Source organism: Arenicella xantha (assembly GCF_003315245.1).
GTDB classification, from domain to species: domain Bacteria; phylum Pseudomonadota; class Gammaproteobacteria; order Arenicellales; family Arenicellaceae; genus Arenicella; species Arenicella xantha.
In genome coordinates this window covers 115,343-230,685 of sequence record NZ_QNRT01000004.1, presented here as the reverse complement: position 1 = coordinate 230,685, position 115,343 = coordinate 115,343, and the positions used below count along the sequence as shown (strand labels likewise).

103 protein-coding genes and 2 tRNA genes (2 of these 105 running past the window's edge) are annotated in these 115,343 nt (G+C 47.2%); 39 read left to right on the top strand and 66 right to left on the bottom strand.

The genetic code is table 11. The features are described 5' to 3' along the window. The 4 genes in view from rnc to lepA are tightly spaced (at most 45 nt apart) and all read right to left on the bottom strand, a layout consistent with a single transcriptional unit that may run on beyond the window. A protein-coding gene (gene rnc / locus DFR28_RS14695) for a ribonuclease III (RefSeq protein WP_113955134.1) crosses the window boundary here: on the bottom strand, positions 1-510 show its 5' portion. The gene continues 186 nt to the left of window position 1, outside the view; 510 of the gene's 696 nt are visible here — the first part of the coding sequence; it begins with the start codon at positions 508-510; its stop codon lies off the left edge, out of view. 33 nt (positions 511-543) lie between these two features. Beyond that, positions 544-960, bottom strand: coding sequence for a DUF4845 domain-containing protein (locus tag DFR28_RS14690; RefSeq protein ID WP_170132118.1), 417 nt, complete (start codon positions 958-960; stop codon positions 544-546). A 45-nt stretch (positions 961-1,005) separates the two neighbouring features. Beyond that, positions 1,006-1,824 carry a signal peptidase I gene (gene lepB, locus DFR28_RS14685; protein ID WP_113955132.1) on the bottom strand — a complete coding sequence of 273 codons (819 nt, stop codon included), beginning with the start codon at positions 1,822-1,824 and terminating at the stop codon, positions 1,006-1,008. Then, positions 1,824-3,629 (bottom strand): translation elongation factor 4, encoded by a 1,806-nt coding sequence (gene lepA, locus DFR28_RS14680; RefSeq protein ID WP_211317004.1) that lies wholly within the window; start codon positions 3,627-3,629, stop codon positions 1,824-1,826. The genes lepB and lepA overlap by 1 nt, the downstream gene beginning before the upstream one ends. Positions 3,630-3,849: 220 nt before the next feature. Here lepA and nadB point away from each other — a divergent pair, with 220 nt between their 5' ends. Both nadB and DFR28_RS14670 read left to right on the top strand, forming a co-directional pair. After that, positions 3,850-5,502, top strand: coding sequence for an L-aspartate oxidase (gene nadB / locus DFR28_RS14675; RefSeq protein WP_113955131.1), 1,653 nt, complete (start codon positions 3,850-3,852; stop codon positions 5,500-5,502). An 86-nt stretch (positions 5,503-5,588) separates the two neighbouring features. Continuing rightward, positions 5,589-6,512: a LysR family transcriptional regulator gene (locus DFR28_RS14670; protein ID WP_113955130.1), complete on the top strand. Its 924-nt coding sequence runs from the start codon at positions 5,589-5,591 to the stop codon at positions 6,510-6,512. A gap of 84 nt (positions 6,513-6,596) precedes the next feature. Here DFR28_RS14670 and DFR28_RS14665 read toward each other — a convergent pair whose 3' ends face one another. The 6 genes from DFR28_RS14665 to DFR28_RS14640 all read right to left on the bottom strand — a co-directional run bounded on the left by DFR28_RS14665 (position 6,597) and on the right by DFR28_RS14640 (position 10,670). After that, the gene (locus DFR28_RS14665; protein ID WP_113955129.1) at positions 6,597-6,842 is read right to left on the bottom strand and encodes an FAD assembly factor SdhE; all 246 of its coding nucleotides are present in this window, start codon (positions 6,840-6,842) and stop codon (positions 6,597-6,599) included. Positions 6,843-6,851: 9 nt separating this feature from the next. After that, a complete protein-coding gene (locus DFR28_RS14660; protein ID WP_113955128.1) occupies positions 6,852-7,634 on the bottom strand; it encodes a succinate dehydrogenase iron-sulfur subunit in 783 nt (260 codons plus the stop codon). A gap of 21 nt (positions 7,635-7,655) precedes the next feature. Next, positions 7,656-9,443: a succinate dehydrogenase flavoprotein subunit gene (gene sdhA, locus DFR28_RS14655; RefSeq protein WP_113955127.1), complete on the bottom strand. Its 1,788-nt coding sequence runs from the start codon at positions 9,441-9,443 to the stop codon at positions 7,656-7,658. A 3-nt stretch (positions 9,444-9,446) separates the two neighbouring features. Next, positions 9,447-9,827: a succinate dehydrogenase, hydrophobic membrane anchor protein gene (gene sdhD / locus DFR28_RS14650; RefSeq protein ID WP_113955126.1), complete on the bottom strand. Its 381-nt coding sequence runs from the start codon at positions 9,825-9,827 to the stop codon at positions 9,447-9,449. Further along, positions 9,824-10,213 carry a succinate dehydrogenase, cytochrome b556 subunit gene (gene sdhC / locus DFR28_RS14645; protein WP_113955125.1) on the bottom strand — a complete coding sequence of 130 codons (390 nt, stop codon included), beginning with the start codon at positions 10,211-10,213 and terminating at the stop codon, positions 9,824-9,826. The genes sdhD and sdhC overlap by 4 nt, the downstream gene beginning before the upstream one ends. A 211-nt stretch (positions 10,214-10,424) precedes the next feature. Continuing rightward, on the bottom strand, positions 10,425-10,670 hold the full coding sequence (locus DFR28_RS14640; protein WP_113955124.1) for a DUF1674 domain-containing protein: 246 nt from the start codon (positions 10,668-10,670) through the stop codon (positions 10,425-10,427). 287 nt (positions 10,671-10,957) lie between these two features. Here DFR28_RS14640 and ygfZ point away from each other — a divergent pair, with 287 nt between their 5' ends. Next, positions 10,958-11,845 (top strand): CAF17-like 4Fe-4S cluster assembly/insertion protein YgfZ, encoded by an 888-nt coding sequence (ygfZ, locus tag DFR28_RS14635; protein WP_211317003.1) that lies wholly within the window; start codon positions 10,958-10,960, stop codon positions 11,843-11,845. Between the two features lie 217 nt (positions 11,846-12,062). Here ygfZ and ypfJ read toward each other — a convergent pair whose 3' ends face one another. From ypfJ to DFR28_RS14600, 7 genes are all read right to left on the bottom strand, one after another. Beyond that, positions 12,063-12,917, bottom strand: a complete 855-nt coding sequence (gene ypfJ / locus DFR28_RS14630; protein WP_113955122.1) for a KPN_02809 family neutral zinc metallopeptidase — start codon at positions 12,915-12,917, stop codon at positions 12,063-12,065. Between the two features lie 36 nt (positions 12,918-12,953). Further along, entirely contained in the window at positions 12,954-13,262 is a 309-nt protein-coding gene (locus DFR28_RS14625) for an Hpt domain-containing protein (RefSeq protein ID WP_113955121.1), read from the bottom strand. A 54-nt stretch (positions 13,263-13,316) separates the two neighbouring features. Beyond that, positions 13,317-14,882: a hybrid sensor histidine kinase/response regulator gene (locus DFR28_RS14620; protein WP_113955120.1), complete on the bottom strand. Its 1,566-nt coding sequence runs from the start codon at positions 14,880-14,882 to the stop codon at positions 13,317-13,319. A gap of 9 nt (positions 14,883-14,891) precedes the next feature. Then, positions 14,892-15,371 (bottom strand): Rab family GTPase, encoded by a 480-nt coding sequence (locus tag DFR28_RS14615; protein ID WP_113955119.1) that lies wholly within the window; start codon positions 15,369-15,371, stop codon positions 14,892-14,894. Positions 15,372-15,458: 87 nt separating this feature from the next. Next, positions 15,459-16,970, bottom strand: a complete 1,512-nt coding sequence (locus tag DFR28_RS14610) for a hypothetical protein (protein ID WP_113955118.1) — start codon at positions 16,968-16,970, stop codon at positions 15,459-15,461. Positions 16,971-16,995: 25 nt separating this feature from the next. After that, on the bottom strand, positions 16,996-17,535 hold the full coding sequence (locus DFR28_RS14605) for a hypothetical protein (RefSeq protein WP_113955117.1): 540 nt from the start codon (positions 17,533-17,535) through the stop codon (positions 16,996-16,998). A gap of 147 nt (positions 17,536-17,682) precedes the next feature. Then, positions 17,683-18,372, bottom strand: a complete 690-nt coding sequence (locus DFR28_RS14600) for a response regulator transcription factor (protein WP_113955116.1) — start codon at positions 18,370-18,372, stop codon at positions 17,683-17,685. 353 nt (positions 18,373-18,725) lie between these two features. On the opposite strand from DFR28_RS14600, the gene DFR28_RS14595 reads away from it, so the two are divergent. Continuing rightward, a complete protein-coding gene (locus DFR28_RS14595) occupies positions 18,726-20,204 on the top strand; it encodes a helicase HerA-like domain-containing protein (protein WP_113955115.1) in 1,479 nt (492 codons plus the stop codon). A 183-nt stretch (positions 20,205-20,387) separates the two neighbouring features. After that, complete coding sequence (locus tag DFR28_RS14590; protein ID WP_211317002.1) at positions 20,388-20,873, top strand: c-type cytochrome; 486 nt, start codon at positions 20,388-20,390, stop codon at positions 20,871-20,873. A 162-nt stretch (positions 20,874-21,035) separates the two neighbouring features. Here DFR28_RS14590 and gspM read toward each other — a convergent pair whose 3' ends face one another. The 10 genes from gspM to pyk all read right to left on the bottom strand — a co-directional run bounded on the left by gspM (position 21,036) and on the right by pyk (position 32,813). Continuing rightward, positions 21,036-21,536 (bottom strand): type II secretion system protein GspM, encoded by a 501-nt coding sequence (gene gspM, locus DFR28_RS14585; protein ID WP_113955114.1) that lies wholly within the window; start codon positions 21,534-21,536, stop codon positions 21,036-21,038. Positions 21,537-21,542: 6 nt separating this feature from the next. Further along, positions 21,543-22,712 (bottom strand): type II secretion system protein GspL, encoded by a 1,170-nt coding sequence (gspL, locus tag DFR28_RS14580; RefSeq protein ID WP_113955113.1) that lies wholly within the window; start codon positions 22,710-22,712, stop codon positions 21,543-21,545. Further along, the gene (gene gspK / locus DFR28_RS14575) at positions 22,696-23,856 is read right to left on the bottom strand and encodes a type II secretion system minor pseudopilin GspK (RefSeq protein WP_170132117.1); all 1,161 of its coding nucleotides are present in this window, start codon (positions 23,854-23,856) and stop codon (positions 22,696-22,698) included. Before gspK ends, gspL begins: the two co-directional genes overlap by 17 nt. A 4-nt stretch (positions 23,857-23,860) precedes the next feature. Further along, on the bottom strand, positions 23,861-24,541 hold the full coding sequence (locus DFR28_RS14570) for a type II secretion system protein GspJ (protein WP_113955258.1): 681 nt from the start codon (positions 24,539-24,541) through the stop codon (positions 23,861-23,863). Between the two features lies 1 nt (position 24,542). Continuing rightward, positions 24,543-24,932, bottom strand: a complete 390-nt coding sequence (gene gspI / locus DFR28_RS14565; protein WP_113955111.1) for a type II secretion system minor pseudopilin GspI — start codon at positions 24,930-24,932, stop codon at positions 24,543-24,545. After that, positions 24,933-25,436: a prepilin-type N-terminal cleavage/methylation domain-containing protein gene (locus DFR28_RS14560; RefSeq protein WP_170132116.1), complete on the bottom strand. Its 504-nt coding sequence runs from the start codon at positions 25,434-25,436 to the stop codon at positions 24,933-24,935. A gap of 445 nt (positions 25,437-25,881) precedes the next feature. Continuing rightward, on the bottom strand, positions 25,882-27,882 hold the full coding sequence (locus DFR28_RS14555; RefSeq protein WP_113955109.1) for an acyltransferase family protein: 2,001 nt from the start codon (positions 27,880-27,882) through the stop codon (positions 25,882-25,884). 238 nt (positions 27,883-28,120) lie between these two features. Next, the gene (gene guaA, locus DFR28_RS14550) at positions 28,121-29,665 is read right to left on the bottom strand and encodes a glutamine-hydrolyzing GMP synthase (protein WP_113955108.1); all 1,545 of its coding nucleotides are present in this window, start codon (positions 29,663-29,665) and stop codon (positions 28,121-28,123) included. A 17-nt stretch (positions 29,666-29,682) separates the two neighbouring features. Next, a complete protein-coding gene (gene guaB, locus DFR28_RS14545; RefSeq protein WP_113955107.1) occupies positions 29,683-31,140 on the bottom strand; it encodes an IMP dehydrogenase in 1,458 nt (485 codons plus the stop codon). 215 nt (positions 31,141-31,355) lie between these two features. Next, the gene (gene pyk / locus DFR28_RS14540) at positions 31,356-32,813 is read right to left on the bottom strand and encodes a pyruvate kinase (protein ID WP_113955106.1); all 1,458 of its coding nucleotides are present in this window, start codon (positions 32,811-32,813) and stop codon (positions 31,356-31,358) included. Positions 32,814-33,100: 287 nt separating this feature from the next. Here pyk and DFR28_RS14535 point away from each other — a divergent pair, with 287 nt between their 5' ends. Beyond that, the gene (locus tag DFR28_RS14535; protein ID WP_113955105.1) at positions 33,101-33,685 is read left to right on the top strand and encodes a superoxide dismutase; all 585 of its coding nucleotides are present in this window, start codon (positions 33,101-33,103) and stop codon (positions 33,683-33,685) included. An 86-nt stretch (positions 33,686-33,771) separates the two neighbouring features. Here the strand turns inward: DFR28_RS14535 and DFR28_RS14530 are convergent, their stop codons facing one another. Genes DFR28_RS14530 through DFR28_RS14520 form a run of 3 tightly spaced genes read right to left on the bottom strand, consistent with a single transcriptional unit; the run spans position 33,772 to position 37,398 of the window. Next, entirely contained in the window at positions 33,772-35,262 is a 1,491-nt protein-coding gene (locus DFR28_RS14530) for an AAA family ATPase (protein WP_113955104.1), read from the bottom strand. A 1-nt stretch (position 35,263) separates the two neighbouring features. Beyond that, entirely contained in the window at positions 35,264-36,175 is a 912-nt protein-coding gene (locus DFR28_RS14525) for a DUF6384 family protein (RefSeq protein ID WP_113955103.1), read from the bottom strand. Between the two features lie 50 nt (positions 36,176-36,225). Next, positions 36,226-37,398 (bottom strand): cell surface protein, encoded by a 1,173-nt coding sequence (locus tag DFR28_RS14520; protein WP_113955102.1) that lies wholly within the window; start codon positions 37,396-37,398, stop codon positions 36,226-36,228. A gap of 623 nt (positions 37,399-38,021) precedes the next feature. Between DFR28_RS14520 and DFR28_RS14515 the strand changes: the two genes are divergently transcribed. After that, a complete protein-coding gene (locus tag DFR28_RS14515; RefSeq protein ID WP_113955101.1) occupies positions 38,022-38,507 on the top strand; it encodes an RDD family protein in 486 nt (161 codons plus the stop codon). 153 nt (positions 38,508-38,660) lie between these two features. Here the strand turns inward: DFR28_RS14515 and lptG are convergent, their stop codons facing one another. Next, on the bottom strand, positions 38,661-39,731 hold the full coding sequence (gene lptG, locus DFR28_RS14510) for an LPS export ABC transporter permease LptG (RefSeq protein WP_113955100.1): 1,071 nt from the start codon (positions 39,729-39,731) through the stop codon (positions 38,661-38,663). Between the two features lies 1 nt (position 39,732). Continuing rightward, complete coding sequence (gene lptF, locus DFR28_RS14505) at positions 39,733-40,842, bottom strand: LPS export ABC transporter permease LptF (protein ID WP_113955099.1); 1,110 nt, start codon at positions 40,840-40,842, stop codon at positions 39,733-39,735. A 142-nt stretch (positions 40,843-40,984) separates the two neighbouring features. On the opposite strand from lptF, the gene DFR28_RS14500 reads away from it, so the two are divergent. The 7 genes from DFR28_RS14500 (at position 40,985) to DFR28_RS14475 (ending at position 47,881) form a co-directional block, all read left to right on the top strand. Beyond that, positions 40,985-42,472, top strand: a complete 1,488-nt coding sequence (locus DFR28_RS14500; RefSeq protein ID WP_113955098.1) for a leucyl aminopeptidase — start codon at positions 40,985-40,987, stop codon at positions 42,470-42,472. Between the two features lie 16 nt (positions 42,473-42,488). Further along, entirely contained in the window at positions 42,489-42,932 is a 444-nt protein-coding gene (locus DFR28_RS14495) for a DNA polymerase III subunit chi (RefSeq protein ID WP_113955097.1), read from the top strand. 136 nt (positions 42,933-43,068) lie between these two features. Then, a complete protein-coding gene (locus DFR28_RS14490; RefSeq protein ID WP_113955096.1) occupies positions 43,069-45,855 on the top strand; it encodes a valine--tRNA ligase in 2,787 nt (928 codons plus the stop codon). Between the two features lie 71 nt (positions 45,856-45,926). Then, entirely contained in the window at positions 45,927-46,055 is a 129-nt protein-coding gene (locus DFR28_RS20015) for a hypothetical protein (protein WP_281268393.1), read from the top strand. A gap of 97 nt (positions 46,056-46,152) precedes the next feature. Further along, positions 46,153-47,049 carry a DMT family transporter gene (locus DFR28_RS14485; protein ID WP_113955095.1) on the top strand — a complete coding sequence of 299 codons (897 nt, stop codon included), beginning with the start codon at positions 46,153-46,155 and terminating at the stop codon, positions 47,047-47,049. A 3-nt stretch (positions 47,050-47,052) separates the two neighbouring features. Beyond that, positions 47,053-47,529, top strand: coding sequence for a flavodoxin family protein (locus DFR28_RS14480; RefSeq protein WP_113955094.1), 477 nt, complete (start codon positions 47,053-47,055; stop codon positions 47,527-47,529). 40 nt (positions 47,530-47,569) lie between these two features. Then, positions 47,570-47,881: a DUF1244 domain-containing protein gene (locus tag DFR28_RS14475; protein WP_113955093.1), complete on the top strand. Its 312-nt coding sequence runs from the start codon at positions 47,570-47,572 to the stop codon at positions 47,879-47,881. Positions 47,882-48,026: 145 nt separating this feature from the next. Here the strand turns inward: DFR28_RS14475 and DFR28_RS14470 are convergent, their stop codons facing one another. Next, positions 48,027-49,007, bottom strand: a complete 981-nt coding sequence (locus tag DFR28_RS14470; RefSeq protein ID WP_113955092.1) for a malate dehydrogenase — start codon at positions 49,005-49,007, stop codon at positions 48,027-48,029. A 325-nt stretch (positions 49,008-49,332) separates the two neighbouring features. Between DFR28_RS14470 and DFR28_RS14465 the strand changes: the two genes are divergently transcribed. Continuing rightward, the gene (locus tag DFR28_RS14465; protein WP_113955091.1) at positions 49,333-51,000 is read left to right on the top strand and encodes a bifunctional helix-turn-helix transcriptional regulator/alpha/beta hydrolase; all 1,668 of its coding nucleotides are present in this window, start codon (positions 49,333-49,335) and stop codon (positions 50,998-51,000) included. Positions 51,001-51,169: 169 nt separating this feature from the next. On the opposite strand, the gene DFR28_RS14460 is transcribed toward DFR28_RS14465, so the two are convergent. The 4 genes from DFR28_RS14460 to truD all read right to left on the bottom strand — a co-directional run bounded on the left by DFR28_RS14460 (position 51,170) and on the right by truD (position 56,848). Then, on the bottom strand, positions 51,170-51,646 hold the full coding sequence (locus DFR28_RS14460; RefSeq protein ID WP_113955090.1) for a GrpB family protein: 477 nt from the start codon (positions 51,644-51,646) through the stop codon (positions 51,170-51,172). A 320-nt stretch (positions 51,647-51,966) separates the two neighbouring features. Then, entirely contained in the window at positions 51,967-54,168 is a 2,202-nt protein-coding gene (gene relA / locus DFR28_RS14455; protein ID WP_170132115.1) for a GTP diphosphokinase, read from the bottom strand. Positions 54,169-54,324: 156 nt separating this feature from the next. Beyond that, positions 54,325-55,854 (bottom strand): aminodeoxychorismate synthase component I, encoded by a 1,530-nt coding sequence (gene pabB, locus DFR28_RS14450; protein ID WP_113955088.1) that lies wholly within the window; start codon positions 55,852-55,854, stop codon positions 54,325-54,327. Beyond that, complete coding sequence (gene truD, locus DFR28_RS14445) at positions 55,769-56,848, bottom strand: tRNA pseudouridine(13) synthase TruD (protein WP_170132114.1); 1,080 nt, start codon at positions 56,846-56,848, stop codon at positions 55,769-55,771. Before truD ends, pabB begins: the two co-directional genes overlap by 86 nt. A 149-nt stretch (positions 56,849-56,997) precedes the next feature. Here truD and DFR28_RS14440 point away from each other — a divergent pair, with 149 nt between their 5' ends. The 4 genes from DFR28_RS14440 (at position 56,998) to DFR28_RS14425 (ending at position 60,182) form a co-directional block, all read left to right on the top strand. Next, a complete protein-coding gene (locus DFR28_RS14440; RefSeq protein WP_211317014.1) occupies positions 56,998-57,855 on the top strand; it encodes an SPFH domain-containing protein in 858 nt (285 codons plus the stop codon). A 9-nt stretch (positions 57,856-57,864) separates the two neighbouring features. Then, entirely contained in the window at positions 57,865-58,314 is a 450-nt protein-coding gene (locus DFR28_RS14435) for an NfeD family protein (protein ID WP_113955085.1), read from the top strand. 131 nt (positions 58,315-58,445) lie between these two features. Beyond that, complete coding sequence (locus tag DFR28_RS14430; protein WP_113955084.1) at positions 58,446-59,528, top strand: SCO family protein; 1,083 nt, start codon at positions 58,446-58,448, stop codon at positions 59,526-59,528. Between the two features lie 6 nt (positions 59,529-59,534). Then, a complete protein-coding gene (locus DFR28_RS14425) occupies positions 59,535-60,182 on the top strand; it encodes an MBL fold metallo-hydrolase (RefSeq protein WP_113955083.1) in 648 nt (215 codons plus the stop codon). Positions 60,183-60,191: 9 nt separating this feature from the next. On the opposite strand, the gene DFR28_RS14420 is transcribed toward DFR28_RS14425, so the two are convergent. From DFR28_RS14420 to DFR28_RS14410, 3 genes are read right to left on the bottom strand one after another with little or no spacing between them, the layout of a single operon-like run. Beyond that, on the bottom strand, positions 60,192-60,947 hold the full coding sequence (locus DFR28_RS14420) for a DUF3379 family protein (RefSeq protein WP_113955082.1): 756 nt from the start codon (positions 60,945-60,947) through the stop codon (positions 60,192-60,194). 57 nt (positions 60,948-61,004) lie between these two features. After that, positions 61,005-61,571 (bottom strand): sigma-70 family RNA polymerase sigma factor, encoded by a 567-nt coding sequence (locus tag DFR28_RS14415; RefSeq protein WP_113955081.1) that lies wholly within the window; start codon positions 61,569-61,571, stop codon positions 61,005-61,007. Beyond that, positions 61,564-62,373, bottom strand: coding sequence for an alpha/beta fold hydrolase (locus tag DFR28_RS14410; protein WP_113955080.1), 810 nt, complete (start codon positions 62,371-62,373; stop codon positions 61,564-61,566). Before DFR28_RS14410 ends, DFR28_RS14415 begins: the two co-directional genes overlap by 8 nt. Positions 62,374-62,444: 71 nt before the next feature. On the opposite strand from DFR28_RS14410, the gene DFR28_RS14405 reads away from it, so the two are divergent. Beyond that, positions 62,445-63,185, top strand: coding sequence for a sulfite exporter TauE/SafE family protein (locus tag DFR28_RS14405; protein WP_113955079.1), 741 nt, complete (start codon positions 62,445-62,447; stop codon positions 63,183-63,185). Then, positions 63,185-64,465 carry an adenosylmethionine--8-amino-7-oxononanoate transaminase gene (gene bioA / locus DFR28_RS14400; RefSeq protein ID WP_113955078.1) on the top strand — a complete coding sequence of 427 codons (1,281 nt, stop codon included), beginning with the start codon at positions 63,185-63,187 and terminating at the stop codon, positions 64,463-64,465. Before DFR28_RS14405 ends, bioA begins: the two co-directional genes overlap by 1 nt. 34 nt (positions 64,466-64,499) lie before the next feature. Here bioA and DFR28_RS14395 read toward each other — a convergent pair whose 3' ends face one another. Then, complete coding sequence (locus DFR28_RS14395; RefSeq protein ID WP_113955077.1) at positions 64,500-65,777, bottom strand: CinA family nicotinamide mononucleotide deamidase-related protein; 1,278 nt, start codon at positions 65,775-65,777, stop codon at positions 64,500-64,502. A 165-nt stretch (positions 65,778-65,942) separates the two neighbouring features. Between DFR28_RS14395 and DFR28_RS14390 the strand changes: the two genes are divergently transcribed. After that, positions 65,943-67,262 carry an SGNH/GDSL hydrolase family protein gene (locus DFR28_RS14390; protein WP_113955076.1) on the top strand — a complete coding sequence of 440 codons (1,320 nt, stop codon included), beginning with the start codon at positions 65,943-65,945 and terminating at the stop codon, positions 67,260-67,262. Here the strand turns inward: DFR28_RS14390 and DFR28_RS14385 are convergent. Then, positions 67,244-68,914: an acyltransferase family protein gene (locus DFR28_RS14385; protein ID WP_113955075.1), complete on the bottom strand. Its 1,671-nt coding sequence runs from the start codon at positions 68,912-68,914 to the stop codon at positions 67,244-67,246. The genes DFR28_RS14390 and DFR28_RS14385 overlap by 19 nt on opposite strands. A gap of 228 nt (positions 68,915-69,142) precedes the next feature. Between DFR28_RS14385 and DFR28_RS14380 the strand changes: the two genes are divergently transcribed. After that, positions 69,143-69,757 carry a hypothetical protein gene (locus DFR28_RS14380; protein ID WP_113955074.1) on the top strand — a complete coding sequence of 205 codons (615 nt, stop codon included), beginning with the start codon at positions 69,143-69,145 and terminating at the stop codon, positions 69,755-69,757. 93 nt (positions 69,758-69,850) lie between these two features. Here the strand turns inward: DFR28_RS14380 and DFR28_RS14375 are convergent, their stop codons facing one another. From DFR28_RS14375 to DFR28_RS14350, 6 genes are read right to left on the bottom strand one after another with little or no spacing between them, the layout of a single operon-like run. After that, positions 69,851-70,741: an SGNH/GDSL hydrolase family protein gene (locus tag DFR28_RS14375; protein ID WP_113955073.1), complete on the bottom strand. Its 891-nt coding sequence runs from the start codon at positions 70,739-70,741 to the stop codon at positions 69,851-69,853. Positions 70,742-70,770: 29 nt separating this feature from the next. Continuing rightward, positions 70,771-71,583 carry a hypothetical protein gene (locus DFR28_RS14370; protein WP_147251027.1) on the bottom strand — a complete coding sequence of 271 codons (813 nt, stop codon included), beginning with the start codon at positions 71,581-71,583 and terminating at the stop codon, positions 70,771-70,773. Further along, the gene (locus DFR28_RS14365) at positions 71,556-72,167 is read right to left on the bottom strand and encodes a lysogenization protein HflD (RefSeq protein WP_113955071.1); all 612 of its coding nucleotides are present in this window, start codon (positions 72,165-72,167) and stop codon (positions 71,556-71,558) included. Before DFR28_RS14365 ends, DFR28_RS14370 begins: the two co-directional genes overlap by 28 nt. After that, positions 72,164-74,161 carry an alpha/beta hydrolase family protein gene (locus tag DFR28_RS14360; protein ID WP_113955070.1) on the bottom strand — a complete coding sequence of 666 codons (1,998 nt, stop codon included), beginning with the start codon at positions 74,159-74,161 and terminating at the stop codon, positions 72,164-72,166. Before DFR28_RS14360 ends, DFR28_RS14365 begins: the two co-directional genes overlap by 4 nt. Before the next feature lie 5 nt (positions 74,162-74,166). After that, positions 74,167-74,682, bottom strand: a complete 516-nt coding sequence (locus tag DFR28_RS14355) for a DUF192 domain-containing protein (protein WP_113955069.1) — start codon at positions 74,680-74,682, stop codon at positions 74,167-74,169. Continuing rightward, positions 74,675-75,628: a Gfo/Idh/MocA family protein gene (locus DFR28_RS14350; RefSeq protein WP_113955068.1), complete on the bottom strand. Its 954-nt coding sequence runs from the start codon at positions 75,626-75,628 to the stop codon at positions 74,675-74,677. The genes DFR28_RS14355 and DFR28_RS14350 overlap by 8 nt, the downstream gene beginning before the upstream one ends. A gap of 195 nt (positions 75,629-75,823) precedes the next feature. On the opposite strand from DFR28_RS14350, the gene serB reads away from it, so the two are divergent. Further along, positions 75,824-77,047: a phosphoserine phosphatase SerB gene (gene serB / locus DFR28_RS14345; protein ID WP_113955067.1), complete on the top strand. Its 1,224-nt coding sequence runs from the start codon at positions 75,824-75,826 to the stop codon at positions 77,045-77,047. 92 nt (positions 77,048-77,139) lie between these two features. On the opposite strand, the gene panC is transcribed toward serB, so the two are convergent. The 3 genes from panC to DFR28_RS14330 are packed head-to-tail and all read right to left on the bottom strand — an operon-like array spanning position 77,140 to position 79,595. Next, positions 77,140-78,012, bottom strand: a complete 873-nt coding sequence (panC, locus tag DFR28_RS14340) for a pantoate--beta-alanine ligase (RefSeq protein ID WP_113955066.1) — start codon at positions 78,010-78,012, stop codon at positions 77,140-77,142. A gap of 60 nt (positions 78,013-78,072) precedes the next feature. Continuing rightward, positions 78,073-78,864, bottom strand: a complete 792-nt coding sequence (gene panB, locus DFR28_RS14335; RefSeq protein ID WP_113955065.1) for a 3-methyl-2-oxobutanoate hydroxymethyltransferase — start codon at positions 78,862-78,864, stop codon at positions 78,073-78,075. 47 nt (positions 78,865-78,911) lie between these two features. Continuing rightward, entirely contained in the window at positions 78,912-79,595 is a 684-nt protein-coding gene (locus DFR28_RS14330) for a deoxynucleoside kinase (RefSeq protein WP_113955257.1), read from the bottom strand. Between the two features lie 117 nt (positions 79,596-79,712). Between DFR28_RS14330 and DFR28_RS14325 the strand changes: the two genes are divergently transcribed. The 8 genes from DFR28_RS14325 (at position 79,713) to DFR28_RS14290 (ending at position 87,892) form a co-directional block, all read left to right on the top strand. Then, a complete protein-coding gene (locus DFR28_RS14325; protein WP_113955064.1) occupies positions 79,713-80,333 on the top strand; it encodes a hypothetical protein in 621 nt (206 codons plus the stop codon). Between the two features lie 18 nt (positions 80,334-80,351). Beyond that, complete coding sequence (locus tag DFR28_RS14320; protein WP_113955063.1) at positions 80,352-81,089, top strand: VC0807 family protein; 738 nt, start codon at positions 80,352-80,354, stop codon at positions 81,087-81,089. 140 nt (positions 81,090-81,229) lie between these two features. Then, positions 81,230-83,260 (top strand): methionine--tRNA ligase, encoded by a 2,031-nt coding sequence (gene metG / locus DFR28_RS14315; protein WP_113955062.1) that lies wholly within the window; start codon positions 81,230-81,232, stop codon positions 83,258-83,260. A gap of 17 nt (positions 83,261-83,277) precedes the next feature. Beyond that, positions 83,278-83,907, top strand: coding sequence for an RnfABCDGE type electron transport complex subunit B (locus DFR28_RS14310; protein ID WP_113955061.1), 630 nt, complete (start codon positions 83,278-83,280; stop codon positions 83,905-83,907). 10 nt (positions 83,908-83,917) lie between these two features. Then, entirely contained in the window at positions 83,918-84,556 is a 639-nt protein-coding gene (gene nth, locus DFR28_RS14305) for an endonuclease III (RefSeq protein ID WP_113955060.1), read from the top strand. Further along, positions 84,549-85,655 (top strand): FIST N-terminal domain-containing protein, encoded by a 1,107-nt coding sequence (locus DFR28_RS14300; protein WP_113955059.1) that lies wholly within the window; start codon positions 84,549-84,551, stop codon positions 85,653-85,655. The genes nth and DFR28_RS14300 overlap by 8 nt, the downstream gene beginning before the upstream one ends. 113 nt (positions 85,656-85,768) lie before the next feature. Then, positions 85,769-86,821, top strand: coding sequence for an arsenosugar biosynthesis radical SAM (seleno)protein ArsS (arsS, locus tag DFR28_RS14295; protein WP_113955058.1), 1,053 nt, complete (start codon positions 85,769-85,771; stop codon positions 86,819-86,821). A gap of 75 nt (positions 86,822-86,896) precedes the next feature. Further along, positions 86,897-87,892: a glycosyltransferase gene (locus DFR28_RS14290; RefSeq protein WP_113955057.1), complete on the top strand. Its 996-nt coding sequence runs from the start codon at positions 86,897-86,899 to the stop codon at positions 87,890-87,892. Between the two features lie 80 nt (positions 87,893-87,972). Here the strand turns inward: DFR28_RS14290 and DFR28_RS14285 are convergent, their stop codons facing one another. Next, a complete protein-coding gene (locus DFR28_RS14285; protein WP_113955056.1) occupies positions 87,973-88,227 on the bottom strand; it encodes an accessory factor UbiK family protein in 255 nt (84 codons plus the stop codon). A 159-nt stretch (positions 88,228-88,386) separates the two neighbouring features. Here DFR28_RS14285 and DFR28_RS14280 point away from each other — a divergent pair, with 159 nt between their 5' ends. After that, positions 88,387-90,015: a peptidoglycan DD-metalloendopeptidase family protein gene (locus DFR28_RS14280; RefSeq protein ID WP_113955055.1), complete on the top strand. Its 1,629-nt coding sequence runs from the start codon at positions 88,387-88,389 to the stop codon at positions 90,013-90,015. A gap of 149 nt (positions 90,016-90,164) precedes the next feature. On the opposite strand, the gene pnp is transcribed toward DFR28_RS14280, so the two are convergent. The 14 genes from pnp to DFR28_RS14210 form a co-directional block, all read right to left on the bottom strand. Continuing rightward, on the bottom strand, positions 90,165-92,249 hold the full coding sequence (pnp, locus tag DFR28_RS14275; RefSeq protein ID WP_113955054.1) for a polyribonucleotide nucleotidyltransferase: 2,085 nt from the start codon (positions 92,247-92,249) through the stop codon (positions 90,165-90,167). 167 nt (positions 92,250-92,416) lie between these two features. Next, the gene (gene rpsO / locus DFR28_RS14270) at positions 92,417-92,686 is read right to left on the bottom strand and encodes a 30S ribosomal protein S15 (RefSeq protein WP_113955053.1); all 270 of its coding nucleotides are present in this window, start codon (positions 92,684-92,686) and stop codon (positions 92,417-92,419) included. A gap of 213 nt (positions 92,687-92,899) precedes the next feature. Beyond that, positions 92,900-93,802, bottom strand: coding sequence for a tRNA pseudouridine(55) synthase TruB (truB, locus tag DFR28_RS14265; RefSeq protein ID WP_113955052.1), 903 nt, complete (start codon positions 93,800-93,802; stop codon positions 92,900-92,902). A 15-nt stretch (positions 93,803-93,817) separates the two neighbouring features. Further along, entirely contained in the window at positions 93,818-96,946 is a 3,129-nt protein-coding gene (locus DFR28_RS14260; RefSeq protein ID WP_113955051.1) for a hypothetical protein, read from the bottom strand. A 145-nt stretch (positions 96,947-97,091) separates the two neighbouring features. Further along, positions 97,092-97,451 (bottom strand): 30S ribosome-binding factor RbfA, encoded by a 360-nt coding sequence (rbfA, locus tag DFR28_RS14255; RefSeq protein ID WP_113955050.1) that lies wholly within the window; start codon positions 97,449-97,451, stop codon positions 97,092-97,094. Between the two features lie 42 nt (positions 97,452-97,493). Then, positions 97,494-100,289 (bottom strand): translation initiation factor IF-2, encoded by a 2,796-nt coding sequence (gene infB, locus DFR28_RS14250; protein WP_113955049.1) that lies wholly within the window; start codon positions 100,287-100,289, stop codon positions 97,494-97,496. 57 nt (positions 100,290-100,346) lie between these two features. Beyond that, positions 100,347-101,882 (bottom strand): transcription termination factor NusA, encoded by a 1,536-nt coding sequence (nusA, locus tag DFR28_RS14245; protein WP_113955048.1) that lies wholly within the window; start codon positions 101,880-101,882, stop codon positions 100,347-100,349. A 35-nt stretch (positions 101,883-101,917) separates the two neighbouring features. Next, positions 101,918-102,388 (bottom strand): ribosome maturation factor RimP, encoded by a 471-nt coding sequence (rimP, locus tag DFR28_RS14240; RefSeq protein ID WP_113955047.1) that lies wholly within the window; start codon positions 102,386-102,388, stop codon positions 101,918-101,920. Positions 102,389-102,834: 446 nt separating this feature from the next. Beyond that, positions 102,835-102,911: transfer RNA gene (locus tag DFR28_RS14235), tRNA-Met, on the bottom strand. A 159-nt stretch (positions 102,912-103,070) separates the two neighbouring features. Continuing rightward, a tRNA-Ser gene (locus DFR28_RS14230) sits at positions 103,071-103,161 on the bottom strand. Positions 103,162-103,278: 117 nt separating this feature from the next. Beyond that, positions 103,279-104,280, bottom strand: coding sequence for a hypothetical protein (locus DFR28_RS14225; RefSeq protein ID WP_113955046.1), 1,002 nt, complete (start codon positions 104,278-104,280; stop codon positions 103,279-103,281). A gap of 9 nt (positions 104,281-104,289) precedes the next feature. Then, positions 104,290-106,041 (bottom strand): carbamoyltransferase family protein, encoded by a 1,752-nt coding sequence (locus tag DFR28_RS14220; RefSeq protein ID WP_113955256.1) that lies wholly within the window; start codon positions 106,039-106,041, stop codon positions 104,290-104,292. Between the two features lie 11 nt (positions 106,042-106,052). Further along, complete coding sequence (locus tag DFR28_RS14215) at positions 106,053-107,486, bottom strand: hypothetical protein (protein ID WP_147251026.1); 1,434 nt, start codon at positions 107,484-107,486, stop codon at positions 106,053-106,055. 116 nt (positions 107,487-107,602) lie between these two features. Continuing rightward, positions 107,603-108,571, bottom strand: coding sequence for a sulfotransferase family protein (locus DFR28_RS14210; RefSeq protein WP_113955044.1), 969 nt, complete (start codon positions 108,569-108,571; stop codon positions 107,603-107,605). Positions 108,572-108,873: 302 nt separating this feature from the next. On the opposite strand from DFR28_RS14210, the gene DFR28_RS14205 reads away from it, so the two are divergent. The 6 genes from DFR28_RS14205 to DFR28_RS14180 form a co-directional block, all read left to right on the top strand. After that, positions 108,874-109,716 carry an ABC transporter permease gene (locus DFR28_RS14205; RefSeq protein ID WP_425455481.1) on the top strand — a complete coding sequence of 281 codons (843 nt, stop codon included), beginning with the start codon at positions 108,874-108,876 and terminating at the stop codon, positions 109,714-109,716. Further along, the gene (locus DFR28_RS14200; RefSeq protein ID WP_113955042.1) at positions 109,713-110,945 is read left to right on the top strand and encodes an ABC transporter ATP-binding protein; all 1,233 of its coding nucleotides are present in this window, start codon (positions 109,713-109,715) and stop codon (positions 110,943-110,945) included. Before DFR28_RS14205 ends, DFR28_RS14200 begins: the two co-directional genes overlap by 4 nt. 142 nt (positions 110,946-111,087) lie before the next feature. Then, the gene (locus DFR28_RS14195) at positions 111,088-112,422 is read left to right on the top strand and encodes a glycosyltransferase family 4 protein (RefSeq protein ID WP_113955041.1); all 1,335 of its coding nucleotides are present in this window, start codon (positions 111,088-111,090) and stop codon (positions 112,420-112,422) included. A gap of 1 nt (position 112,423) precedes the next feature. Beyond that, positions 112,424-113,464, top strand: coding sequence for a glycosyltransferase family 2 protein (locus tag DFR28_RS14190; protein ID WP_113955040.1), 1,041 nt, complete (start codon positions 112,424-112,426; stop codon positions 113,462-113,464). Then, positions 113,451-114,428, top strand: coding sequence for a glycosyltransferase family 2 protein (locus DFR28_RS14185; RefSeq protein ID WP_113955039.1), 978 nt, complete (start codon positions 113,451-113,453; stop codon positions 114,426-114,428). Before DFR28_RS14190 ends, DFR28_RS14185 begins: the two co-directional genes overlap by 14 nt. Beyond that, on the top strand, positions 114,425-115,343 hold the 5' portion of the coding sequence (locus DFR28_RS14180) for a glycosyltransferase family 2 protein (protein WP_113955038.1). 32 nt of this gene lie beyond the right edge of the window; the window shows 919 of its 951 coding nt (coding positions 1-919); it begins with the start codon at positions 114,425-114,427; the stop codon falls past the right edge of the window. The genes DFR28_RS14185 and DFR28_RS14180 overlap by 4 nt, the downstream gene beginning before the upstream one ends.

The following is a 115,343-nucleotide window of genomic DNA, read 5'->3' as shown; positions in this document are numbered from 1 at the left end:
TGGCAGCCCTTGTTTTTGCATGGCTTCTTGTAGGCGACTTTTGGCATCTTTAAACGTGGATTCTTCAGAAACAGCATCCAAATAGGTCCGGAAGCGTGTATAGATAAATCGACTTGCCGCGTCAAAATTGGAGTCGAGATAGATCGCGCCGATAAGACTTTCAACTGTATCGGCAAGAATCGAATCTCGATTAAAACCGCCACTTTTAAGTTCGCCTTCGCCCAGAATCAGAAATGACGACAGGTCCAGTTCGCGCGCCACTAGGGCCAAGGTTTCTTTTCTAACTAAACTGGAGCGCATCCGACTCAGTTTCCCTTCCGCCAGTTTGGGGAACTTTTTAAAAAGAAATTCAGCGACTACAAAACCTAAAATACTGTCACCTAAAAATTCAAGACGCTCGTAGTTATTAGACCCCTTACTTCGGTGAGTTAATGCCAGTATCAAAAGTTTAGTATCATTAAACTCATAGTCGAGCTTCCGCATTAACGCAGAAAGTTGATTTTGCTTCATGAGTGCTGCTGGAAAAATTGAATTCCAAATAATTTATGAAGTACAACGTCCATTTAGATCACATTGCGCTTTAGGACTAAAATCAACAGCAACACTAATATTGAAAAATAGTGGAACCTTACGCTCATACTTGGCTTGCACAAGAAAACTGTTTCGGCTTCGAGTTATTTTTAAATCATTCTTGTAATCAAGAATTTTGTGAGATCCATCAAGGTATAGCTGCTGATTGATACGCTTAATAACTTCAGCCCTGGAGACCTTTCTGAGGTCTGAACCTTCGACACTGCGAAAAATTGCATTTTGTATGTTTTGATTAGCCGAATAAACTGGCACCAGCTGCATTCCAACATAAGCAAAGAACATCAACACACTCAAAGTGAACGCCATACTCCAAAACGTCCAACCACCTTGATGTTTGATAGATTTAAATTGAGTTTTACTATTCGTCATTTTCATTTCCTCATAGACTTTGCAGTACTAGGTTAGCGTAATCAGCTAATTTGCACCAGTGTTGACAATTTCAGCTTGAACGCGGGTTCCTATACGGTCGAAGTCAAGTCCGCCGCCTTCTTCATTATCCTCATCGCCCCAGCTCATCCACACAAAAAACGCCTTCCCAACGATATTTTCTTCGGGTAGAAAGCCCCAAACTCGACTATCCGCACTGTTTCCGCGGTTGTCGCCCATCATAAAGTATTGGCCTTCTGGAACTTTCCATGCACCTTTACTGCGACGATTATCTTGCAAGATGCCATATTTTACGGCTACACCATCGGCGTCTGTTGAGGTTGGAATTACCTGCTCCCACTCAATTGATGTGTGCCATTGATCCGCTTGGTCGCGATACTTAAATTCGCCAAGAACTTGTTGGTCTAACTTTTCGCCATTGATGTAAAGCGTCGAATCTCGATACTGAATAATATCACCGGGCAAACCAATTAAGCGCTTAATGTAACTCTGCTTGGGATCACGTGGATATTTGAACACCACAATATCTCCACGTTGCGGATCACCGATTTCAAACACTTTGGTACGTACGATCGGCAATCGCAAGCCATACGAGAACTTGTTGACCAAAATAAAATCGCCGACTTCCAGCGTTGGATACATTGATCCAGACGGAATTCTAAATGGCTCTGCAACAAATCCGCGTAACAAAAACACCAATAGCAGAACCGGGAAAAATGATCTCGCGTAATCCAAGTACCATGGCTCGGGCTGCTTCTTTGCCAGACTCGGCACCACAAAGCGGCAAAACAGAATCACCACACCCGATAATACGACCAATCCAAATAATACTATTTCAAACACCATCAATCTCCTGAGGTCTTAAGAACTGCTAAAAAGGCTTCTTGTGGAATTTCCACAGAACCAATTTGCTTCATGCGCTTTTTGCCTTCTTTTTGTTTTTCCAACAGCTTACGTTTGCGTGATAGATCGCCACCATAGCATTTTGCCGTGACATTTTTACGCAAAGCCTTAACCGTTTCACGCGCAATCACCTTAGCGCCAATCGCCGCTTGAATAGCCACATCAAACATTTGCCGAGGAATCAATTCGCGCATTCGCTTAACAAGTTCTCTACCGCGATAAATTGATTGATCGCGGTGAACCAGAATAGCTAACGGGTCGACCGGCTCGCCATTGATCAATACGTCGACCTTAACCATATCGGTAGGCCGGTATTCTTTGATCTGATAGTCGAGTGATGCGTAACCGCGGCTAACTGACTTTAAACGGTCAAAAAAGTCCATCACTACCTCATTCAACGGCAGCTCAAAATGCAACATAACCTGGCGACCGAGATACTGAATATTCTTCTGAATACCTCTTTTTTCCATACACAAGGTCATAACCGCGCCGATATACTCTTCTGGCATTAGCATATTAGCGTCGATAATTGGTTCTTGAATTTCTTCGATTTTAGATAAGTCAGGCAGCGCCGAAGGGTTATCAACTTCGATCAGCTCGCCATTTTTTAGTAACACTCGATAAACCACTGTCGGTGCAGTGGTAATAAGATCCATATCGTATTCGCGTTCTAGGCGCTCTTGGATAATTTCCATGTGCAGCATGCCTAAAAAGCCACAGCGAAATCCCAACCCTAACGCATCTGAAACCTCTGGATCATAAACCAAGGAGGCATCATTCAGCCGTAGCTTTCCGAGCGCGTCACGAAACGAGTCGTAGTCAGCCGAATTGATTGGGTACAAGCCAGCAAACACGCGCGGCTGAACCTCTTTAAACCCAGGCAATGCGGTATCGACACCGTGCTTTGCCAACGTAACCGTGTCACCAACTTTAGCGGCGGTAATTTCTTTTGCGCCGGAGATAAGGTAACCCACCTCACCGATCAATAGTTCGTTCTTGGGTACCCGCTTAGGAGTAAATACACCGAGATCTTCAACACCGTATTCGACGCCAGTCGACATCATCTTAATACGATCACGTTTTTTTATTGATCCTTGAACCACACGGATCAATGACACCACACCAAGATAATTATCGAACCATGAATCCATAATCAACGCCTGCAATGGCGCATCCGGATCACCAGTCGGGTGTGGCAACACCGTCACTATTTGTTCCAACAATGCTTCAACACCAAGACCGCTTTTGGCACTCACATGCAACGCGCCGGAACAATCAATGCCGACTACGTCTTCGATCTCCTCGCTGACTCGGTCCACATCAGCGGCCGGCAAATCGATTTTATTCAATACCGGCAATACTTCTAAACCAAGGTCGACCGCGGTGTAACAATTCGCCACCGTTTGAGCCTCAACACCCTGGGAAGCATCCACAACCAATAGGGCACCTTCGCAAGCCGTCAACGAGCGTGAAACTTCATACGAAAAATCCACGTGACCAGGCGTATCAATCATATTCAAATGATAGATATTCCCGTCTTTGCTGAGAAACTTCAGAGCAACACTCTGAGCCTTAATAGTGATTCCGCGCTCTCGCTCAATATCCATGGAATCGAGCACTTGCTCAGCCATTTCTCGCTGAGTCAAACCACCACACACACTAATGAATCGGTCCGCCAAGGTGGACTTACCGTGATCAATGTGAGCAATGATCGAAAAATTGCGAATTTTGGTTATATCGTGCGACATTTTTCTCTGTTGGAGCACAAAAACGCGCTCTAAATGGCTATTAGGGTGTCGAAATCCGGTTAACAATGAAAAAACGAGCGGAAAACGCTCGCGACGCGCTATTTTAGCAAACACCCAGTAAGATTAGTAAGCAATCTTTCACTCATTTCAGCGATTCGGCGAAAGGCTGCGCTATACTGGCTAAACCTTTATATATTCAGGCAAATTTGGCAATATTCATATGACGACCCATTTCTCAGATGTGCTTATAGTCGGCGGCGGCGCAGCTGGTCTTAGCTTAGCCTTGCGACTCGCCGAAGACGATGTATCTATCACCATCTTATCAAAGGGAAAGCTCACCGAAGGTTCTAGCTTATATGCTCAAGGTGGCATCGCAGCGGTGCTAGATGACGACGATAACTTTCAATCGCATATTGACGATACGCACACCGCTGGCGCAGGGCTTTGTCGCGAGTCAGCGGTTAGAAAAATTGTTGAAGGCGCGCCGCCAGCCATTAATTGGCTGATCGAAAAAGGCGTCAAGTTCACCTTAGTTGACGGCGCAGAGTATGACGGTGTTGACAGCCAATATCACTTAACACGCGAAGGCGGACATTCGCATCGGCGAGTTATTCACGCCAAAGACGCCACCGGACGAGAAGTAGAAACCACACTCGAACAACATGTGCGCGCACAATCGAATGTCACCATTCTTGAAAACCACATCGCAATTGACTTAATAACGTCCGAAAAATTGGGCCGGCCGAGCGCCCGCTGTTATGGTGCTTACGCTTTAGACATCGACAACAACAAGGTTAAAACCTTTGGTGCTAGATCCGTTGTGCTATCAACCGGAGGGGCGTCAAAAGCTTATCTTTATACCACCAACCCCGACACCTCAACTGGCGATGGCATTGCAATGGCCTGGCGCGCAGGTTGCCGAATTGCCAATATGGAGTTCGTACAATTCCATCCGACTTGCCTGTATCACCCTTATGCTAAAGGATCATTGATTTCTGAAGCTGTGCGTGGCGAAGGCGGATTACTTCGACTCCCCAACGGCGAACGCTTTATGGACAAGCACCATGAGCAGGCTGAATTAGCTCCGCGCGACATTGTGGCTCGAGCTATCGACTATGAAATGAAGAAAGGTGGATTTGACTCCGTGTTCCTTGATATTAGCCATAAAGGCGCTGACTTTATCTTGGACCATTTCCCCAACATAGCCGAAAGTTGTAAAGAATACGGCTATGACATGACCAGTCAGCCAATCCCAGTGGTGCCCGCCGCACACTACTCCTGTGGCGGCATTCTCACCGATCTACGGGGGCGAACCGATATGAAGCGCCTCTATGCGGTCGGCGAAAGCAGCTGCACAGGATTGCACGGCGCCAATCGCCTCGCAAGCAACTCACTATTAGAATGCCTCGTAATTGCCGAGTCGGCGGCTCAAGATATCCGAACACGCTTAAAGAAAGAAGAAGCCAAACCTTCACCAGAACTACCCGCATGGGATGAAAGCCAAGTATCAGACCCCGACGAACGCATAGTGGTATCGCATAACTGGGATGAAATGCGTCGCTTCATGTGGGACTACGTCGGCATTGTCAGAACCAATAAACGCCTCGAGCGGGCCAAAAATCGGATTGAAATGCTGCAAGAGGAAATCGTTGAATATTATGGCAATTTCCGCGTTAGCAATGATTTGATCGAGTTACGCAATCTGGCGACTATTGCCGAACTTACGATTGAGTGCGCACTAACCCGCAAAGAGAGCCGAGGGCTACACTACACCTTGGATTACCCAGAGATGAACTCATTTGCCAGCGATACAATTCTTACACCAAACAACTTTGTTAGTCATGCGCCAATCCAAGAATGGGCAATCACATAATACCAACAGTATTTATTTGATAAACTCCATTACATATAAGCAAAGACTGACCGCACAGCGAAAACCAATAACCATCGGGTACCAACATGCAAGACCCCCTCTCTCGAATTGACCTCAACCTACTTGTCTCGTTCCAAGTTTTAATACAAGAAAAGAACGTTACTCGAGCCGCTGAGCGCTTGTTCGTGACCCAACCCGCTATGAGCAAAACCCTCAATCGCTTGCGTAACCTGCTAGAAGACGAGCTATTTGTACGCTCCTCACACGGCCTAACACCAACCCCAAAAACCCTTGAGCTGGAACGCCCTGTCAACGATATATTGAGCCAGCTCACTGAGCTAATGGTGAGCAACCAAGAGTTTGATCCAGCCAACACCGCTGCGACAATATCATTGGCTACATTAGGGACATCGGCCAGCGTTGGCATGCCTGCGTTTATTAACAAGCTACGGCAACATGCACCGAAGGTTATGTTACTCAGTCAAAACATTGACGCGAAATGGGAAGACCGACTTCGCTCTGGCAGCCTTGATTTTGCCATCGTTGCTAAGAAGCGATTTAGTGACGATTTTGTGACGCATAAATTAATGAACATTAAACCAGTTCTGTACATGCGTAACGATCACCCGTTAGCCAATGTTAATCAAATCACGCTCGAACAGCGCCGTGAGTATCAGCACATGGCGGTGTACTTCCCTAATTTTGAAACAACGCGCGACGACATGAAGAAGCTGTTCGCATCCTTCGGAATTCTGTCTAACGTACCTTTTCTGACAACCAATTTAATGGTCTGCCTAGAAACATTACGTGAAACAGATATGCTGATGATTGCATCAGACCGACTGATGGAATCAAGCCTGATCAGCGAGAACTTCGTCAGCAAACCCCTCGACGACCTTATTAACCTGAAAATCGATGCCCTTTCTCTAGTTCAGCATGTGCGTACTAAGAACTCACCGTTGCACCAATACCTAACTCGGTTGATTGTCGAGAGCTTCAAAGAAACCTAAGCACAGTACTGTCCAAGTAGAAAAGCATTAGAAATCTAACAAAAACTGAGGTTGCCGCAACAATGGAGATGCGGTGCTTGCTGATTATGTACGCCGCAAGGTGACGGATTTCAACGTCTCGATAATTCCCTTTAATTCCGCATCAGGCTCTACTCGATCAAACAGCCAATCCATGATTGTTGGATCCTGCACATCGAGCAGCTGCTGAAAAGACAGCTGCTCCGCCTCACTGATGCCATCGTAGTGCTTTGCCACGAACTCGGTGAATAACACATCGAGTTCACGGACCCCACGACGGCATCGCCAGACTAATTGCCGCTCATTAAGCACAGCGTTGAACTACAGTGCGCGCTCAGCGATTAGTTTTTTAATTTCACCAATAGCCTTGCCAGGATTCAAACCTTTAGGACAAGTATTGGTGCAATTCATAATCGTGTGGCAACGATACAATTTAAACGGATCTTCAAGTGCATCCAATCGCTCACCGGTCGCCTCATCGCGGCTATCCGCCAACCAACGATAACTCTGCAATAAAATCGCAGGGCCTAAATATTTATCGCTATTCCACCAATAACTTGGACATGACGTAGAGCAACACGCGCAGAGAATACACTCATACAGGCCATCTAGCTTTTCCCGATCCTCTTTTGACTGCAGGCGCTCAGCCGACAATGACACCGGCGTTTTGGTCTTAAGCCATGGCTCGACCGAGGCGTACTGTGCGTAGAAATGAGTCATGTCAGGCACCAAGTCTTTTACCACCGACATATGCGGCAAAGGATAGACCTTAACGTCGCTCTTGCACTCATCTACCCCTTTAGTGCAAGCCAATGTGTTAGTGCCATCAATATTCATTGCGCACGAACCACAAATGCCTTCACGACATGAACGCCGAAACGTCAACGTTGGGTCGATTTCGTTCTTGATTTTGATCAAGGCATCCAAAACCATCGGACCACAGGTATCCATGTCCACATCGTAAGTGTCGATGTGTGGATTTTGCTCATCATCAGGAGACCAACGATAAATCTGAAAGCTACGTACATTCTTAGCACCGTCTGGCGCTGGAAAATGCTTGCCTTGCTTAACTTTGGAATTCTTCGGTAAACTAAATTCTGCCATTTTCGATTCTCTCTCTAAACCTTAGTAAACACGTGGTTTTGGCTTAATGTATTCAATATCGTCAGTCATTGTATAAGAATGCACTGGACGATAATCGATGGTGGTTTTATTTTGCTCATCACACCAAGCGAGTGTGTGCTTCATCCAATTTTCATCATCTCGATCCGGCAAGTCATCACGCGCGTGCGCGCCACGACTTTCGTCGCGATTGGCCGCTGAGTTAATAGTCACTGTCGCTTGGCTCAACAAGTTTTCAAGCTCAAGCGTCTCGATTAAATCAGTATTCCAAATCAAGCCTCGATCAGTGGTTTTCACATCCGCAAACGAGGCAGCTGTCGCAGCCATCTTACTCACACCTTCAGCCATAACATCGCCGGTTCGGAATACCGCGCAATGCGCCTGCATGGTGCGTTGCATTTCCAAACGAATCTCAGCTGTAGAACGCGAACCATCGGCGTAACGTAAACGATCAAGCCGCTCCAATGTCGCTTGTCCAGCATTCTCAGAGATGCTCGGGATGGGCTCATCCGGATTAATCGTTTCTTTAGCACGCAATGCTGCTGCGCGCCCAAACACAATCAAATCCAATAATGAGTTTGAACCCAATCTATTGGCTCCGTGCACTGATACACAACCCGCTTCGCCGATTGCCATCAAGCCAGGCACTACGCTATCTGGATTACCGTCTTTCAGGGTAACAACTTCACCGTGGAAGTTAGTTGGAATGCCGCCCATATTATAATGAACAGTCGGCAGAACCGGTATCGGCTCTTTAGTTACATCCACACCAGCAAAAATCTTAGCTGATTCAGAAATACCAGGAAGACGTTCTTCTAACAAATCAGCACCAAGATGCTCAAGATGCAAATAAATGTGGTCAGCATCAGGGCCCACACCGCGCCCTTCGTTGATCTCAATTGTCATTGAGCGGCTCACAACATCGCGTGACGCTAAGTCTTTCGCGTTTGGTGCGTAGCGCTCCATAAAGCGCTCGCCTTCGGAATTGGTTAAATAACCACCTTCACCTCGAGCACCTTCAGTAATCAAGCAACCTGCACCATAGATGCCAGTTGGATGGAATTGTACAAATTCCATATCTTGTAGCGGAAGACCCGCTCTCAATACCATTGCGTTACCGTCTCCGGTACACGTATGTGCCGACGTGCATGAGAAGTAAGCTCGACCATAACCACCGGTTGCTAACACAACCTGCTTGGCGCGATAACGGTGAATTTCGCCACTGGCCATATCGATCGCGATAACGCCGCGGCATTCACCGTCTTCCATAATCAAGTCGAGCGCAAAAAACTCAACGAAAAACTGTGCGTCGTGTTTTAAAGCTTGCTGATACAAGGTATGCAAAATAGCATGGCCGGTTCGATCCGCCGCCGCGCATGTCCGCAAGGCCTGACCCTCACCGTAGTGCGTGGTCATGCCGCCGAACGCACGCTGATAGATCTTACCTTCCTCTGTACGAGAAAATGGCACACCATAATGCTCTAGTTCGTAAACCGCCGCTGGGGCGTTACGGCACATATACTCGATAGAGTCTTGGTCACCTAACCAATCAGAACCCTTGACGGTATCGTACATGTGGAAGCGCCAATCATCCTCTCCCATATTGCCCAATGCAGCACTCATGCCACCTTGAGCAGCCACCGTGTGACTTCGAGTAGGAAATACTTTGGTGATACATGCCGTAGACAATCCCGCCGCCGCCATACCAAATGTGGCACGCAAACCCGCACCACCCGCTCCGACCACAACAACATCGTAAGCGTGATCAATAATCTTATAGTCGCCCTTCACTGGTTAGCCTCCTAACGCAATTTTTAAAACAGAGATAACGGTTAGTACAGCCATTACCACCGCGGCAAATTTAATCAACAACAAGAGAGCTAAGTTAACCCACTTGGTGTGAACATAATCTTCGATAACCACCTGTAAACCAGTCTGCCCGTGATACAGCGCAGTTAGGACAAATAGCAACATAAGCGTGGCACTTACTGGCGAAGAAAGCCAAATCACTGCGTCCTGATAGCCGCCGCTAGACAAACACACCAATGAATAGACAAACCACACTGTTAATGGAATGAGTGCAATTGCAGTGACTCGTTGCCACCACCAATGCGAAAACCCATGCTTAGCAGACCCGAGGCCTAACGCTTTTGAAAGTGGGCTTCTTAAGCTCATGCAGCACCTCCAACAAGTGCAAAATAACAAGTCACGGCCGTTAATAGTGCCGCGCTAAACAGCACGAGCCAGCCGGATTTATGTAAAGTATCCATTTCGAACCCGCGACCGACATCCCAAAATAAATGGCGAATGCCGTTACACAAGTGATAGAACAAAGCAAAGGTCCAGCCGACTAATGCGAGCTTAACTAGCATGTGAGATAAGCACGGCTCTAGCTTAGCGTAAGCCTCAGGGCCCGCTGCCAGCACCATCAGCCAATAAACCAGAAAAGGTATTCCCAGCGTTAACACTACGCCTGTGCCTCGATGCAATATCGATAGCATTGACGTAAGCTGAGGTTTGTACACTTGCAAGTGCGGTGATAATGGTCTCTCTTTTTGCATAATCGAGTTACTCAGTATTTTTCGATAATAAGATCAGGACGCCTCTTACTTGGCAGAGCGCATTCTACCTCAAAGTATAGGCTCGTGGGGAGTAAGGCAGTGCGAATCTTGGTTATTTATTAAATTCAGTCAATGAATGTCAGCACAATACGCTAGCAAATAAAGCGAACAGACTGCCTACTAACGCACTCAAAAACGATGTGTGAAGCTATCAAAAATCATAGCATCGCCCTTTGGATTCCCAGTCACCGTAACGAGTTGGTTCCAAACCGCGCGGGCCATTAATCTCTTTCGCCAGCTGCGCACTTGAGTTAGACAAGTCGCTCTCACTATCCGCCTTTAACTTAGTCGGTACAGTAGCTTGCTCTGGCTGAAGCTCAGACACATCGACATTTTGCACCGCAGGGGTTTCGGAGACTTGGATCTTAGGGGTTTTAGTTGGTATCTTTGTAGACATATAACGCGCAGCCAAGTTGAATAATGGTGGTTTAGTTATGGCGCAGATAATATCATGCAACGTCAACCTAGGGTTCACACTTGTCACTGCACTTTAACATCACAACTATTGCCAGAAGCCGACAATTTAGACAGACAAAAGCACAATATACTAACCTCAGGTTAGTAGCCTAATAGTGAAACTGTTTCCACGTGCGATTCAATGAATCACCGCTAAGCTACAATACCAAGCAATAACCTTACCTCACCGACAAACTCTTAAGCGCCCAAGCTAATACAATGAAAGATATGAAACACCAATTGATTCTGCCGCACCTAAACCTGGTGAGAGTTAGCGGCACTGATGCAGCCACTTTTTTACAAGGCCAGCTGACCAACGACGTACAAAAGCTTGACACGAACTGGCAATGGTCCGGTTATTGCAACCCCAAAGGCCGGCTGTTAGCCAATATGATAATGTGGCGCAGTGACGACAGCTTTTACATGCTGTTAGAGAAGAGCTTAGCCGAGCCCACGGTTAAGCGGCTGCAAATGTATGTGATGCGTAGCAAAGTAACCATCGAGCTAATCAACACTGCCACATGCATCGGCGACCTCAAACCAAGCCAACCGCACAAACCTTATCAGTCACTAGAATGCCAAAATTCAGACAACCACACAGTTTGGTTTGATCAGCGCTGCATCCATATACAGCAGAGCGCGGTGGATGACGCTGAGCTTGACACAACAATAGCGTTATCCGCTTGGCTGTTACGAGATATCGAAAGCGGCTTACCATGGGTCAACAGCGACACCGTGGAACAATTCATTCCGCAAATGATCAACTACGACGCGATAGATGGCATCAGTTTCAAGAAAGGCTGCTATACCGGGCAAGAGATCGTGGCAAGGATGCACTATTTGGGCAAACTAAAGCAGCGCATGTTTCTGTGCGATTTAAGCACATCATTGGAGTCCATCAAACCTGGCGACAAAATCGTGAGTAATACGGATGGTCGTGTGGTTGGCACCTTGGTGAATGTGCTTACCGATCAAACCCCGTGCTTAGCGGTACTGCGCCTTGATGTTGTCGACGAAATCAGTTTTAAGGTCGTCGCTGAGACCGAGCCGACAAACGCGTCAATCGAGATACGCGCCAAACAACCCTATGCGTTCCCTGAGCCGAAGAAGACATAGCAAACAATCGCGCATAAGCACGCTTAAGTCATCACACCGTGGTTTCGTCCAAGGGCTATCTACCAGAAACTAGCCGCCAGAAGCTATGCGCGGCAAGAGCTATGCACCATACCGAGAGAGCACAGCTACAATTACGCGCTTGCTTAAGTACTGCAAGTTAGTTTCACGCGACGACCATTCAATCATCGCTCAGATATAAATGAAAACTCGTTCAGCGTTATTGCCCAAAGGTTTGGCACGCTTGAATATCACCAGACTGCATTCCACGCTGAAACCACTGCATGCGCTCCTCGGAGCTACCATGCGTGAAATTTTCTCGACGCGGCGCCATGCCGGCTTGCTGCATTATACGATCATCACCAACTGCGGCAGCGGCGGCTAAGCCTTCTTGAATATCTCCAGCCTCAAGGATGGCATTACGCTTTTCGGTTCGATTGATCCAAATGCCAGCATAGCAATCTGCCTGCAACTCCATGCGAACAGACAATGCATTAGCCTGCGCTTTGCTCGCTTTGGCCTGCATTTTCCGGACCTGATCAGCGGTTCCGCTTAGGTTTTGGATATGGTGGCCAACCTCATGCGCGATCACATAAGCAAACGCAAAATCACCGGGCGCTCCCATCCGACGTAACTCACTCAAAAAACTCAGATCGATATAGATTTGATAATCACCAGGGCAATAGAACGGCCCTGAAGCCGCCGACCCTAAACCGCAAGCCGACTGCACTTGATCTTGATACAAAACCAGCTTTGGCGGCTGGTATTGTTGCCCAACACTGGCAAAAATAGCACTCCACGTATCTTCCGTTTCAGCCAACACAACGGAGACAAATTGTTTGGCCTCGTCATTTGCTTGCGAACTATCTGGCCGAGCGCTACGTTGCGTGGTGGCTTGATTACCAGTATTACCAACGAATAGTGATAGAATTTTTTGCACATCTTCGCCAAAAAATAAGCCGGCCAATACGAGCAATATCATCGCTCCACCGCCAACGCCCTTTTTACTGCGAACAAAGCTCTGTCCGCGACGATCCTCAACATTTCGACTCTGCCTTCTTCCGCGCCAACGCATAAGCTATTCCTACTTGATCAGTGTGTGATTAATGAGTTAACCCTGAGCATATTGCTCGAGCATCTCGCGTAGCCGCTGCAATTCAGCCGCTAAATTATTTAGATCTTCTTGCTGGATAAATTTGATGCCTGACTGACATAACGCCGACAAATCATCATAACCATACATGCCGGTCGAACCTGCGAGACGATGCAAGAAGCCATGCAGTTCTTGCAAGCTCTCCCGACCATTACCTCCTTCGGCATTCAAGGCAGCAATATGGAGCACCAATTCTTCGATCTTCTCCGGCAAACTTGCTTTATAACGCTGTTTTAAAGCAACGATAGTCGGCGACTCTACAGACATAATAACCCCAATTTTGGACTAATTTTTGAGCAAGTGAGAATACGCATAATTCGATTAGCTCTCAGCCGAGTGATCAGGTGCTGCTAAAACTTGGTCCACCACTAGCGCAATATCATTGATATCCACTGGCTTCAATAAATATGCGGCACAACCAAGCGTCTCAGCCGTGGATCTATCGGCATCAATATTTGATGCACTCATTACCACTATCGGCGTGTTGTAGCCTAACTTGTTTAGTTGTTCTATCGCTTGGTACCCAGTCATTATCGGCATTTGGATATCCATTAAAATCAAATCAAAAGTGCCTCGCATAGCGGCCGAAACAGCCAGCTCACCATTACCAACATGCGCTACTTGTGCACCTTTCTCTTCTAACAAGTAGCATAAAAGTAGCGCGATATCGGGATCGTCCTCCGCCAACAATAGACGCAAACCGTCTAGACCTCTGTTCTCTTGCTGCTGCTGTTTGGCAAGGCTTGGCGCTTGCGGCGCGGGCAATGCAAAGCTCACAGTAGTCCCCAACTCTAGCGTCGAATCAATCGTTAACTCACCGCCCATCAACTCCAACAAACGAGACGTAATGGTTAAACCAAGCCCAGTGCCCGCTTTGGCACTATCCCCGCCCTGCCAAAATGGTAGTAGTACTTTTTCTAGGTGCTCTTTGGCTATTCCAGGCCCAGTATCGCGAACCGTAACCGACAGCCAATCGTGTTTCCAGCTAACCTGCACGTCTACTTTACCTTGATCAGTAAATTTAACGGCATTACCAACGATATTAATTAGACACTGCCGAAGACGGCTATCGTCCACAACCACAGATAATGTCTGAAGATCGTTTAGCTGAGAAATTGCGAGCTCAATGCCTTTGGCATCGGCCAACGGCATCAACATAAACCGCAGATCATCGAACACTTCGGTCAAAAGCGTCGGCTTAGGCCGAATCACTAACTCTTCCGCATCCAATTTCCCATGATCTAATAAATTTTCCACCAATGACAATAAATGCCGACTGGAGCGCTGCACAGCAACCACATAATTGTCAGCATCAACGTCGTTGTGTTTATGCGCATTATTTTGCAATAGGTCGGTGTAACCGATAATCGACGTTAACGGCGTGCGAAATTCATGTGACACACCTGAAATAAAGCTTGTTTGCAGTCTGGAAGCTTCCTTCAATTGGCTATTTTTTTGTTTAAGCTCGGCCTGCGCCTGCTCCAACTGAGCCATTAGTTTATTCTGTTGATACACCAATAGTTCATTGTCATTAGCCTGCTGTTGCAGCTGTTGACGGTCAGCCGCAACTCGGCTTGCATCAGAAACCAACACCAGCATCTTTGATTCGTCGGGTATTAGACAAACCGTAACAGGCATTCCGGAAGGACTGGCAATCAATGGCAATTCCAACTCGCTTTGCAAATCCAAACCAACCATAAAGTCGATTGAATCTTCAACTTGATCACCAACCTTGGTAGTGGCAAACCCATAGTCGATTAAGTTTGCTGACATCGCTTGAACCACGCCCTGATGACTCACACAGAAATACGCCAAACCTTGACGATCAAGCACAAATTTGCTGATCGTTGGTAACAAGGTGGAATCTATATGGTCACTACTGTGCATAAATTTTGCTTAGTTCTGGATCTCATCCACCAAGGTTTGAAATAATTCCGCCACATTGGCGCCGTCTTTTGCGCTGGTGTTAAATACTTGCCAGCCATTATTAACTAATGTATCGGTTAGCTCATCATCAACCTGCCACTCATCAAGATCCGCCTTATTTAGCGCTACTACCACTGGCACGTCACCGATTCTGCGGGTCACTGTCTGCCAAATCTCAAATAGGTCTTCAATCGTGTGTGGCCGAGTACCATCTCCCACCAACACCACTCCAGAAGCACCGACGAGATAACTAGAGTTTATTGGTGAAAGCGAATCTCTGCCGGCCACATCCCATACTATAAGTTTGGTATCTCCGACCGAAGCAGTGTCAATCTTAACGCCAATGGTGGTTAGATACTTTTCCGAAAACACATTGTTTACAAATTTTTGCGTCAAGCTGGTTTTTCCGACTGAAAAGTCACCAACCATGCATATTTTTAGTTTCGACATAGGTCTACTATCGGTAAGAAAAAGAAATTAAATATCAGATCATTGATCGCATCGAGCATAAAACATCAAGCCACACCAACCATCTAATCAAAGAGATGGCTGCGCGACATTAACAGTAACCCAAGGGCTGCCAGCGAAGAGAGACTGGACCAAGGCTAAGCCGTTAGTATCAAGCCTGGTGCTAACGTGAACAACATTTTGCCCTGCTTCGACAGCTTTACTTAACTCAATTTGGGCAAACTGATCAGCGCTAAGCTGTCGTTCTAGAGTAGCGTCAACCGAATCAAGTGAGGCACTAAGCCCTGCAGTGGACAAGCGCCGATCTGCAACTAACTGCTGGAGTCGTACACTATGCTGATTTAACCATTCGATCGGCGCCTCACCAGACAGCGTTATCTGGCCTTGCGCAACATCAAACTGCACGTTTACCGGCAGATTAAAATGCTCACGAAACCGCTGTAGCTCCATGTCGGTTTCAAGCGATCGAAACGGAATCATTTGCATTTTTATTTGGTCGCGCGAAATATCATACGCATCCAATGTGCTAAACGGAATCGAAGCATCTGGGTCACGTAGGCCTTCCACCACAATCTGATCATCATGCCAATAGCTATCTGTAACGACCACACCGGGAGTTTGCTTCAAGTAGTAATTTACCGTCGATAGCTTAGATTGGTCTACGAACCACATCCAAATCAAATAGCCCAGCGCTAGCAATGCAAGAACACCAATAAATAACGTCGCACTGTTGCCTTTGCTAGACACGGATTCACCGGACTTCAATTGCAATTGAAGCAGCGGCATCAATCGATCTTCAACTCCGACAAAAGCACTATTATCACCGGTAAAATCTTCGATAGCAGTGGCATAATCACTGCGGATACCGTCCAACGTGTCGTACAACTCAGATTTCAAACTTTCCGGCGCACTACCTAAAATCACACAGGCCAACATCACTCTAGGGCCATGCGCTACCCAAACATTATGTTCACCAACTTTCAGATCGGTCAGACGTGCCGACTCGTCACCGGCAAACGAATCCTGCACGAAGCTTTGAATCGCCGAAAACATCGCACTAACTGCATCACTGTCCAAGCTTTGCGCATCATGCGAGGCCACTTCATCGATCAACATTCCTGAATCACGATCAATCAAGTAAACATGCTCAACTCGGTACAGCAATGAATGCCGCAAAGCCAATTCGGCATATGGCACACCGGTACGCACCGACTCCATCCGCATGCGAACTCCGCGCACGGTCGTAGCCGACTCGATGGTCCGATTAATGGTGACCATCATCGACGATATGGCCTGCGCGATAGCCCGTCGGATTGACGGCGCCATAACCGGATACAAAATTTCAGCGTAAGCTTTGGGTTCGGTTCGAATAGCCTGTTTCAGACCTAATGACACGGGTCGCTGCAATGAGCGTACCAAATTTTGACCGTTGTTCGCTAACTCCGCGTCAATCGCTGGCGCCAGCACTTCAGCCACATCTTTGGTGCGCCTATCCAGATCATCGAGTCGTTGATTCAGCTGATCGATTTGCTCGGCACTATCGCCGACGATAATCTGTCGCAGTTCGTCTAATTGGCTCATGCTGAAGGACTTTTCAAGTTAAGTGCTAACTGCCGCGCAACTTAACGGCGACCTCATCAAGCATAAGCGCCAGCGCTTGACGTCCTACCTTGTCGGTCTGCAACTCTTCTTTCTGCTTTTCCAAGCTCGATACCAACTGAGCTTGCACTAGAGACGTCTGATCCAATAGCTCTTGATGACTCTCTTCTAAGGAAGCACGAACTGCCGCAAGATCGTGATTAGCTTGATCTTCCATCATACCAATCGATTGCTTAAGCGCCGCTTCAGCGTCATTTAACATAGATTGCAACGCTTTTAATTCGCTATCTCGACTAGATTGCTCGCTCTGAATCTGTTTATCTAGTTTGGCTAACGATTCATTAACAGCGCTATCCATTTTGGAGATCTTAGCGGTAAGCCGTTGCTTCATCTCATCGACATCGGCTTCCATACGCGCTTCTAAATCAGCAAAGCGCTGCTCAAAGCTATTCACATACTTACCAAACAGTATGTCTCTGACTTTTTCAATATCGCCCAAACCAGGACTAATAATCTCGGCGCTTACTTGTTTTTTTTTCTCTGACATCACTACCTCGTGCCGTTGCTGGCAAAACCTTACCTATTTACCTGACTCGCATTATTGCAATCGATTGCAAATGCGTGTTTATGTTGATTCTATCAAATATTGAATCACAAGTGGCTTAACTCAAAGTGTAGCGCAAGCTATATCGTGCTACTGAGTATTTTCTAAGCGATACCCATGTCGATAAACAGAGGTCAACTGCCATGTTGGCTCGGCATCCAAATCGAGCTTACTGCGCAACCGACTTACATGCGTATCTACGGTGCGCGTATTCAGCTTGGAACTAGTACCCCATACCAACTCGAGCAGGTGTCCACGGGAGATTACGCGCCCCAAATTCTTAAATAAGAACAGCGTCAGCTCGTATTCCTTTTGCGTCAACTCGATCGGTTCAGCATTCTTACTCACCTGCCGTAACCGAGTATCAATTTTATAAGGCGGAAAATCATAGTCGTCAGAAGTATTAGCATCACCAAAGCCCATACGGCGAGCAATGGCATTAACTCGCGCCAAGGTCTCATTGTGCCTGACCGGCTTACTCATAAAGTCATCGGCGCCCGCTTCGAGGGCTTCAACGATATCCTCCTCGGCGTTGCGCTGCGTAATAAACACCACGGGCACAACAGGATCTAATTGGCTGCGTAAATGCTGTAGCACCTCGATGCCAGATAAACTAGGCACCATCCAGTCTAACAAAACCAAGTCATAACTTTCTTTTGAGTACGCCCGGATAAACGCATTGCCATCGTTAAAGACATCACATAGATGCCCCGCTTCTTGCAACCATGCAACCAGCAAATCGGCTTGATCACGGTCATCTTCTAGAATAACTATACGCATATTCTCTCCTTTGTAAGTTTCATCATCAGTTTACGCCTCCCCAAAACATGCGCACTCTCCAGCACGAATCTTACAGCTCAAACCTCTGTTATTGAAGCTTATAGTCAAATTTTTGAAACAATGTATGTGCTTGAATGTGAAATTGCAATTGATAAACCGTTAGAGTACCGCTTTCAGTTGTGCTAAGTTGTTATTCCGTTCTTCAAACCGTTACCGTAGGCGGCCCCAGCTTAGTTGAAGTGGTAACTTTGTCTAGCATTTATTGCCATTGGCTCAGCCGCTGGCATTGTTAGTTACTTCACTTAGATTAGCGCCCCTCAAGCATCACTCTATTTAGTGTCAATATAATAACTATGTCAGACAACAATCAGCTGCTTATTGGCGGCAATGGGTCACAGACCGTTTTCATGGATGCCAGTATGGCAAATCGCCACGGCATGGTAGCTGGCGCGACCGGAACCGGTAAAACAGTGACATTACAGATTCTAGCCGAGAGCTTTTCACGTATCGGAGTGCCGGTATTTCTAGCGGATGTCAAAGGCGACGTATCCGGCATTGGAAAGCCCGCTAAACCACACCCGAAAATTGACGAACGCATCTCAGTAATCGGCATCGAAGACTACCAAATGCAGCCGAGCCCAGTAGTATTCTGGGACCTATTTGGAGAGCGCGGACACCCGATTCGCACCACGGTGAGCGAACTCGGCCCCCTTCTGCTGGCTAACCTGCTCGATCTAAATGATACACAAACCGGCATTCTATATTCCTGCTTCAAAATAGCCGACGATGAAGGAATGCTGATACTTGACCTAAAAGACCTGCGCGCAATGTTAGTGTGGATGGGCGATAACCGAGCAGATCTAAAATCAGAATATGGCAATATTTCAACCGCCAGTATTGGCGCAATCCAACGCGGGCTATTAGTACTCGAAGAACAAGGTGCTGAGTACTTGCTCGGCGAGCCCGCGATTGCACTAAACGATTTAATGAGCCACGACTTCTCTGGACGCGGCGTCATCAATATTCTCCATGCCAGCACCTTGCTGCAAAAATCACCGAAACTGTATGCCACCTTTTTACTTTGGCTGCTATCTGAATTATACGAGACGCTGCCCGAAGTCGGTGATGCCGACAAACCTAAATTCGTGATGTTCTTTGACGAAGCGCACCTACTGTTTGACGATGCGCCTAAAGTGCTGGTTGACAAAATTGAACAAGTTGTTCGCCTGATTCGATCCAAAGGTGTCGGTATCTATTTTATTTCACAGAGCCCACTCGATATTCCAGAAGAAATTCTCGGCCAGCTTGGCTTAAAGATCCAACATGCACTAAGAGCCTTTACACCAAAAGACCAAAAGGCGGTACGTACCGTTGCCGACACTTTCCGCGCTAACCCAGCCCTCGACACCGGCTCGATTATTACTGAACTAGGTGTCGGAGAGGCACTGGTAAGCACCTTAGACGCCGACGGCATACCGACACAAGTCGAGAGAATTCTAATTCGGCCACCGGAGTCACGCATCGGCCCGATGAACAACATTGAGCGCAAAGAACAAATTTCGAGATCACCGTTCAAAGGACGATACGACCAAGCAGTTGATCGTGAGTCCGCCTATGAATTACTGGCACAACGAGCGCAACAACGACTCGAACAAGAGCAAATAGATGCCGCCCAAGAACCCGCATCACGCAGTCGCTCGACAAAGCGTCGATCGTCTACCCGCCAAACTCCCACTGAGGCTTTTGTCAGCAGTGCCGCACGAGCGATCGGATCGCGACTCGGACAAAGATTGGTTCGCGGGGTATTGGGATCGCTATTTAAAGGCAGATGAATTACAAAGCACGTCTAAAACCAATGCAAAACGGTTTTTCCTCCAACATAGATAGGCTATAATCGCCACCGATTTTATGTAGCGGCAACTAGGTGATGTGCTGTTTTTAATAGCTAGAATTTGATATAAGAGCTGATTAAATCAACACATCCTTCACATTAGTAAAGCAATTTAGGAAGTCCAATGAGCGAAACACAAATGAACGACTCGACGTTCTCACGTTTATTTATCATCATGATCCTCGCGATGACAATTTTAACCATTACCATAATGGTATTAGCTTCACTTGCGTCTAGCGGTGTAAACGCTAAATTGGACGAGCGTTATGAACAAGAAAGTACTCAATCGATCGCACAACGAATTGCGCCAGTAGGTACATTCTCAGCCGAGACAGTAGCGGCACCGGTTGCGGTTGCAGCGGTTCCACTTACCGGCGAAGAAGTTTATGTTAGCTGCGGCGCTTGTCATGATAGCGGCACGCTTGGAGCTCCTATTGTGAGCGCTGCAGGTGCAGCTGACTGGAACACCAGATTAGCTCAAGGCCTCGATACTCTTTACAATCACGCGATCAATGGCATCAACAATATGCCAGCGAAAGGCGGCAATGCCAGCTTATCAGATGATGAGATCAAAGCCGCTGTTGACTACATGTTAGAGCGTGCTAAATAAGTCTGAGCGTTTTTTCATTTGAAAAAAAGCCCGCTACATTGAGCGGGCTTTTTTATTGTTTTGTCGATATGTGTGATTGTGCTTCAAGAGACATGGCGGCTAACCTTCGATTACAAAGCCACGAGCACCAAGCGATCGACCGGCGCCCACGTCCAACATCAATCAACGTACGAATGTAACGCGAACTTCAGCAACATTGGGCACGTCCTCATCACGCTCGGCAGTCACCTGCTTAATATCCACACCGTACTGCTTATATAAATGATCGATCCAGGTGACCCACACGTTGAAATCCACGCCATCCAACACCACTCGCACCTCAGAACCGTCCTTACTTGGCACTAATTGCTGAATTGACTTGGTGAGCTTCGATCTATTGGCGGTTTTCTCAACCACCGACAACAACGATTGATCCGCACCACTAAATTTGGAGCCAGATTGCCCGGAGCCGCCGATAGCGGCCCAATTATCTGATTGCTGACGCATCCAAATTAAATTCGAGCGCAAAGCCTGCACAGATACATTCATCGTATCTATAGCAACATGCCACGGACGCCACACGGACATATAAAACAAAATGATGAGTACGACGATACCACCAACCGAAAGCGTCAACCGCTCTCTATCTTCTAAGCCCGACCAATATTTTTTAAATGTATTCATAGTAGTTTATTTTTGGCGGATACTGTAGCTAGCGATCACTTCGCCATCTTCTGATGCCGAGGACTGAAGTGAGGCCGAAATTGACGGGCGCGAATTGAATTGCCGAGTCAGATTATCGACTTGAGAGAAGCTATTAAGCAGACAAGTGATAATCAATTCGTCGTTGCGATACACGATATTATTTAAAGTGACGCCACTACGCGCGGTTACATTCGCAACCTCGGCCAGCGCCGAATGCAAACCCTTGCTCTGGGTTTCACCTCCAAAGCGTGCGATCGCGCGCTCCATAACTTGTCGCTCAGTACCCAGCGGCACCGGCCCGACTTCAGGAAACGTGCTAGCTAATAGCGCTTGTGATTCACTTTGGATTGCGCGAATTTCACTGTGGAGACCAATATAGCGAAAGGTGTCATAACCCATTTTAGCGACAATACCAATTATCAATAAAGCAACCGGCAGAATAAACGCACGCTTTCCTCGGACTGTCACCTTCGGACGATAGCTCTCGCCCCATAAATCCATATTTACAGTCACGGGATATTCCAGCCAATGCGCCATCTTGTAGCCAAAAGGCCAGTGTCGAAAATCTCGATCAGGATGTTCGCTAATTAATTTGGCGGTTAACGCCTCATCGTTTATCGCCACGGTTGACGTCACCGGAATATCCATCAGCCACACATCCAACAGTTCAGGATCAACACTGACTCCGTAGCCGTCCTTGTGGTGACTCACGATCTGCTCGCCAACTACGGCGAGCGAGCAATCTGCCGCGTCATGGAATGGCAATAAGGCATGCTCAGGAATAAGTTGCTTGATCGGCAAACGGTTGCTCGTCGCTAGTTCTGACCACTCGACCATTTTGTACTTTGCAACGGTGTACACATTGCAGGTTTCACCAGCCTTCCAGATAGGGTAAACAAAATGAACGTTTTCGACATCTTCGGAGATAGACTCCTCCAAGGCATAAGGCAACGCGGTAACGAACTGTTTTTTGGTCTTGGCCGGCAATGAGACCCTATGCATCGTGACCCATTCACTCGCAATCACGCCGACAATATCATCGTCATCAGTAATTGGGTAATCGGCTAAGCTAGGAACCTCACCAAAGGCGTCGACTTGTGAGCCAGACATACGCACCCATTCAAAGGGGGCTTCGAGTTTAAGATAGATCTTCATCGCTCTCGTCGTTAGTTGGGCTTTGTTCTTCGCAAAGCGTATTATGTTGGCGACTTAGCACCGAAACTTTAGGCGTTTTACTGGATTCTTCAGTGGCATTTTCACGCAACACAACAGACTGCATGCAATAGACGGAATCGCCTAGCGTTACCTTGGCATTAATCTGAAAAAATTGGCTATTAACCTTTAGTAGATTAATATCCACCGACGGTGCGCGCATCACAGAGGCTCCAATAATAGCATTTTGTGCGAGCTGAATATCAGCCGGACTAAAGCCTTGAAAACCTGGTTGCTCGCGCATAGCGAGAAAGCCCGTAACCTCACCTAAATCGGTAACGACGCCACTGCTTAAACTAGCAAGCACCTCAGGCGACGTAGTGTTGATATTAATACCAACATTAGCAGCTGGCAACACACTCACATAGGGACTTAACTGTTTAATAATATCCTCAGTAAAACCGTCGACAAATCGTAATTCACCAAGCGAAGTCAGCTTCTGGTCCGCTGCGTAGTAAGGCGTGTTCTGACTGGCATAATGCCCACTTTCAACACCATTCGGCGAAATCGCATCATTCTCATCCATCCAGTCGATTAATGCACCAGCGAGTCGTTCACGCTCATCGAATTCACCAACCTCAAGTATTTCGAGCAAGTTAATAAAGACGCGCTTTTGTTGGGTTACTTGTGCTTTATCCTCAACACCAAGATTATTCAGATTATACCGCGCTTGAAGGTCATCGATACTGTATTCCAAGCCATCAATACCAAAGTCAATTGTGACCTTTTTCTCTTCTTTCTCTTCACGACTCGACCGCGTATCTAATGAAAACGCTTCGCTTTCTCCTTCAACCAGTTCGGGCTCGGGGCGACCAAACTTAGCCCATTGTTCACCGAGGTGATCAATTGTGCGATTCTGATCGTCTTGCAGTACGCGCTCGGCCCATGCAGTCAATCCCTCAGTGTACTGATACCCCTGCTCAGCGACTTTCTGATTGCCGAGACGGCGCATTAGAATGTGTTGATCTTCAATCATTAACGCCAGTAACGTGAGCATCAGCACCACCGCCGCGACCACTATCACTAACACAACACCAGATTGCGAGTTGATCGAAGCCGGGTAACGCTTTACCAACGAGCTACCCACTAGTCTATTTGCCCTCATCAGCATCCTGGCGCGCTTGTTCCGTACTATTGGCTGCGGCGGCTGTGGCAGCTAATTTGTCACCGCCTAACATAGTGAACAAGCGTTCGTATTCGAGCTTATTCTCCAACGTAATGGTGACTCGAATCATATCTGGCAATCGTGATTTTTCGTCCCAGCGCTTACTACTACTGCTCCTTCCATCTTCCACCTTACTCAGCTCAATCTCAACTTTACGCACGTTCTCTAAAAGCTTCTGCTTAAACACACGCGTATCTCCATCGGGATCCATTACCGGAGACTGCAACCTCAGCAACGTTTTATCGTCCAAAACCCAACGAACTCGGCGCGGCACATTTTGACCTCCCAGATTCAAATCGGGATACATCGCGGTTAAATCGATCAAACTGTCATCGTCTACCACCATCGTGGCATCAGCCGTATCACCGTATTCATCTTTACCCAGTCGATTCGATGCAAAGCGTAAATCTTGAGCTAAGAACAGAAAAGTCTTCTGCAGACTTTCCACTTGATGATGTTTTGCCATCACTCGATCACGGACGTCAATAAACTGAATCATGGCCGGAAACACAATGGCTCCGATCACCGCAAATATACCAACCGCGACCATGACTTCGATCAGCGTAAAGCCACCACCTACCGCGCCCTTGTTGGTAATTATCCGCATATCATGACCGGTCAGTCACAGCCGTGGTACTGGTCGCATAGAGCCCACGCTCGACGTCATTGTCATCACGCACCTCAACCACTAATAAAAATACTCGCTCCACATCCGTTTTCTCAATCTTAGCCTTGGTCCGCCAACGCATTCCACCTTGCTTGACACGGTCTGTATCGCTGCCAATTTTTAGCTTTTCCGTTTTTGCATCATGCCGTATTTCAGCGACTTTATTGCTTGCAACCCAACCCGCGATGACTCTTTTTTCGAGCTCACTCAAATTCTTAACGTGTTGAGTGGTCACTTCGATCACGGTGACAATTCCAAATGCGACGAACACCAACGCGATTAATACTTCGAGTAAGGTGAAGCCAGCCTGCTGTCGATTTCGATTTATCATTTAATAACCCACTGTTGCCTTTTCTTCCACTTTCAACATACCCTCATCATCGATCTGAACCACATAATCGTGATTGTCACCGCGGATTCGGAGCTCAAACGGCGTGATTTCGCCCAAGGATGAAACATACACTTTCGGTGCCAGCTCTGGCTCGTCTGCCAACGACTCTAGAACATCCCACTCTAGCTTGACGTCATCACGCATAGTTCTGAGTTTAAACAGGCTGTCGGCTACCGAGCCTTGGTTAGCTCCACGGAGTGATTCAAATGAATACGTCTTGGCTTTGGCATCCACTAAAAGTGCGTAATTATCTCCTGAAATAACCGCTTCATCACGCACTTCATTGACCACCGCCATGAAACGATTTGCCTCTAAGCGTGCACCACGATCATTATTGCCACCGATTCTGCCAACGACAGCAACAGAGATAACCGCAATCACAATCACCACCACCATGATTTCAATCAAGGTGAAGCCCTGTTGGCGCTGTTTTGAGTTTGGCAACTGGAGACTCATGCTATGTAAGACGAACACCGAATAGATAATTAAATAATCAAGCGAGGAATCTTAGCACCGTGATGGCTTAGCAAACACAGTTTTAACCCTTGTTAATTAAAGTATTCGCTTTTACACAAAAAAACACTCTATTGACACGCACTTAGCTCAACAACAACGGCACAACCCAAGTGGCTACGAGAGCGGAGCTCTTCTGGAACTCGAGGTTCGAATATCAATTCGCACTTCCGTCGATTACTTGGCGTCAGGAAATTAGCAGCCTCAGATTTAAAATCTATTCGGCTCTGTCTGGGGCTGGCGCGCTCTAGAAGCTTATTATTTATCACAAGTGCTTAGTACCAAAATGCACAGATAAGCGACACAACATAAAGATAAAACTTACCTTAACATCAGTAAATAGACATCCACCCTATCTAATGGTGTCACGCTGTTGTTATTTATCTTGAACCTTAAGCATTAAATCCTTGAATCCAAGATCATACAACCTGAGCCCGAAGAACTTCGCACCTTCCAACGTATAGTGTCCATAGTCGTAAAGCGTTTTATAGCCATCGCTGGTAAAAGCATGACAAACTTCATCTTCCATATCACAGACTATCGGCAGCTTATCGTAATAAATGACACCCTCTTGTTTAGCAAGAGCTGCCACTTTACTATTGATGTCCGCCTTTATTTTCAAATTGTCATACATCAGCTTATTGGCGCCAGGCAATACTTCGTCAAAAAAAGCTTTGGCGCCTGAGTCCAGATTGTCTTTGTGCTGAGAGTAAACATAGTCAGCAACGATCATCTTTTCGAGTGGTTTAAACTCAGCACTAGTTCCCATCACAATAAATGATTTGCCATCCTTTATTCCTTGTCGAACTAGGTATTCCAGCCCAAGCAAATCGCTAGTCTTCGGCTCGATTTTGCTGTTCCGGTCACACCGGTTAGCAAGCATATATCTAGTACTAATGATTATTAAAGTCGATTCAGCATACCAGTTTGAACCATAGATTACGTCTCGCGTCCTCTTTGAGTGCTCTATGGTTTCATTGAAACAGACCAATTCAGCTATTGGGGCACCAATAAAATCAAAATCATCGTAATGTTCAATGTTTTGATAGAGTGCATTAAATAGATCCTTTGCATGGGAATTTCCAATAATTAAAACCTTGTGTTTAGCTGGTTCAAAATATCTTTTTTCGCGCCGCCTCCTTTGCCATACTGACCATGCCTGCTCTTTTAACTTCACATTATCAATTTGATAATTTTTAAAACCACCTTCAATGAGAATCCGCTTCTCTAAGCCGCTAGAAAGTATTACCAATGCGCTAAACCCAATTAAACCGATAACTACTCCAGAAACCACCCAGACGAACTGTTTAGTGGGAACTGAGCGCTTACTTCGAAAGGGAGTTTCAATCCAACGGTAGGTAAAAACCGACAAAACAAAGGATGCCGCAATCGCGGCATATATCGATGCTTGGGACTCGCCAGCTGTTCCAATCCGAGTAAAAGCAAAGATCGGAAAATGCCATAAATACACTGAATAGCTTATAAGCCCAACCGAAACAAAGGGCTTACAGCCTAAAATTTTTCCCACTAGGTCCTTGGTTGACGAATACTCAATAATCAAGGCCACGCCAAGCACAGGAACTATGGTATGAAAGCTAGGATGAGGTGTCTCACCGTCGAAAAATAACACCGAATAAGCGATCAACCAAAGCCCCATAACTGGAGCCGTTCGACTAACAAACTCATTTCGCTCATCAGAGTAAAAGAGCTGCTTCAATGCAATGATTGAACCAACAGCCAATTCCCAAAACCTACTAAACGGTAGATAAAAATTTAATTCTGCATCACGAACTTCCATTGACTCGGAAAATTGCAAGCTCAAGAGCAACAAAGCAAACAAGATTGGCAGAAAATAAGCTTTGCAAAACCTATGACACAGAATAGCAATGATAGGAAAAACAATATAAAACTGCTCTTCGACCGACAAGCTCCATGTATGTAAAAACGGCTTTAGCAACGAGCTTTCCGCCCCATACTCTGTTGTTGCTGACCAAAAATAGAAATTCGAAAAAAAAGCCAACGAAGACAGTATACTTTCGGAAAACTCCACAAACGCCGAAGGCAAAAGATATACCCAACCAAACGGCAAACTAACCACCATAACGACTAACAGTATTGGCAGTATTCTCCGCGCTCTTCTTTCATAAAAATTCAAAAAGCTGAATGAACCTTGCCGCTCAAGCTCAGAAAGGATGATTCGAGTAATCAAATAACCGCTGATCACGAAAAAGATATCAACACCAACAAACCCGCCTTCGAACCAGTCTTTGCCGAAAAGCACCAATTCAGCATGGTAGAGAATTACGCAAACAACAGCGATCGCCCTCAATCCGTCAATTTCCGGACGATATGAGAGATTAGAAGGGTTTTGGTTCATTTTAAAAGCCAGATATCTATGTTAGTCAAAGTACTTAGGGATCTAAAGAGCAGCCATTTAATAAATTTTCTCGGCCGTGTATTCTTCCTGGGGTAGTAAGATGTGACTGAGTCGATCGTGCAACAATCAATAGCGCGCACTTAGAGAGCCCCTTTTAGCCCCCTTAACATACTTTTATTGGTAGGCCCAGCCATCTAAAATGCATCAAACACTTCAAACAACCAGCAACATTAAGCGCCTATTCCCACTCAATTGTCGCTGGTGGTTTTCCTGAAATATCGTAAGTTACTCGGCTAATTCCGCGCACTTCATTAATTATTCGATTCGAAATTCGCGCCAGAATATCGTATGGAATATGCGCCCAAGTTGCGGTCATAAAATCGATCGTTTCAACCGCTCGCAGAGCAACAACGTAATCGTAAGAGCGGTTATCACCAACTACACCAACCGACTTCACCGGCAAGAACACGGCGAAAGCTTGGCTAGTTTTCTCATACCAACCACTGGCATAGAGCTCATCCATAAAAATAGCATCGGCTTCTCGCAGTACATCCGCGTACTGTTTTTTAACTTCACCTAGAATACGGACACCTAAACCCGGCCCCGGAAACGGATGACGATGAATCATCTTAGCTGGCAAACCCAACTCCAATCCAATACGGCGAACTTCGTCTTTAAATAGTTCACGCAACGGCTCAAGCAACTTTAGCTCCATACCTTCAGGCAAGCCGCCAACATTGTGATGCGACTTGATAACCTGAGCTTTACCGGTTTTAGAAGCGGCCGACTCAATGACGTCAGGATAAATGGTTCCCTGTGCCAACCATTTTGCATCATCGATCTTCTTCGACTCTTCTTCAAATATCTCGACAAATACCCGGCCGATGATTTTCCGCTTTGCTTCAGGATCGCTTTCACCAGCCAATTCATCAAGGAATCGCTGCTCGGCATCCACACGAATGACTTTAACACCCATGTTTTCAGCGAAGGTTTCCATCACCTGATCGCCTTCGTTTTTACGCAGCAAACCATTGTCGACAAAAATACAGGTTAGCTGTTCACCAATCGCTTCATGCAACAGCGCCGCAACAACCGATGAGTCGACACCACCTGACAAGCCGAGAATAACGTGATCCGTGCCCACTTGTGCTCGAGCGGACTCGATACAATCTTGAATAATATTGCTCGCCGACCAATTCTTGCCACAACCACAAATTTTATGCGCAAAACGACTTAATATTTGCTCGCCAAACTCACTATGCGTAACCTCAGGGTGAAATTGAACACCATAGAAATTACGACTTTCATCAGCAATCGCGCACAACGGAGCATTAGCGGACTCAGCAATAACCGCAAAACCTGGTGGCAACGCAGTAACTTTATCACCATGACTCATCCACACATTCTGACTGGTTTCAACAATCAATGGGTTGCTGCCACAGACATTAACCTCGGCATGCCCGTATTCACGCTTATCGGATGACGAAACGTCACCACCAAGCATTGCAGCAATACACTGCAAGCCGTAGCAAATGCCTAGAATCGGAATACCCATGTCAAATATTTCGGCCGCAGGTCGAGGCGTGTGCTGCTCAGTTACCGTCGACGGACCACCGGACAATATAATGCCTTTAGGCTTGAACGAGCGAATCGTTTCAATGTCATTATCGTAAGCCCAGATCTCACAATAGACGCCAAGTTCTCGAACTCGGCGGCCGATCAACTGAGTGTACTGCGACCCAAAATCTAGGATCAGAATTTTATCACTGTGAATATCGGTCATAGCTCAGTAGCAGCAAGTTAGCTGCGATAGTTAGGTGCTTCTTTAGTAATGGTGACATCGTGCACATGCGACTCAGCAACGCCGGCGTTGGTGATTTGCATAAATTGACAGTTGGTTCGCATCTCCGCCAATGTGCTATTGCCGGTGTAGCCCATACTCGAACGTAAGCCACCCATTAATTGATGAATGATGTGTGTTGCTGGCCCTTTATAAGGAACTCGTCCTTCGATGCCTTCGGGAACCAGTTTTTGCACCTCAGACTCGTCGGCTTGAAAATAACGGTCCTTGGAACCTTGCTCCATGGCGCCTAAAGACCCCATGCCGCGATAAGATTTATACGAACGCCCTTGAAATAACTCAATTTCGCCTGGCGCTTCATCCGTTCCGGCCAACAGTCCACCGACCATCACACAGCTTGCGCCAGCCGCTATGGCTTTAGCGATATCGCCCGAGAATCGTAATCCGCCATCAGCAATCAACGGTACACCGCTACCCTTAAGCGCTTGCGCAACGTCATACACCGCGGTAATTTGCGGCACACCGACTCCGGCAACCATACGTGTGGTACAAATTGAGCCAGGACCAATACCAACCTTTACCGCATCAGCACCGGCTGCAACCAAATCTAGAGCAGCTTGACCAGTGGCAATATTGCCGCCAACAACCTGAATCTCAGGGTAGGCTTGCTTGATGCGTCGCACGGTTTCCAGCACACCTTGTGAATGGCCGTGCGCGGTATCAACCACTATCACGTCTACCCCGGCAGCTGCCAACAATTCAACGCGCGTGTCTGTGTCAGCACCGGTTCCCACCGCTGCGCCGACGCGCAAATTACCATTTTTATCTTTCGAAGCATTCGGGTGATCGGTCGATTTCTGAATATCTTTAACAGTAACCAAACCCTTTAAGTGAAAGCCTTCGTCGACGACTAACACTTTTTCAATGCGGTGCAGATGCAATAACCCTTGAATTTCAGACTTACTCGCGCCCTCTCTTACGGTAACCAACTTATCTCGCGGGGTCATCGCTGATGACACTGGCTCATCAAAGCGCGTCTCAAAACGAAGATCGCGACTGGTCACAATACCCACAAGATTGTCACCATCGACCACGGGCACACCGGAAATTCGATGCTTACGCGTCAACGCGAGCACGTCGCCAATGCTGGTGCTAGGTGAAACTTTAATGGGGTCATTAATGACGCCGCTTTCGAACTTCTTGACCTTGGCGACGTTGCGAGCCTGCAGCTCTGGAGTCATGTTTTTGTGCACGATACTCAGCCCGCCCTCTTGAGCGAGACAAATAGCCATGCGCGCTTCGGTCACTGTATCCATGGCCGCAGACAGCAGCGGAATACCGAGGCGAATTTGTTTGGTAAGTTGTGTTGAGAGATCGACGTCACGGGGCAAAACGTTAGATTTTGCGGGCGTTAATAGGACGTCATCAAAGGTGAGTGCTTGTTTGATATTTTCCATCGCGGGATTATACGCAACTCCAATATTTATTCAATATCGCGAACGCGAGGAAGCACTAATTTTTTTAATTCTAATGAAGTTTAGTGACTAGACCTCGACTAGTGCCCAGCAAATAGGATTGAAGCGGCAAGCTTTGCGCTCCACACTTCAATCCTAAAGCGGTTAATTCTAAGCAGATGAGCCAGCGTTTAGCCGAGCCAACCCAATCACTCAAATTACGTTACTTGCAACAATTTTAGCGTGTTTGTATGACCATCGACCCCGACCACATCACCATAGGTGATCGCTACATAATCGCCTTTTTCAAGATCTACAGCCTTGCGCACGTACTGAATAACGTCTTCCAGTCGCGTGTTGCTTTCTGACTCTCGCGGTAAATGCGCAGGACGCACGCCTTTATACAAAGCCACACGATTCAAAGTGTCTTGTCGCGGCGACATGGCCACCAACGGCAAATGCGTTTTAATTCGAGACATCCACAACGCAGTACTACCCGACTCAGTCAAACATACAATCGCCTTAACTGCCTTAAAGTGATTGGCTAGATACATAGAAGCCATAGCGATCGACTCATCAACATACTGGAATTCTATTTCTACACGATGCTTCGAGACTTGAGTCAACGTGTGCTTTTCCGTAGCAGTAATAACGTCATACATGGTTTTAATGACTTCAATCGGATAATCACCGACAGCGGTCTCAGCCGACAGCATCACCGCGTCCGCATAATCAAACACCGCATTCGCCACATCCGATACTTCTGCCCGAGTTGGCACTGGGCTGTCGATCATACTTTCCATCATCTGCGTCGCAACAATCACCGGCTTATTCAGCGTACGAGAGCGTGCAATAATCTGTTTTTGATACGAGGTTACCGCCTCAAAACCGACTTCAACGGCCAAGTCACCACGGGCAACCATCACACCATCACAGCTGTTGATCATGTCATCAATAATGGCTTCAGACGCAACCACCTCAGCGCGCTCTAGCTTCGCAATAAGTTTAGATGGACAATCTAGTTCGTCTAACTTAGTCCGAGCATCCAACATATCCTGCGCACTGGCCGGAAATGAAACACAGATGTACTCTAAATTCTGCTTGGCAGCGAATGCCATGTCACGCATATCTTTCGGTGTTAGAGCATCTTCGGCGAGCCCCCCTCCTTTCAAATTCAATCCCTTACGCGACGACAACTTAGTGCCAGCAATAACCTTAGTATGTATCGCCTGCCCCGCTACTGACTGCACTTCGAGCTGCACACGACCGTCATCGAGCATTAACACGCGACCGGGCCCACAACTCTCAGCGAGGGTCGCACATACATAGCTCACACCGTCGGGGCTTCCCGCCTCATCATCTATGCTTGAATCAAGCAATAGCTCTTGACCTTGAGTTAGCTTAAATGAGCCTCCTTGAATCGCACCAATACGGATCTTCGGACCTTGTAGGTCGCCTAAAATCGCTACATTCTGGTTCAGTTTTTCCGCTACTTTGCGAATATTTGCGATCGACTCGCCATGCGATTCGTGTGAACCGTGTGAAAAGTTAATACGAAACACGCTACAGCCATTCTTAATCAGCTCCTCAAGAACATCAGCACTACTTGATGATGGACCAATGGTGGCGATGATTTTAGTTCGATTAAGATTTTTTATTTTGTAATTTTCTTTCATTTATTAATGGGCAATCAGCCAGTAAATCCTAGTTAGTGGGCGCATCATGCGCCTATAAGGTCAATATTAACGCATCCGGCACAATAAGTATTGTAACAAGTTTACACAAATTGATTTCAAAACCATGACAAGCCGCTATTTATTGACAACTTTAGCTCAACTGGCATTCAATTTGCGACCTTGACCTCTTTCTGATTTCGGTGTGTTAGAATCGCGCCGAAACGTTAATATATTGTAGATTAACAACATCAACCAACACCTTTAGACATCTGTTTCAGGAGTAATTAATGTCATTTGAATTACCTGCCCTTCCTTACGACCGTGATGCTCTTGCACCACGCATTTCAGCCGAGACAATCGACTATCATTACGGCAAACACCACCAAGCCTATGTCAACAACTTGAACGGCATGATCGAAGGTACCGACCATGCGGGCAAGTCACTAGAAGACATCATCCGAAGCAGTGATGGCGGCTTGTTTAATAACGCGGCCCAAGTATGGAACCATACTTTTTATTGGCACAGCCTAAGCCCAAATGGCGGCGGTGAACCGAGTGGTGATCTGGCGGCTGCCATTACCTCTACCTTTGGCTCATTCGCTGAGTTCAAAGACAAATTCACAGCTAGCGCTGGCGGCAACTTCGGTTCAGGCTGGACTTGGTTAGTAAAAAATGCGTCTGGTGAGCTTGAGATTGTTAACACCAGCAATGCCGACACACCAATCACCGACCCGAGCGTGACCCCGCTATTAACGGTTGATGTTTGGGAGCACGCTTACTATGTGGACTACCGCAATGCACGACCAGAATACTTGAAAAACTTCTGGGAACTAGCAAACTGGGAGTTTGCAGCGCAAAATTACGCAGCATAGTCTCTAATAAGCTATTCAGTAAAAAAGCCGACGTCATGTCGGCTTTTTTTTAAAATAATTTGCACATTACTGCCTGCATATCGAAACTAAAAGCCACCACCGGTGGTAAACCCACCGTCACCGCTACCACCGCTACTAGGAAATTTAAACCCACCACCACCACGGCGCGGGGAAGGTAAATGCCAAGTCGACCCACGACGACGACCGCGCGACCCAGCTTGACGCAAAATCTCGTCGGCTAACATATCGCCGATCTGCCCAAAGCCACCACTACCAAAATCTGGGCTCGATGCGACGTCCCGATAACGCTGATGGCGTTTAATAACACGCCAAACATCAGCCCCAGAGACCAAACCATCAATAAATTGCCGCAATGCAGTGGTCACCAACTTCTCATTGCCGAAACCTGATCGAACATCGTCAAATCGGGAACTTTTAAAGTCGCGTCGTACTTTTTCAAGCTCACCTAGCTTACTTAGCTTTCGATCATGTAGCAGCCTCGCGTCCGCGAGGTCACCACTCATATCACTCAAACTGCGATCCACACGCTTGATTTCATCCAACAGTTTATCATCAGCCGATGAGACTGTTTCACGCACATAGCGATTGATCAACAATAAGTCCTCATGCGCTAGCGCCTGTCCGAGGCGAGTCAAACATTGCTGACTGTATTGATCTTGACCTACATCAAAACTCGTCCGCAGCTGCAACAACTCATTGAGCGCGCGTTCGAGCGATTCTATTTTATCGTCATGCGCATCCATAGCTTCTCGCGCCTGCAACAGATCCGCTTCAATTTGCGGCGCATTAGCCGCTGACAACGCAGCGACTTCCAGCTCCTGCAACGCGTCGTATTCACTCTGCGCGGCTGCGCGCACCAAATCTGCGTGTTGACCTAACCGCTTGGGAATTTCAGTTAAGTTCCAATAATCGATACGTGCGGGCTCATAAGAAATAACTCGCGCTACCCAAGCATCCATAAATCGAGCCAGTAGCCCAGCTGAATACTCTGTCGTACCAAAACTTCGCTGCCACAGATACATAAATAGCGGATCAGCTTGATAAGGCTTGGCTTTCTCGGCCATATCCGCTTTCGCCTGCGTCACCTTTTGCTCAGCTTCATGCGCAACTGAATCAGCGTGCTGAGCCCGCTTGAGCTGGTCTTGATACTCCTCACTCTTATTCAATGCAGCTTGCACCTGGGCTTCAACATCGACTAAGGATTGCGATATCCGGTTAACCTCATCCAACTGCACGCCACGCGCAAGCTCGGCTTGTTCAATCTGTTGATTAGTCAGATCAATAGAACGATTCAATTCTTCAAGCGCCACTTCACGGGCTCGCATAATCTCTTTTGCTTGTTGATCTGCGGCGGTCAAATTATGCTGCAGCTCGCCCTGCTCTAGGGCAACGAGTCGAATCGCGGCAATGTCACCAAGCAACTGTGCTCGACGACGCTGCTGAGAGGCCTGCCGATTAGTCAATTGTTGTAATTCGCTGTCCAGCCTAACCACATCGTTACGTATGGTTTGCAAGCTTTGGTCAATAGTACTGAGTGCCGATGGTCCGCTCAACATGTTACCACTCCGTTATGGTTGCGCCACTAGTCGCAACCACGTACTCCATCTGCAAGACACCTACCGGCTTGTGCCCAACAATATTGTTTTGAATGATGCCATCATCTTTCTTGTCCGCCGCGACTCGATTAAAGGTTTTCTCGTCAACCCTTAGTCCCCAACTAGTCACTTTGGTTGCCTTATTGTTCTCTTCATTCATGATGGCAAGCTCGACCGGTTGATTTTTCGCATCAACAGCTTCAACAATTAGGTAGTAATTTCGACCGTTGGGATTACCTGGCGGGCGCCGCCAGACACCGGACTGTTTATTGGGCCGCGCCACTATCCGTACCGTGAAGCTCTGGTTTAGCTGTCGATTTAGAGCGGTTAGGTTACCAAGCACTGATTCGGCCACCTCAAGATTACCAGCCGCCAAAGCAGCCTGCGCATTTGCTGCGATACGCTCTGCTTCAACCACAATTTCGGGCTTTTTAGCGACCGCTTTAATCTGTGATAGCGAGGTCCGCACTTGCGTCGGCAGACTGCTCAGCAATTGTCTTTGCGGCAAAACATCCACAGTAAAATAAACCGCATACAACGCACTTGCTAACACACTAAGAAAACCCACTGGTTTTGCCCAACGCGCTCGACTTACCCAAATCTTAGCGATTCGAGTACGCCAACTCGAGGCGACAGCTTTATATTGAAAGCGCTCTTCCTCAAGTGCCGCAATACCTTGCTCCAAAACATGATCGGGCACTTCGATACCCTGCGCTGCATACATATTGCGGAGCCGAGTTAACAAGCGCTCCCGACGACCTTCGCCGTCTAACTCACGGGCGACCAGCTTTTCTTGGTGACGCAGTGTATCCACCACATCCATGGCAACCATGATGTCTTCAAGCGCAGCGGATTGTGGAGCAGATTCTGGCATAAAACTAGCTTATGAAATGTCGGTTTCTAACGAACTTAGTCGTGCTAGGACTAAAACTTATTCGATAAGGGCAACGAGCCACCACGCTGAATAATTCGCGCCATACGCTGCTTTCCATCTTCGACTGAGTCTCTGATTTCCGCCGCATTTTTGGTAGATAAAACACGCATTTCATCAATAATTTCACGTGACCGCTCTTGGAAACTCACCACTGAATCGACCAACTTCTTAACTGCATCAGCTCTAATGGTTGGGCCATATCCGGCCCGTACAGCCGCTTCTTGCACTTTGCCGCCAATATCAGCGAGGTCTTCAAGACTCTTCGACACGCCCTCTTTCATCGCTTCTAGCGTTTGAGTACTTTCGTGCAAACCAAACATCCCAGTAAACGACGCCGTTAACGCGGTAAGCACTGATTCGTTGGTGCCAAAGAACGTAATCGCTTGCTTATACACACGCTCCTTGGCACTATTGGTTTGCATTAATCGTGCCATGATAACTTCTGAGGTGTTATAGCTAACCGTGAGGTTATCCGAAATGTCTTTAGCAACTTGGTAACGGTCTTCGGTAAATTGGAAATCTCGCATGCGCTCATCGCGCGCTAACTCGAGCTTGGCACGCTCGGTCATATCCTCACCAGCATAGTTTTCCACCGTACTATTGGCTTGCTCTAATGCACCTTTGGCTGAGTTCCAAAGGGCTTCGGCCTGCTTAAGCACATCCAGTGCATAAATCTCAGACTGCTTGATCGCTCCGCGGAAATCTTGATACGCCTCAAGAATCACACGCTCTCGCTCAATTTGATCACGCGAGTCCTCGGCCACTTCTAAATAAACCTCTTTTATCTCATCGAACCGTGATGCGATATCACCACGACTGACCTTCATCCATACGTTATTGATGCGCTCAAAGGTGTCAACCTTGCCATCTTCCAACTGGTCCACCATGCGCTTTGCATCGCTGCGAATCGAATTAAACGATTCGGTAATTTGCTCATATCGCTCGCCCACTCGCATTTCGGAAACCTGTTCACGAACAATGTCATTGAACACTGAGGCCTGGGTTAAGGTGCGTGCGATAGCGACTACTTTACTCTCGTCAATATCGGTGAGTTTTTGGAGCAGTGATACAACTGGCGCCTCATCAACCTTTTCCGGCATTAACCCGAGGTCTCTGACTTGAGAAAGCGCTTTGTCGAGGTAGTGAAATGTTGAATCGGCCATGGTGTTTCTCCTTGTGAAGCGTGAGCGAGGTCTGAATAGTCAGAACCAACTTGATTGGTATTTTCTAGATGCTATTTAGTATAAGCCATATTTACGCTAATAATGTCGAGGGATTTTTACAAAGTAACCGTCCTTAGTCAGACGTCTAACAACTCGCCGGCTTTCCTCTAGTTGCAGTTAAATCGACTTATTATCTGCACCAACAATCTATCTAATACGAGAGCAGGTTTCAATGATCAATCTGGCTAAATAGGTCTTGAGCTGGTGAAATATCACGTAGCTTAGGCGCGCCTAATCTAGACTAAATATGTATGATTCGCGGCGCATACGGTATAGTCAGAAAACCGTTGCTCAGCGCATTTTACTTATCCACAAAAATTGTGGATAACTTTGTGAACAAAGTACGTAAACACGATACGGCATCACCATTAGAGAAAATTGCTTAATTTTTAATCAATTATTTTTAGTGTTATATATCAATAACTTACATAAACAAAGAAACCTGATCTGGTAACAATATTCACTAATCTGCAATATTTGACCCGAAACTACAGGATTGTGTACAACTCACTTACGTTCAGCACTTATCACCAAATCACCTTATTCAGCGAGAACCCTTAACAATGCAATCTGTCGGCCTATTTAAACGCTTCCTTGTCATGATTTATGACGGCCTGTTACTCTTTAGTCTAGTGTTTCTGTCTTCGGCATTATTAATGGCGTTGTATAAGTTTGTAATCGCTCCTGACGCGCTATTTGAGCTAGCAAGCACACAAGCAAGTAACCGGTCATTGACGGATTTAGGCAAGCTAATTGGCTTGATCATTGTCATCATCAACGCCATCACGCTTGGCTTATTTTACTATGGATGGTTCTGGACCCACGGCGGTCAAACGCCAGGAATGAAGGCTTGGAATTTATACTTAATCAAACCAAACGGTAAATTTGTTGATTGGCCGCTTGCTATTAAGCGCGGTTTATTCGCGATGGTTTCTTGGGGCGCTATCGGACTTGGCTTTACTTGGATTCTATTAAATCGAGAGAACCTAGCTTGGCACGACATACTCACCGACACCAAAATTATCCGGCACAAACCAAAGTCGAAATAGACCAAGGGCACTGACCGCAAAAGCATCGATAAATTGGTCGAGCGGCTAAGCTTTAGATTACCAACAAAGCCTGAAACTTAGCGGCTGCTCGACCGAGATTAGTGATGCGATACTATCCACTTGGCGATACTACGCGATCGATCCAGAACCTCGTCAGACAATTCGCCGTATCATATGAATACTCAACGCGCAGACCAGCATGGTCGGAAGAGCCGCCCCCAACATCGGTGGAATACTAAATAGCGTAACAAAGTAGCTGAAGGCTTGGTTCAGGATAAAAAACGCCAAACCAATCATAATTCCAGAAAACAAGCTACGGCCAAGGTTACCACTACGAGATTCTTTAAATACAAAAGGCACGGCTAAAATCAACATTACCAAGGTGGCAAATGGCGTCACAATTTTGGACCAAAATGTCAGCTCGTAACTAGATGTATCTTGCTTATTCGACTTTAGGTGAGCAATGTAGTTTTTGAGTTGCCAAATAGAAAGCTGGTCAGCTTTGGTTTGGAACACACGTAAAATTTCAGGCTCGACCACAGTACTCCAGTACGCCGCGGTAACTTCGTCCGCCGCCGAACTCTCGTCATTAATCATCGTGCGCCGTAAACCTTTCAGAACCCAACGCTGGTTGTCTTCACTGTATTCGCCTTGTTTAGCAGTCGAGAGAAAGCGCAAATAATTCTGATTATCGAACTCAAATATTTTGATGTTCAATAACGTTAAATCAGGCAATACCTCGCCAATATTGACGTAGGTATTGTCATCTCGCATCCAAACCCCAAAATTACCTTTGCGCCCGCCTTTATTTTGAATCGACTCCGCTTTGACTTCGAGCGCCCGCGTCTCTGTATAAGGCGACACAACCTCGCCCATGATCATGGCGACGACAGCCAATAAAATACCGACTTTGACTACTGAAAAGACGATGCGCTGAATTGAAATGCCCGCCGCTCGCATTACGACTAACTCTGAGTCTCGCGCGAGCGTCGACAAACCCAAAATAGAGCCAATCAAGGCGGCCATCGGAAAGACTTCATATAAGGTCTTCGGAATGCTCAGGATAACGTGTTGCAGAACTTGCATAATCCCGTAGCTACCTCGATCCAAATCACCTAGCTCATCAATAAAGCTCACGAAGGTAAATAGACCAAGCAGCACCACAATCGTAACCATGATGTAGCGCAACAAAATCTTGCCGATGTAAAGATCAAGAATCCTCATACTAGGCCACCTTCGCTTGACGCGGTCGAAAACGTATCTGAGGAATCAGCGGCAAATTGTAGTTACGCCTATATAAGCAGTAACATGCCAACAAAAAGTAGGCTGCGTGAACTGACCAAATCGGCAGCCCTGTGGTGGCCTCACCTTTCTTCACCAGCGCGACCGTGTAACCCAGCAGGTTGGTATACGTGAGATACACCAAGAAAGCCAATATCAATCCGGTCGACTTTCCTCTACGCGAGTCAACATGACTCAAAGCCAGTGCGAAAATAGCCAGCACTGGCAGAGTAAATATTTTAGCGACTCGCCAATACCACTCACTACGCAACTTCGGATCGTCGGCATCCATCAACTCACTATTGGGTCGAGAGCGCACAGGAAGATACAACTTGGTTTGATTCTTCGGCTCAATGCGTAAGGCATATTTCTCGAAATCAACCACGCGATAATCGGGCGAGCCCGGCACACCTTCATAACGAGAGCCGTTAATAAGCACTAAAAACTGGTCTTGCGTCTTTTCATCTTCCGTGCGATATGCGGTTTTTGCAACCACCACGCCTTCTCGCTCAAACGATGCGCGATAAGCGAATACGTTCTCATAGTTACCAGTCTTGCGGTTGTAGTCTTCAATAAAATAAACCCCATTCCCGTCTTTAGCTTCAACGAAGCGGCCCGTAACAACACCAGAGACTTCACTACTCTGACGAAACTCTTGCTCGAGCTTGTAACCTTGCGCTAACGACAACGGCGTTAGATAGAAGGAAAAAAACGCAACTAGCCCGCCCAGCATAATAATCAACACACCGAGCGGCTTCAAAAAATGAAATAATCCCAATCCTGCGCTAGCCAGTACCGCCATCTCTTGATCTGAGTACCAACGGTTTAATACCATAATCAGTGCTATGTAAAACATCAGCGGCAGCATGACATCCAAATAGGACACCATTTTCAACACCACTAGACTCAATACTCCGCCAACAGGAATGATTCCTTCCGCCGCTTGACTAAGGAATCCCATAACCCGCATTACGAGAAAAATACTGATAATTACAAACGTAACGGCCAGCGCTGTACGCAATACCTCGGTGATAAAGGATTTGTCGATAATCATAATTTAGTGATAATCATTAGTAGGTATTAGGCGGACTACTCGGCTACGACTCATTTCAGGCTATAATCGGGAAAAGCGCCACATTGTAACAAGCAATCCATACAAAATGGCGAAAGACTAAACATTAAGATAGGGAATACTCGTGAAAATTTTATTCAAGTCCGCAAAAAATCTTCAACAGAAAACTGACTGCTTAGTAGTGGCACTAAAACCTCTCAAGAAAATTGCATCGCAAAACAGCGAATTAAATGCTGCTACCGACGGCGCTTTAGACCGTTTACAGTCAAGCAAACAGTTTGCTGCCGCTCAAGGAGAGATAGTCAGCCTAATGGTGCCATCTGGCCTAGCCGCGAACCATGTATTAATGCTGGGTACCGGCACCGAAAAGAACCTATCGACCGAAACAGTTCGCGAGATACTCGAGTCGGTTGCCAGCAAATTAAAAGCACTCAAAGTGAATAGCGCGACATTTGACCTAGACGCATTGGTCGCCAAAAGCGATATCGAAACAGTTAGTCGCCATTTAATCGAAGCGCTTGGCGATATCGAGTACCAATATGTGATGCAGCCTAAATCTGCGCGTGGCCCAAAACCCAACGCCGAATTTAAAGCGACCCTGTGGTGTGAAGACAAAAAACTACTCGGCTTAGCAAAGAAGTCTGCGGCCATCGGCTTGGCGATCCATAACGGTAAAACGCTCGCCAAGGATCTCGGTAATATGCCAGGGAACGTCTGTACCCCGACCTACCTGGCCAGCCAAGCTCGACAACTCGGTCGATCGCATGGTCTGAAAGTCAAAATCTTGTCGGAAAAACAGATGGAAGAGCTGGGTATGGGCTCATTGCTGTCGGTAAGCAAAGGCAGCCGTGAACCGGCTAAGTTAATCATCATGGAATACAAAGGCGCTAAAAGCAGCAAAGCCGCGCCGCACGTGTTAGTAGGCAAAGGTCTAACCTTTGATGCCGGCGGTATATCACTCAAACCGTCGCCCAAAATGGACGAGATGAAATATGATATGTGCGGTGCAGCCAGCGTGTTTGGCGCTATTCAAGCGGCCGCCGAAATGGAACTGCCCATCAACGTTGTTGGCATTATCCCAAGCTCTGAAAACCTGCCAGACGGTATAGCTAATAAGCCAGGCGACGTGGTCACCAGTATGTCAGGCCAAACTATTGAAATTTTAAACACCGATGCCGAAGGTCGATTAATATTATGCGACGCACTAACCTATGCCGAACGCTATAAACCAGCATCTGTGATCGACATCGCCACACTGACCGGCGCCGTCATCGTCGCGCTAGGGCATCAAACAGCCGGAGTCCTCGGCAATAATCAAGAGATGATCGACGAAGTGCTTCAAGCTGGCGAAACCAGCCTTGATTTCGCCTGGCAACTACCGATTAAAGAGACCTATAAAAAGCAGCTCAAAAGTGATTTTGCCGATCTTGCCAACATTGGTGGGCCATCTGCAGGAACCATTACAGCTGCGTGTTTTCTGTCTTATTTCACTGAGAATTTTCGCTGGACTCATCTCGACATCGCAGGCACAGCATGGGGCGGTTCAGCAGGTAAGCGAGCAACGGGTCGCGCGGTGCCCATTTTAACTCAATACCTTATCGACCGCTGCTAGAGCATTGGATACGAGCATGAAGCAGGTTGATTTTTATCTGATTTCGAATCACGTTAATCAAGCCAAGTTTAAACTGGCTGGTCGTTTAGCCAACAAGCTGCAACGCTTGGATAAACGCGCGCTGATTGTGACTGAGTCCAGTGCCGATACCGCCGCACTGGATTCAATTCTATGGTCGTTTTCAGATACCAGCTTCGTTGCTCACGACAAACTTGAAGAAGCAAAGCCGTTGTCGGCAGTCCATATCGGAGGTCAAAATGACGTGACTCCGACAGTGCTCGAACGGCAGTACGATGTATTAATCAACGTCGGCACCACAATCCCGCTATTTAGCCATCACTTTGCTCGAATAGCCGAGATTGTGGATGCTGACGACGATGCAAAACAAGCCGCCAGAGCACGATATAAACGCTACCAGTCGGAAGGATTCGAGCTAAAAACGCATACAATCGAACTATAATTTCTGACACGACAAGCTCGATCACCACACAATCAAGCTAAACCCACCGGCAATGACCAATTGCAGCTGAATCTAACTCTGCAAGAACGTATAATTGGTCGTTTGAACGAATAATTTAACCCACATAATCAACACCATGACCAACGCGCTCGACAATCAGTATCAGCCAGCCAATATAGAACAGGCAATTTATAAACGCTGGGAAGCAAATAATAATTTTGCAGCGCGTGACTCAGACTCGGCCTACTGCATTATGATTCCCCCGCCGAATGTCACCGGTAGCTTACATATGGGGCACGCGTTTCAAGACACGATCATGGACCTGCTAACGCGCTACCATCGCATGAAAGGCGATCAAACGCTGTGGCAAGTCGGTACCGATCACGCTGGTATCGCGACGCAAATGGTGGTGGAACGCCAACTAGCGGCCGACAATATTTCGCGCCACGACCTTGGCCGTGAAAAATTTATCGAGAAAATTTGGGAATGGAAGGCTGAGTCGGGCGGCACAATTACCGGTCAACTGCGACGCATGGGCGCGGCTATCGATTGGACTCGTGAACGCTTCACGATGGACGATGGACTCTCCGACGCGGTCCAAGAAGTCTTCGTTAAATTGTATGAAGAAGACCTTATTTACCGAGGCAAACGCTTAGTCAATTGGGACCCAGTATTGCACACAGCGGTTTCTGATCTCGAGGTCGAATCAGCGGAAGAAAATGGCCACCTTTGGCATCTTCGCTATCCGCTAAGTGACGACCCAAGTAGTTACTTAATTGTCGCAACAACTCGGCCTGAGACCATGCTTGGTGATAGCGCCGTCGCGGTGCATCCTGATGACGAACGTTACCAACACTTAGTCGGCAAGACCATTGACTTGCCCTTAACTGATCGGAAAATTCCGATCATCGCGGATGATTACGTCGACCCTGAGTTCGGCTCGGGTTGCGTAAAGATTACCCCAGCTCATGACTTCAACGATTATGAAGTCGGCAAGCGACACGACTTAGCAAAGATAAACATATTAGATGATAATGCCGCAATTTCTCTGCCCGACTCACCGTACCACGGGCTCGATCGCTACGTCGCGCGCAAACAAATAATCGCTGATTTCGAGAGCGCTGGCCTGCTAGAAAAGATTGACGATCACAAACTAATGGTGCCTCGAGGAGACCGCTCGAATGCGGTTATTGAACCGTATTTGACAGACCAATGGTATGTCAAAGTTGAACCTTTGGCTAAACAAGCCATTAAAGTCGTGGAAGACGGCGATATTAAGTTCGTGCCGGAAAACTGGCAAAACACCTACTTTGAATGGATGCGCAACATTGAAGACTGGTGTATTTCTCGTCAAATCTGGTGGGGCCACCGAATTCCAGCGTGGTATGACCAAGATGGCAATATATTTGTAGCACGATCACTTGAAGAGGCTCAACAAAAAGCCGGAGCCGACGCCGTATTACGTCAAGAAGAAGACGTTCTCGACACTTGGTTCTCATCCGCCTTGTGGCCATTTTCAACTCTAGGTTGGCCACAACAAACACCAGAACTTGCCAAATACTATCCAACCAACGTGTTGGTCACCGGCTTCGATATCATTTTCTTCTGGGTTGCTCGAATGATCATGTTCGGCCTTAAATTCACTGGCCAAGTGCCTTTTAAAGAGGTCTACATTCACGGCTTAGTGCGTGACCAAGAAGGTCAAAAAATGTCTAAGTCTAAAGGCAATGTATTAGACCCTATTGATTTGATCGACGGCATCAGTTTAGAAGCGCTGATAGAAAAACGTACGCGTGGTTTAATGCAACCCAAGATGGCCGCCAAGATTGAAAAGTCGACGCGCAAACAATTCCCAGACGGCATTGAGTCCTACGGCACCGATGCACTGCGTTTTACCTTTGCAAGTCAGGCCACACTAGGAAGAGATATCCGCTTTGACTTAGCTCGAGTAGAAGGCTACCGGAATTTTTGTAATAAACTTTGGAACGCCTCACGTTATGTGTTGATGAACACACAAGAGCATGATTGCGGGCAAACCAATGATACGGTGGAACTTAGCTTAGCTGATCGCTGGATAGTTTCTCGCTTACAACAAGTTGAGCAAGAGGTAATCGATAAACTTGAAAGTTATCGCTTCGACCAAGTTGCTCAAGTGCTTTATCGCTTTGTATGGGACGAGTACTGCAGCTGGTACGTCGAACTCACCAAGATCGTATTAAACGATGAGAATGCCACACCAAAACAGTTACGCGGCACACGACGCACCTTGGTGCGCGTACTCGAAACCACATTGCGCTTGATTCATCCAATCATGCCGTTTATTAGCGAGGAAATTTGGCAGCACGTTAAACCACTAGCAGCGGTAGACGGTGATACCATAATGGACTGCAAGTTTCCGGTACCTAACCCAGAGAAAATTGAACAAAGTGCAGTTGACGAAATGCATTGGGTTCAGTCCATCATTACCGGGGTACGCAATATCCGCGGTGAAATGAATATTAGCCCAAGCAAATTGCTGCCAATTTTGTTAGAAGGTGCAGATCAACAAACGCAGCACTACCTTCAAGCAAATCTAGCGTACTTAACCAAGTTTGGTCGCTTCGAATCAATCACCATTCTCTCGGAAGGCGAAAGCGCACCAGAGTCAGCAACCGCGCTAGTCGGTGACACTCGAGTATTGATTCCGCTTGGTTCTTTTATTGATGCCAGTGCTGAAATCGCGCGCTTAAGTAAAGACCTCGAAAAAGCGGAGCGTGATATCGCTGGCGTTAGTGGTCGCCTAAGCAATGCAGCGTTTGTCGACAAAGCGCCGGAAGATGTCATTAGTAAAGCGAAGAAACAATTGTCTGATGCTGAATCGGCAAAACGATTGTTATTGGAGCAGATTGAACGAATGAAGCAGTTTTTGGAGGCCGACGCTTAAGCCAGCTACACACTGTTGTATCCTCGTCATTATTAATTGACAAGTGCACGACTAAACACGACACTCGAACTATGAACTTCAAAACAGACATGATCGGCTTGCGTATCGGCTTTGCGCCGTGCCTCTACGTAAAGAACTTCGTTGGAATCAACTTGGTTACCGCGTGTATTCGTGTCCGCTCACACCCGAGTGCGTTTTGAAGTAGTTCGAATCTCGACTAAATCAAAACCGCACATCCTTTGGATCTGCGGTTTTTTTTTGCCTATTAGCGATAACCAAAGCCCGATACAACACACCATGAACGTTGAAAAACTCGCCGTCCCGTTAGCTGTTATTACCGTAATCGTAGTTTGGAGTACAACACCGCTCGCTATCCAATGGAGCTCAGGCGGAGCGCCGATGACTAGCGCCCTATTACGCGTAATAATTGGCGTGACCGTGTGTGCCGCTGCGATTATGGCGTTGCGCCAAGGCCTACCAATGAATAAGGCCGCACTAAGAATTTATGCAGTCGGCAGTATTTCCGCTTTTTTGGCAATGAGCCTATTTTACGCAGCGGCGCAACTCATTCCATCTGGTTGGATTGCGGTGCTGTTCGGCGTTTCGCCCCTAATGACTGGTGCGCTTTCAGCATTAGTCGAGCCAGAAACCCGCTTAACCCCGAGTCGGATTGCTGGGCTGCTACTTGGCATTGGCGGACTCTATTTGGTTTTTTCAGCAGGATTAAAGCTCGAGGAAGCGTCTTTTTCGGGCGTAGTTCTAAGCTTGCTCGCTACCTTAGTCAGCTCGGTAACATCGGTTGTCAGCCGGCAACTTGTGAAAGACCAACCGTTGTCCGGCATGCAAATCACCACAGGCAATTTACTATTTGCAATGCCGTTATTTTTGATCGCCGCGCTAATTGTAGAGCCCAGCCCTAATATTGACACATCAACTCGAGCCATTAGTAGCCTTATCTATCTAGGCCTCATCGGCACTGGGTTGGGCTATACACTGTATTACTTTCTATTAAAGCGCGTCACGGCAAACCGAATATCACTGATAGCCTTAATTACGCCGATCACCGGCCTATGCCTGAGTAGCTGGCTCAACCAAGAGCCGCTGGTCACTGAGGTATGGATAGGCGCCGCCTTGGTCTGTGTCGGACTCTCGCTGTATGAGTTCAAACCTCGGCTCGGATTGCGTACACTGTAGCCCATGACTAGTCCGCGCCCAAGCTTACTTATCATCGCTCACACGCCATCGCCGAATACCATTTTGTTGGCGGAATCAATGCTGGACGGCGCGCGGCGAGCCACCGCAGTCGATACGCAACTTTTGTCACCGTTCGATTGTGATGCTGAGCACGTGCTAAAAACTGATGCACTGGTGCTTTTTACCACTGAAAATTTTGGCTATATGAGCGGTGCACTCAAAGATTTTTTCGAGCGCGTATACTATCCATGTTTAGAAAACCCAACACGTAACGAAGCCAAGCCATACGCCCTAGTGATTCGCGCCGGACTTGACGGTAGCGGTACCAACCGCTCCGTGCATTCGATAATTAAGGGATTAAAGTGGCGGGAGGTTCAACCCACGCTAATTTGTAAAGGCGAGCATCAACGCCAGTTCATTGAGCAATGCCAAACTATTGGCGAGACGATGGCGGTTAGTTTAGACGCTGGCTTACTGTAACTCTTGCAACACCAAATCATTAAAATTTCAGACTCGTACTATGACCGACCAAACAAATAACAACATCGAAGCAGCGGTATTTCGTCGCTTATTGGATCATTTAGATAACCATAAAGAAGTGCAAAATATTGAGCTCATGAACCTTGCTGATTTTTGCCGCAATTGCTTAGCTAAATGGTATGTGGCTAGCGCAGCAGAGCAAGGCCAGACAATCGACTATGAGCAAGCGCGCGAAATTATTTACCGCATGCCCTATTCCGAATGGAAAGAAAAATATCAAACCGCCGCCACAGCAGAACAACTAGCGGCTATGCAAGCCAAGCAGACAGCTAAAAAGCACGCTGACACATAATCAACGGCAACGAATTACCAGCGATTTCAGGCCCACATAGCAAGAAACTGACACCTCGCATAAAAAAGGCCCACAACAATTACACCGTTGTGGGCCTTTGATCTCGCGGCGATTACACAAGCTAATCGCTTAAGCTGTTCCCTGACTAACTAAGCAAGTGCTCAATTGCCGCTCGCTCTTGGCGCAACTCATCTTCAGTAGCGTCCATTCTGGAACGACTAAACTCACTGATTTCTAAGCCTTGAACAATTGTATATTTGCCATCCTTACAGGTAACCGGATACGAATACATAATGCCAGGCTCGATATCGTAGCTGCCGTCACTCGGGATCGCCATGCTAACCCAGTCGCCGTCGGCTGTGCCTAATGCCCAAGTTCGCATATGATCGGTCGCTGCCGCTGCCGCTGACGCTGCGCTAGAAGCACCACGAGCCTTAATAATGGCCGCACCGCGTTCTTGCACCGTTGGAATAAAGTTTTCTTCCAACCACGCCTGGTCAACCATGGCCGCTGCGGCTTCACCTTTGACGGTTGCATTGGAGATATCAGGGTACTGAGTATTCGAGTGGTTACCCCAAATCGTCATACGCTTAATGTCTGTAGTGTGTGAACCGGTTTTTTCCGCTAACTGACTAAGTGCACGATTGTGGTCTAAGCGTGTCATTGCCGTAAATTGTCCCGCATCAAGATCCGGTGCATTTGACGCAGCAATAAGCGCATTAGTGTTCGCCGGATTGCCAACTACTAGCACTTTAATGTCACGACTCGCCACCTTGTTGATAGCCTTGCCTTGAGTCGAGAAGATGGCCGCATTCGCTTCCAACAAATCTTTACGCTCCATACCTGGGCCACGTGGACGTGCTCCAACCAATAAGGCGTAATCGGTATCTTTAAACGCTACTTCTGGGTCATCAGAGATCACCACATCGTGGAGTAACGGAAATGCGCAGTCATTCAATTCCATGACAACGCCTTCGAGTGCTCCCATCGCTGGTGTAATTTCAAGCAGTTGAAGAATAACGGGTTGATCCGGGCCAAGCATTGAACCGGAGGCAATACGAAAAAGTAATGCGTAGCTGATCTGGCCAGCGGCACCAGTAACGGTAACGCGAACTGGTTGTTTCATGATGTTTCCTCTCATCTTGTAGAAGGGTTTTGCAATCGCGTGCAGTTTACTAAAAATGCAGCTTACTGGCTATGTTCGTGACCATTTGAATACAAATACTGAGTATAAATAGCCCGCTCGACATAAAACTAATCATCAACACTTTAGCCTTTGGTGCAATTGCTATGCGGCTTTAAAGTGATTAATATGGTGTAACAATAATAAACAGCAGTACTCGATACTACTTCGTGAGCACTTGGACGCGCTCGAATCCGCGCCCTCAGACACTCCTACTGTCTCGCTCAATCGACGTAGCGCTGCTAATAACCCTACAAAAAAACTCGGTATGGATAACTCTCGGTTTAGCACCTTGGTGTACCGTATTATCGGTAAACCAGAACGGTGGCATGAAGACTATATAGACATCATGCATCAAGTCCTCGATGAAACGGAATCGTTTGACGACCCAGCCAACTTCTCTGAGTTAGAGATAGGCGATCAAATACTAAGGCGACTCAGTGACACCAATGAAGCGTTAGTCGCGTTTGGCACCTTGCTAGATAAAAGCCGCTTTAAAATGATCATTTTAGATAACGACTTTGTTCCGATCTATTTCAATCAAAATGCCGAAGACCTCCACACCCAAGTATTGAGCAGTGTGCAGCCCGGAAAACTCGACCTTCATGTATTGAACCTCGCCCAAAATGCCGCAGAGCAGAACATTCGAAATTACAAAGTGGGCAACCGTAGCAATTTGACTTCACTGGAAAATTTGCACTGCAATGGTGACCAAGTCTACTTGCGTTCGATCCACAACCAGACTTCGCCAGACGCCGAACCGATTCGCTTCTATCTACTGCTGGTACTTGACCAGTCACGCAATGACAAACAGTTGAACCCCGACTTTATCAAACAGCATGAACTGACCGACAAAGAGCAAATGGTGTTGGTCAAGCTGATGCACGGTAAGACAATTAAAGAAATAGCCTGTGAATCCTTTATTTCAGAAAATACCGTAAAAACGCATCTAAAGTCTTTGTACCGTAAAACCTACACTAAATCACAAGCCGATATCGTGCGACTGGTACTAACCCATGAGTCACAAATCCTAGACTCCTATTTTGGCACCGGTGGCGGTCTATTTATGCCCGATAGCGAGAAAACCAAAGATAGGTTTCTGAACTTAGCCAGCGGTTACCAAGTAGCTTATCGTGATTACGGCCCGGCCGATGGCGATGTTGTCATCATGCTTCACAACGGTTACGGCTGCAGAGTCACCATCCCGCTAGGCTATGAGGAGATTCTAGTCAAACTCAACAAACGAGTAATCATTCCCGATCGACCTGGCTATGGACGCAGCGAATACATCAAAAATCATCCCAAAGGCTGGGAAGCTCTAATCAACGAGTTTATCGACGCCCTAGATATTAAACAATATGACCTACTAGGTTCCGTATTTGGCTCGGTGATGGCTCTGTGTTTCGCAACTCAAGCTGATCACCGCCTTAAACAGATCAGGCTATGTTCACCGGTGTTCGTCAATCAGCAATCGGATACACAGTTTTTAACCGGCATTTTGTCCCCAACCTCGCGACTAGTACGCGCATCAAAACGCTTTGCCAAAGAGATCTACCAACTTTGGCTCAAAAGCATCGCAATGAATTTAGATGTCCATTATCGGAGCATGTTGGAATCCAGTATTGGCTCAGCCGAACGCGAGCTATTTCAAAAGAATCAAACATTAGATTTGATGATAGAAGGATTTCGAGAAGGCAGCAGCCAAAGTCTGGAGGGCATTTCAAGCGAGATGGTATATTGCCTGTCGCCGAGAAAGATAGATTTATCGAGCATTACCGTGCCAGTAACCATGTGGTGGGGAACCGAAGACATTCGAGTGTCTCAAGACGGCGTTGAACACTTAGCCAAACAACTGCCCAATGTCGAGCTAAGGATTCTTGAAGGCTACAGCGAGCATCTCTACTACGCGCTATTTGAAGAAATCCTAACAGATTGACCTAATAATCTAGGTTTGTGATCTTGCAAGCCTAGACTTCAAACTTTGAAGTAAGCTGCCATTAAATATCTGCTACTTACGCTGAGCGAACCACTCGGTAACGCCTTTAAAAGGGGCGCGCGTCTTTACGCAACCGAATAAACGGAGTGAATGTAAGTGTTCAAGCTTGTTAAAGCTCAATTTTACTGACTTTGTCATAGAACACTTTTTTCTTAATCTGATAGATCTCTTTGGTGAATTGACTGGAGAGCGCCTTTTTCAATTCATTCAGTTCTTTTACTAACTCAGGCTTTTTACTCATTATATTTTTGAAATGCAAATGAGTATCAATCTGCTCATGCCCTAAAGGCAATACATGCAAATGTGTTTTGGGGTTTTCTCTTCCCGAGAAATAATGCCTTCCAGCAATTCCGTACTCGCCTTTATAAGTTAGACCTAGGCTCTTAAAGGGTTCTATAAAAGTATGGCCTAAACTAAAGTCACTAATAACACCAAGTATATCAATACAATTTTTTGCATATAACCCTTGAATAGAGGTGCTTCCAATATGGTGAAGTTCAATTTCAATATCAGCCACTTCTAAAAGTTTTTTAGATGTTATTTCAAACTCATTTTTCCATAAAGGGTCATGTGGGAATATGTACATAGCTCGAAGTAGCTCTAACAGTTTTATGATCCGACATTATGCTGGGATATTTAAATATTCGCACACCCTGTATGAATCTGTTTAGAGGATGCCGAATGGCTGAAACGAGTATGTCAGAGCTCCTTATTTGGCGCAAACAAGCCCTTAGCGCCGACTACTCCTAAACAAATACGTTGGGATACCGTTCGGTTTCATCAGATTGCGGCTTTGCGGCAAGCTGTACCGCGCCTTGAGAAGCACTTACCCCTCACAGATCTCGGTTCTCTCTATCTGCGCCCTTTAAAATCGCCGATCAAAGCAACACAGCCTTAATAGCCTGACTATTTCTTACGTTTTACTGACAGCACATTAGGCAGTTGGTCAAGTTTAGCTAATAGCTTGCTCATCGCTTCAAGACTCGTTACCTCGACATCTACCTCCATATTCACCGACGCATCCTTGGGTTCGGTACGCGTACTCATCTGCAATACGTTCACTCGCTCATCCGCAAACACGGTCGATACATCTTTGAGTAAGCCTTTGCGATCAAACGCATTAATCAACACGGTCATTGGGTAAGTCCGTTCGCTTGACTGCCCCCAATTCACTTCAACAACTCGCTCACCGGCCGTATGTTGTTGATAAAGAATGTTTGGACATGTTTCACGATGAATAGTAATACCCGTGCCACGAGTGACAAAGCCAAGCACCTTGTCTCCAGGTACTGGCTGGCAACATTGTGCCAGATGCGTCATCAAGCCGCTCACGCCTTCAATGGTTAGATTGTCCGGTCGGACATCATCATTAGCCGCGCGTGAGGCACCTTTAAAACTAATTTCTAACTGGTCGTCAGCTTCATCCGCCTCAGGCTTTAGAATACGTTGCGCCACCACTGCCGCGCGACCGGGCTTGATCGAGCCGTCGACCAATTTGAAAAACATTTCATCCGTGTCCTCTACGCCGAGTTGCTTTGCCAACAAATCAAATTTAACGTCGCTCAGATTCATGCGATCCAACTCGCGCTCTAGCAACGACCGTCCATGCGCAATCGTGGCATCACGGTTTTCGTGTCGAAACCAGTGCTGAATACGAGCTCGGGCACGGCGACTGCGCACATAGCCTTTGTGATTGTCTAACCAATCGAGGCTAGGTCCGCCCGTTTTAGCGGTAATAATACTGACCTGCTGGCCAGTGAGGAGCTTATGCGTGAGAGGCACCATTTTTCCATTAACTTTTGCGCCACGGCAACGATGCCCTACTTCAGTGTGAATGGCGTAGGCAAAATCGATAGGTGTGCTGCCATAGGCCAAGTCAACGACTTTGCCCTTTGGGCTAAACACGTAGACTCGGTCTTCAAATACTTCGTCTTTAACGCGGTCAACAAATTCGCTGGCATCCGCTACTTCATCTTTCCATTCGAGTAATTGACGGAGCCACAATATCTTGTTGTTAACCGCTTGGTCGTTATCGCGGCGACCCTCTTTGTAACGCCAGTGCGCGGCAATGCCAAGCTCATTGTACTCATGCATCTCGTGAGTACGTATCTGAACCTCGACCACTTTACCGGTTGGGCCAATTACCGCGGTGTGGATGGAACGATAATTATTCTCTTTAGGGGTTGCGATGTAGTCATCGAACTCACCCGAAATATACTTCCAATTAGTGTGAATACAGCCAAGTGCCGCATAGCAATCTTGTACCGAGTTTACTAGTACACGTACAGCCCGCACATCAAACAACTGTTCAAACTCAAGCCCCTTCTTTTGCATCTTGCTCCAGATGCTGTAGATATGTTTGGCGCGGCCACGAATTTCGGCCTCCACACCATCAATCTCTAGGGCGGATTCAAGATCACTGATGAAGCGGTTAATAAACCCTTCGCGGTCAACCCGTCGTTCAGCCAGTTTGTGCGCAATGCTCTTATATATTTCTGGCTCAATATATCGAAACGATAGGTCTTCGAGTTCCCATTTTATCTGCCACACACCTAGTCGGTTGGCTAATGGGGAAAAGATCTCCAAGGTTTCAGTTGCAATACGCTTCTGTTTTTCAGCACGCATTGACTCCAAGGTGCGCATATTGTGTAAACGGTCGCACAACTTAATTAACACAACACGAACATCATCCACCATCGCCAGCATCATTTTACGAAGGCTCTCGGCTTTAGCGTCTTGATTATTGCGGCCAAGATTAGCTTGATCTGACAGCTCTTGAATTACTTCCATTTTAGTAACGCCGTCAACCAAGTTAGCGACATCAACACCAAACAGCTTACTAAGATCGTCAAGTTCGACAGCGGTGTCTTCAACCGTATCATGCAATAACGCGGCGATCACTACATCCGAATCCAACCCCAGTTCGTGGACAATCGCTGCCACCGCAAAAGTATGATTGACGTAGTCCTCGCCTGAAGCACGTTTTTGCCCGGTATGCGCCTTAATTGCAAAATGCGCCGCCTCCTCAATTCGAGATACACACTCTGGCGTACGACCATCCGCAATACCTTTCAGCCATTCGGGGACGTGGCTGGCGGGTAATTCCATTTCGGAAAGCGATCTTAAAGCGGCTTGAACCATGAACTAAACGGGCTACCGAACCCAAAACTAAGCAAACATTGCTATTCAGTAATACTAGCGAGTGTGCGCATTGGTGGCACTAATTTCAAGTAAAACTCCTTGGAATTTTAAAGGTTTACCTCACTATTGGCCCAAATTATCACCAAATAGCGCATCTCGCATCATATTTGCCTTGTCTTCGAGCTCTTGGCGCTCTGCATCAAGCTCAGAATCTATTACTAAGCCACCGCCCGCGGCAAACCGAGCAACCCCATCTTTAACCACGATCGTGCGGATTGCGATGTTAGTTTCTAAGCTGCCGTCACCGCCGATAAAACCAATGGACCCGCAGTACAAACCTCGCCGTACCGGTTCGAGCTCTTCGATAATCTGCATTGCTCTAATTTTTGGTGCACCGGTAATAGATCCGCCCGGAAAACAATGACGAAGTAGATCTAACGAATGCAATCCATGTTTAAGCCGACCGGTTACCCGACTGATTAAATGATGCACATTAGCAAAGCTGTGCAAAGCAAATAATTCAGGCACAGCCACGCTACCAAGTTCGCAACAACGACTTAGATCATTGCGCATTAAATCCACAATCATCACGTTTTCAGCACGATCCTTGGCACTACTTAATAATTCCGCCGCAACATCAGCATCACGCTTTGGGTCACTCACAACTCGCGGGCGAGTACCCTTTATCGGGCTGGTGGTGACCTGTTGCTTATGACACTGAATAAAACTCTCCGGCGAGTTAGACAGTATCTGCGCAAACGGAAGGTTTAAATACGCACCATAGGGCGCAGGACTCTTCGCCCGAAGGTAGCGATAGGTCAACCAAGCACGACCCGACACCTTGGCAGAAAACTGATTGGTTAAATTGACTTGGTAGCAATCTCCATCAATTGTGTACTGGCGAACTTTATCGAACGCTGCTTGGTACTCGCTTGAAGCCAGGCTCTCGGCCGGATCGGTACACTGCAAGCCCCCACAGACACTCGGATGCAATTCGCTACCTGAACGCGCAGGCAACCCGCTGCTTGACACCATGGAGTGTGCCTCAATCAGCTCGCCCCATGTTTCAACTAGTTCAGCATTGGCTTGCTCGTCGCCCCATTCGACCAACACGCTGCGCCGCTTAGCGTGATCAACTACCAACAACACGTCGTATACACCAACCGCCATGGGAGGGAGTTGCTCATCATTACTTGCACTTGATGGAAGTGGTTCAAAGTGACGCGCCAAATCGTAAGAAAAATAACCCATTCCACCGGGCACATATGGCACCAACGGGCATTCAGGTGGCGTAATATCGGGCAAGTATTGCTGCAAAACACGCAACGGGTCACCGGCTAAAGTTTGTTCTTGATCACCTTTTACGTGCTGGGTTACCCCACCATTAAACACGAAGGTTTGACTAGGCCGGATTGCCAACACATCATAACCCCACGACAAACTGGAGCTAGACTTGCCGTCAATAAAACCAGAATCCAGCAGCATCGCCCAAGGCTCATCTGCCACGCCGTCAAACAGCGTGGCTGAATCGATATAAGGATACTCGGTATAGCGCAACGTCACTGTTTTAGGTCGACTCGAGCAGTAACTCGCGCAGCACTGAGGTGGCAAACTGACCACGCTGTAACACAAACTCCAAACGCAAACAGTCATCGTCAAATGACCACGTTAAGTCATGCACTCTCGAGCGAAGCGCACGCCGTTGGTAATCCAAACCCAGCCGACACAAACCATCGATATACGCGTTGTATGGTGCTAGCCATTCGGCCTCCATGGCCTGCAAGCTCGGGCATTCAGCCATTGCCTTGTCAGCATCGCGCCCCACCAACGGGGCGGTTGGATGGATGTCCAGCTGCGTCAATCGCCCCAATTCATCAGGCTCACCACTGGCTAAAAAAGTACTATTAGTACCATCTAAGTTGGCTGGCTCGCCAAGATAAAGCTCATTCCAAGTACCTAGCCGAATACGCTGTGACACAACCTGATTAAACAACCATGAACGAGCGGATGACAAAACAATACTTTTGAGATTGCGATTTTTAATTGGTCGCCGCTCAACTAACAATGAATTGGCGAGCCTAAGATTGTTAAAGTCGCGCCCAAAGCGCTGCACACCAAAGTAATTCGGAACTCCGGTTTCTTTGATATTGCTCAACGTGGATATCAGTTGCTCACGATCAGCGACGAGATCCCGCACGGTAATAATAAAACGGTTAGCTTGATGGGTTCCACGCTTCAATTTACGCGAATGACGACTGACCTCGAGTAATTCGACGCCAAACATATCAAAACCACTCCAATCTGGCCCGGCACTCTTGGGCAGCCAAACACTAAACCATTGGGTTGTGACGGCCTGAAAATCTTTAAGACCAGAATATCCGACATCTCTTAAAGCCACGCTCGCAAAGCGCGCAAGGCCTTTTGCTACTTGCTCAGTATTTTGTCGTTCTTTTCGCACCTTCAACCAAATGTGCTCACCTTCACCAGTTGGTGTATGTGCCATTTGTTCGTCGACTTGAAAGTCGGTCGGGCAAGATTTAATTACGCCGACAGCCTGTGGCGGCTCACTGGCGTACGCCAGCTGCGAAAATGCCGCGGACCAATCAGTCAACTCGGTTGCTTGACTCAGGACTGATTTAGTCGTCATACAGATAAACGTCATATAGAAAGTGAATCGCCGCTTGTAATTTGGGCCTAGGGGCTCATATTATAAACAATAACCCACCTCAGGAGACAAAAATGGAATCTTGGTTCTATATAGCCGGCGCGGTATTCTTATTACTGTTTTTAAAATCCATGGCAGTCGTGGTGCCACAAGGCTTTGAGTACACGGTTGAGCGTTTTGGAAGATATACCCAAACCCTCAGACCAGGACTCCGCATCATTATTCCACTGGTCGATAAGATTGGTAGAAAGCAAAACATGATGGAGCAAGTGCTGGATGTCATGTCACAAGAAGTTATCACCAAAGACAACGCCGTGGTGCGTGTCGACGGTGTCGTGTTTTTTCAAGTCATAGACGCAGCCAAAGCCTCCTATGAGGTAAATAAGCTTGAGCTAGCGATTCTCAACTTAACCATGACCAACATACGAACCGTGCTGGGCTCTATGGACCTCGATGAGTCGCTGTCTAAGCGCGACAATATTAACTCGGCATTGCTGCACGTTGTTGACGAAGCAACCACGCCTTGGGGCGTTAAGGTCACGCGCATCGAGATCAAAGATATTGCGCCACCGCAGGATTTAGTCGATGCGATGGCTCGACAAATGAAGGCTGAACGCGAAAAACGAGCCGCGATTCTAGAGTCCGAAGGCTTCAAACAATCTGAAATTTTACGGGCAGAAGGTCAAAAAACAGCGGCAGTCCTCGAAGCCGAAGGCCGCAAGGAAGCCGCTTTTCGCGATGCCGAAGCGCGCGAACGTGAAGCGCAAGCCGAGGCGCAAGCAACTAAAATGGTGTCGACTGCTATCAGTGAAGGTAGCATTCAAGCGGTAAACTACTTCGTTGCGCAAGAATATATTCAAGCGCTAACCAAAATGGCCAGCGCAGATAATCAGAAAGTAATCTTCATGCCACTCGAAGCCTCGAGTGTTATTGGTTCGATTGGCGGCATATCTGAACTTGCCAAAGAAGCATTCGACAAGAAATCTTAAGGCCGAATAATGGACGAACAATTTTACAACCCCTCATTTTGGCACTGGTTAGCCCTAGCCTGCGTGTTTTTTGGATTAGAATTATTCGCTCCTGGCGCGTTCTTTTTATGGCTTGGAATTGCCGCAACGGCCTCCGCTGCCCTGAAGTTTTTCGTACCTGAGCTAGCGTGGGGAATACAGTATTTGCTGTTTGGTATATTTAGTGTCTTATCGCTGGTCGCTTGGAAGAAATTCGTACGCAATGACGAAGATTCAACTACCGATCAACCTCAGCTAAATCGCCGCAATCATGGCTATAAGGGCCGAGTTTTAGTGCTATCGGAACCGATCGTCAACGGTTTTGGTAAAGTCCGCGTTGACGATAGCCAATGGAAAGTAGCCGGTGACGATGCCGCTGTTGGCACCAAGGTCAAAGTCGTCGACGTCAACGGTAGCATTCTGCACGTAGAAGCGGTTTAAGCCATACCGAGTTCGCTACGCCACATGCTTTGACAGTGTAGGACTCGTCACTCAAGTTGAGCTATACTCTGCACGCTTTTTGGAGCGCAACCGACCCCACATAAACCCGATTCCAACCACAATCCAGAACCATGAAATATCAGCTTGGTAAAGTAAACCCCGTCTTTATTCTCGTCGCATTACTCGCAATTGGCATCGGCGTCTATATCCAACTAGGTAGCCAATCGGCACCACCACAACCTGAATTTAAAAAATTAATTCTATTACCAACGCCTAGAGACTTAGCCCCAGTTACATTTACTGATCACCGCGGTGACACGGTTAACGTAGACCAATTCCAAGGCCACTGGAGCATCATTTTTTTCGGTTTCACGCACTGCCCCGATGTCTGCCCAACCACCATGCAAACGCTTAAGCAAGTGAAGCAGCGTGTATCTGAGGCCGGTTTTTGGTCAAACAATAAAGTGATCATGGTAACGGTCGATCCTGAGCGCGATAGTGTCGAACGACTTGCCAATTATGTGCCATTTTTCGATAACGAATTTGTCGGACTGCGAGCCAATGTCAGTGATACCACCGAGTTCGCGAAGCAAGTCGGCGTCTTGTTTTTTAAAGACAAAGCGGCCGACAATGGTGCCTATGATGTCGACCATAGCGCGGCGCTAATACTGATTAACCCGCAAGGCCAGTACGCCGGCGTGATTACCGCGCCACACAAAGCTGATGAAATCACCGCCGACTTAATTGATCTTGCTAAGTATCAAGGCATCAACCAAGCAACATCAAACACCAGCACGACTCAAGCGACTAGCGCCCTAACCGAAAATACAACACCTTCAAATACAAGCGCCCTGCTATTTTCCGACGCGTGGATTCGACCTGCGCCGCCAACCGCGACTAGCATGGCGGCCTATTTTATCGTGCAAAACACATCGACGAAAACCATTAGTTTAACCGCTGTCAGCAGTCCAGACTTTGCCATGAGCATGATGCATGAATCAATTATGCAAAACGATGTAATGAGCATGGAACATCTAGCCACACTTGAGTTAGCGCCCGGCGAATCAGCTAGTTTTGAACCAATGGGTAAGCACGTCATGCTAATGAAACCGAAAAAAAGCTTGCTCGAAGGCCAATCTACCAAGATCGTTTTTAGCACTGCAGATGGACAGCAAATCACCGTCGACGTGCCGATCAAACAACCAAAGCAGTAGTCCGGCATGACATTGAAATTTGAAATTATTCCAGTCACACCATTTGCACAAAACTGCAGCGTCGTCTGGTGCAGTGATACCCGCTTAGCGGCAGTGATTGATCCCGGCGGCGAAATCGAAAGAATTCGAGGTGTGTTAGGCAAATTGGAGCTGGAGCTCGATAAAATTCTGATTACGCATGCCCATTTAGATCACGCGGGCGGTACTGCTGAATTAGCGCGCGCCACTGGAGTCCCAATTATTGGCCCACATAAGGCCGATCAGTTCTGGATTGATTTACTACCCGAACAGTGCCAACGCTTTGGCTTTGACGGCGAGACGTTTACTCCCGACCAATGGCTGGAACATGGCGATCAAGTAGCATTGGGCAACTTGACGTTTAACGTCGCCCATTGCCCCGGACACACACCGGGGCACGTGGTTTTTGTGGAGCAATCGCAGCATTTTGCGGCAGTTGGCGATGTATTATTCCAAGGTTCGATCGGGCGCTCTGATTTTCCCCAAGGTAATCAACAACAACTGATCGATTCAATTCGAAATCGTTTATTTCCGCTCGGCGATGATATTCAATTTATCCCAGGGCATGGTCCGATGTCCAACTTTGGACACGAGCGCCGAACCAACCCTTTTGTTGCCGATCAACGATTTGGCTAACAGCCCGGCCTAGATATCCCAATACATCGCATCTTCAAGCTGTTGGTCGGCTTGTTGCAATGCACTGTTGGTACGACTCAGAATAATCAAGTTACCTCCGCGCACTGGTTTTACGCGAGTAATCATGCCCTCATATCCAGTGTCGAGTAATTGACCGACTGAATCACCTTTAATGTAGGCAAACGTCACCTGGCCATCCGGCGTATCCAAAGTAGCATGCAGTCCACGATATTGCCCCATCGGACATATCCGAGTGAATTGCAGGTTACTCAAATACTTCAATTTCATATCGCTATCGTAGCTCGCCAATAGCGTTTTGGCATCGCGGTTAGCGATGGCTGCATCTACCACTGGAGTCATTGGCTGCTCACGCATATGCTCTACCACGCCAGCCAATAGAGACTGATAGTCACTGTCAATCTGTTGATTCAGTCCAAATTGATTGCTCGCTATAAAACCTGCCACAAAGACCGCTATGGCTAAACTAGCGGCAATCGAATAGCCGCGAAACTTACCTGCAAATCGGAACGACGATGAATTTTCATCCTCCTCTGCTTCGTTCGCTAGCTCTTGATTGAGCTTCAGACGGGCCATCAAATCGCTTGGCACTTTTACTTCTAAGCTGTCCGCCAAGTCAGCGTCCATCTGCTTGACTCCGCCAACGTATTTTAGGCAGTCAGGACACGCATGACTATGCGACACAAATTCGTGCGCTTGGTTGTGCGGGTCGGATAACGCTAACCTCTTAAATTCTAAACAATTCATGCTCTATAAATCTTCTGTTAATTTGTTCACTAGGACGGTAATAATCATGTAACTAACTTAGTCGCCCACTACTCCCAATTGAGGCACCGACTCGTGCCCTAAAACTTGGCGCATTTTTTTACGCGCTCGGAACAATCTTGTCATCACGGCACTCGAGCTTATTTCGAGAATGGTGGCTATTTCATCACATGAAAATCCACCTAACACCTGCATCTCTAGCGGTTCACGATAATCATCGGGCAGGCGCTTTAACGCATTACGTAGCGCAAATGCTTCGGGGCGATCGTCGTAACCCTTTTGAGCATCAGCGATGGTATCCATTTCTTCCACGTCGTTATACTTAAATTGTTTGCGTTCAAATTGACGCGCATGCTCACGACGAAATATCGTAAACAGCCAGCCCTTAGCGGCTTTGGCTTCACGCAAATTATCGAGTGACTTCCAAGCGCGTAAAAACGCTTCTTGCATCACATCTTCAGCCATATTCTTATCTTTACAGAGCCACAGTGCGTACTTGTACAAATCCTGCGAATGGGCTTCGATCAGTAAGGCGTATTTTCGGTTTTTATCCATCATGTCGTAATTGACCTGATCATCAGCCGATTCATTACTAATTTCAGTCATTTGTTTCACTTATCCCTAAAAAATCTAAAACCGCGCGCAATACCAATTTAGGCTGCTCCGCGTGCAGCCAATGTCCGGCGTTGGGAATCCCCACAAACTGCGCCGTTGAGAAATGCGCACGAATAAGTTCATGATGCTGAACTTGCACATAATCCGACGACTCACCATAAATAAACACTGTCTCTAGCTGACCAACGTCGCCAGTTAAAGAAGCCTCCGGAAAACCGACTATTTGCGGCATATATTCTAATAATGCTGATAAATTTAAGCGCCATCGATACTCCGTAGGAGACCCAACTAAACTTTGCAACAGAAACAACCTCGTTGCGGTATCCGGTATTGCTGGCTTCAATATTTTATCGGCTTCTGCGCGCGAAGCTAAAGTACTCAAGTCGATCGCCAACATCGCCTCTAGATACGCCGCGTGGCTATGCGGGTAAGTGATCGGTGCAATATCCAACACGGCTAGCTTAGCAACGCGTTTTGGGTATTGATGGCTAAACAGCATAGCGACTTTGCCGCCCATACTGTGCCCGCACAGAATTACCTTGTCGAATGAGTGTTGATCGATAAATTCAAGCAAGTCGTCAACCATATCTTGATAGGTGTGCGACGGAGCATGCGGCGAGCGACCATGGTTACGCTGGTCTATGACCACCACAGGGTAATAAGCTCCGAGTGCTTGCGCGAAGCCACGCCAATTGCTGGTGGAGCCAAATAAACCGGGAATAATGATGACCGGTGGGGTCTGAGCTGCGAATTGCCCGATGTCGGACGGATAGGATTGAGAATACAGATGCATAGCCACAGTGTAACAAGTTATTTTGTGCGATGCGCCCCCTGCTAGCCTCGGTTTTTCGATACAATCCGTGCATGTTAGAGCTATTACTTCTTACCGTTACCGGAATTGCCACCGGCTTCCTAAATGTCATGGCTGGCGGCGGCTCTATGCTGTCCGTGCCAGTGATGATTTTCTTGGGAGTTCCTGGCACCGTTGCCAACGGCACTAATCGCATTGCTATTCTGCCGCAGAACATCTCAGCTGTGTGGGCATTTTACCGCAAGGGAATTTCGAACTTTCGACTTAGCCTGACTTTGGGCTTATGCACGATTCCAGGTACCTTAATCGGTGCGTCACTGGCATCTCGAATTCCCAACGACCAATTCAATACACTGTTAGCCATCGTCATGGTTATTGTGTTGATCGTCATGTCGCTACCGCAACCCAAAACCATCAGCGTTAACGACTCGCCGTCGCGCAATCGACTCATAGCTGGACACGCCTTAATGGTTTTAATTGGATTTTGGGGCGGCTTAATCCATATCGGCGTCGGCTTTTTGCTCATGCCTATACTCAACCGAGTTATGCAACTGGATTTAGTTACCACCAATGCGCATAAAGTATTTATTGTGTTGTGCTACACGGTGGTCGCCTTGAGCGTATTTGCGGCACAACTTGAGCTGGCGTGGATGTACGGTATTGCACTCGGCATCGGCACTTGGATCGGTGCGTGGTTAGCCGCTAACATGCAAATTAAACAGGGTATCGGTCCGATCAAGATAACCCTGAACATCGTGATCGTCGCATTCATCATTAAGCTGCTATTTTTCTAATGACTTCAGACCTACTGGCCTTCGATCAAGCGCACATTTGGCACCCTTACACATCCGCCACCGCGCCACTGCCAACACAACTGGTTACCAGTGCCGAAGGAGTTCGCTTAAAATTGGCCGATGGGCGAGAGCTTATCGATGGCATGGCATCTTGGTGGTGTGCAATTCATGGCTACAACCATCCAGATATCAATGCAGCGCTCCACACTCAGCTAAGCGCAATGTCCCACGTCATGTTCGGCGGCATTACCCATGAACCAGCAATTACGCTATGCAAAACGCTGATCGACATCACGCCGGAAGCGCTCCAGCACGTGTTCCTAGCAGACTCAGGATCGATTAGCGTCGAAGTCGCGATCAAAATGGCACTGCAATACTGGCAAGCCACTGGCCAAACCAAGAAGCGTAAATTATTATCGCTACGCGGTGGTTATCACGGCGATACATTTGCCGCCATGTCCGTCTGCGATCCAGATACCGGCATGCACCACTTATTCAACCAAGCCGTTACCCCCCAGTTTTTCACTGAGCGCCCCAGTAGTCGATTTGAGACTCCCTTTTCAGCCGCAAGCTTGGCCGATCTAGAAGCCGTTTTTGCTCAACATCATGCCGATATCGCCGCCATTATTTTGGAGCCAATCGTGCAAGGCGCCGGCGGAATGTGGCTGTACCATCCTGACTACCTTAAGCGTGTCAGGCAACTGTGTGATCACTACCATGTATTGTTAATAGCCGATGAAATTGCTACCGGATTTGGCCGTACTGGAAAATTATTTGCGTGCGAATGGGCCGAAATAACGCCCGACATACTGTGCGTTGGCAAAGCCTTAACCGGAGGATATATGACGCTCGCGGCAACGCTAACGTCGTCGAAAATAGCGCAAGGCATTTCGCAAAATGGCGGTGTTTTTATGCACGGTCCAACCTTTATGGGTAATCCACTAGCCTGCGCTGCCGCCAACGCCAGTCTAAAGCTGTTATTGAACCAAGACTGGGCTGCCCAAGTAAAACGCCTAGAACGTACTTTAAAGGACCAATTGATGCCAGCACAGCAGCTGAGTACAGTCGCCGATGTGCGTGTGTTAGGCGGTATTGGCATAATCGAAATGGTTGAGCCTATTGACCCGGTTACCGCCCAAGCATTTTTTGTAGCACGGGGCGTATGGGTACGCCCGTTTGGAAAACTACTTTACGTGATGCCGCCGTTTATTATGTCCGACGCTGACCTGACTACCGTTTGCCAAGCCATGCTCGACTTCGCACAACACGGCGCGGCCTAACAACAAGCCTAACCGTGCGTTTTGACAAGATTCGCTAGCGCTTTTTTTTCAACTCGCTAAAGTAATCTACGTCAGTCGGTAAGCCCAATACATGACGCCGAACCAAGTCCATCGCAATAGCGGATGCAGTGCGCTGAAAGGCTAGACGCTGCGTAGGAAAATAGAACTTACGAGCTTGAATTTGACCCACCTCTCCCCACGCCATCCAAACCGTTCCAACTGGCTTGTCGGGCGAACCACCATCTGGGCCGGCAATCCCCGATATCGCTAAGGCAATATCGGCTCCGGAACGGCTCAGTGCACCAGCAACCATCTCAGTTACCACTTGCTCACTAACCGCGCCGAACTCGTCTAACGCTTCCAGTGACACACCGAGGTCTCGGTGTTTCGCTGCATTAGAATACGTCACATAGCCGGCCTGGAACACACTTGAAGCACCGGCTTCACTGGTAATCCCAGCAGCAATCAAGCCACCAGTACACGATTCAGCCGTGCTCAACACTAAGCGTTTTTCCATCAATGCGGCATTCAACGCTTGGCTTAAGCGCACGTCATCATAACCAATCACATAGTCAGAAAAGTGATCAATAAATTTTTTTGTCCAGGTTTCGTTTAGCACTCGAGCATCCTCACTCAAGGTTGCTAACTTCACCTCGATCACGGGCATTTGCACACGAAATCCTAAATCTACTTCGGGCGGCCAATCTGGAAAGACTTCATTAACCGTATCCTGCAAACCCGATTCCGTGATACCAAACACCCGAATGCGTGTAATATCGCTTACTGTTGTGATTGCGCCATGTGCGCGGATTAGTGGCAACAAATGATTCTCAACCATCGGTTTGAGCTCACTTGGTACGCCGGGCGTACACATAATCAAACACCCATTGTATTCGCACCGAAACCCAACAGCCGAGCCCTTGGGATTATCAATGATGTCACAAACCGCAGGCAATTCAGCTTGTTTTAGGTTGGATTCGGTTATCACAAAACCACGTCGCTGCGCCCATTCGTCCAGCTTCTCAAAAGCTTGCGCATTGCGCGCTAAAGGCGAACCGACCGCCATCGATAGCGCTTGCGCCGTCAGATCATCTACCGTTGGCCCAAGACCACCGTTTACAATAAGCACGTCGGTGACAGCTGATAACTCCTGAATCGACTTCACGAGCAGTGTCAAATCGTCACCTACCACGGTTTTGATAAAAGGAACTAAATTGATATCCTTCAACGACTGCGCAATATAGGCCGAGTTAGAGTCGACCGTGTCACCAGTCATCAACTCATTACCAGTAAGTAAAAGTGAAACCTTCATAAAGTTATGCTCACGCGTGGGGAGTGTTAGGTTAATAGTCTAGAGTTTGACTGCTGTGTGATCGTACTGCAAGCATCAATCGAGACTCACCCTTGTGATGCCTAATTCGAAGGCGTTACACTACGGCCTTATATTAACAAGCTGTCGACTCGGACCTACCGAAAGATGAAAAAAGCCCTATTCACTCTAATTTTACTGTCATTTACCTACGGGCTAATCGAGTTAACGGCGTATGCTGCTTACCGCATCAAATTTGGTGATTACAATATAGCGTCACTGCAATCGGCGAAACTTGAAGCCGCCCAAGCTAAAGATAAGAGCGCCGTATTCGTACCCGCGAATGCCGAGCAAAATAACGTTATTCAGACACCGATATTACATCCCTATGTCGGCTTCTCGATCGACGGCAAAAGGATTGACCCCAATTGCAAGTCATCTGACAAAACTCAATGCGCCTCACGAATCAAGGTCGATACTGATCGGCCACTAGCAAAACGTTCAGATAAAACAGCCGTAGTCGGGGTACTGGGCGGCTCTTTTGCAGATGGCACAGTACGTGGAGGTAGTAAGCGCTATTTTGACAAAGTTATGCGCTCAATCCCCGAATTTGAAGGTAAAGAAGTGGTCGTCTATAACATGGCTATGGGCGCATACAAGCAGCCACAGCAATTAATGCAACTGGCTTACTACTTATCGTTAGGCGCCGAATTTGACGTCATCATCAATCTCGATGGATTTAATGAAATGGCCGCAAGCTATTATGGTTGGCGCGACGCAGGGCTGCATCCGGCCTTCCCGAAATCATGGAACCACCGCGTCAGCTCATCACTGACAAAAGCAGGTTTGCGGGCCTATAGCCATAAGTTTCAACTTCTTGAGAGTCGTTCTGGTCTAGCCGAGTGGACTAGCACCTTCCCCGTTCGCTGGAGCCCGATGATAAATTTTTTATGGCGAATCATGGACCCAGGCTACATAGATAGAATAGCTAAAGCCGATGCCGAAATTGATCAATTGTTTAATCCTTCAGACAAGAACCGCGACTTCGCCTATGAGGCACTTGGTCCAGACTTTGATCTCGAATCAGCGGAAGCGGTAGCAGAGTACGCTGCTAAGATTTGGGTAGACAGCTCGTTGGCCATGCGCGACTTAGCTGAAGGGAATGGCGCGCGCTACTATCATTTCTTGCAACCCAATCAGTATATTGATGGCGCCAAGCTATTCAATCCGGCCGAAAAGGCCATCGCTATTCTCCCCAAGGGCGGATACGGAAATGTGTACCGACAAACTTTCCCGATCCTAATCAAAGAGAGCCAAAGGCTTATTCAGCAAAATATACACTTCTATGACTTAACGTATATGTTTAAAGACATCCCGGACACCTTATACGTCGACAACTGCTGTCACCTCAACCCTAAGGGCTACGACATTGTGGTCAGAGAAATCGCCAAAACAGTCAAGGCCGATTACTATCCTTTAAAACCTTGATTTGATGTGTTCAAAGGGGCTTCGCGATAACCGAAAAACGGTCGCTCTACATACGAATAGCTTATGAGCGACATGAGGTAGGTCATAGCGAACGCCAGCACCACTAATGTCCATGATCGAGGATCAGTTTCGCTAATACCTAATACGGCGGTCAACAGATGATTTGCCATCTGCATGCCTAGCCCATGTAGCAGGTAAAAGCTAAAACCCACCACACCAACTGAACGGAACAGCGGGTTTGCTATAAGTAACCGCAACCATGTGTGTGACAGACGCAGAATGAGAATAATAAGTAGCAAGCTCACCACACACTTGCCATAGAACGATGCAATAAATGGACGAATAAAAGCTGGCGGCGCAACCGGTGCCGACCACGCTATAGCAAGCACTAACGCTGCCAACACCACACATGCCAGCAAGTTCGGCCAACGATCAGTCCACATCAATTTACCAAAACCAAAATGTAAGTAGGCGCCAGCCACACCGAGGAGAAACGCGTATAGATAAAACTCCTTAAAATAGCGCCCATTGTAGAACGGTTGCCAATCCGACATAGTTTGCAGCCACAAATAGGAAGCGGCGCACAACACCACGACAGGCAGTAATTTGTTGACTCGAAACAATCCTGTGGTCAGCAACAACACCAGTGGTAGCAGCATATAAAAGGCAAAGATCTGAGTCATTGGCCACAAGTGACCACTAGCCTCAACAAAAAGAAAATTCCTAGCCGCTGTATCAAACTCCATTGTCAGCACGTAGCTAATAAAGATAAATGTGTAATACATCGGCAAAATACGCTTAATTCGTTTTACCAAGTAGCTTTCAACTTTTTGCCAATCAAATATTTGACTAGGATTTAGCACAAACGGTTTAGACAGCAAGAACCCGCTAATCACAAATAGAATTGCGATCCCCATATTAACGGCTTCAAAGCCCGGCGCGGCGTGACTAAATAACACTAATAAGGCGGCAAGACCACGTATACCATTGATGCTGTCAAACTCGGCTTGAGTCGAAATCTTGCGACCTAGCGACATATCCCTGAACGCTGGAATATCGCTCCAACGGTGATTACGTGCAACCAACCAAACAATAAAAGACAAGAACAAGGCGGGAAAAACTGACCAATACCATTCTGCCCGAGGCAACGCTTGAATACTCTCCAACTCAGCCGTTAACTGCGATCGATCCGAGTTTTCTTTTAGTTGAATATATGAATTTCGACCACCGAAAAAGCTGTCGCTAGCGAAGAACGAGGGTAATTGAGCTTTCGAAATCACTGTGAAATCTGAAAATGGTTGCTCAATTTGAATATTATAGAGATTCACCACAGACTTTCCTGGCGGTGTGTTTACCTTGTCCAATGAGAATGCCAAAGTGAATCGTTTTACTGGCGCATTTATGCGTTCGGTGCTGACGCGCTGCTTATCCCTTAATGGTCGATCCGCAAGGGCGATTTCCTGACGCACCACGCCGCCAAAATAATTCTCAAACTCAAGAGTTACCACGGCACCTACTGGGAACTTTCCTTCTAGGACAACGCGGCCTACCGTTGCGGAAAAGTACCACGTAAGAATCGAATAGGTAGCGACAAACGTTCCCACAATTAAGATGTAAGCGGTTTTCGACAATTTTTGGTTAAGCTCGTTCATAGGTTGCGAGTCTAATTCTTAAAGGCGAGATTATAAACAAGCAAAACGCCGAACACCTATATAGACAACGAATAAGCTTAAGCTTCTACACATTTATTACCGCTATACGAATCTCGATGGCACAAAGTTGATCATTCAGGTAAACTCAGCTGAGTACTAGTAATAGCAACTATCTGACTCTCGACTCGAACAATAATTACAACGTAACCCACCTAAATTAAAGTACTTATGAAGCTAACTATCTCATTGGCACTCGTATTGACTGCCTGCCTACTTTTTACGAATTCTACAAAAGCCGCATTCCCACAAGATTTTAGCGATGTGGTTTTCATTGAAGCTCCCTATGTCAAAGACTGGCCAATTGGCTCTCGACTTAACGTCGATATCAGCGGCGGCAACATCAACCTTCGATACGACCGCGCTAACAGTTGGCCTGCAGTACGTCCAAACTCTCTAGGCGGCGCCGCAGTCAATGCAAACGCGTGGGGTTTCGTCAAACTAGGTGGAGTCTGGCACGCGGGAACATGGGAGTACTTACGTCCTGGGCAAATCACTAAAAAGACCACGGCATTTGGCGGTTGTTGTCATTTCCGTTCACCAATTAATAACTTTAACAAAGTGAATGGTGAAATCTATGGCTTTATGGTTGCCGGTGTAACACGTGACACATCGGGTGGTATCAATGTAGCGCAACGCACTAATGTCGAGCTATACCGTTGGGGCTCTGGCGTTGTTCCATACGATCCAGGCAACCCTGGCGGCGTAACAGAACAAGAACCTGTTGTCCCATCAGCCGCAATTAATCTACTGCTCGCACCTGAAGAAGTTACTGGAGCCGAGTAGATATACACAGTTGTAACAAAGTAAAAAAAGCACAGCCTAATGGCTGTGCTTTTTTTTGCCAAATCAACTCTCAGCCATAAAAACTAAAGACTCTCAGTCTGAAAGCAACAAACTTATTACCGGAACAACATTAAAACTCGCTTCCGGATCAATAATGTTTTTCAAATATTGATCAAACCAAGTCTCAGCAATAACCAGATACCCATGATCATTTGGGTGTACGCGTATCAATTCACCGGTTAAGGAGCTGATTTCTTGCGGAATAAGAGTACGCCAACCGCCAGATTGAGCGACAAAGCGGGCGTAATGATTAATCAATGGCACGCCTTCATCACTCGCAGCACCGCTAACCGCTGAATTATACGGCTCTATCGCTCGGTCATCTCGTGGCGTTAACGTTCCGAGCGCAGGCGTATAACCTACTTGCCTGGCTCGCTGTATCATCTGCCGCAGATTAAAGCGCGTTGTAGATGTACTAATACTAGAATTAAAATCATTAGTGCCATACATAATCAGCACATGGTAGGCCTTTGCGGCATAACTGCCTTTGGTGCTGCTCAAATTCGACTGAATTCGTGACACACCATTATCCGTATCACTTCCACCCCAACCCCAGTTGGCAACAATTACATCGCGATCTTCATTATTTGCATCAAAAACCGGCGAATTATAAATAGTTGTCGGGCAGCTTTGCGGTGGTTCAATTGGATCCAGGTTTTGAAGTAGGTTCGTCAAATAAATGGTTGGACAACCACGCGTGATAGTTCCGTTTCCCTGCCTATCAGTCTCGCTATTATAGTTCGCATTAATTCCCGTGGTTGTGCTATCACCGAACAAAACAATCACAGTGGGGTCGTCAGCTGCGGCAAGCGCAGCTGTAGACTGAACGCCGACCAAGGCAGCGACTATGCCCGCGATTACTGAGCGAGGTTTGCGTCGTTTTTTCAGGACTGGTAAATAATTAGGAAAAGCTATCTTCGACATAAATAGAGAGTAAGTAAATACTGTATAAGCTAATTTGTCATGCCCAACCGCACAACCTGCACTAAACGATTGCGAGGTATATGCAACATGCTGGACGCGTTAACCGGTAAAAAATTTGCTACGGGTAGCTCCGACACATTGACTTCGGCATCTTTGCTAAGCGGGAGTTTATAGCTACTTTTGCTAGAACTATCAAGTTCAAATACCGACTTTGCGACAACGTAATCACCGATATCTAAGTTGAACGTCTTCCAGGTAAGCTCGATATCACCATCTTGATTTAGTTCCGCAGACGGGTAGTAATCAGGTACTTCGTTTTCAGTATGAACGCGACGCGGAGCAGAACTCGCACCAGCAGAGTCAATTTCGGCTAAGTAAATATCATCCATACCACTAACATTGGAAGCCCAAAACACCCAAAATTTCCCAGTCAAATCAACCACTGCCGTCGCGCCAGTATTCTCTTTACCCAAATCACTCAAGACTTGGGGAGACTGCCAGTACTTGGCGCCCACCGGCTTGAGACTTGCAAGCAACTTCAACTCAGTCTTGCTCTGCTCACTCCACACCAACAGCGAGTCGCCGTCAAAGTTACTGATCAGTACAGCACCTGCCAGCGGATTTTTGTTTTGATATACGGAAATTGGATCAGCCCATTCGTCGCCCACTAGGTTAGACACCATAATCTGGTAGTGGCCAGGAGATGGCTCTACCCATACCACCTGAGCATTAACTGGCTGCGGCAGCGTATCCTCGGCCGCCAACAACGTGCTTGGCATGATTAATAACAATAGAAGTGAGAAGCGCAACATCATTAGTGAGTCCGTGTTTGAGATAGCCATTCTCTAGCCGAATTTTGCATTCTTGTACGTTCCCATAACAAGCGGAATCGGCTGCCCCGTTTCTGCTGCCACAAGACCGACGCGCGCACCGCCGCCAACAGTAACGCTCTGATTTGCGGAGGAATGACTGAGTTCTGTAAGTGTCCAGCCTCACCTTGAATAATGACCTGCGGTTGCATGGTACTAACATGCTTTTGATAAACGGCCGAACAGGCTTCGACTAAATCGTCACCGCTGTAGCTAGAAAGTCGTTCCACATCACTCCCAAAATCAGCAAATTTTTGCGTATTTCGATACAGTTGTGCTTGTAATTGCATTATCGAAACGACGTAACGCAACAGCTCAACATCTGGCACCTGTGCTGAATTAAAAATGCCCCCGGCCATCAACGCCAGCCCGGTTCGAACGCCCTCAACCCCGCCGAATACAGACTGAGTATTCACCGCGTCTAATACCAACACAGACTGCAAGCTGGCCTGCATATCCTGCTCATCACAGTGCCCGGTTCGGGCTAACTGCTGAACAAGCTTGCACGCCTGTAAAACACCGGACAAGGCAATCGTTCGTTCATCTAAAAGGGTCATTGAATCTCTCTTCTTGCTCCGCTTTCACGCAGCACATTCTGGTAAAACATTAATTCACGACCAAGCGCATCTATATTGTTAGCAACTTGTCGAAAACCATGCGCTTCATCGGCGTATTCTACATATTCATGCCATAAACCAACACGATCTAACACATTAATAATTTCTTGCGCTACGGTTGGCGGCACAATTTTATCGAGGCTACCTTGGAACACGATCATGGCGCTTTCTAAACTAGGCAGCTGATGAATTGGTGAACGTTGATAATATCGACTCTCCGATACGGTTTTGGGACGTGTGGCATACGCCTCTCCAACCAAACGGTCAGTGTAGTATTTTTCAAACTTATGGGTTTGAGCTGCCAACGTCTCTAAATTTCCGATTCCGTAATAACACGCACCGGCTTTAAAGAAGCCTGGGTATTCGGTTAGCGCCCGCAACACGGCATAGCCGCCAGCACTCTTTCCACGAATACATAAACGCTTACCATCAACCTTATTTTGCGCAACCAACATGTTAACACCGTCAATGATATCGCTTATATCGAGATCGCCCCAGTGACCATAAAGTGCATCGCGAAAATTGCGACCATAGCCGGAACTACCTCGGTGATTCACGTCGAAGACCGCAAACCCACGTGACGTCCAAAATTGCTTTTGAATGTCAAAATGTCCGTAGGCACGTGCGGTTGGACCTCCATGCACCATAACAATCAGGGGCGGCTTCGCAATGGAGTTGGTCTTGGCAGCATATTCGGAGTTACAAGGAGCATAGTAAAACCCATACGCCACACCGCCATCACGAGTCTTAAAGCTCAAGTGCTCTGGAATACTGCATTCGATCTCAGGCTCTGAGTTCGACACATACGATTGTCGAATCACTTCACGATTTTGAATTTCAAACGTCACGACTTGTGGACTACTTGCTTGCCCAAGCTGAAGTGCCGTCATTTTTCCCTGCCCGTCACTCGCAAGGTACTGAATCGTCGCGGCTTCCCACGCCACCGGCTTAACGCTCAGGTCACGCAAACCAATCGAAAACAACACATCGCTTTCTGGCGTGCTACCAACCGCGATCAAGGTATCTGCGTCAAATTGAACGATTCGTTGATCACCATATTGCCAATGCGGATAACCAAACTCAAACGCCTCCTGACTGACACGACTCACTTGATTGCTACGAGGCTCAAGCGCATAGATATTCCAAAAATTATTGCGCCAAGTGTCAAGTGCGAAATCGGCTGAAAAAAACAGCCTACCATCCGATGCAAACAGCAACTGGCATACACAGGCCGTGGGCGCCAATTCAACGCGCTGCGCATCGACCAAGCGAACACCACCGGCGTCATGCGCTAAATTCGCTACCCATAATTCAGTTTCATCCCATGGCATATTGGGATGATTCCATTGAACCCACGCGATTCGCTGTTGGTCATGACTGACCACCAAATTACTGTAAAAATCGGCACCTACTTGAAGCGGCACCGGTGCTTTGTCACTACCGTCAATACAAGCCAAAAACATGGTGTTCTGACTAAGCTCCTCATCGGCTTCATCCGACTCGGCTTCTTGCTCAACAATGGCTAGATACACAGCGCCAACACGATTCACATCAGTGTACATATAGCGAGGTCGCGTGGATGACTTAATAGTCACGCGTTGCGGCGGAGTCGCGCCCTTATCGCTCACCGAAACCTTATATAGGCATTGGTCACTATCATTACAAAACAACACATCCGCACCAAACACCCAGAACGGTTTACCACCGTATTCATTGACTCGGGTACGTAGGCTAAACGGCTGTGGAGTAAGGCAGTGATGTTCATCGCCCGCCAACAGCATTAAAGCCAATCGGCTTTTTTGCTGTTTAATAGAACTTAAGTAAAGTAAATCACCTGAGCCATCTTGAACGATGTGTGGGTAGCTAAAAGAATCGCCGCTTGAAAATACTTTTTCTAGGGAAATAGGCGATTCCCAATCAAGAAAATCCAGCACAATAACTACTCGTCGACAATTTTGTCGCGCCAGACAATTCGGCTCTGCAAATCGATATTATTGTCTTCATAAAAACCTTTATGAACCTCAAATGCAGCAACCACGGGTCCAGTTGGCCCATATAACGGCCGCTTTTTCGATGCCAGCACATATGGCGTCATTGCATGCAGCGAATCAATAGCACCCGTACCGTCAATAAAAGCGATATCAATCGGCGCAACCACATTGTGCATATGAAATTGCGGCGTCACAGCATGATTGAATACAAACAGTATTGGCATTGCTTTGATGGTTGATTCGCACACTCGCTGAAAACCCGCTGCTCGTGTAGCGTTATTATTGGCGAGTTTGGCAGTAACAATTTTACGGGTATCGTCAGATCGAATCAGCTCGACTTCGATCACAGGCATCGCCCTAAGTTTAGCGTTATCTAACTCACATTTCGAGACTTCTGCGATAGCAGTGCCGCTAACAATGAACCACGAAAACAGCAACGCTACCGATAAAATATTCTTACACATTAGACACTGAATCCCGCATTATCGATTGAATTTGTTCGGCTAACTGCAACGCTCTTAAACCTTGCAGACCAGTCACCATCGGCATGGCTAACCCTTGAGCTACTTCAATGAAGTGCGCCAACTCCACTTGTAAGGGTTGCTCGGTTTCGAACTTTATATGGTCCACTTCTAGGCCAGCAAAACGGCCATCAGCAGGTGTTTCGCCTTTGGTCACGATGTCCAGCTCTTGATCCATCAAATTAATGCCATAGTAGCCTTCCGGCCCAAACACGCGAAAACGCCGAAAGCGCTTGTTCGACACACGGCTTGCGGTGATATTAGCAACCGCACCACCCGGAAACGATAAGCGCACATTCGCTAAATCAACGTGGTCAGTTATTACCGATGCACCAATAGCTTGAACATCATTTGGTTCTTCGTCGACCAACGACAACACCAAATCCAGGTCGTGAATCATTAAGTCCGTGATTACGTCAACGTCGGTTGCCCGCTCGACAAACGTTCCTAAGCGGTGAACTTCAATATACTTGGGTTCTGCAACTTGATTAACCACCTCGCGCAATGCCGGATTGTAGCGTTCCAAATGACCAATTAAAAATGGCGCTTCATTCTGTGCCGCTAAATCTACCAGCTTGCGTGCTTCGTCAACGGTGGCAGCAATCGGCTTCTCCATGAGCGTGGCAATACCGGCTTCTAAAAATGGTTGCGCAACGTCATAGTGCAACGATGTCGGCACCACGATACTCACGGCATCCACTCGGTCAATCAGATCCAGATAATTGGTCGTAACGTCACACTGGTATTGCTTGCCCAGTGCGGTCACCGCCTCTAGGTTAGTATCGGCCAGCATGACCAACTCGACATTGTCCATTTGGTGGTAAATCTTTGCGTGTATCTGTCCGAGATAACCAACTCCGACCACGCCAACCTTGGTTTTTTGTGTCATAACCTTTTTGGGTAGATTGATAACGTTCTAAGTCCGAAGACGATTATACGTCAAATTTGCACAGATTAACCTCTACCACTCAGTTAACTTATGCTTTTCCGTTTCCGTCGCCTCAGATCAAAAATACTTTTTGGTGTAAACTCTGCATCACTGAGCAACCGACCTTTCCTAATCGCCGTATAGGCTCACACAATTTTGGCAAACATTATTTTATTAAACTTATCTGGAGATGACCGAATTGGCCTGTCTTCTGACTTCTATGCGGTAATCAGCGAAGTCGACGTGAGAATCTTAGATATCGGTCAATCGGTAATTCATGACCAGGTGTCGCAAGGCATGATGCTGCAGCTACCCGACACTCAGGATCCAGAGGCCATTAAAAGTGCATTAAAACATCATGCCAAACGGCTAAAACTGAAAGTTAAGATTCGAGATGTAAGCGAAGCAGCTTACAGCCGCTGGGTCGAACAGCAAGGCGCCGATCGCTATACCCTAACGTTGCTAGCACGAGAAGTATCAGCCGAAGAAATTGCTCGAGTCACGCAAGTAACCGCCGAACAAGGACTGAATATCCACGATATTGTGCGCTTAAGCGGTCGCGTGCCGCTCGACCGCCCAATTAGTAACGAGGTCAAATCCTGCATTGAATTTTCTGTGCAAGGAGAACCGAAAAACCCAGCTCAAATGCGCGCCAGCTTTCTTAAAATAGCCGCGGAGCTTGATGTGGATATCGCGATTCAACGGGATGACGCGTTTAGAAGAAATCGCCGACTAGTCTGTTTTGACATGGACTCAACATTAATCAGCACCGAAGTCATTGATGAGCTGGCCAAACACGCTGGCGTGGGCGAGCAAGTTGCCGCAATCACTGAGCGAGCGATGCGTGGCGAACTTGATTTCACAGAGAGTTTCACTCAACGCATGGCATTACTTGAAGGCCTAAGTGAAAACGTTTTAGCGGAAATTGCAACAAACCTCCCGCTCATGGAAGGCGCTAAAACGCTAATCAGCAATTTGCGCGCTTATGGCTATAAAACCGCGATCCTGTCGGGCGGCTTTAGCTACTTCGGCAATCACTTAAAACAAATGCTGGGTATCGACCATGTCTATGCGAACACGCTCGAAATCGTCGATGGAAAGCTCACCGGGCGAGTCATTCACCCAGTTGTCGATGCCAAACGTAAGGCGCTACTACTGAAAAAAATCGCCCATGAAGAAGGCTTGGACCCCCAGCAAACCATTGCAGTTGGTGATGGCGCCAATGATTTACTCATGCTTAGTGAAGCTGGATTAGGCATTGCATTTCGCGCCAAACCCCTGGTTCGTGAATCCGCTAAACAGTCATTATCAACTCACGGCTTAGATGGAATCTTGTACCTACTAGGATTCAAAGAGCAGGACATCAAGCGCGCCGATTAGCGCATAACAACGATCGCCGGTGTTAGTGTCTGAGCATCATTCTCACGCTTAGACACTGACAACTTAGGCTCGACAACTTAGGGCTCGGCAAATTAGGATTCGGTCAACTCGACCTCTAGATTGTCTATCAGGCGCGCTTTACCAAGCTGCGCCGCCGCTAACACTACTAGTTTAGTGTCGCCTCGCTTAGCTGGCTGCAAATCGGATTGGCGACAGACCGTGATGTACTGAGGAGAAAAACCCTTGCTAAGCAACTCAGCCTTGGCCTCCGACTCGATTTCACGCAACCACTTCTTCGACGGAATCGCCCCTTTATCCTGCATGCGAACAGCCATTTCATTTAGTATTTTCGCCAGCAAAGGTGCCGCGCGCAGCTCGGCAGCAGTTAAATAACCATTGCGCGACGACAAGGCTAAACCGTCATCAGCGCGAATCGTATCAACACCTACAACTTGTATTGGATAAGCCAGATCTTCCACCATACGGCGAATAATCGTGAGCTGCTGATAGTCCTTCTTGCCAAACACCGCGATGTCCGGCTGCACCATATTGAACAAGCGACTCACTACGGTGGTGACACCATAAAAATGCTCAGGTCGATCCTTGCCACAATACAAATCACCGATCTTTGGCACATACACCACGGTTTGCTCTTCCAAAGCACTCGGGTACATGGTCGTGAGCTCAGGCAGAAACAATAAATCCGCGCCTAATTCCGCTAAGCTTCTGGCGTCTTCTTCGGGCGTCGCAGGATAATTGTCTAAATCCTCGTTAGCTCCAAACTGCGTTGGATTCACAAAAATACTCACAACCACAAACTCAGCACGTTGTTTGGCTTGGCGAACTAACTCCAGATGCCCCTCGTGCAAATTGCCCATGGTTGGTACGAATCCAATGGTTTTTCGTTCTTTACGCGCGGCAGAAACCGCGGCGCGCAACGATGACACTCTCTCTACTTTGTTCACGCCTAACTCCTCAGCAACAATAATCCTGTTGCAGCATTTAACTACATAGTCGCCAAAAACCTAACTAAAACTGTGTTCAAGCGCAGGAAAGTCACGGTCTTTTACTTCCTTGATATAACGCTCAATAGCAGCCTCAATTGATGCGCTACCGTACATGAAATTTTTACAGAACTTGGGGCTTTTTTTCGGGTAGATACCAATCATGTCTTGCAACACCAGTACCTGCCCATCGCAATCAACGCCCGCGCCAATTCCGATCGTCGGAATGCTCAAACGCTCACTAATTTGTTTAGCCAATGCCGCTGGAACCGCCTCAAGTACCACCGCAAAGGCACCAGCCTGCTCTACTTTAACAGCATCGTCGATCAACTGTTGAGCCGCGTCGCCTCGCCCCTGCACTTTAAAGCCACCAAGTTGGTGAACTGATTGCGGAGTTAGTCCTATGTGCGCACACACCGCAATACCTCGCTCAACCAAGAACCTTATTGTTTCTACCTGCAGTTCACCACCTTCTAACTTAATGGTATGCGCGCCGGCTTGCATCAAGGTTACGGCACTCTGATATGCCTGCTCTTTGCTGACTTGATAACTGCCAAACGGAAGGTCGCCAACAATCATACAATTACTCGCACCTCGCGCGACACACGCAGTGTGATAAGCGGCATCCTCAAGCGTTACCGGCACTGGCGTAGCATGCCCTTGCATGACCATGCCTAACGAATCACCTACTAATATGGCATCAATCCCAGCATTATCAATGAGCGATGCAAAGCTGTAGTCGTAGGCTGTTAACCACGTTATTTTATCACCAGCTTGCTTCATCTTTTGCATGGTGGTTACCGTTACTGCCATAACATTCTCCAATAATTACTGATTAAAACCATCAATTAAACAACAGGTTAAACGACAAGCGGATTAAAAAAATGTTTGCCCGCATCAATTCGATCAATATGCCTGAGTAACGCATTATAGTGCGACTCGTTATCAATTGGATTAATCTCAGCCGCATTAACGATCAATAGTGGAGTTTCCGAGTACCGATGGAAATACGTTGTATATGCATCACTCAAACGCTGCAAATAGCTTACTTCGATATCTTGCTCATACTTTATGCGACGCTTTTTAATGCGTTGTTGCAGTACATTTACTGGCGCTTGTAGATAGACCATTAAATCCGGCACTGGCGCGTCAATGGCTAGATTTCGATAGACCTGCTGATACAGTCGAAACTCATCATCATCTAATGTGAGCTGCGCAAAAATAGGATCCTTTTCCAACATAAAGTCGGCCACACGTCCAGGCGCGAACATGTCTTCTTGCTTCACCTCAGACAACTGCCGAACGCGTTGAAACAGAAAAAACAGCTGCGTTGGCAGTGCAAATCGCTTTGGAGACTTGTAAAACCGTTGTAGAAACGGATTTTCGTTAGGCTTTTCAAGTAACAGCGATGAGCCCAAGGTCTCGGACAACTTTCGCGTTAAACTTGATTTACCAACACCGATAGGTCCCTCCACGACTATATATTTACTCGAAGTGGTTTCGGCTACTTGCGGAGCCTCTATAGACTCATCAATTTCATTCAGATTCACAATTACGGCTTGTCAGACAGGTACAATGGGGCAAGTATAAATAACTTTAATTCTGACCGCGCCGCTTTTTCGCGTATCATTAACTAACCCGAACAACATCAATACCTTACCATGAAAAATATTCTTTTGTTGATCACTACGATCACGGCACTCAGCCTGAATGTGGCAGCACACGCTGACACGCCGAGCTTCACCTATGTAGGACTTGAATATGTCGCTTCCGGTAATCTTGACGTCACCGATGGCAACACCACGGTCAATCTCGACCTTGACGGATTCGCGCTAACGGGCAGCCTTGAGCTAGGCATCTTCTTCTTGCAACTTAGTCGCTTTGAACTTGAAAGCGATGAAATACTGGGTGGCAATATCGATGACAACATCTCATCTGCGGCATTTGGTATGACATTCGAGCTACCTCAGACGCAAGTTTATGGCCTGATTCGTGCCCGTCGTGATGAACTATCACTTCGAGCCGGCGGATTTGAAGAAGACGAAGACCTTGGTTATGTCGGGGCCGAAGCGGGCGTACGCATTAACTTAACCGACCGTTTTGAAATCAATGCACATATTGGCAAACCCGTAGAGGAAGGTAACGCATACGGCGTCGGAGCACAGTTTTTTGTTACTGACAACGTCGGCATTACGCTTGATTTTCGAAAACTTGAAGCCGAAGACGATGAAATCAAGGGCTCCTTCGATACTACGTCGCTAGGGGTAAGAGTCAGCTTCTAAAGCTGATTGGTAATGACTATGACGGATCTTGAAAAAGCGGCGACTGTGGATACACAAAACGAACCAGCCCCCAAACCAGCCGGCGCGCGCAGTGTATTTGTTGACTTAATTGTCTGCGTCATCGTGCCCACATTGATCCTCAAGCAGCTAAGCGGTGCCGAGATGCTTGGCCCAACTTATGCTTTAATTGCCGCACTCAGCTTGCCTGCCGCGGTCGGTTTGTGGGGCTTTATATCTGAAAAAAAAATTGGCTTTGTGCCGGCCTTAGGATTCATCAGCATTTTACTCACGGGTAGCATCGGTATTCTGAAACTACCCAAAGAGTACATAGCATATAAAGAAGCGCTTATTCCTGGTGTCATCGCAATCGCAACAATTTTGTCGACTTATACAAAGAAACCATTGGTGCGCTTATTCTTGTTCAACGACGCGTTTTTAGACACAGACAAGGTAGACCAACGTTTACTCGAAAATGGACGTAAGCCAGAGTTCGACCGAATGCTGAGAAATGCCACTTGGTTGCTGGCAAGTAGCTTCGTTCTATCAGCGGTCCTGAACTTTGTATTAGCCAAATCGATCGTGGTCAGCGAATCGGGAACTGATGCATTCAACAGCGAACTGGGAACTATGAACCTTTACAGTTATCCAGTGATCGTGGTTCCCTGCATGATCATCACGATTTGCGCATTGTTCTACGTTTTCAAGAACGTTTCTAAACTTACCGGTTACCAGCTTGACGACCTGGTCCGTCAGTAGCGCCTGTTGTGCATAATAAGTTGTGTGAATAGCGCCACTTATTGTGAACATAAGTAGTGCTGTTGCTAAGGCTATAGCATTGTGATCATTGCTTAAAACGGTTACATTAGCGGGCTATTCAGCTTCTGCAATTGCACCCAATGTCTGACTCGCACGCGCCTCGAAAAATTCTTATTACAAATGCCCTCCCCTATGCCAACGGGCCACTACACCTTGGTCACATGGTGGGCTTTATGCAGGCCGATTTTTGGGCCAGATTCCAAAAATTACGTGGCCACCAGGTTACCTTTGTTGGCGGCGACGACCAGCATGGCACGCCAATTATGCTCGGCGCAGAAAAACAAGGCTTGTCTGCCCAGCAACTGATCGATCAGATAGAAGCACAACACAAAGAGTCGCTCGCTGGGTTTCATATACACCTAGATAACTATACCGGCACGCACCATCCTGAAAATAAACGGCTCAGTCAAGAAATTTATCGCCGCATCAGAGATGCCGGGCACATTGATGTACGCGTTATCAAACAAGCCTACGACGAAGAAAAAAGCATGTTTTTGCCAGATCGTTATGTCAAAGGAACTTGCCCCAAATGCAAAAGCCCGGACCAGTACGGTGACAATTGTGAAGTGTGCGGTACTACCTACGACACCACTGACTTAATTGACCCCTATTCAGTGCTGTCGGGCAAACCACCAGTCGAACGCGAAAGCGAACATTACTTTTTCAAGGTAAGTGATTTTCAACAAATGCTTAACGCTTGGAAAAGCTCAGATGCGCTCCAACCAGAAATCGCCAATAAGCTCGGCGAATGGTTTGAAAACGGCCTGATCGACTGGGATATTAGTCGCGATGCACCTTATTGGGGCTTTGAGATACCCGACGCACCGGGTAAATATTTTTACGTATGGCTGGACGCTCCTATTGGATATATGGCCAGCCATAAACTCGCCTGTGATGCCAATGGTGATAATTGGGACAGCTATTGGCTGCCCGACAGTGAAGCAGAGCTCTATCACTTTATCGGCAAAGATATCGTGCGCTTTCATACTTTATTCTGGCCCGCATTGCTTCAAGCCGCGGACTTCAGGATTCCAAATGGCGTTTTCGTACACGGTTTTTTGACCGTCGACGGTGCCAAAATGTCGAAGACTCGTGGCACCTTTGTGATGGCTGAAACATACCTCAATCATCTCAACCCGGAATACCTGCGCTACTACTTCGCTGCCAAGCTAGGTAATAATGTTGTCGATATGGACCTCAACCTCGATGACTTTAGCGCGCGAGTCAACTCCGACGTGGTGGGGAAAATGGTTAACATTGCATCACGTTGCGCGGGTTTTATAAGCAAACGGTTTGATGGTCAACTAGCCGCACAAACTGCCGCCCCCGAACTTCAGCAAGCGTTTGCCGATGCCTCAGAAGCGATTGCGGCTCGCTATGAAAAGCGCGAATTCTCACAAGCGATGCGCGACATCATGGCTCTAGCGGATACCGCTAATCAGTTCATCGATGAACACAAACCTTGGGTTTTAATTAAAGACGAATCCAAGCTAGATGAAGTCCAGCAGGTATGCACGGCTGGAATCAATGCGTTTCGCTCGCTATGCATTTACCTAAAGCCAATTTTGCCGAGCTTAGTTGAACGCGCAGAAGATTTTTTAAATATCGAACCCTTAATGTGGAGCGATCTGCAGTCACCGCTGCTGAACCACCGCATCAACAAATTTACTCCGCTCATGACCCGAGTAGAAAAAGACTCCGTTGACAAAATGATTGAAGAAAGCAAAGAAAACCTAGCGCCAACCATCGATCCAAATTCACCATTAGCATTGGATCCGATTTCGGCAGAAGTTAATTACGACGAATTCGCCAAAGTCGACCTGCGCATTGCCAAGATTGTTGCGGCGCAACACGTTGAAGGGGCTGACAAGTTATTGCAACTAACCTTAGATCTAGGTGGTGAAACACGAAATGTGTTCGCTGGAATCAAGTCGGCATACCAACCGGAACAACTGGAAGGAAAGCTCACCGTCATGGTGGCAAACCTAGCGCCACGAAAGATGCGTTTTGGTATTTCAGAAGGCATGGTGCTAGCCGCCGGGCCCGGTGGCTCCGAATTGTTTGTGCTGAGCCCAGATGACGGCGCACAACCAGGAATGCGCGTTAAATAGGCTGTAGCCGATTTCCAATGCAACGCGACCAGAAAATCAAAGCTATCGACGAATGGCTACCGCAAACTCAATGCACGCAGTGTAGTTATCCGCGCTGCCACGACTATGCTGTGGCGATTGCCGATGGCGAGGCTGATATCAATCAATGCCCGCCCGGTGGTGACGTCACCATTCGCGGCTTAGCCAGCCTATTGGGCCGTATTGGTAAACCACTGAACCCAAAGTTTGGTATCCATAAGCCTAAACAGCTTGCGGTAATCGACGAAGCCATTTGCATCGGCTGCGTTATGTGCATCAAAGCCTGCCCAACCGACGCTATATTGGGTTCGGCTAAAGTAATGCACACAGTGATTGAACGCGACTGTACTGGCTGTGAATTATGTATTGAGCCCTGCCCTGTGGATTGTATTGACATGGTTGACCAGCCCCAACAACCCGACTTCACTTGGCGATGGGACGATTATTCTCCTGACGCAACAGCGCGTGCTCGCGCTCAAACCAATGCGAAACTTGCCAGAGAATCCGCCCGCACACAAGCCAAAAGCTCGCTAGCCAAGCTCAAAGAGTTGCGCAAAGAAAAAGGTAGCGAGCAAATAAAGCACGACATCGCAGCGGCACTGGCGCGAGTCAAACAACGCAGCGAATAAGCAGCAGTCAATGAATAAACAAAAGCGCCACGAAATATTTAGCCGATTTCGCGCCGAGAACCCTTCGCCAAAAACAGAGTTAGCCTATAGCTCTAACTTCGAACTGCTTATTTCGGTGATCTTGTCGGCTCAAGCTACCGACGTTGGTGTGAATAAAGCGACTGCAAAACTCTACCCCGTTGCGAATACACCTGAAGCCATTTACGCCCTAGGCGTAGACGGGTTGAGCCAGTACATCAAAACCATTGGGCTGTACAATAGTAAAGCTAAGAACGTAATTGCGGCATGTAAGCTATTAATCGATGAGCACAACAGCGAAGTTCCCGACGACCGCTCAGCACTCGAAGCACTACCCGGGGTTGGGCGTAAGACGGCAAATGTTGTACTCAACACCGCATTTGGGCATCCGACCATGGCGGTCGACACACATATATTCAGAGTATCGAACCGGACGCGGATCGCTCCCGGAAAAACCGTGTTAGCGGTGGAAAAAGCCCTGTTGAAATTTATTCCCGAGGAGTTCTTAGTCGATGCACACCACTGGTTAATCCTACACGGGCGATATACCTGCATCGCTCGTAAGCCGCGCTGCGGGTCCTGCATCATCAGTGACCTATGCGAATACAATAAGAAGATAATTGATGAGTAAGCCCTCCATAGTATCAACTGGTGTGAGCTATGGTGCCTTCGCGACAGACGATCACGCGCGCAAGGCGGTGCAACAAGCCATCGCCAAGATGCCTGCCTGTACCATCGGCAGCGTGCTATTATTTTTGAGTAATGGCTATGCGTTCGAGCCACAAGAAGCCATCAAACAAGCCGCTAAAGCAGCAGGAACTCCGCAAGTATTCGGATGCTGCGCAGTTGGCCTGCTAACCGAGGATGACTGGATTCTAGATGCGGAAGGCGCTGTGGCAATGGTATTCCCACAAGCAATGGGGCTCTCGCCACTACATTTACTACAACAACAAGGTGTGCCGCCTGAACTAGTGCTCACCTTAGCCACGCCCAATACGGCCACCATCGCAGTAAACTCAAGCGACATACCGCAATTCGGCGCAGTGACTACCGATGAATATGGACACGGCCCATACTCGGTCTGGCAAAGCGGTCGCATTGTTGAACGCGAGTTCATTCAGTGCGGATTTAATCAGCAATTTAATGCCGAGCTAATCGTCTGCCCAGGGGTCAAGCTCCTGTCGCCCGTCATGCAAATTAATCGCTCTGAAGAGCACAGCGTTTACGAAATTGACCTCCAAGCGGCAAGTGACAACCTGCTCAAATACATTAACGATGCAGAACCAAATGACTACTTTGGCTTACTATGCTTGGTGTCCGAAACCAGCTCTGCGAGCGATATTACTCAAGGCCAATACAGACTTCACCACGTAATTTCGGTAGATCGAGACGCACAGCTCGTGCGGTTATCTGGTTCGGCGCGAGCCGGTAGACACATGGCTTGGGCGACGCGTGACGCCAACGCCGCCCTACAATCTGTACAAACCCAACTGCATGCGTCCCAACAACGACAGAGTAAACAACCAGATTTTGGTTTGATCTTTCCTAACGTCGGTCGTGGCGCGGAGTTTTTTGCTGGAGTTGATGCCGATTTACTCGAGTTTAAAAACGCTTTTCCAAACACACCAGCTATTGGCTTCTACAGCAATGCCGAAATCGCTCCAGGACAACAATTTGCTGGGCTGATTCGACACTATTCAACGGTGATGGCGCTATTTAGAACACAGTGACACTAGCGAGCGACTTCAACTTTGCCGAATGATATAGTCATCCGAGTCGGTCCTAGATTAAGGCTCACAGTCACTCAGGCTTCATCAATGACACTAAATTACACGCTTTGTAAATGAACAATACCCTTCAAGAAATCAACATTCGAGTGGAAGACGGCAAGTTCGTGCCTGATGATATCGACTTAGATAGCCAGATCAATATTCCGACGACTGGACCACACTTCCACTCAGTATTAAATCAACATGCCTTAGGACTTACCCATGAGCGTCCTCAAGAGTTACAAATCAATCTCGGAAAATTGTGCAATCTAGCATGCCATCACTGCCACGTGGATGCGGGGCCGAAGCGCACTGAGATAATGACTTGGGAGGTCATGCAAAAAATTCTAGTGTGGGCCGCCGAAGCTAACATTAGCAAAGTAGACTTAACCGGCGGCGCACCTGAATTAAACCCTCATTTTCGTCAGTTTTGTACTGAATTGCTCAGCATGGGTATTCAAATCACGTCACGATGCAATATCACTGTGCTGTTTGAACCAGGACAAGAAGACTTGGCTCAATGGTATGCAGATAACCGTGTACGACTCGTTTGCTCGTTACCGTGTTACACCGAAGATAACGTCGATGCCCAACGCGGTAAGGGTGTGTTTGATAAAAGCATCGCCGGCCTGCAGCTATTAAACCGAATGGGTTACGGTCATGATCAAGACTTGAGCCTAGATTTAGTCTACAACCCTGGCGGCGCATTCTTACCACCACCACAAGCTAGTCTAGAGCAAGATTACCGTCAGATGTTATGGGACAATTTCGAAATCACCTTTTCTAAGCTACTTGCCATCACCAACATTCCTATTAATCGCTTTGCACACGCCTTAAAACGAGATGGCGAGCTAGAAGACTATCAACATCTACTAGTCAGTAACTTCAATGCCGCCACCGTTGATCAATTAATGTGTCGGTATCTGATTAATTTGGATTGGGAGGGCCGGGTCTATGACTGCGACTTCAATCAAATGCTGGAGATCCCAATGAATGGTGGAGCCAATCGTCACCTATGGGAACTCGACGTCAATGACGTGCCTGGCAGTCCGATTGCTACGAATCGCCATTGCTTTGGCTGTACCGCCGGCGCAGGCAGCAGTTGTGGCGGCGTATTGGCCGACTAAGCGTTGGTAAAACACCTAGCCACCACAGCCTTGACGACGACGAGCATTTCCAGCGCATTCGGCATAAGCGTGCTCATGCCAGTGCATAATGCTGGCGCATATCTAAGGCCCGCCGTACAAAGTATTCTGGCTCAACAGGATGTTTTACTCGAACTAATTCTAATCGACGATAACTCGACCGATACGGCCATCCAGTCACTGCCTAACGATGAGCGGCTCAAGATCATACAATCACCGGGCCGCGGCATCGTCACAGCATTGAATTTCGGTCTTGAGCAAGCTCGCCACCCATTCATTGCGCGAATGGATGGTGACGACATAGCCATGCCGCTACGACTATCTCGGCAGCTAACATATTTATTAGATCACCCGACGGTCGATATCGTCGGTGCCAAAATCGAACTATTCAAAGACTCGGGCGCCGTCGACCGCGGATACGCGCTGTATCAAGACTGGATTAACGCATTATGTGACCCCCTCTCCATTGCTAATAACCTATTCGTCGAAAGCCCGATCCCCCATCCAACCGCCTTTATGCGCCGCTCGGTGTTACAGAATTTAGGTGGCTATAACAACACCGACTGGCCGGAAGACTACGACCTTTGGTGTCGCGCCCATCTAGCAGGGCTGAGATTCGGTAAGCCTGATGGCGACGCGCTACTGCACTGGAGAGATTACGATCAACGGACATCGCGCACCGACCAACGTTACGCAAAGCAGCAATTCATTGACTGCAAGGCACACTATCTTTCAAGGTATTTGAAACTGCAAGGTCATCATCAATGCTCTGTGTGGGGCGCAGGTCCGACCGGCCTAAAGCTGCATGATGGCTTGCTGCAAAACAATGTACACGTGGTGCAATTCGTGGACATCAACCCTAAGCTCAAGAACCGGACTAAACGGCAAAAGCCAATCTACATAATTGGCACTACCCCGAGCGAAAGTGAACTCAGAGCAATTAGCACTCCTTGCTTAATTGCTGTCAGCGCGCGCGGCGCACGTCAACGCATCTACACAGCGCTTAATCAAGCGGGTTTAACCGAGATGCAAGATTTCATTTTAGCGGCTTAGAACAGCCAGCTATTAACACGCAGAGCTTGCGTACAATGTCGACGAGTTAAGCGAACCTAGAATTAAAGCACCAGTCGTGCTTATAGCTTAAGACGTTTTTCCAAGTCTGTGATTATCGACTCCATTTCATCGACCTTGGCACGGGTTTTGGCTAACACCGCTTTTTGTACATCTAACTCTTCACGGGTAACAACGTCGAGGTCACTAATAACATCTTGTATCGCGGCCTTAATGTTTTTTCGCAAATCATCGCTTAAGGAGTCAGGCACCGCGGCTTTAGCGGTTTGCATAATCCGTTGGATGATGTCGGCAGCAGCGTTGGGAATATCATTCATGCGATTGGTACCAGAAATTGGGCGTCTAAAAACAAACTGTTTCGCCGCGTATTGTCGCTCTGTGGCGCAGCGACGTCTAGCGATTTGGGCGAATTAAAATCTGCGTTTTTCGCCGCTGATAGATTGCGAGCAGAATACTCAAAGCACTATGATTGAATCATGAAGAATCGACGAGCTTTGTCTACCAGCAACACTAACCCTGTCCCAACCTGCCTATTATTGGTCTTATTATTTTGCGCACCAGTGTGCTACGGCAACGACTCCAGCGCCTCGAAACCGAAAATTACAGAAACCAACTTCCTCTACACGCCGGATCAGATGTTGCACTTCGACATCAATGACTACTTAATCACTAACCTTCCTCATCTGAGCCCCTACGCTGAGGCCATTTCACACTGGAGCGGACACTCTAGTGTCAGCCCAGCGGTCATTATCACTTTGCTCGAGAGATCAAATAAAACCAATAGCGCGAAACAAGCCGGGGCCACTAACGAGGCTAACCGCACCATCAAGCAGAGTGATCTTACCCCGCTAATTAAATCCATCACCACATCAACGGCTAACGCTTATTATCATTCACTCGCTGAGGGATTAGCCGACCCAGCCAACCAAGCGCTACGAAATGTGCTTAAAACACAGAACATAGCGACCACTCACGTGCCTGAAAATGAGGCCGCAAGTAGTAGTGAAGCATCTAAAGAGAGCTTGAAAGCACAGGTTGATAAACAACTGCTTGAGCTACAGGACTTATATTCAAAGCTATTCGCGGCGTCACCATCCATAGCCAGCATGGCAGCGAGCGATGAACGCCAACAGGCTAAAACCGTACCCAGTGAAACTCTATTACAATTGCCCTACCCGATTGGCGAGGCGTGGGAAACATGGGGCGGAACTCACAGTTTCACAGGCACTGACACCGGACCCCGTTCGTCGTTGGATTTTCGACGAGGGCGGCTAGCGTGGAGCGCAAACACTTCATCGATTTGGGTTTCGGCGGCCAACGCGGGCCAAGTCATTCGACATTCATCGTGCTTCGTTGAAATACTAAGTTCAACCGGCTGGTCTACCAGCTACTATCATCTAGATAATATTCGCTACACTTCAGGGCAATCCGTCGCACGTAACTCAGCATTAGCGAACTATGCGAATAATGTTAACCAATCGCTGTGTGACGGAGGCCATTCAGCAGGACCTCACCTACACTTTAGCCTGAAATATAACGGTGCCTACCAGTCGCTTGATGGTGTCTTACTATCTGGCAATGAAGTGCATGATGGTCGACATGATTACGATACTAATTGTGGCTATTACTGGATTGATAATGCTGGCAAGAAAGCATGTGCAGGCTCAGCGCTGCGAAACAATGGCGTTCCTAGTAGCCAACCCACGGCGGATCTAAAAATTGAGTCCGCCAAGGTAACACCAAACGAAGTACTGCGCGGGCAGCCATTCTCCGTATCGGCAACGGTCTACAATCAAGGGACTAAGACGGCCAATCAAGCTACGCTGCTATTTCTCGCCTCACGCGATGCAAAAATAGAACTATCCGATACGCTATTAAGCTCAATACCATTAGCTGATATTTCGGCCAACCGCAGGCTCGACATTTCAACTAACGAAATCAGCAGTTCTGAGCTGTCCGGTCTCGTCTGGCTTGGAGTGTGTGTAACCAACGTAGAAGGCGAACTTAATCTAGAAAATAATTGCTCGGCTGGCTCAGTGTTAACCATTAAGCCACCGGTCGTCATAAGTGGTGCAATCAAGTTGCTATTATTGAACCACGATTAGGCTAAAAGATTAATAATGCATAAAAAAAGGCCCGCAAATACGGGCCTTTTCTACAATGATGCAGCAGTGACTTAGTCGGTAAATTAGTCGCTAATTTAGCAATACTTAGTCCCGGCTGACATCATTTTCATGATGGTTATTGTTAACGCTTAACCGTTATCAACAGCCTTCATGGACAGACGTACTCGACCTTGACGATCTACTTCAAGGACTTTAACTGTCACTTCATCACCTTCTTTCAAATGATCAGCGACATTTTCAACGCGCTCATCTGAAATCTGCGAAATATGCACAAGACCATCTTTGCCTGGCAATACGTTAACGAACGCACCAAACTCCATAATCTTGACCACTTTACCAGTGTAAACGCGATCGACTTCGATATCCGCTGTGATCTCTTCAATACGACGACGAGCTTCAGCACCTGCTGCACCATCAACCGATGCCACATTCACTGTACCATCGTCTTCTAGATCAATAGTCGCACCGGTTTCTTCGCATAACGCGCGAATAACCGCTCCACCTTTACCAATAACGTCGCGAATCTTATCTGGATTAATCTTGAACGTGATAATACGCGGAGCGTGATCTGACATTTCAGAACGATGCTCAGATATGACTTTAGCCATTTCGCCTAAAATATGCACGCGGGCATCTTTAGCTTGTGACAACGCTTGAGTCATAATCTCTTCGGTAATTCCGTCGATCTTAATGTCCATTTGCAACGCGGTAATACCTTCAGGCGTACCAGCTACTTTGAAGTCCATATCGCCCAAGTGATCTTCATCACCTAAGATATCAGTCAGCACCGCAAAGTTATCGCCTTCTTTAATCAAGCCCATCGCAATACCAGCTACTGGAGCCTTAATTGGAATGCCAGCGTCCATCATCGCAAGCGATGATCCACATACTGAAGCCATTGAACTAGAGCCATTTGACTCAGTAATTTCCGATACAACACGAATAACGTAAGGGAACTCTTCAGCACTTGGCAACACAGCGGCAACACCGCGACGTGCCAAACGGCCATGACCGATTTCACGACGCTTAGGTGAGCCAACGCGCCCAGTTTCACCTACTGAATAAGGAGGGAAATTGTAGTGCAACATAAATCGATCAGTGATATCACCTTCTAAGGCGTCAATTCGCTGTGCGTCACGCTCAGTTCCCAACGTTGCGGATACTACCGCTTGGGTCTCACCACGCGTAAACAAAGCCGAACCGTGTGTACGTGGCCAAACGCCAGTACGAACGGCAATCGGTCGAACTGTTGTGGTATCACGACCATCGATACGTTTTTCGCCTGCAATAATGCGGCCACGAACAATGCTCTTCTCTAAGCCTTTGAACGCTGCGTTAACCGCATCGATTTCAGCAACCGTTGAGTCTTCGTTCACTAACGCTGATAAAACATCACCGTGTGCTGCCGAAATTTTAGCGACACGCTCAACCTTGCTAGCAGTAGAAAACGCTTCTTCAAGTGCAGATTTAGCGATCTCGGCTACTTTCGCAGTCACTGACGTATCTTCAGAAGGAGGCGTCCATTCTTTCATTGGTTTAGCCACTTCAGCGGCCAACTCTTTAATCGCTGCAATCGCTTTTTGCGACTCTTTATGACCGTACATCACCGCGCCTAACATGACTTCTTCGGCCAAAATATTAGCTTCAGACTCAACCATTAGCACTGCGTGCTCAGTACCAGCAACAACCAGATCAAGATCTGATCCTTCAAGCTGGTCCATGGTCGGATTAAGTACGTACTCACCGTTGATATAACCAACTCGAGCAGCGCCTACTGGGCCATTAAACGGAATCCCTGAGGTCGCCAACGCCGCTGAGGCACCGACCAAAGAAACGATTTCAGTATCGATATTAGGGTCGATCGATACGATTGTTATGACAACTTGCACATCATAACCAAAACCTTTTGGAAATAACGGACGCAATGGACGGTCAATTAGTCGACACGTCAAAATTGCTTTCTCGGAAGGACGCCCTTCTCGACGAAAAAAGCCACCTGGGATTTTGCCAGCCGCATATGTGCGTTCTTCGACATCAATCGTTAGGGGCATGAAATCTCTAGGCTCACCGGAAATCTTATTGACGACCGTGACCATAACTGTGGTATCGCCGCAACTGGCGATGATGGCCGAATCGGCCTGGCGAGCGATCTCGCCGGTTTCTAATTTGAACTCGTGTTCACCAAACTGAAAGGTTTTTGTTACCTTTGACATACATTATTACCTATTAAATTTATATCTTCCCCGCACGCCCTATTGCGATTGGGCTTCTCTACCATTTTTGAACTTCAATGCCGATGACCATTAAACGGAAATCGCAATACAAGCAGCTCAAAAAACAAGGGCCTTATCATTTGATAAGGCCCTCGCAAAACCAATTATTACTTACGCAAGCCTAAACGCTTGATAAGTGAACGATATCGTTCAACATCGTTCTTTTTCAAGTAGTCGAGCAATTTACGACGACTGTTTACCAAACGCAATAAGCCTTGGCGCGAGTGATGGTCGTGGATGTGCTCTTTGAAGTGTGGAGACAAGTCTTTAATGCGAGCTGTCTGTAATGCGATTTGAACCTCAGGAGATCCTGTATCGCCTTCTTTTACTTGATACTCTGCCACGATGGCAGCTTTGTCTGCGGCTGTTAATGCCATAATCTAATCCTCTTCAAATTATTTTGAACCTCAATTCCCTGAAGGGTGGAAACCGAAGCAAGAAGCTTATCGAGCGCAATACTCGACAAGGCGCGTATTCTAACCCGTTAAGAGCAAAAATCACCCTTAAATTACTGAAAAATGTCGGTTTTCACACCAAAACTAATCACTCTTAGGTGCACAAAGGTAATTTTGAATTACAGAACCGCCAATTTAGCTAGTTACAAACTTTTTATGGGATTTAAGAACACCACTTGGCAGAACCTCACCGACGCCAAATAGCTCGCCATTTTGTCGGTACAACCGAGCAATACCATCGGTTTTCAAGCCACCGGCATTGGTCATTCGACCTTCCAACAAGCTAGTCGCCTGTGAGTCAGATATTTCCAATTGCGGAAAGCCTTGGAGCAACGAATCTATCGGCAATAGAACGGACTCCAGCGTCGCCTCGTTAATATCATCTAACGATAGAGCGTCTTCCACTGAAATGCTTTTAATGTGAGTACGTCGTAACGTCTTAACATGCGCACCGCAACCTAGCACCTGTCCTAAGTCATGAGCTAGCGATCGAATATAAAACCCGCTGGAGCAATGAACGTCGAGTTTTAGGTGCGCTTCGTCGATACGCTCAGCCAACAAACTATGCACCGTCATGTCACGCGGTGCGCGCTCTACAATCTCGCCCTTACGCGCCAGTTTATACAGCGGCTGACCGTTTTTCTTTAGTGCGCTAAACATCGGTGGCACCTGCTGTATCGGGCCGCGAAATTGCTCTAGTGCATCATCAAGCTGCTGATCAGAGAAATCCACAGACCGAGTTTCAAGCAACTCTCCATCCGCATCTAGCGTGTCGGTAGTTTGCCCTAAGCGAATGACCGTAGAATACTTTTTATGAGAATTCAAAAAATACTCAGCCACTTTAGTGGCTTGCCCAAAACAAATCGGTAACAAACCAGTCGCGAGGGGATCAAGGCTTCCAGTATGCCCAGCTTTGCGGGCATGAAACTGACCTTTGACTTGCTGGAGAGCTTTATTTGAGCTCATTCCAGTGGGTTTATCCAACAGGATAACGCCATGCAAATCCAGTTTTATCGAACGGTACTGCGCCTTCTTCATTATTTTGTTCTGTCCTTAATAACTGTAGTTAGGTGCCAACTCAAAAGATTCAGCAATGGTTTTAGTTGACTCAATGCTCATAATAGTCATTTTTCGAGGCTCACCTATCTCCGAAAACTCTAAAACATCATGACTGATTTCAAGAATATTTGCGCTGACAATCCGGCCGTCCGACAACTCTAAATATGCCGCAGCCAAGCCTGGCACTTTATGCGCCAATTGAAACCGCATCTTGGTATTCCAGCCGTACTCATAGCCCAGCAGCTTCAACACACTAGCGGGCGCTTGACCTTGCGAAAAGATAATTGGTCGTTGTGATACCGCGGTCGGAATTTCATAGCGAAGCACACCTTTGATCGATTTTAAGCGCTCAATTCCATCAGGCAACTCCACTTGGAAACTGCCTAAATCATAATCACCAGCTTGCAGCCCCAAACTTGGTCGAACTTGACCATTAACCGTGAATTTCGAAAACGAAACAGGGTTGTTTGTAAGCTCGACACCATCAACCGTAAGGTCCAAAAACACCGAATCGGAATTGGCGGCGACCGATTGTACATGCGGCACAATCACCTTACCAGACAACTGCTTGTTCCACGTAGCTTTGGCATCATGCGAAAAGTAAATTAACGATGATGATGTGCTCGCCATGCCAACACCAAGTTCGCCTTGGCCTGAAATTGACAGCTTTGCCCATTTGAATTGATCTTCGATAGATGCTTGATCCTTGGCCGTGATGGCGTTGATATCTAGCCGCTTTTCTAACGACACAAGATCCGAAGGCGTGAATACTACAGTGCTTGGCGCAGCGCTCTGACTATAAGCAACGTTTTCAGTAGACACTTTGACTGGCGACTGAAAATCAAAATCGAAGTCCTGTAATTGCTCATCAGTCTTAACACTATAGAAAACTTGCAACGAGTCGACCGCACCAGCAAAACTCTGTGCGGTACTGTCTCCGAACGTCATCTTGCCCTGTGAGCGCAGCACGTTTCCATCCGCATTTAGGGCACGTAAGGCAACAATTTTAGACTCATCGCCATCGATCGAATACTGTACCGAACCGCCTTCAATATCAGACAAGCGGAATGCCGTGCCTTCGTACTCAAACATTCTCTCGCCCCGCATCGACAACACAGTTGACTGCACCTCGGTGGGCACCCGAAATGAAAGTTGGCCTTGAATTTGACCAATATCTGCGATCTGTGTACCTGACGTCAAACGCACGGATTTGCGCACCTCGAATACCCCGGCTTGGTATTGATGACTCTCTGCCAGTTCATGATTTCGCCCGCCAAACGCCGCCCCTCTTAGACAGTGTTCATCACGTAGTATCGACTGACCTTGCTTATTGAGCACGTCCTTAAGCTGCAAAGAATATTCCATCCCAGAGTCGCTAACGTCACCTTCAAACGTTTGACCAGCAGGCAAAACAGGCCCCATGCGCTTGGCTACTAACTCAAGTTGCAGCGCTAGATCTTCGGCCCATGCGTCGCTTGCAAATGAATTAATCGGTTTGAGTCCAACTCCGCCCACAAACACCGCTTGACCACCTTGCTTAGTGGCCGGCAGGTACTTATCGAAAGAACCCAACTGAAAGGGATTTTCTTCGACAAATTGCTGATTCTGTGAGAAATCCCAAACCGCTTCCATTAGTGATTCTTCCGAAGGCGAGCCCATGGTTAGCGCCCCTCCGCCAAACACCATCGAGCCTAGTTCACTAAACAGCGAGTTCGCCTCAGCAAGTAGCCCTGAATCCAATGTCAATCGCAAATGCATGCCAGTATCAGCCTCTACCTCGAAACGTGATAAAAGCGCCACTGCCGACGGATGAGACTGACTGTATTGAGTACGTTTTTCGGCGATGCTTTGTTGAATTGTTTGCACTGATTCATCTAGCATTGAATTATTCGGGCTAATCACATCTAACGAAACCGCTATACCACGAGATAGTGGAGCGGAATCAACTCGCACTCCGATTTGCTCTACGCTCTTCGGATCGCCTAATGCGCCGAGCAACATTCGCGAAGCTAAGTCATCACGAAGCGCAGCAAAATTACTCATTTGGGCTGCTATCAGCGCGGTTCCTCGATAAGCTTCCCAAGACGAGTAAGCCGCAGCGCTAGCAGAACCCGGACTATCCAGCGACGAATTAAGGCTGGCTAACGCCGATACATCGTCAGCAATTAATAAATGCTCACCAGAAAACCGAATAACGCGAGTCTCGGCCGTGCTCGACAAACTTGGATCAATTGGACATATATTGCCCTCAAATAACTCCTTAGTTCGACTAAGTTGATACGTTTTATCGCCGGCCTTCTCTACGCTGTAAAATTTTTCTAAGACAGATATAACATCGGATTCAATGAATTCACCACTGACAATTGCCATCACCTTGGACTTGGATGCAGCATCCGCTGCGGAGCGCGACTGATCAGCGCTAATTCGCACGGTAAGGTGATTGCTACTCTCAAATAATTGCTTGGAACCCGCTAGCGTACCGAGTAAGGTATTGTTACTCGACATGTATGTCGTGATCGGCACCGCGTCGGCATCAGCAAAATTAGCAAGTTTGCGTATTTGATCAAGATTTGCGGCGATCACCAAGCCCGGTTCGCCATTATCGAACATGGCTCGCTCCGCCTCACTGGCCAATCGAGAGAGAGGTGGATTAAACCACCAATACATCGCGCCAAACACACCAATAGCGGCAAGCGCAACAATACCAACAGTTAGGTAAAGCCCTTTGCGCGATGATTTTTTCGGCGCTGATGATTGCACCTCGTCACGATGCATTGGTAGCGAGTCTGAACTTGGCGGTGACGATGAGTCTGACAAGATCAGAGGCGAATCGGTATTCGGAATAATAAAAGAGGCGTGTTCACTGAGCTCTGATTCCACCAACAACTCTCGAATCACAGCGTCCAACCCAATCGATCGCAGGCGCTGGCACACGACTTCCGCTTTTTCGAGAGTTGGGAAACTTTTTACGCGTTGCGCGCGCCCACTAAGAAGGCGGGCTTGAATCGATGCGGGTGTTCGACTGGTATTGTGGGCGATGTGCCTCGCTACATCTGTAGCGGTAAACCCTGGCAGGCTTGCGCCCACGCTATATACTGCAAACCGCTTAGCCGAGTCAGACATTCATACCCCAATGGATTGTCATTATTAGTATCGTTATTTTCCACCGTCGAAAATAACACTAAGACACCGTTTGACTCAAGCAGACATAATCTGCGATCTATTGGTTCTGGTCAAATTAAAGGTGACCAATGCGGACTAGCACGAACTAATCGCGTTTATTTAATGCTTTATCAATTAAGGCGGACATTCGTGCACCTTCTGAAATCGAATTATCGTAGCTGAAAATCAGGCTCGGGCAATGTCGCATATCAATAACGGCGGCCAAGGCTCTCCGTAGAAAGCCATTGGCTTTATCAACAGCCTCCATGGTGTCAGCAATATCGACTTGGTCGTCTGAAAGCGTCGTCACGAATACCTTAGCCTGACGTAGATCCTTAGTGACCTCAACATCGGTCACGGTCAAGCTAGATACTCGTGGGTCTTTAACGTCATTGCGCAGAATCACCGCCAGATGACGAATAATCATCTGCGCTACACGTTCGCTTCTTGCATACTCTTTTGGCATAACCTATCCGATTTTTAGCGCTGAATTAATGGCTAACTCTGTTTACAGAGTAACCTTCACCTCAGTCTTCTCGAAGATTTCAAGCTGGTCACCTACTTTGATGTCGCTGTAATTAACTACACCGATACCACACTCTGTGCCCATCTTAACTTCCGAAACATCGTCTTTGAATCGACGCAGGGAGTCAATCGTACCTTCAAAAATCACCACACTGTCACGCACAATTCGCACGTGCGCATTTCGTTTCACCACGCCTTCTGTAACATAACAGCCTGCGATGGTGCCGATTTTCGGAGCTTTAAACACTTCACGAACTTCGACGTGACCCATAACATCTTCACGAATCTCTGGATCAAGCAAGCCTTCCATCGCCGCCTTAACATCATCAATGACTTCGTAAATAATACTGTAGTAGCGAATTTGTACATCTTCTTGTTCAGCCAACTTACGTGCTTGTGCATCGGCACGTACATTAAAACCAATAATGACGGCTGAGGATGCCATAGCTAAGTTCACGTCGGATTCATTAATAGCGCCAACCATTCCGTGCACCACACTTACCTTCACATCGTCCGTTGACAACTTATTCAAGGACTCAGAAAGTGCTTCAATCGAGCCCTGTACGTCGCCTTTAATGAGTACGTTAACGTTTTTGACTTCGCCTTCGCCCATTTGCGAGAACATATTCTCAAGCTTAGCCGCTTGCTGACGAGCAAGACGTGACTCACGATCTTTATGATGGCGAAACTCTGCCGCTTCGCGCGCTTTACGTTCATCATCTACCACGATCATTTCATCACCAGCCGCTGGCACACCACTCATACCTTGAATCTCAACAGGCTTAGATGGACCAGCCTCTTTGATGGTGTTACCTGCATCGTCAACCATGGCACGAATACGACCAGTTTCTTGTCCAACTAAGACAATGTCACCGTATTTCAAAATACCGTGTTGTACTAATACTGTACAAACCGCACCACGACCTTTGTCTAATCGAGCTTCGACCACTAAACCAGATGCATTGCCAGACGGACGTGCTTTTAACTCAAGCAGCTCCGATTGCACCGCTACTGACTCAAGCAATTCTTCAACGCCTAACCCGGTATGTGCAGACACAGGAATCATCATGACGTCGCCGCCCCAAGATTCCGGAATTACATCTTGATTAGCCAATTCCTGCTTAACTCGATCTGGGTCAGCGGAATCTTTATCCATTTTATTAATGGCCACAATAATCGGCACATTAGCACTTTTAGCATGCTTAATCGCTTCGATTGTCTGCGGTTTAACACCATCATCCGCCGCCACTACTAAGATAATTAAATCGGTGGCTTGCGCTCCACGGGCGCGCATAGCACCAAACGCCTCGTGACCTGGAGTATCTAAGAAGGTGATTTGACCATTACTGGTTTGCACTTGATAGGCGCCAATGTGTTGCGTAATACCACCGGCTTCGCCATCGGTTACACGCGCCTTACGAATATAATCGAGCAATGATGTTTTACCATGATCGACGTGTCCCATTACCGTAACAACAGGGCAACGCGGCTCATAGGTAGACTCGTCAACTTCAACTGCGAGATTAGCCGACAAAAAAGCCTCTGGATCACTCTGCCGAGATTCGACAGGGTTGTGGCCCATTTCTTCAACCACTAGCATCGCTGTGTCTTGATCAAGCGTATGATTGATGGTCACCATTGTGCCCATTTTAAACAATGCCTTAACCACTTCAGCGGCCTTAATTGACATCTGCGCAGCCAAATCTGAAACACTAATTGTTTCACCGATTTGTACATCACGCACTACCGGCGCAACTGGTCTCTCAAACGCGTGTTGATCTGACACGCTTGACTTAATGTTCGAAGGACGACGTTTACCGCCTTTTTGACGACGACGGCCACCAGCGACATGCAGCTCTTCACGACCAGCAAATGGCTTACGCTTACCTTTGCCTTTGCCCGCTTTATTCTCGGTGGCCACAGGTGCGACCACTGGTTTTGGCTCAGCTTGCTTAATAATCGGAGACACGCGTTTGCGCTCACTCGCCTTACGAATGATGGATGGCATAGCCACTTCACGTCTAGGCTTAGGCTGCTCTTTAGGCGCTTCTACTTTAGCTGGTGCAGGCTTTTCCGCCGCTACTTTCTTTGGCTCGGCCGCACTCGGCTTAGCCGGTTCAGTAGCAGCCTTTGGCTCATCAGCACTCGGTTCAGCTTTCGACACCGTTTGAGTTTTGGCCTCAACAACTTTTTCAACCTCAGCAACTTTCGCGACCTCAGTCTCTGCTTCAGCGGCTTTTTCTGATGCTAATTTTGCTGCGGCTTGCGCTGCTTCAGCCGCTGCTTGTTCAGCCGCAACACGCTCTGCTTCAGCCGCTTTTTCAGCCTCTTCGCGCTTAGCTTCCTCTGCAATGCGAGCCTGCTCAGCCTCAGCTTCTGCCGCTAATCGTTGCTGCTCAGCCTCAGCCTTTTCAGTCTGTTGGCGAAGACGATCAGCTTCTTGCCGCTCAGCTTCTTCTTGCTCCAACACTTCGCGCTTAACAAAGGTCCGGCGACGTTTAGTTTGAACTTGAACGGTTCGCGCCATGCCTGTTTTGGTAGTCTGCTGAATCTCAGAGTTGGTCTTTTTCTTCAGAGTAATCTTGCCGCGACCCGCTGGCGCAGCGGACGCTGCTGCAGTCCCACCACGCAAAAATTCTAGTAGTTGCCGCTTTTCTTCGTCGCGCAATGAGTCTTCGACAGACTTGCCGGCCACACCGGCATCACCGAGCTGCTTAACAAGGCGCTCAGGCTCTATACCAATTTGTTCAGCAAACGCTTTAATCGTAATTGTAGACATACTCTGTATTCTCTAATTTTTTATGATGTTGAGGTTTATGGCTTACTGGAGGCTTACTTAAGCGCTCTCCTCAACCTCTTCTTCCGCATCGGGGTCAATCCCCATTTCTTCGAACCAAGGACGACGCGCGATCATAATTAACTCTTGAGCGCGCTCTTCGGAGATTTTAAGGCCTTCAATTTCGAGCAACTCATCAGTCGCTGCTTCAGCCAAATCTTCCATTGTTTTAATATTGTTGATTGCTAAAAATTTAGCAGTCGTCTCGTCCATGCCGTCCATACCGAGTAAATCATCGGCTGGATCAGCGCCCTTGAGCATTTCTTCTTTCTGAATTGCTAAGGTAACCAAGGCATCATCAGCACGCTGACGTAACTCATCGACCAATGCCTCATCAAACTCTTCAACTTCAAGCATCTCTTCACGCGGCACATAAGCAACCTCTTCGAGACTTGAAAAACCTTCTTGAATCAAAATTGTGGCCACATCTGCGTCAATATCCAGCTTAGCCATGAACATTTCACGCACACCTGAAGACTCTTCTTCAAGCTTTTCATTAGCTTGCTCGTAAGTCATGATATTGATGTCCCAACCGGTCAACTCGCTCGCTAAACGCACGTTTTGGCCGCCTCGGCCAATTGACAAAGACAACTGAGACTCATCCACAATGACGTCCATCGCACCTTTGTCCTCGTCTACCATAATAGACTCGACTTCGGCTGGCGCTAACGCATTGATCACGAACTGCGCAGGATCTTCTGACCACTTAATGATGTCAACTCGCTCACCGTTGATCTCATTGGATACACTTTGAACGCGCGATCCGCGAATCCCCACACACGCACCAACTGGGTCAACTTTACTGTCGTTCGATTTAACCGCAATCTTGGCACGCAAACCTGGGTCGCGAGCAGCGCCAACTATCTCAATAATATTTTCGCTGGCCTCCGGCACCTCAGTGCGGAATAGCGCTAAAACTAATTGCGGGGTAACTCGATCAAGCACCAACTGCGGCCCACGATTATTTTGCTTAACTTCGCTTAAAATCGCTCTAACACGATCTCCTGGACGGAGGCCTTCGCGTTGAATCGTACGGTTACGCGGTAACAATGCTTCAACTCCGCCTAAATCAACAATGGTGTCACCACGTTCTTGGCGCTTTATAACACCTGACAGCATCTCACCAACACGAGGTTCAAATTCTTCACTAATTTTATTACGCTCAGCCTCACGCACCTTTTGCATGATCACTTGCTTAGCCGCTTGCGCAGCAATTCGCCCAAAGGGAACGGCTTCTAATTCTTCTTTAACAAACTCGCCGACAACCAAATCTTGGTCATGCTCTTTGGCGGCACTGATACATATCTGCTTTGATGGGAATTCCAACTCGGCATCATCTTCAATCACTTCCCACACGCGATAAGGTGTATAAGAACCGTCTTTGCGATCAATTACACACTGCACTTCAATGTCTTCGCGATGGCGTTTGCGAGTCGCGGTCGCCAAGGCAGCTTCAATTGCCTCAAAAATCACGTTTCTATCAACCGCTTTTTCTGTAGACAGCACTTCCGCCATCATTAAAATTTCGCTTGCCATTTCTCTAGCTCTCTATGTGTATAAAGTAAATAGTGTTAAATATCAGAACCATAGACGGGCACTAAGCGTGCACGGTCCATCTCTGAGTACAATAATTCTGTTTGTTCGCCGTCAACTTCAACAACAGCAAACTCATCGGTCGCTTCGACTAACTCACCGGTAAACCGGCGACGTCCATCAACCAAGGTGTTCATTCTAATTTTAACGTCTTGCCCTACCACAGCCTGAAAATGTTGTGGCTTGGCCAGCGGCCGATCCATACCGGGTGATGACACCTCAAGGGTGTAGCGACTTGAGATAGGGTCATCCACATCTAATATTGCACTGAACTGACGGCTTGCTTTAGCACAATCATCAATTGTGACCCCTTTGCCACTCGGCGAATCAATATAGATTCGTAAAATAGATGTGTCGCCGCCACTAATTTCAACGGCCACCAATTCATAACCCAGGGCATCAGCACCAGGTTGCAACGAATCTTCGATATGTTGGACGGTTAACGCCATGTCAAAATAAATCTCATTTCAAAAATAAAAAAAGGCGAGCACTGCTCACCTTCGCATAAGGCCGACTTCATTAAAGTCACCTCAGATTATCGCAAGAATGGCCCAGCCGATTGAACATCGATTTGCCTTAAAAAGACCAATCAACTTAATCTATCTGAACCAGAGTCAAAAGTTTAATTCACAATAAACTCGCCAATATAAAATTGCACTCACCAATAAACGACAAACTGCGTAACACACGCACTCTCACTATTGGCTGCGATAAAAACACGAAACCCCGCATAAGCGGGGCTTCCAGTGAGCTTGATCACTGTCGACTTCAATGAAGCACAACTTTGTTCAAACCAGTTTGGTAACAGTGGAGCATCGAAAACGATACTCAAACACCGCTTGATTTAGCGCGTTAAACCTAAGCGAGCAGTTGCTCAGATTGTCACTAAATCACTTGGTAGCGGGGGCAGGATTTGAACCTACGACCTTCGGGTTATGAGCCCGACGAGCTGCCAGACTGCTCCACCCCGCAACATCAAGTGGAGGCGTATCTTATACAAAACGAACTTGTATTACAACACCCATTTCAACCAGAACAACGATTAAATATTAACGAACAAATTTCGTCTCAATGAAATAATTGAAATCAACCAATTGCAATAAAACGCAACTGCGATACAGCACAAAATTATGGCGGAGAGGGTGGGATTTGAACCCACGAAGGGCTATTAACCCTTGCCGGTTTTCAAGACCGGTGCATTCAGCCGCTCTGCCACCTCTCCAATACAAATGTGTTCAGTGCTGTCTGAATCGAGCGCGCATATTAACTGAGACTGATAATCATGACAATCCCTTTTTGAAACTAAATTTCGATCTTATGCAGTAAAACTGGGCTACCGCTACTTTTTTCGAGTGAGCCAAGCGAGCAGACAAAAATAGAATGCGAAAACTAGAAGGAAAGCCAACACTTGAATGCTCTCAGGTAGGCCAGTCCGCCACATTATAAGACCCACCAACATTGCCAGTAACTGTATGGCCAACACCAAAGCGAGAATTGCATTGACGGTTAAACCGCGCCCCGACATCAAATGGTGATAGTGAACGTTATCCGCAGTAAACGGAGACTGGCCACGCATCGGTCTTAGAAAGAGCACGGCCACCGCATCAATCAATGGCAAAGTTAATAACCACAATGCCGTGACTGGCGGGAAGCCGCCTGGCGACTGTGAATTAGAGATCAACAGGTATACAAGCAGCAAACCAAGCACTGTTGATCCAGCATCCCCCATAAATATTCGAGCCCTAGGTCTAAATAGCCGCAGATTCCAAACCAGAAAACCAGCAACACTGAACATGCTTACTACCACCAACTCGTTAGGGTAAGCACCCAAGTAAAACAGCGCACCTAAAATTAACAATACGAGTGAACCCGCCAGACCATCCATACCGTCTGACATATTAATCGCGTTAATAACGCCAATAGTGGCAAAAATAGTCAAAACCAACGAAGCGCCATCACCTAACAACATCTCATTCTCAGCGGACCATATATACCCGAGCGATATTAGTCTAACCCCTGTCAGCTCCACCATCAGGTACGCCGCCCCACCCTGTGCCAACAACCGTAACCATGAAGGCAAAGCAAAGCGATCATCTAGAACACCAACAACAAACAATAGAATGAAGCAGAGCCCAACACCCGACAATGGTATTGCGCTTATGTACCAACCCAGCAGCGCACCCACAAAGATACCCACACCGCCGACCACAGGCGTTGTATGCGTATGCGTTCGATGCTCGCCTGGGACAGCGACTAGGCCAACCCTATCCGCCACAAGCGACATCAAAAAAGTAGCACTTGCCGAAACGACAAATACCAAACTATATTCACCCCAACCCATTTTATCTCCTCAGCCTAACGGCGTTCGTGTAATTAACTGCGAACCTAATACCAGCACATCCATATTCGTCCGTAAAAAACAATCAAGCGCTTGTTGCGGCGTGCAGACCACCGGCTCATTTTCATTAAATGACGTGTTAAGCAGCATCGGCACCTCAGTTTTTTTAAAAAACGCCTGAATCAATTGATAGTAAAGTGGATTGCCCTCTGGAGTAACCGTTTGCAAACGGCCGGAACCGTCAACATGGGCAACAGCAGGAATCCTCTCACGTTGCGCTTCTTTGATCTGAAACACCTTCATCATGAATGGCACATTGGCATCAGACTCGAACCAGCCCTCAACATGCTCGCGCAAAACAGACGGCGCAAATGGCCTAAACGATTCACGACGTTTTATTTTGAGGTTCAAGATATCTTTCATATCTTCTCGACGCGGATCACCCAGTATCGACCGATTACCCAATGCTCTCGGCCCCCATTCCATCGCGCCCTGAAACCACCCAATGACTTGACCATCAATAATAAAGCTACTCACCTGATCAACTAACTCATCGTCAGACACATCCAAGTTAACGCAGCATCCCTGCTGCTCCAAAGCCGCCGCGTTGGCCGCTAACAATGACTTTATGGTAGACGCATCATATTCAGGCCCCCAGTAAGAATGTGACATGTCAAAATCGACCTGACGACCAGCCCGCTGGGTCGCAACCACAGCTGCGCCTATCGCCCCGCCCGCATCGCCCGCCGCACTCTGGACGTAGATATTCTTATATGGAGTATTTAAATGCACTTTTCCATTAGCAACCGAGTTCATACCACATCCACCGGCAATAGTTAGGTTGTCAGTCTGGTGCGCTTTATGCATGGTATTGAGCATATGAAAAAAAGCCCGTTCATAAGCATCCTGAATCGACCGCGCAATATCGCAATGAAATTGTGTTAACTCTTGCTCAGCGCTTCTAATCGGACCAAGTAATTCAGGAAGCGAATCTGAAAAAAGTTGACTGACCTTAGGGGATGCATTGTCCCACTCATAACCAATTGGAGAGCGATGGTGCTGAAAGTAGCGCAAATTCAACTCAAACAAGCCGTCTTCGGTATGGTGCAATATTTCGTCCATTTTATCGGCAAAGCGCGGCGTACCATATGGCGCGAGCCCCATGACTTTGTACTCATCCCCGTAGTGATAAAACCCCAGATACTGCGTCAACGCTTGATAAAAAATACCAAGGGAATGCGGAAAGTGAACCCGCCGTGCAATGGTTAGCTCCCCTGCTCGACCAAAGCCAGTCGCGGCGCTGGCAAAATCACCAAACCCATCTACCGATATAATACTGGCCTCAGAATAAGGCGACACTGAATACGCCGATGCAAAATGCGCCAAATGATGCTCGACGTACTCAACTTTCCCTTTAAAAACTTGATCTGGGAAAGCCTCAGACAAATGCTCGGCAATACCTTTACGCTTATTTCGAACCAGTATTTTTTCACGCACCAGCGCCATCGACGCTTTACCAGATAACGCAAATCCGATTTTTTTCCAGCGCGCGGCCTTAGGGTCTGTATTAATTGCGATTGCATCCACATCAGACAAAGTCAGCCCCTGCTTATCAAGACAGAACCTGATCGACTCACTCGGAAATCCCGCCCAGTGCTTGATCCGGCGAAATCTCTCCTCCTCCACAGCGGCGACCATCACACCATCAACGAACAGGCAAGCAGAAGAGTCACCATGAAAGGCATTAAGTCCCAGTATATTCATTCGCAATAATTTCAATTAATAGATTTATGTAATTGTGCACTTCGCTTCTCGAGCTCGAACTTAACAAGCTTAGGAATTGCAAACAAGAAACCCACCATCAAGCCGATAACGAGAAGGATAAACATGTCTCCAAAAACCTGCGACGCAACAATGAAAGTCGGCGCATTTGATGCCGCAAACACAGCGACACCGACCGAAAAAGGTAATTTATCAGGCAACACCTGAGAGATCAGCGATAAGCATTTATGCACATGCATAGCCATGGCGTACAGCAACCAAGCGATTAAAGCTAGTGACACCACACCCAATTCAGATACTATTTTGCCCAAGCCGCCTTCAGCGGCGCCATGAGCTAGCGCGCCACCGAAATGTTGCGCACCTTGGGCGGCCACACCCAGCCCCCCACCCAGCACGCCAAATTGATTAATCGCCCACCCTAAAGACCCCATACCTAACTCTTCGAATCGCCCAGTTGCATCACCGAACACACTGCTACCACGCATTAGATAAAGCTCAAATTGAGACCCACCAAGCAATGGCAGCAAGGTTAGAAACAATATAAACGCAAAAAAACCACCAACGACGACACTTATAAAATAGCCGGATGCGGCACGACGCTGATAGATTCGAAGGAATGGAAAATATAACGCAGCAAATACCACAAATTGAAGAATCATTTTGCGTCTGCCAGTTAGTACAATAGCGGTTAATAAAAGCAAAATAACGGCGGCCGTGACCGCCACCGTCTTAAAATTGCTCTTCTCTGTGAGGAGAATAAGTAAAAAACAAGCACTTGCGCCCAGATGCCAACCAGCCACTTCTGAGCTTCGCATCAAACCTGCATAAGCCTTTAGAATCGTGCCCTGATCATAGATGGTCAGGCCTTCGCCGACTTCACCAAAAAGGGCGCTTTCGACCCCCATAAATGACAACACCACCGTCAACCCAACAATAGCCCCAAAGGCACAGTACATTCTAAGCAAAACCCTTACGCGCTCGAAACGATCAAACTGCGAGTAAGCAATCGATATAGCAACCAATGGCGCCGTATAGAAAATCATTCCCAGAAGAGGAATTATCGGCTGACCATAACGTACCAAGGAATGCACAAACTGTATTGCAATCAATATCAAATAGACTTGAACCGGAGCGTACAATGACGCGTTCCAGCGGTCAAAAGGCTCAGTAATGATCGCCCGATTGGTAATCAGCAGCCTTGCTAAGGCGCACACCACTATGGCCCCTACCATTACCGTCATATAAACCGGCTCACCAGGTATAAGCTTACGAACAGGATCTTGCAGAAAGCCAATAATCAACAGATATTTCAGAACCCCATAGTCGCGCGTGAAGCTGAAATAGCAACTAACCACCAGTAAAATAAAGAAAATAACAACCATCGAAACACTGTGCCGTAGATTTTTGCCGATCTTAACGCTACGCACATAGCGCTAGCGCATTCAAACCCCTCGACACATGCAGTCATTTACCACGTGAGCAGGATAGTAACAGGGGAATAATATCACTTTTACTAGGTATAGAATTTCCCCGATACATTTATTCACACAAGCTTACGTTGCCAGTCTCGATCATTTGCGTACATTGGAAAGTCAAAGGCTCGCAGAACTTCACGAATTTTACGCTCATCTTCAGCGGAACACTCCTGATGCCATTTATACAGCATCCGCCGAGACTTTCTCGACGTGCCAAAAAAGAATTCAGACTTATCAACTTCGCTAGTTTCCTTTATATGCTGACGAATTGATTCTGAAAAATCCAACTTCAAGGCGGTGAACAATTTTTCAAACTCTAACTCTGGATTCAAACAAAAATCTTCGTAGTTAACTTGTACCCAATCCGAATTTTCGTGGCATTGCGAGAAAGCCATTAAGTAACGTACGCAATAGACAATAGCGAACTTAGTAACCACATCATCTTCACCCAAAGATTCAAAATCATAACGAGACAAAAAATCGGCATACAAATCCGGGTCAGCTCTCATCGCCGCCAGCCATTTATCCGCATTAGCCAAACCCATTTTCATATTAGACAGCACTACTGGGGCCGGATGCCTAGTAAGCAAAACCACCTGGCCGCCGTAACGTTGCTGAAACCATTCCCCCAATAACATGCCGCCAACTTCCTTGATAATCACCGTCGGGTTTGAAAAGAGCTTACGTGCTATTTTATTAAAGGGCACAGTATTAACTCCAAACCCAGAAGATGCCAGATCAAAAATATCTTCATGCTTCTGGGAGCGCTCCCCAGGTGCAAGACAGGTGTTGTATAAATTAAAGTCGCCGACAAAACTGGCGTCTTCATTTATTGGCTCATATACGTAGAGAGTGTTTGCGGCTTTACCAAGCATTCCGCTAATCCAACTCGACCCTGAGCGATCATGACCGACAAAGAAGACAATATTGCGGCCTTTGCTAAATCGCGGATATTTATACACCCAACTTAAAAAAATATTTAAACAACGCAAGGCAAGCGATCGCACCTTCCATATTATTGCTTTTATATATTTCATTTAGATTCGTTCGAGCGATTGATATAAATACAGTTTATCAATACAAGCACCTTTAAACTAGCTAAAGCCATCACACCGAAATAGCGATACCGTCACCATAGACTGCTGTTTGACTCTCTCCAGTGCGACATAGAAGTCCAGAACAAACAAGTGTCAAGCAACAGCCTGGCGCGCAACCACAATGCTCGCACTCGGTGAAACTTAATGTGAATTAACGGCTCGACTTTCCCAATGCGAATCACAATAGAGAAAATCTTTGATGTACAATCAAGCCTGAAAGCAATCATCTAAATTAACGCATCGTGCCAAGTTCAAACAGGTCGAATTCACGACCAATAACTATTATTGACGCTGAGCACCAAAATTCTACCGGACGTGCGCTCGAACTTTGGTCGTACCGTGAACTAATTTGGGTGATGATAGTTCGTGATATTAAAGTCAGATATAAACAAACCGTAATGGGCATCGCCTGGGCAGTGATTCAGCCATTAACGATGATGCTTATATTTACGCTTATATTTGGTAAATTAGCAAAGATCCCGTCGGATGGATTTCCATACCCGATTTTTGTTTTCTCTGGAATGCTAGCTTGGAATTTTTTCTCCACATCAGTGAGCTCGGCCGGAGTGTCCTTAGTTGGGTCCGCTAATTTAATCAGTAAAGTCTATTTTCCTAGGATAATTGTTCCCATCGCATCGATCGGTGTATCGCTAGTTGATTTCCTTATCGGGTCATTTATTCTTTTAGTCCTGATGTTGTTTTATTCTCAGCCGCTTTCTTGGAACCTGCTTTATTTACCATTTTTCCTGACTGGACTGATGGTCGCGTCAATTGGAGTAGGAAGCTGGCTCGCCGCTATCACAGTAACCTACCGAGATTTTCGCTTTGTAATTCCATTTATGCTGCAAGTGTGGATGTATGTCACACCGGTTATTTATCCAATATCGTCTATTCCAGAAATGTGGCGCTGGGTTCTATATCTTAATCCTATGTATGCCTGGATCAACGGTATACGGGCCTGTTTTCTCGGCCAACAGTTCGATGTCACTGGGATGATGGTTTCTAGCGTCCTATCAATTCTCATTTTCATGCTGGGCATTTTTTACTTTGATAAAGCCCAACGTCGCTTCGCAGATATCATATGAAGTACGCTGTTCAAGTTGAAGGTATATCCAAACAATATTTACTTGGCAGTGAGGTCGTCGTTGACCAAAGCTTCAGGGAAATGCTGCTGGGCGCGATTCGAAACCCGCTTAGAAGGATTAAACGCCTCAAAGGCACCGATGACTCACAAGAGAGATTCTGGGCATTGAAGGACATTTCGTTTTCAGTCAAACCCGGTGAAGTTGTTGGGATAATTGGCGGAAATGGTGCCGGCAAAAGCACGCTACTCAAGTTAATGAGTCGAATAACGGCACCAACCGAAGGCCAGATCCGTTACCAAGGACGACTAGCAAGCCTACTCGAGGTCGGCACTGGGTTTCACCCAGAACTAACTGGTCGAGAGAATATTTATTTGAACGGTGCAATACTTGGATTAACGAGGCGCGAAATTTCCGACCGCATGGAAGATATCATCGAGTTTGCGGAAGTTAAAAAATTTCTAGACACACCGGTAAAACGCTATTCGAGTGGAATGTATGTTCGACTGGCATTTTCGGTAGCGGCACACCTAGCCCCAGACATACTGATTATCGATGAAGTTTTAGCTGTAGGCGATCTCGCTTTTCAGCAGAAGTGCTTGGGCAAACTTAAAGACTCATCAACCGACGGTAGAACCGTGTTTTTTGTTAGCCATAATATGGCTTCCGTTAAAAGCCTGTGCTCGCGGATTATCTACATAGAAGATGGCAAGATAAAGTACGATGGTGCACCGGAAACCGCGATTGGCAAATACCTATCTGCCGAACGGCTCGGGTCTGCTCACTGGCTGGACAAAGACAATAACTGCAAATATGTAAAAGAAATCCTAATAAAAAATCAACACGGAGAACCGTCCGAGATACTCCAATTTGATGAACCTACGACCATCCAAATTTCATTAGAGAATATTGACCAACCTGGAATGACCACCGCAGTGCGTTTCACCGATGATTTTGGGAATATCCTTTTTACTTCTTGGGATCAAGATTCCCTAAAGGAAGTTCCCTCAGAGAAGAGCACATCTAAAACCTTATCCTGTGAAATCCAAGCAAATATACTAAAGCCGGGCAAGTACACAGCAACGATATTCGTGCGATATATTCACTCACTCAATAAAACACGCCAAGAAGAAGTAAACTTAGAAGTGACTATTTCTCCAGAACATTGCGTAATCAACAGTGCGCGTGCAGGAATAATCGCACCAGTGTTAAAATGGCGACTACTTTCGTAGCATATTTATTACATATGAATGCTTCCGAACTATCAACCTCATTATGTCACATAGAGCCCGCACTTAGACCTCGAGAACTCCTGCAAATAGATATCACACGCCCCAGTGAAACGTCGAAGTTCTTAAGCGAGTCGTTACCGGCATGACTCGTTCTGTTCTATTTATCGCACCCTCCGCTTACCCCTTGGGAGGCGTTCAGACTTGGTTAGACTACATAGTACCGGGACTACAGGAGCATGGCCTCGATGCCGGCATTGCGTTAACAAGTGGCGACCTGCATGACGTCGATGAATACCTAAAAATTCATCCATTTGAAAATAGCCACACAATTGACAACCCAACTGGATCGTCTATCGGGAGAACGTTTGCATTAGAACGACTAATAGTTCGATTGCAACCCGACGCAATTATCGTCGTTAATATAGCCGATGTTTATCGCGCGATTAACAATCTCAGACGCACTCATTCAGATATTAAAACTAAGGTGATTACGTCAATCCACGGCATTCACCCAGGGTTAATCGATGACATCCAACAGTATCATCATGTTATTGATGCGGTTATTACCACTAACAAGCTCACGCAGGAACTTGTCTGCCGAAACACCCAAATAGGCAAACAACGAGTACTCTATGCCCCATATGGAGTAGCGGCAGCCCCTCCGTCTTATACTAGACCAACTCACGCATCTAAATTTACCATAGCCTATGTAGGCCGGTTAGATGAAGACCAGAAGCGCATTGATGACTTAATCGATATTTTCACCAATGTTCGCAAAACGATCGACAACGTTGAGATTTTGATCGCTGGCGACGGGAGTAAAAGGCAAGATATTGAAAAATGGGTTGTTGAGCAAAACGACGATTCAAACATAACGTATTTCGGTACTTTAGACAGCGACGCATTGCGAGAACAGATCTATGCGAAATCCGATGTCTTACTTTTAACCTCATACTGGGAAACCGGCCCGATCGTCGCGTGGGAGGCTTTTCAGCATGGTCTCACTCTAGTCACCAGCCAATACATTGGTTGCGCCGAGGAGCGTAGTCTTATTGATGGTGAAAACTGCTTAATATTTGAAATTGGCGACACTGCCACAGCAGTCGCTAAGCTTCAACAAGCAAGCAGCGCAGTGCTCCGAGCGAAATTAGCGCAAAACTCACAAACTCTAGTCGATACAAAATATTCATTATATAGTTCAATTTCTGCTTGGGCTGAACAGATTAACTACGCTATGGAATTTGAGCCCAAACATTACCACCAGCTCCCTGCCTCCCACACCGACTCTGGCAGATTATCAACCACGATAGATAAACTATTCGGCCAGTCCGGCTTGCGTTTATTAGATGGCATCAAACGACGATTAGGAATTAGGTTCAAACACACAGATTCTGGCGGAGAGTGGCCACACAGTCATAGCAAGGTCGATAGCCAATCGACATCATTACATGCCTATATAGATCAGGGCAATAAATAATATGACCACCAGCGTTCGACAAAAATTAGGAGCCTTGTTTTGGGACGTACCGATATATATATGCAGCTTTGCTCGTCAACTTTTGTTTGGCACGCCTGCTTGGATCGAAATAAGAGACAGACACCAGAAACTAATACGACATGACCAGTCCTCCGGAGTTGCATGCGAGGGACAGTGGACATCAGACCTTTATCTCCCTTCGGTGTTTCCAAGGTTTGGCGCCCTGTTATACAAGTTTGCCATGCGCTCACATAGAATCGATCTAGCGCCAGCAACACAACCGCACTCAGGCCAGCCAGAAGTTAGCTTTATCATTGGTCATCGCGGGATGGAGCGATTACCCTTACTGCTCAAAACGCTCGATTCAGTCTCCGCCCAAACAGGCTGCGCTTGCGAGTGTATTGTAGTAGAACAAGATTCAGTGCCACGCATTAAAAACCACCTACCCAAATGGGTACGTTACGTACATATTATTCCGACCGACGACTCCACCCCGTATTCTCGGTCATGGGGCTTTAACGTTGGAGCGACTCATGCCAGAGCCGAGGCCCTTATTTTTCATGACAATGACATGTTGGTGCCACGTTGTTACGCCTATGAGATCCTGTCTCGACTACAGCAAGGCTATGACTTTATAAATTTAAAGCGATTTGTTTTCTACTTTGACCAGATCAGCACCAATGCTATTTTGGCGCAGGAAGATGTTTTGCCAACGCTGGGTTTTGACTCAATAATGCAAAACCTAGAAGGTGGAGGTTCAGTTGGCGCATCGAAACGTGGCTTCAATAACATTGGAGGCTTTGATGAACGCTTTCTCGGCTGGGGAGGAGAAGATAATGAGTTTTGGGAGCGAGCCCAAACGCAAAGGGTTTGGCCCTATACGTATCTACCAATCTTACATCTGTGGCATGCTCCACAACCGGAAAAACAAGACACTGATCCAACGCTCACAAAACACTTGCACCACGAACTTTCGAAACAACCGGCACTGGAACGAGTAAAGAAGCTTAAACAGGCAAACGCTAAATATGATGACCGTTAATGTGAACTCCGGAGTGGTGAGCACCATTATTCCTGTGTTTAATCGCCCAGAGATGCTTCGTCGAGCGGTCGAAAGTGTCTTAAGTCAAACCTATAAATCAATCGAAATCATCATTGTCGACGATGGATCCACTGACAACACGTTAAGCGTTGCTAATGCTCTACGGCACGAGCACAGTGCAATTCGAGTGCTCAGCATTGAAAATTCAGGCCCCGGGGCGGCACGCGAAGCCGGCCGTTTAAATGCTACCGGCGAATTCGTGCAATACCTTGATAGTGACGACATCTTGTTGCCGGAAAAATTTACTAAGCAAGTAGGCAAGTTAAACCAAAACCCAAAATGCGACGTCTGCTATTGCCAAACCAGCCTCCAACGTCTTGACGGTTCAGTAGTCACACCTTGGAAGCGAACTGGTGAGAAAATAGATCAAATCATTCCCGCCATGTTGGCCAGTCGGTGGTGGGATACATCGACGCCTCTATATACTCGCAGAGTAGTAGAATTAGCGGGGCCTTGGCATACCTGGATCAATGAAGAAGATTGGGAGTACGATTGCCGCATCGGATTTAATTCTACTGGCTTGGCGTACGTTCCAGATATTCTATCAGTACAAATGGAACACCAAGAGGCCAGATTAAGTCATGATGGCGCGCGGGACCAACAGAAGTTGAAATCCAGAGTTAATGCCAGAATGGCAATTATTGGACAATCACTTAACGCCCCTCCTGCCACTGAATCAAGCGAGTTCGTAACGCAACTCAAATACAGCTTTTTGCTGTCGCGCCAAGCTGGCGCAGCCGGCCTAGCAGATGAATCTAGAGACCTTTTCAATTTAGTCCAACCCCATTTAAAGAGTCGCAACATTAGCGTACTTGGAATGACCCTCTATAAACTAGGTGCGCAACTCATAGGCTGGCAAGCCATGGGAAAGCTGTCTGAACAAATTGATAAATTAAGAAAATGAATCGGCCAATCATCTCAGTCGTTATGCCTGTGTATAACGGCAGCAAAGTATTAGCTAGCTCAATCGAAAGCATTTTAAGTCAGAAAGGAGTCTTGTTCGAATTCATTATTATCAACGATGGTTCAACTGACGAGAGCGAGGAAATTATTAACCTCTATATGGCGAAAGACTCTCGAATAAAAGTAATTAATCAATCCAATCAAGGAATAACGAAAGCATTAATTAATGGATGCAGAGCCGCTAAGGGAGAGTATATCGCGCGACAAGACGTGGGGGATATTTCTCTGCCCGGTCGGTTAAAGGCACAACTTGAGGCAATGAGATCTAATAGTCGACTGGTGTTGATCTCAACGTCAACTCGATTCACGACCCCAAAAGGCGAACTTCTATATACCAACGATCAAAGCCCAGATCAATTGCAGGCTGGCTTGATGTTATCTGACGATCAATCACTAAACGGTCCTCCCCACCACGGCAGTACAATGTTTCTTCGCGCTGCGTACAACAACGTTGGTGGCTATCGTGCGCAATTTGAAGTAGCACAAGATCTCGATTTATGGACCCGGCTTATTGAGGTAGGCGATGTAACAACGCTAGAACACGTCTATTATGAGGCGACGCTCGAGGCAAATTCGATCTCCGCGCAAAAACGTGACCAGCAAGTAGCGACCACTGAAATTATAAAATCTTGTATCGTAGCAAGAGCCAGCGGGCTCAGTGACAGTGCGGCATTAGAGCAATTATCAAACCTAAAACGCACCCAGACCGATGATCAAAAAAGTAAACCAAGCGCACTGGCCGACTACTACTATTACTTAGGTTCCAACCTGTTTGACACAAACCCAGAGGCAAGCCTCTCATACTTAGTGAAATCGTTTAAACTAAAACCAGCGCGCTGGAAAACCATACTGAAAA

What these genes read in the sequence shown, in the direction of transcription:
- DFR28_RS14465 (WP_113955091.1), top strand. Translation starts at nt 49,333, where the DNA reads ATGGATAACTCTCGGTTTAGCACCTTGGTGTACCGTATTATCGGTAAA.
- relA (WP_170132115.1), bottom strand. Translation starts at nt 54,168, where the DNA reads ATGGAATTACCCGCCAGCCACGTCCCCGAATGGCTGAAAGGTATTGCG.
- guaA (WP_113955108.1), bottom strand. Translation starts at nt 29,665, where the DNA reads ATGACCGATATTCACAGTGATAAAATTCTGATCCTAGATTTTGGGTCG.
- DFR28_RS14425 (WP_113955083.1), top strand. Translation starts at nt 59,535, where the DNA reads ATGACATTGAAATTTGAAATTATTCCAGTCACACCATTTGCACAAAAC.
- DFR28_RS14200 (WP_113955042.1), top strand. Translation starts at nt 109,713, where the DNA reads ATGAAGTACGCTGTTCAAGTTGAAGGTATATCCAAACAATATTTACTT.
- DFR28_RS14185 (WP_113955039.1), top strand. Translation starts at nt 113,451, where the DNA reads ATGATGACCGTTAATGTGAACTCCGGAGTGGTGAGCACCATTATTCCT.
- nth (WP_113955060.1), top strand. Translation starts at nt 83,918, where the DNA reads ATGAATAAACAAAAGCGCCACGAAATATTTAGCCGATTTCGCGCCGAG.
- nusA (WP_113955048.1), bottom strand. Translation starts at nt 101,882, where the DNA reads ATGGCAAGCGAAATTTTAATGATGGCGGAAGTGCTGTCTACAGAAAAA.
- lepA (WP_211317004.1), bottom strand. Translation starts at nt 3,629, where the DNA reads ATGTCGCACGATATAACCAAAATTCGCAATTTTTCGATCATTGCTCAC.
- DFR28_RS14605 (WP_113955117.1), bottom strand. Translation starts at nt 17,535, where the DNA reads ATGTCAGAGAAAAAAAAACAAGTAAGCGCCGAGATTATTAGTCCTGGT.
- DFR28_RS14495 (WP_113955097.1), top strand. Translation starts at nt 42,489, where the DNA reads ATGAAGCAGGTTGATTTTTATCTGATTTCGAATCACGTTAATCAAGCC.
- DFR28_RS14435 (WP_113955085.1), top strand. Translation starts at nt 57,865, where the DNA reads ATGGACGAACAATTTTACAACCCCTCATTTTGGCACTGGTTAGCCCTA.
- DFR28_RS14440 (WP_211317014.1), top strand. Translation starts at nt 56,998, where the DNA reads ATGGCAGTCGTGGTGCCACAAGGCTTTGAGTACACGGTTGAGCGTTTT.
- metG (WP_113955062.1), top strand. Translation starts at nt 81,230, where the DNA reads ATGTCTGACTCGCACGCGCCTCGAAAAATTCTTATTACAAATGCCCTC.
- DFR28_RS14410 (WP_113955080.1), bottom strand. Translation starts at nt 62,373, where the DNA reads ATGCATCTGTATTCTCAATCCTATCCGTCCGACATCGGGCAATTCGCA.
- DFR28_RS14555 (WP_113955109.1), bottom strand. Translation starts at nt 27,882, where the DNA reads ATGAACCAAAACCCTTCTAATCTCTCATATCGTCCGGAAATTGACGGA.
- DFR28_RS14220 (WP_113955256.1), bottom strand. Translation starts at nt 106,041, where the DNA reads ATGAATATACTGGGACTTAATGCCTTTCATGGTGACTCTTCTGCTTGC.
- panB (WP_113955065.1), bottom strand. Translation starts at nt 78,864, where the DNA reads ATGGCAGTAACGGTAACCACCATGCAAAAGATGAAGCAAGCTGGTGAT.
- DFR28_RS14530 (WP_113955104.1), bottom strand. Translation starts at nt 35,262, where the DNA reads ATGTTGAGCGGACCATCGGCACTCAGTACTATTGACCAAAGCTTGCAA.
- DFR28_RS14485 (WP_113955095.1), top strand. Translation starts at nt 46,153, where the DNA reads ATGAACGTTGAAAAACTCGCCGTCCCGTTAGCTGTTATTACCGTAATC.
- truB (WP_113955052.1), bottom strand. Translation starts at nt 93,802, where the DNA reads ATGAAGAAGGCGCAGTACCGTTCGATAAAACTGGATTTGCATGGCGTT.
- DFR28_RS14640 (WP_113955124.1), bottom strand. Translation starts at nt 10,670, where the DNA reads ATGTCTACAAAGATACCAACTAAAACCCCTAAGATCCAAGTCTCCGAA.
- DFR28_RS14620 (WP_113955120.1), bottom strand. Translation starts at nt 14,882, where the DNA reads ATGCACAGTAGTGACCATATAGATTCCACCTTGTTACCAACGATCAGC.
- DFR28_RS14390 (WP_113955076.1), top strand. Translation starts at nt 65,943, where the DNA reads ATGAAAAAAGCCCTATTCACTCTAATTTTACTGTCATTTACCTACGGG.
- DFR28_RS14370 (WP_147251027.1), bottom strand. Translation starts at nt 71,583, where the DNA reads ATGGCTATCTCAAACACGGACTCACTAATGATGTTGCGCTTCTCACTT.
- DFR28_RS14395 (WP_113955077.1), bottom strand. Translation starts at nt 65,777, where the DNA reads ATGAAGGTTTCACTTTTACTTACTGGTAATGAGTTGATGACTGGTGAC.
- DFR28_RS14420 (WP_113955082.1), bottom strand. Translation starts at nt 60,947, where the DNA reads ATGAATTGTTTAGAATTTAAGAGGTTAGCGTTATCCGACCCGCACAAC.
- DFR28_RS14310 (WP_113955061.1), top strand. Translation starts at nt 83,278, where the DNA reads ATGCAACGCGACCAGAAAATCAAAGCTATCGACGAATGGCTACCGCAA.
- DFR28_RS14625 (WP_113955121.1), bottom strand. Translation starts at nt 13,262, where the DNA reads ATGTCTGTAGAGTCGCCGACTATCGTTGCTTTAAAACAGCGTTATAAA.
- DFR28_RS14525 (WP_113955103.1), bottom strand. Translation starts at nt 36,175, where the DNA reads ATGCCAGAATCTGCTCCACAATCCGCTGCGCTTGAAGACATCATGGTT.
- DFR28_RS14670 (WP_113955130.1), top strand. Translation starts at nt 5,589, where the DNA reads ATGCAAGACCCCCTCTCTCGAATTGACCTCAACCTACTTGTCTCGTTC.
- ypfJ (WP_113955122.1), bottom strand. Translation starts at nt 12,917, where the DNA reads ATGCGTTGGCGCGGAAGAAGGCAGAGTCGAAATGTTGAGGATCGTCGC.
- truD (WP_170132114.1), bottom strand. Translation starts at nt 56,848, where the DNA reads ATGACGACTAAATCAGTCCTGAGTCAAGCAACCGAGTTGACTGATTGG.
- DFR28_RS14590 (WP_211317002.1), top strand. Translation starts at nt 20,388, where the DNA reads ATGAGCGAAACACAAATGAACGACTCGACGTTCTCACGTTTATTTATC.
- DFR28_RS14475 (WP_113955093.1), top strand. Translation starts at nt 47,570, where the DNA reads ATGACCGACCAAACAAATAACAACATCGAAGCAGCGGTATTTCGTCGC.
- DFR28_RS14405 (WP_113955079.1), top strand. Translation starts at nt 62,445, where the DNA reads ATGTTAGAGCTATTACTTCTTACCGTTACCGGAATTGCCACCGGCTTC.
- bioA (WP_113955078.1), top strand. Translation starts at nt 63,185, where the DNA reads ATGACTTCAGACCTACTGGCCTTCGATCAAGCGCACATTTGGCACCCT.
- sdhD (WP_113955126.1), bottom strand. Translation starts at nt 9,827, where the DNA reads ATGAGCTTAAGAAGCCCACTTTCAAAAGCGTTAGGCCTCGGGTCTGCT.
- rpsO (WP_113955053.1), bottom strand. Translation starts at nt 92,686, where the DNA reads ATGGCATTAACAGCCGCAGACAAAGCTGCCATCGTGGCAGAGTATCAA.
- DFR28_RS14225 (WP_113955046.1), bottom strand. Translation starts at nt 104,280, where the DNA reads ATGGGTTGGGGTGAATATAGTTTGGTATTTGTCGTTTCGGCAAGTGCT.
- DFR28_RS14280 (WP_113955055.1), top strand. Translation starts at nt 88,387, where the DNA reads ATGAAGAATCGACGAGCTTTGTCTACCAGCAACACTAACCCTGTCCCA.
- infB (WP_113955049.1), bottom strand. Translation starts at nt 100,289, where the DNA reads ATGTCTACAATTACGATTAAAGCGTTTGCTGAACAAATTGGTATAGAG.
- DFR28_RS14415 (WP_113955081.1), bottom strand. Translation starts at nt 61,571, where the DNA reads ATGACTGAAATTAGTAATGAATCGGCTGATGATCAGGTCAATTACGAC.
- DFR28_RS14660 (WP_113955128.1), bottom strand. Translation starts at nt 7,634, where the DNA reads ATGGCAGAATTTAGTTTACCGAAGAATTCCAAAGTTAAGCAAGGCAAG.
- DFR28_RS14520 (WP_113955102.1), bottom strand. Translation starts at nt 37,398, where the DNA reads ATGGCCGATTCAACATTTCACTACCTCGACAAAGCGCTTTCTCAAGTC.
- DFR28_RS14300 (WP_113955059.1), top strand. Translation starts at nt 84,549, where the DNA reads ATGAGTAAGCCCTCCATAGTATCAACTGGTGTGAGCTATGGTGCCTTC.
- rimP (WP_113955047.1), bottom strand. Translation starts at nt 102,388, where the DNA reads ATGGCGTTAACCGTCCAACATATCGAAGATTCGTTGCAACCTGGTGCT.
- DFR28_RS14365 (WP_113955071.1), bottom strand. Translation starts at nt 72,167, where the DNA reads ATGACCCTTTTAGATGAACGAACGATTGCCTTGTCCGGTGTTTTACAG.
- DFR28_RS14480 (WP_113955094.1), top strand. Translation starts at nt 47,053, where the DNA reads ATGACTAGTCCGCGCCCAAGCTTACTTATCATCGCTCACACGCCATCG.
- DFR28_RS14515 (WP_113955101.1), top strand. Translation starts at nt 38,022, where the DNA reads ATGCAATCTGTCGGCCTATTTAAACGCTTCCTTGTCATGATTTATGAC.
- DFR28_RS14290 (WP_113955057.1), top strand. Translation starts at nt 86,897, where the DNA reads ATGCCAGTGCATAATGCTGGCGCATATCTAAGGCCCGCCGTACAAAGT.
- gspI (WP_113955111.1), bottom strand. Translation starts at nt 24,932, where the DNA reads ATGATAAATCGAAATCGACAGCAGGCTGGCTTCACCTTACTCGAAGTA.
- sdhC (WP_113955125.1), bottom strand. Translation starts at nt 10,213, where the DNA reads ATGCAAAAAGAGAGACCATTATCACCGCACTTGCAAGTGTACAAACCT.
- DFR28_RS14460 (WP_113955090.1), bottom strand. Translation starts at nt 51,646, where the DNA reads ATGTACATATTCCCACATGACCCTTTATGGAAAAATGAGTTTGAAATA.
- DFR28_RS14610 (WP_113955118.1), bottom strand. Translation starts at nt 16,970, where the DNA reads ATGAGCCAATTAGACGAACTGCGACAGATTATCGTCGGCGATAGTGCC.
- DFR28_RS14490 (WP_113955096.1), top strand. Translation starts at nt 43,069, where the DNA reads ATGACCAACGCGCTCGACAATCAGTATCAGCCAGCCAATATAGAACAG.
- pnp (WP_113955054.1), bottom strand. Translation starts at nt 92,249, where the DNA reads ATGTCAAAGGTAACAAAAACCTTTCAGTTTGGTGAACACGAGTTCAAA.
- DFR28_RS20015 (WP_281268393.1), top strand. Translation starts at nt 45,927, where the DNA reads ATGAACTTCAAAACAGACATGATCGGCTTGCGTATCGGCTTTGCGCCG.
- arsS (WP_113955058.1), top strand. Translation starts at nt 85,769, where the DNA reads ATGAACAATACCCTTCAAGAAATCAACATTCGAGTGGAAGACGGCAAG.
- DFR28_RS14470 (WP_113955092.1), bottom strand. Translation starts at nt 49,007, where the DNA reads ATGAAACAACCAGTTCGCGTTACCGTTACTGGTGCCGCTGGCCAGATC.
- DFR28_RS14615 (WP_113955119.1), bottom strand. Translation starts at nt 15,371, where the DNA reads ATGTCGAAACTAAAAATATGCATGGTTGGTGACTTTTCAGTCGGAAAA.
- DFR28_RS14385 (WP_113955075.1), bottom strand. Translation starts at nt 68,914, where the DNA reads ATGAACGAGCTTAACCAAAAATTGTCGAAAACCGCTTACATCTTAATT.
- DFR28_RS14690 (WP_170132118.1), bottom strand. Translation starts at nt 960, where the DNA reads ATGACGAATAGTAAAACTCAATTTAAATCTATCAAACATCAAGGTGGT.
- gspM (WP_113955114.1), bottom strand. Translation starts at nt 21,536, where the DNA reads ATGAATACATTTAAAAAATATTGGTCGGGCTTAGAAGATAGAGAGCGG.
- DFR28_RS14600 (WP_113955116.1), bottom strand. Translation starts at nt 18,372, where the DNA reads ATGCGTATAGTTATTCTAGAAGATGACCGTGATCAAGCCGATTTGCTG.
- lptF (WP_113955099.1), bottom strand. Translation starts at nt 40,842, where the DNA reads ATGATTATCGACAAATCCTTTATCACCGAGGTATTGCGTACAGCGCTG.
- ygfZ (WP_211317003.1), top strand. Translation starts at nt 10,958, where the DNA reads ATGAAACACCAATTGATTCTGCCGCACCTAAACCTGGTGAGAGTTAGC.
- guaB (WP_113955107.1), bottom strand. Translation starts at nt 31,140, where the DNA reads ATGGAAAATATCAAACAAGCACTCACCTTTGATGACGTCCTATTAACG.
- nadB (WP_113955131.1), top strand. Translation starts at nt 3,850, where the DNA reads ATGACGACCCATTTCTCAGATGTGCTTATAGTCGGCGGCGGCGCAGCT.
- DFR28_RS14570 (WP_113955258.1), bottom strand. Translation starts at nt 24,541, where the DNA reads ATGCGGATAATTACCAACAAGGGCGCGGTAGGTGGTGGCTTTACGCTG.
- DFR28_RS14320 (WP_113955063.1), top strand. Translation starts at nt 80,352, where the DNA reads ATGACGGATCTTGAAAAAGCGGCGACTGTGGATACACAAAACGAACCA.
- DFR28_RS14375 (WP_113955073.1), bottom strand. Translation starts at nt 70,741, where the DNA reads ATGTCGAAGATAGCTTTTCCTAATTATTTACCAGTCCTGAAAAAACGA.
- DFR28_RS14195 (WP_113955041.1), top strand. Translation starts at nt 111,088, where the DNA reads ATGACTCGTTCTGTTCTATTTATCGCACCCTCCGCTTACCCCTTGGGA.
- DFR28_RS14355 (WP_113955069.1), bottom strand. Translation starts at nt 74,682, where the DNA reads ATGTGTAAGAATATTTTATCGGTAGCGTTGCTGTTTTCGTGGTTCATT.
- lepB (WP_113955132.1), bottom strand. Translation starts at nt 1,824, where the DNA reads ATGGTGTTTGAAATAGTATTATTTGGATTGGTCGTATTATCGGGTGTG.
- DFR28_RS14190 (WP_113955040.1), top strand. Translation starts at nt 112,424, where the DNA reads ATGACCACCAGCGTTCGACAAAAATTAGGAGCCTTGTTTTGGGACGTA.
- DFR28_RS14380 (WP_113955074.1), top strand. Translation starts at nt 69,143, where the DNA reads ATGAAGCTAACTATCTCATTGGCACTCGTATTGACTGCCTGCCTACTT.
- pabB (WP_113955088.1), bottom strand. Translation starts at nt 55,854, where the DNA reads ATGACTGTTTGCGTTTGGAGTTTGTGTTACAGCGTGGTCAGTTTGCCA.
- pyk (WP_113955106.1), bottom strand. Translation starts at nt 32,813, where the DNA reads ATGAAAGAAAATTACAAAATAAAAAATCTTAATCGAACTAAAATCATC.
- DFR28_RS14325 (WP_113955064.1), top strand. Translation starts at nt 79,713, where the DNA reads ATGAAAAATATTCTTTTGTTGATCACTACGATCACGGCACTCAGCCTG.
- gspL (WP_113955113.1), bottom strand. Translation starts at nt 22,712, where the DNA reads ATGAAGATCTATCTTAAACTCGAAGCCCCCTTTGAATGGGTGCGTATG.
- DFR28_RS14210 (WP_113955044.1), bottom strand. Translation starts at nt 108,571, where the DNA reads ATGAAATATATAAAAGCAATAATATGGAAGGTGCGATCGCTTGCCTTG.
- DFR28_RS14285 (WP_113955056.1), bottom strand. Translation starts at nt 88,227, where the DNA reads ATGAATGATATTCCCAACGCTGCTGCCGACATCATCCAACGGATTATG.
- rbfA (WP_113955050.1), bottom strand. Translation starts at nt 97,451, where the DNA reads ATGCCAAAAGAGTATGCAAGAAGCGAACGTGTAGCGCAGATGATTATT.
- DFR28_RS14595 (WP_113955115.1), top strand. Translation starts at nt 18,726, where the DNA reads ATGTCAGACAACAATCAGCTGCTTATTGGCGGCAATGGGTCACAGACC.
- DFR28_RS14260 (WP_113955051.1), bottom strand. Translation starts at nt 96,946, where the DNA reads ATGTCTGACTCGGCTAAGCGGTTTGCAGTATATAGCGTGGGCGCAAGC.
- DFR28_RS14350 (WP_113955068.1), bottom strand. Translation starts at nt 75,628, where the DNA reads ATGACACAAAAAACCAAGGTTGGCGTGGTCGGAGTTGGTTATCTCGGA.
- DFR28_RS14535 (WP_113955105.1), top strand. Translation starts at nt 33,101, where the DNA reads ATGTCATTTGAATTACCTGCCCTTCCTTACGACCGTGATGCTCTTGCA.
- lptG (WP_113955100.1), bottom strand. Translation starts at nt 39,731, where the DNA reads ATGAGGATTCTTGATCTTTACATCGGCAAGATTTTGTTGCGCTACATC.
- DFR28_RS14430 (WP_113955084.1), top strand. Translation starts at nt 58,446, where the DNA reads ATGAAATATCAGCTTGGTAAAGTAAACCCCGTCTTTATTCTCGTCGCA.